At 65.8% G+C, this 113864-nt stretch carries 100 protein-coding genes and 1 pseudogene (2 of these 101 running past the window's edge); 54 read left to right on the top strand and 47 right to left on the bottom strand.

The genetic code is table 11. From position 1 onward, the window contains the following. The 3 genes from ACSC1S_RS19020 to ACSC1S_RS19010 form a co-directional block, all read right to left on the bottom strand. Positions 1-292: the beginning of a calcium:cation antiporter family protein gene (locus ACSC1S_RS19020; protein ID WP_435365671.1), read on the bottom strand. The gene continues 1067 nt to the left of window position 1, outside the view; 292 of the gene's 1359 nt are visible here — the first part of the coding sequence; its start codon is at positions 290-292; its stop codon lies off the left edge, out of view. A 210-nt stretch (positions 293-502) separates the two neighbouring features. Further along, entirely contained in the window at positions 503-688 is a 186-nt protein-coding gene (locus tag ACSC1S_RS19015; protein WP_435320682.1) for an HVO_2922 family protein, read from the bottom strand. A 79-nt stretch (positions 689-767) separates the two neighbouring features. After that, positions 768-1232 (bottom strand): nucleoside deaminase, encoded by a 465-nt coding sequence (locus ACSC1S_RS19010; protein WP_435365670.1) that lies wholly within the window; start codon positions 1230-1232, stop codon positions 768-770. 92 nt (positions 1233-1324) lie between these two features. Between ACSC1S_RS19010 and ACSC1S_RS19005 the strand changes: the two genes are divergently transcribed. Next, positions 1325-2848: an NADH-ubiquinone oxidoreductase-F iron-sulfur binding region domain-containing protein gene (locus ACSC1S_RS19005; protein ID WP_435365669.1), complete on the top strand. Its 1524-nt coding sequence runs from the start codon at positions 1325-1327 to the stop codon at positions 2846-2848. Next, entirely contained in the window at positions 2845-6171 is a 3327-nt protein-coding gene (gene fdhF, locus ACSC1S_RS19000; RefSeq protein ID WP_435365668.1) for a formate dehydrogenase subunit alpha, read from the top strand. Before ACSC1S_RS19005 ends, fdhF begins: the two co-directional genes overlap by 4 nt. An 18-nt stretch (positions 6172-6189) precedes the next feature. Here fdhF and ACSC1S_RS18995 read toward each other — a convergent pair whose 3' ends face one another. Continuing rightward, positions 6190-7797 (bottom strand): lipopolysaccharide biosynthesis protein, encoded by a 1608-nt coding sequence (locus ACSC1S_RS18995; protein WP_435365667.1) that lies wholly within the window; start codon positions 7795-7797, stop codon positions 6190-6192. A 488-nt stretch (positions 7798-8285) separates the two neighbouring features. Here ACSC1S_RS18995 and ACSC1S_RS18990 point away from each other — a divergent pair, with 488 nt between their 5' ends. The 3 genes from ACSC1S_RS18990 (at position 8286) to ACSC1S_RS18980 (ending at position 11868) form a co-directional block, all read left to right on the top strand. Further along, on the top strand, positions 8286-10415 hold the full coding sequence (locus tag ACSC1S_RS18990) for a histidine kinase N-terminal 7TM domain-containing protein (protein WP_435365666.1): 2130 nt from the start codon (positions 8286-8288) through the stop codon (positions 10413-10415). Between the two features lie 282 nt (positions 10416-10697). Then, complete coding sequence (locus ACSC1S_RS18985; RefSeq protein WP_435365665.1) at positions 10698-11171, top strand: pyridoxamine 5'-phosphate oxidase family protein; 474 nt, start codon at positions 10698-10700, stop codon at positions 11169-11171. A gap of 85 nt (positions 11172-11256) precedes the next feature. Next, positions 11257-11868, top strand: a complete 612-nt coding sequence (locus tag ACSC1S_RS18980; RefSeq protein ID WP_261652639.1) for a translation initiation factor IF-2 subunit beta — start codon at positions 11257-11259, stop codon at positions 11866-11868. A gap of 9 nt (positions 11869-11877) precedes the next feature. Here the strand turns inward: ACSC1S_RS18980 and ACSC1S_RS18975 are convergent, their stop codons facing one another. Beyond that, positions 11878-12231, bottom strand: coding sequence for a hypothetical protein (locus ACSC1S_RS18975; RefSeq protein WP_435365664.1), 354 nt, complete (start codon positions 12229-12231; stop codon positions 11878-11880). Between the two features lie 128 nt (positions 12232-12359). Between ACSC1S_RS18975 and ACSC1S_RS18970 the strand changes: the two genes are divergently transcribed. From ACSC1S_RS18970 to ACSC1S_RS18960, 3 genes are all read left to right on the top strand, one after another. Beyond that, the gene (locus tag ACSC1S_RS18970) at positions 12360-13004 is read left to right on the top strand and encodes a DsbA family oxidoreductase (protein ID WP_435365663.1); all 645 of its coding nucleotides are present in this window, start codon (positions 12360-12362) and stop codon (positions 13002-13004) included. A gap of 96 nt (positions 13005-13100) precedes the next feature. After that, complete coding sequence (locus tag ACSC1S_RS18965; protein WP_435365662.1) at positions 13101-13550, top strand: universal stress protein; 450 nt, start codon at positions 13101-13103, stop codon at positions 13548-13550. Positions 13551-13685: 135 nt separating this feature from the next. Continuing rightward, the gene (locus ACSC1S_RS18960; RefSeq protein ID WP_435365661.1) at positions 13686-14093 is read left to right on the top strand and encodes a hypothetical protein; all 408 of its coding nucleotides are present in this window, start codon (positions 13686-13688) and stop codon (positions 14091-14093) included. 13 nt (positions 14094-14106) lie between these two features. On the opposite strand, the gene ACSC1S_RS18955 is transcribed toward ACSC1S_RS18960, so the two are convergent. After that, a complete protein-coding gene (locus tag ACSC1S_RS18955) occupies positions 14107-14925 on the bottom strand; it encodes a DUF8054 domain-containing protein (RefSeq protein ID WP_435365660.1) in 819 nt (272 codons plus the stop codon). Between the two features lie 107 nt (positions 14926-15032). Here ACSC1S_RS18955 and ACSC1S_RS18950 point away from each other — a divergent pair, with 107 nt between their 5' ends. The 8 genes from ACSC1S_RS18950 (at position 15033) to ACSC1S_RS18915 (ending at position 23412) form a co-directional block, all read left to right on the top strand. Next, the gene (locus ACSC1S_RS18950) at positions 15033-16112 is read left to right on the top strand and encodes a TrmB family transcriptional regulator (RefSeq protein WP_435365659.1); all 1080 of its coding nucleotides are present in this window, start codon (positions 15033-15035) and stop codon (positions 16110-16112) included. 242 nt (positions 16113-16354) lie between these two features. Then, positions 16355-17821 carry an extracellular solute-binding protein gene (locus tag ACSC1S_RS18945; protein ID WP_435365658.1) on the top strand — a complete coding sequence of 489 codons (1467 nt, stop codon included), beginning with the start codon at positions 16355-16357 and terminating at the stop codon, positions 17819-17821. Between the two features lie 102 nt (positions 17822-17923). Continuing rightward, on the top strand, positions 17924-18856 hold the full coding sequence (locus ACSC1S_RS18940; RefSeq protein WP_435366011.1) for a carbohydrate ABC transporter permease: 933 nt from the start codon (positions 17924-17926) through the stop codon (positions 18854-18856). After that, positions 18853-19833: a carbohydrate ABC transporter permease gene (locus ACSC1S_RS18935; protein ID WP_435320667.1), complete on the top strand. Its 981-nt coding sequence runs from the start codon at positions 18853-18855 to the stop codon at positions 19831-19833. Before ACSC1S_RS18940 ends, ACSC1S_RS18935 begins: the two co-directional genes overlap by 4 nt. 7 nt (positions 19834-19840) lie before the next feature. After that, positions 19841-21001 (top strand): ABC transporter ATP-binding protein, encoded by a 1161-nt coding sequence (locus ACSC1S_RS18930; protein ID WP_435365657.1) that lies wholly within the window; start codon positions 19841-19843, stop codon positions 20999-21001. Positions 21002-21003: 2 nt separating this feature from the next. Further along, positions 21004-21207 (top strand): DUF8005 family protein, encoded by a 204-nt coding sequence (locus ACSC1S_RS18925; protein WP_435365656.1) that lies wholly within the window; start codon positions 21004-21006, stop codon positions 21205-21207. A gap of 81 nt (positions 21208-21288) precedes the next feature. Further along, entirely contained in the window at positions 21289-22407 is a 1119-nt protein-coding gene (locus ACSC1S_RS18920; RefSeq protein WP_435365655.1) for a Gfo/Idh/MocA family protein, read from the top strand. Between the two features lie 36 nt (positions 22408-22443). Beyond that, entirely contained in the window at positions 22444-23412 is a 969-nt protein-coding gene (locus tag ACSC1S_RS18915) for a sugar phosphate isomerase/epimerase family protein (RefSeq protein ID WP_435365654.1), read from the top strand. 22 nt (positions 23413-23434) lie between these two features. Here ACSC1S_RS18915 and ACSC1S_RS18910 read toward each other — a convergent pair whose 3' ends face one another. From ACSC1S_RS18910 to ACSC1S_RS18900, 3 genes are all read right to left on the bottom strand, one after another. After that, positions 23435-24595, bottom strand: coding sequence for an outer membrane protein assembly factor BamB family protein (locus ACSC1S_RS18910; protein WP_435365653.1), 1161 nt, complete (start codon positions 24593-24595; stop codon positions 23435-23437). 70 nt (positions 24596-24665) lie between these two features. Further along, on the bottom strand, positions 24666-25784 hold the full coding sequence (locus ACSC1S_RS18905) for a hypothetical protein (protein WP_435365652.1): 1119 nt from the start codon (positions 25782-25784) through the stop codon (positions 24666-24668). A gap of 184 nt (positions 25785-25968) precedes the next feature. Continuing rightward, positions 25969-26835 carry a hypothetical protein gene (locus ACSC1S_RS18900; RefSeq protein WP_435365651.1) on the bottom strand — a complete coding sequence of 289 codons (867 nt, stop codon included), beginning with the start codon at positions 26833-26835 and terminating at the stop codon, positions 25969-25971. A 497-nt stretch (positions 26836-27332) separates the two neighbouring features. Here ACSC1S_RS18900 and ACSC1S_RS18895 point away from each other — a divergent pair, with 497 nt between their 5' ends. From ACSC1S_RS18895 to ACSC1S_RS18885, 3 genes are all read left to right on the top strand, one after another. Then, a complete protein-coding gene (locus tag ACSC1S_RS18895) occupies positions 27333-28082 on the top strand; it encodes a transcriptional regulator FilR1 domain-containing protein (RefSeq protein ID WP_435365650.1) in 750 nt (249 codons plus the stop codon). Between the two features lie 179 nt (positions 28083-28261). Next, complete coding sequence (locus ACSC1S_RS18890) at positions 28262-29371, top strand: Gfo/Idh/MocA family protein (RefSeq protein WP_435365649.1); 1110 nt, start codon at positions 28262-28264, stop codon at positions 29369-29371. Between the two features lie 9 nt (positions 29372-29380). Further along, positions 29381-30463, top strand: coding sequence for a M24 family metallopeptidase (locus tag ACSC1S_RS18885; protein WP_435365648.1), 1083 nt, complete (start codon positions 29381-29383; stop codon positions 30461-30463). On the opposite strand, the gene ACSC1S_RS18880 is transcribed toward ACSC1S_RS18885, so the two are convergent. Further along, positions 30452-31414: a carbohydrate kinase family protein gene (locus ACSC1S_RS18880; RefSeq protein WP_435365647.1), complete on the bottom strand. Its 963-nt coding sequence runs from the start codon at positions 31412-31414 to the stop codon at positions 30452-30454. The two genes, ACSC1S_RS18885 and ACSC1S_RS18880, sit on opposite strands and share 12 nt — an antisense overlap. Positions 31415-31594: 180 nt before the next feature. Here ACSC1S_RS18880 and ACSC1S_RS18875 point away from each other — a divergent pair, with 180 nt between their 5' ends. The 3 genes from ACSC1S_RS18875 (at position 31595) to ACSC1S_RS18865 (ending at position 37831) form a co-directional block, all read left to right on the top strand. Beyond that, entirely contained in the window at positions 31595-33787 is a 2193-nt protein-coding gene (locus ACSC1S_RS18875; protein WP_435365646.1) for a COG1361 S-layer family protein, read from the top strand. 45 nt (positions 33788-33832) lie between these two features. Further along, positions 33833-36316, top strand: a complete 2484-nt coding sequence (locus tag ACSC1S_RS18870; protein ID WP_435365645.1) for an efflux RND transporter permease subunit — start codon at positions 33833-33835, stop codon at positions 36314-36316. Positions 36317-36391: 75 nt separating this feature from the next. Further along, entirely contained in the window at positions 36392-37831 is a 1440-nt protein-coding gene (locus ACSC1S_RS18865; protein WP_435365644.1) for a sensor histidine kinase, read from the top strand. Here the strand turns inward: ACSC1S_RS18865 and solA are convergent, their stop codons facing one another. After that, a complete protein-coding gene (solA, locus tag ACSC1S_RS18860; RefSeq protein ID WP_435365643.1) occupies positions 37832-38974 on the bottom strand; it encodes an N-methyl-L-tryptophan oxidase in 1143 nt (380 codons plus the stop codon). A 138-nt stretch (positions 38975-39112) separates the two neighbouring features. Here solA and ACSC1S_RS18855 point away from each other — a divergent pair, with 138 nt between their 5' ends. Beyond that, entirely contained in the window at positions 39113-40501 is a 1389-nt protein-coding gene (locus tag ACSC1S_RS18855) for a phenylacetate--CoA ligase family protein (protein ID WP_435365642.1), read from the top strand. Positions 40502-40657: 156 nt separating this feature from the next. Here ACSC1S_RS18855 and ACSC1S_RS18850 read toward each other — a convergent pair whose 3' ends face one another. Continuing rightward, on the bottom strand, positions 40658-41104 hold the full coding sequence (locus ACSC1S_RS18850; RefSeq protein WP_435365641.1) for a DUF5518 domain-containing protein: 447 nt from the start codon (positions 41102-41104) through the stop codon (positions 40658-40660). A gap of 177 nt (positions 41105-41281) precedes the next feature. On the opposite strand from ACSC1S_RS18850, the gene ACSC1S_RS18845 reads away from it, so the two are divergent. Continuing rightward, positions 41282-42172 carry a universal stress protein gene (locus ACSC1S_RS18845; protein ID WP_435365640.1) on the top strand — a complete coding sequence of 297 codons (891 nt, stop codon included), beginning with the start codon at positions 41282-41284 and terminating at the stop codon, positions 42170-42172. A gap of 18 nt (positions 42173-42190) precedes the next feature. On the opposite strand, the gene gghA is transcribed toward ACSC1S_RS18845, so the two are convergent. Further along, the gene (gene gghA, locus ACSC1S_RS18840) at positions 42191-44608 is read right to left on the bottom strand and encodes a glucosylglycerol hydrolase (RefSeq protein ID WP_435365639.1); all 2418 of its coding nucleotides are present in this window, start codon (positions 44606-44608) and stop codon (positions 42191-42193) included. Continuing rightward, the gene (locus ACSC1S_RS18835) at positions 44601-46622 is read right to left on the bottom strand and encodes an alpha-amylase family glycosyl hydrolase (protein WP_435365638.1); all 2022 of its coding nucleotides are present in this window, start codon (positions 46620-46622) and stop codon (positions 44601-44603) included. Before ACSC1S_RS18835 ends, gghA begins: the two co-directional genes overlap by 8 nt. Before the next feature lie 151 nt (positions 46623-46773). Between ACSC1S_RS18835 and ACSC1S_RS18830 the strand changes: the two genes are divergently transcribed. Then, positions 46774-51267 (top strand): DUF7997 domain-containing protein, encoded by a 4494-nt coding sequence (locus ACSC1S_RS18830; RefSeq protein ID WP_435365637.1) that lies wholly within the window; start codon positions 46774-46776, stop codon positions 51265-51267. A gap of 342 nt (positions 51268-51609) precedes the next feature. Here the strand turns inward: ACSC1S_RS18830 and ACSC1S_RS18825 are convergent, their stop codons facing one another. Further along, positions 51610-53280: a hypothetical protein gene (locus tag ACSC1S_RS18825; protein WP_435365636.1), complete on the bottom strand. Its 1671-nt coding sequence runs from the start codon at positions 53278-53280 to the stop codon at positions 51610-51612. 56 nt (positions 53281-53336) lie between these two features. On the opposite strand from ACSC1S_RS18825, the gene ACSC1S_RS18820 reads away from it, so the two are divergent. From ACSC1S_RS18820 to ACSC1S_RS18810, 3 genes are all read left to right on the top strand, one after another. Next, entirely contained in the window at positions 53337-53465 is a 129-nt protein-coding gene (locus ACSC1S_RS18820; RefSeq protein ID WP_435365635.1) for a hypothetical protein, read from the top strand. Positions 53466-53612: 147 nt separating this feature from the next. After that, positions 53613-53966, top strand: coding sequence for a DsrE family protein (locus ACSC1S_RS18815; RefSeq protein ID WP_435365634.1), 354 nt, complete (start codon positions 53613-53615; stop codon positions 53964-53966). 144 nt (positions 53967-54110) lie between these two features. Further along, positions 54111-55031: an AEC family transporter gene (locus tag ACSC1S_RS18810; RefSeq protein ID WP_435365633.1), complete on the top strand. Its 921-nt coding sequence runs from the start codon at positions 54111-54113 to the stop codon at positions 55029-55031. A gap of 3 nt (positions 55032-55034) precedes the next feature. Here the strand turns inward: ACSC1S_RS18810 and ACSC1S_RS18805 are convergent, their stop codons facing one another. Further along, entirely contained in the window at positions 55035-55829 is a 795-nt protein-coding gene (locus tag ACSC1S_RS18805; RefSeq protein ID WP_435365632.1) for a helix-turn-helix transcriptional regulator, read from the bottom strand. Between the two features lie 246 nt (positions 55830-56075). Between ACSC1S_RS18805 and ACSC1S_RS18800 the strand changes: the two genes are divergently transcribed. Then, a complete protein-coding gene (locus tag ACSC1S_RS18800; RefSeq protein ID WP_435365631.1) occupies positions 56076-57059 on the top strand; it encodes a DMT family transporter in 984 nt (327 codons plus the stop codon). 183 nt (positions 57060-57242) lie between these two features. After that, positions 57243-58739, top strand: a complete 1497-nt coding sequence (malQ, locus tag ACSC1S_RS18795; protein WP_435365630.1) for a 4-alpha-glucanotransferase — start codon at positions 57243-57245, stop codon at positions 58737-58739. Between the two features lie 538 nt (positions 58740-59277). On the opposite strand, the gene ACSC1S_RS18790 is transcribed toward malQ, so the two are convergent. The 4 genes from ACSC1S_RS18790 to ACSC1S_RS18775 all read right to left on the bottom strand — a co-directional run bounded on the left by ACSC1S_RS18790 (position 59278) and on the right by ACSC1S_RS18775 (position 64065). Next, positions 59278-60558, bottom strand: coding sequence for an outer membrane protein assembly factor BamB family protein (locus tag ACSC1S_RS18790; protein WP_435365629.1), 1281 nt, complete (start codon positions 60556-60558; stop codon positions 59278-59280). Positions 60559-60642: 84 nt separating this feature from the next. Further along, complete coding sequence (locus tag ACSC1S_RS18785) at positions 60643-61305, bottom strand: potassium channel family protein (RefSeq protein ID WP_435365628.1); 663 nt, start codon at positions 61303-61305, stop codon at positions 60643-60645. A 3-nt stretch (positions 61306-61308) separates the two neighbouring features. Further along, positions 61309-62730, bottom strand: a complete 1422-nt coding sequence (locus ACSC1S_RS18780; protein ID WP_435365627.1) for an APC family permease — start codon at positions 62728-62730, stop codon at positions 61309-61311. Positions 62731-62835: 105 nt separating this feature from the next. Further along, entirely contained in the window at positions 62836-64065 is a 1230-nt protein-coding gene (locus tag ACSC1S_RS18775; protein ID WP_435365626.1) for an acyl-CoA dehydrogenase family protein, read from the bottom strand. 80 nt (positions 64066-64145) lie between these two features. Here ACSC1S_RS18775 and ACSC1S_RS18770 point away from each other — a divergent pair, with 80 nt between their 5' ends. Then, on the top strand, positions 64146-65222 hold the full coding sequence (locus ACSC1S_RS18770) for a phosphotransferase family protein (RefSeq protein WP_435365625.1): 1077 nt from the start codon (positions 64146-64148) through the stop codon (positions 65220-65222). A 168-nt stretch (positions 65223-65390) separates the two neighbouring features. Next, positions 65391-65579, top strand: a complete 189-nt coding sequence (locus ACSC1S_RS18765) for a hypothetical protein (RefSeq protein WP_435365624.1) — start codon at positions 65391-65393, stop codon at positions 65577-65579. Positions 65580-65618: 39 nt separating this feature from the next. On the opposite strand, the gene ACSC1S_RS18760 is transcribed toward ACSC1S_RS18765, so the two are convergent. Beyond that, positions 65619-66137: an Lrp/AsnC family transcriptional regulator gene (locus ACSC1S_RS18760; RefSeq protein ID WP_435320846.1), complete on the bottom strand. Its 519-nt coding sequence runs from the start codon at positions 66135-66137 to the stop codon at positions 65619-65621. A gap of 135 nt (positions 66138-66272) precedes the next feature. Between ACSC1S_RS18760 and ACSC1S_RS18755 the strand changes: the two genes are divergently transcribed. Then, on the top strand, positions 66273-66884 hold the full coding sequence (locus ACSC1S_RS18755; RefSeq protein ID WP_435366010.1) for a beta-class carbonic anhydrase: 612 nt from the start codon (positions 66273-66275) through the stop codon (positions 66882-66884). A 19-nt stretch (positions 66885-66903) separates the two neighbouring features. Here the strand turns inward: ACSC1S_RS18755 and ACSC1S_RS18750 are convergent, their stop codons facing one another. Further along, positions 66904-67182 (bottom strand): DUF8152 family protein, encoded by a 279-nt coding sequence (locus ACSC1S_RS18750; protein ID WP_435365623.1) that lies wholly within the window; start codon positions 67180-67182, stop codon positions 66904-66906. 130 nt (positions 67183-67312) lie between these two features. On the opposite strand from ACSC1S_RS18750, the gene ACSC1S_RS18745 reads away from it, so the two are divergent. Further along, positions 67313-67666, top strand: a complete 354-nt coding sequence (locus ACSC1S_RS18745) for a DsrE family protein (RefSeq protein WP_435365622.1) — start codon at positions 67313-67315, stop codon at positions 67664-67666. Positions 67667-67675: 9 nt separating this feature from the next. Here the strand turns inward: ACSC1S_RS18745 and ACSC1S_RS18740 are convergent, their stop codons facing one another. The 4 genes from ACSC1S_RS18740 to hutU form a co-directional block, all read right to left on the bottom strand. Continuing rightward, a complete protein-coding gene (locus ACSC1S_RS18740) occupies positions 67676-68158 on the bottom strand; it encodes a hypothetical protein (protein ID WP_435365621.1) in 483 nt (160 codons plus the stop codon). A gap of 91 nt (positions 68159-68249) precedes the next feature. Beyond that, on the bottom strand, positions 68250-69467 hold the full coding sequence (hutI, locus tag ACSC1S_RS18735) for an imidazolonepropionase (protein ID WP_435365620.1): 1218 nt from the start codon (positions 69465-69467) through the stop codon (positions 68250-68252). Next, on the bottom strand, positions 69464-70384 hold the full coding sequence (hutG, locus tag ACSC1S_RS18730; protein ID WP_435365619.1) for a formimidoylglutamase: 921 nt from the start codon (positions 70382-70384) through the stop codon (positions 69464-69466). Before hutG ends, hutI begins: the two co-directional genes overlap by 4 nt. Beyond that, complete coding sequence (hutU, locus tag ACSC1S_RS18725; protein ID WP_435365618.1) at positions 70381-72123, bottom strand: urocanate hydratase; 1743 nt, start codon at positions 72121-72123, stop codon at positions 70381-70383. The genes hutG and hutU overlap by 4 nt, the downstream gene beginning before the upstream one ends. An 82-nt stretch (positions 72124-72205) precedes the next feature. Here hutU and ACSC1S_RS18720 point away from each other — a divergent pair, with 82 nt between their 5' ends. Continuing rightward, positions 72206-72850, top strand: a complete 645-nt coding sequence (locus tag ACSC1S_RS18720; protein ID WP_435365617.1) for a helix-turn-helix domain-containing protein — start codon at positions 72206-72208, stop codon at positions 72848-72850. A 7-nt stretch (positions 72851-72857) separates the two neighbouring features. On the opposite strand, the gene ACSC1S_RS18715 is transcribed toward ACSC1S_RS18720, so the two are convergent. After that, complete coding sequence (locus ACSC1S_RS18715) at positions 72858-74279, bottom strand: YjiH family protein (protein WP_435365616.1); 1422 nt, start codon at positions 74277-74279, stop codon at positions 72858-72860. A 223-nt stretch (positions 74280-74502) separates the two neighbouring features. On the opposite strand from ACSC1S_RS18715, the gene ACSC1S_RS18710 reads away from it, so the two are divergent. Continuing rightward, on the top strand, positions 74503-74646 hold the full coding sequence (locus ACSC1S_RS18710) for a hypothetical protein (protein WP_435365615.1): 144 nt from the start codon (positions 74503-74505) through the stop codon (positions 74644-74646). Positions 74647-74672: 26 nt separating this feature from the next. Here ACSC1S_RS18710 and ACSC1S_RS18705 read toward each other — a convergent pair whose 3' ends face one another. Continuing rightward, on the bottom strand, positions 74673-75719 hold the full coding sequence (locus tag ACSC1S_RS18705) for a YeiH family protein (RefSeq protein ID WP_435365614.1): 1047 nt from the start codon (positions 75717-75719) through the stop codon (positions 74673-74675). Between the two features lie 6 nt (positions 75720-75725). Then, the gene (locus ACSC1S_RS18700; RefSeq protein WP_267643579.1) at positions 75726-75863 is read right to left on the bottom strand and encodes a hypothetical protein; all 138 of its coding nucleotides are present in this window, start codon (positions 75861-75863) and stop codon (positions 75726-75728) included. 513 nt (positions 75864-76376) lie between these two features. Here ACSC1S_RS18700 and ACSC1S_RS18695 point away from each other — a divergent pair. Next, entirely contained in the window at positions 76377-77396 is a 1020-nt protein-coding gene (locus ACSC1S_RS18695; protein ID WP_435365613.1) for a DUF6663 family protein, read from the top strand. Positions 77397-77426: 30 nt separating this feature from the next. Here ACSC1S_RS18695 and ACSC1S_RS18690 read toward each other — a convergent pair whose 3' ends face one another. Both ACSC1S_RS18690 and ACSC1S_RS18685 read right to left on the bottom strand, forming a co-directional pair. Then, positions 77427-78689: an FAD-dependent monooxygenase gene (locus ACSC1S_RS18690; RefSeq protein WP_435365612.1), complete on the bottom strand. Its 1263-nt coding sequence runs from the start codon at positions 78687-78689 to the stop codon at positions 77427-77429. Between the two features lie 175 nt (positions 78690-78864). After that, positions 78865-79272 carry a type IV pilin domain-containing protein gene (locus ACSC1S_RS18685; protein ID WP_435365611.1) on the bottom strand — a complete coding sequence of 136 codons (408 nt, stop codon included), beginning with the start codon at positions 79270-79272 and terminating at the stop codon, positions 78865-78867. Positions 79273-79531: 259 nt separating this feature from the next. Between ACSC1S_RS18685 and ACSC1S_RS18680 the strand changes: the two genes are divergently transcribed. After that, positions 79532-80140: a DUF6735 family protein gene (locus ACSC1S_RS18680; protein WP_435365610.1), complete on the top strand. Its 609-nt coding sequence runs from the start codon at positions 79532-79534 to the stop codon at positions 80138-80140. A 46-nt stretch (positions 80141-80186) separates the two neighbouring features. Continuing rightward, on the top strand, positions 80187-80933 hold the full coding sequence (gene nucS, locus ACSC1S_RS18675; protein ID WP_435365609.1) for an endonuclease NucS: 747 nt from the start codon (positions 80187-80189) through the stop codon (positions 80931-80933). 42 nt (positions 80934-80975) lie between these two features. Here nucS and ACSC1S_RS18670 read toward each other — a convergent pair whose 3' ends face one another. After that, positions 80976-81185, bottom strand: a complete 210-nt coding sequence (locus tag ACSC1S_RS18670; RefSeq protein ID WP_435365608.1) for an HVO_0649 family zinc finger protein — start codon at positions 81183-81185, stop codon at positions 80976-80978. A gap of 252 nt (positions 81186-81437) precedes the next feature. Between ACSC1S_RS18670 and ACSC1S_RS18665 the strand changes: the two genes are divergently transcribed. Continuing rightward, entirely contained in the window at positions 81438-81899 is a 462-nt protein-coding gene (locus tag ACSC1S_RS18665; RefSeq protein WP_435365607.1) for a cupin domain-containing protein, read from the top strand. Positions 81900-81906: 7 nt separating this feature from the next. Here the strand turns inward: ACSC1S_RS18665 and mutS are convergent, their stop codons facing one another. Beyond that, on the bottom strand, positions 81907-84555 hold the full coding sequence (mutS, locus tag ACSC1S_RS18660; protein WP_435365606.1) for a DNA mismatch repair protein MutS: 2649 nt from the start codon (positions 84553-84555) through the stop codon (positions 81907-81909). 47 nt (positions 84556-84602) lie between these two features. Further along, a complete protein-coding gene (locus ACSC1S_RS18655; RefSeq protein WP_435365605.1) occupies positions 84603-85424 on the bottom strand; it encodes a hypothetical protein in 822 nt (273 codons plus the stop codon). 100 nt (positions 85425-85524) lie between these two features. Between ACSC1S_RS18655 and ACSC1S_RS18650 the strand changes: the two genes are divergently transcribed. From ACSC1S_RS18650 to ACSC1S_RS18640, 3 genes are all read left to right on the top strand, one after another. Beyond that, positions 85525-86604 (top strand): DUF7544 domain-containing protein, encoded by a 1080-nt coding sequence (locus ACSC1S_RS18650; protein WP_435365604.1) that lies wholly within the window; start codon positions 85525-85527, stop codon positions 86602-86604. A 274-nt stretch (positions 86605-86878) separates the two neighbouring features. Continuing rightward, a complete protein-coding gene (locus ACSC1S_RS18645) occupies positions 86879-89317 on the top strand; it encodes a ribonucleoside-diphosphate reductase subunit alpha (protein ID WP_435365603.1) in 2439 nt (812 codons plus the stop codon). Positions 89318-89350: 33 nt separating this feature from the next. Further along, complete coding sequence (locus ACSC1S_RS18640; protein WP_435320616.1) at positions 89351-90343, top strand: ribonucleotide-diphosphate reductase subunit beta; 993 nt, start codon at positions 89351-89353, stop codon at positions 90341-90343. A 152-nt stretch (positions 90344-90495) separates the two neighbouring features. On the opposite strand, the pseudogene ACSC1S_RS18635 reads toward ACSC1S_RS18640, so the two are convergent. The 4 genes and pseudogenes from ACSC1S_RS18635 to ACSC1S_RS18620 form a co-directional block, all read right to left on the bottom strand. Continuing rightward, positions 90496-90891: pseudogene (locus ACSC1S_RS18635) on the bottom strand (ABC transporter substrate-binding protein); the annotation flags it as partial. 149 nt (positions 90892-91040) lie between these two features. Continuing rightward, positions 91041-91577 (bottom strand): SRPBCC family protein, encoded by a 537-nt coding sequence (locus tag ACSC1S_RS18630; RefSeq protein ID WP_435365602.1) that lies wholly within the window; start codon positions 91575-91577, stop codon positions 91041-91043. Positions 91578-91621: 44 nt separating this feature from the next. Beyond that, on the bottom strand, positions 91622-92263 hold the full coding sequence (locus ACSC1S_RS18625) for an NADPH-dependent F420 reductase (protein WP_435365601.1): 642 nt from the start codon (positions 92261-92263) through the stop codon (positions 91622-91624). Between the two features lie 116 nt (positions 92264-92379). Continuing rightward, positions 92380-92775 carry a universal stress protein gene (locus tag ACSC1S_RS18620; RefSeq protein ID WP_435365600.1) on the bottom strand — a complete coding sequence of 132 codons (396 nt, stop codon included), beginning with the start codon at positions 92773-92775 and terminating at the stop codon, positions 92380-92382. Between the two features lie 261 nt (positions 92776-93036). On the opposite strand from ACSC1S_RS18620, the gene ACSC1S_RS18615 reads away from it, so the two are divergent. Continuing rightward, the gene (locus ACSC1S_RS18615; protein ID WP_435365599.1) at positions 93037-93624 is read left to right on the top strand and encodes a DUF7344 domain-containing protein; all 588 of its coding nucleotides are present in this window, start codon (positions 93037-93039) and stop codon (positions 93622-93624) included. A gap of 59 nt (positions 93625-93683) precedes the next feature. Here the strand turns inward: ACSC1S_RS18615 and ACSC1S_RS18610 are convergent, their stop codons facing one another. Further along, the gene (locus tag ACSC1S_RS18610) at positions 93684-94643 is read right to left on the bottom strand and encodes a C-terminal binding protein (protein WP_435365598.1); all 960 of its coding nucleotides are present in this window, start codon (positions 94641-94643) and stop codon (positions 93684-93686) included. 144 nt (positions 94644-94787) lie between these two features. Here ACSC1S_RS18610 and ACSC1S_RS18605 point away from each other — a divergent pair, with 144 nt between their 5' ends. The 3 genes from ACSC1S_RS18605 (at position 94788) to ACSC1S_RS18595 (ending at position 97450) form a co-directional block, all read left to right on the top strand. Beyond that, a complete protein-coding gene (locus ACSC1S_RS18605; protein WP_435320606.1) occupies positions 94788-95543 on the top strand; it encodes an ABC transporter ATP-binding protein in 756 nt (251 codons plus the stop codon). Continuing rightward, positions 95533-96966 (top strand): hypothetical protein, encoded by a 1434-nt coding sequence (locus ACSC1S_RS18600; protein WP_435365597.1) that lies wholly within the window; start codon positions 95533-95535, stop codon positions 96964-96966. Before ACSC1S_RS18605 ends, ACSC1S_RS18600 begins: the two co-directional genes overlap by 11 nt. Positions 96967-97186: 220 nt before the next feature. Continuing rightward, positions 97187-97450, top strand: coding sequence for a HalOD1 output domain-containing protein (locus ACSC1S_RS18595; RefSeq protein WP_435365596.1), 264 nt, complete (start codon positions 97187-97189; stop codon positions 97448-97450). A 176-nt stretch (positions 97451-97626) separates the two neighbouring features. Here the strand turns inward: ACSC1S_RS18595 and ACSC1S_RS18590 are convergent, their stop codons facing one another. Both ACSC1S_RS18590 and ACSC1S_RS18585 read right to left on the bottom strand, forming a co-directional pair. Then, entirely contained in the window at positions 97627-98487 is an 861-nt protein-coding gene (locus ACSC1S_RS18590; protein ID WP_435365595.1) for an IS5 family transposase, read from the bottom strand. Between the two features lie 210 nt (positions 98488-98697). Then, on the bottom strand, positions 98698-99300 hold the full coding sequence (locus ACSC1S_RS18585) for an aminopeptidase (protein WP_435365594.1): 603 nt from the start codon (positions 99298-99300) through the stop codon (positions 98698-98700). Between the two features lie 128 nt (positions 99301-99428). Here ACSC1S_RS18585 and ACSC1S_RS18580 point away from each other — a divergent pair, with 128 nt between their 5' ends. Then, on the top strand, positions 99429-99863 hold the full coding sequence (locus ACSC1S_RS18580; RefSeq protein WP_435320601.1) for a helix-turn-helix domain-containing protein: 435 nt from the start codon (positions 99429-99431) through the stop codon (positions 99861-99863). 21 nt (positions 99864-99884) lie between these two features. Here the strand turns inward: ACSC1S_RS18580 and ACSC1S_RS18575 are convergent, their stop codons facing one another. Then, positions 99885-101483, bottom strand: a complete 1599-nt coding sequence (locus tag ACSC1S_RS18575; RefSeq protein WP_435365593.1) for a sulfatase-like hydrolase/transferase — start codon at positions 101481-101483, stop codon at positions 99885-99887. Between the two features lie 816 nt (positions 101484-102299). On the opposite strand from ACSC1S_RS18575, the gene ACSC1S_RS18570 reads away from it, so the two are divergent. Together ACSC1S_RS18570 and ACSC1S_RS18565 are read left to right on the top strand one after the other, a co-directional pair. After that, a complete protein-coding gene (locus tag ACSC1S_RS18570) occupies positions 102300-102692 on the top strand; it encodes a universal stress protein (protein WP_435365592.1) in 393 nt (130 codons plus the stop codon). 121 nt (positions 102693-102813) lie between these two features. Next, positions 102814-104604, top strand: a complete 1791-nt coding sequence (locus ACSC1S_RS18565; RefSeq protein ID WP_435365591.1) for a PAS domain S-box protein — start codon at positions 102814-102816, stop codon at positions 104602-104604. Positions 104605-104655: 51 nt separating this feature from the next. On the opposite strand, the gene ACSC1S_RS18560 is transcribed toward ACSC1S_RS18565, so the two are convergent. Next, positions 104656-105441, bottom strand: coding sequence for a hypothetical protein (locus ACSC1S_RS18560; RefSeq protein WP_435365590.1), 786 nt, complete (start codon positions 105439-105441; stop codon positions 104656-104658). Positions 105442-105858: 417 nt separating this feature from the next. Here ACSC1S_RS18560 and ACSC1S_RS18555 point away from each other — a divergent pair, with 417 nt between their 5' ends. Genes ACSC1S_RS18555 through ACSC1S_RS18545 form a run of 3 tightly spaced genes read left to right on the top strand, consistent with a single transcriptional unit; the run spans position 105859 to position 108555 of the window. Further along, positions 105859-107058 (top strand): thiolase family protein, encoded by a 1200-nt coding sequence (locus tag ACSC1S_RS18555; protein WP_435365589.1) that lies wholly within the window; start codon positions 105859-105861, stop codon positions 107056-107058. 54 nt (positions 107059-107112) lie between these two features. Beyond that, positions 107113-108144 carry an aldo/keto reductase gene (locus ACSC1S_RS18550; protein WP_435365588.1) on the top strand — a complete coding sequence of 344 codons (1032 nt, stop codon included), beginning with the start codon at positions 107113-107115 and terminating at the stop codon, positions 108142-108144. A 51-nt stretch (positions 108145-108195) separates the two neighbouring features. Next, on the top strand, positions 108196-108555 hold the full coding sequence (locus ACSC1S_RS18545; protein ID WP_435365587.1) for a DUF7964 domain-containing protein: 360 nt from the start codon (positions 108196-108198) through the stop codon (positions 108553-108555). A gap of 7 nt (positions 108556-108562) precedes the next feature. Here ACSC1S_RS18545 and ACSC1S_RS18540 read toward each other — a convergent pair whose 3' ends face one another. The 3 genes from ACSC1S_RS18540 to ACSC1S_RS18530 all read right to left on the bottom strand — a co-directional run bounded on the left by ACSC1S_RS18540 (position 108563) and on the right by ACSC1S_RS18530 (position 111350). Continuing rightward, a complete protein-coding gene (locus tag ACSC1S_RS18540; protein WP_435365586.1) occupies positions 108563-109405 on the bottom strand; it encodes an ABC transporter permease subunit in 843 nt (280 codons plus the stop codon). Further along, positions 109402-110346, bottom strand: a complete 945-nt coding sequence (locus ACSC1S_RS18535) for an ABC transporter ATP-binding protein (protein ID WP_435365585.1) — start codon at positions 110344-110346, stop codon at positions 109402-109404. The genes ACSC1S_RS18540 and ACSC1S_RS18535 overlap by 4 nt, the downstream gene beginning before the upstream one ends. Positions 110347-110423: 77 nt before the next feature. Then, positions 110424-111350, bottom strand: a complete 927-nt coding sequence (locus ACSC1S_RS18530; protein WP_435365584.1) for a DUF7351 domain-containing protein — start codon at positions 111348-111350, stop codon at positions 110424-110426. A 151-nt stretch (positions 111351-111501) separates the two neighbouring features. On the opposite strand from ACSC1S_RS18530, the gene hutH reads away from it, so the two are divergent. After that, entirely contained in the window at positions 111502-113070 is a 1569-nt protein-coding gene (gene hutH, locus ACSC1S_RS18525) for a histidine ammonia-lyase (RefSeq protein WP_435365583.1), read from the top strand. 292 nt (positions 113071-113362) lie between these two features. On the opposite strand, the gene ACSC1S_RS18520 is transcribed toward hutH, so the two are convergent. Then, positions 113363-113864, bottom strand: the 3' portion of a protein-coding gene (locus tag ACSC1S_RS18520; protein WP_435365582.1) for a 5-formyltetrahydrofolate cyclo-ligase. It continues 218 nt past the right edge of the window; only the last 502 of its 720 coding nucleotides appear in the window; the start codon falls outside the window, past its right edge; its stop codon occupies positions 113363-113365.

The following is a 113864-nucleotide window of genomic DNA, read 5'->3' as shown; positions in this document are numbered from 1 at the left end:
ACGCGTACAGCGCGTCGACCGCGTACTCGGGAGCGACCGCGAGCACCGCGAGGACGGCGATAGCGAACGCCCGAGGGACGTCCTTCTCGGCGGTCTCGGCACCCCAGGTGAGGAGGAAGGACGCACCGAGGATGCCGATACCGCTGATTCCAACCGTCGCGAGCGTCGACAGTCCGTGCATCGCGCCGAACGCCCAGCCACCGAGCCACGGCAGTGTCAACGCGGTCGCCACGACGAGCGCGAACAGTACTTTCCAGTTCAGGTGAGAAGACACCCTATCAGAACCCTGCATTAGTTCATCTGGAACGACGAGGGTGTGTCTGAAAAACCACAAGATGTACCTGAAACAGCTGTTTTCGAGGGGTAGAAGCGTTCTCCCGCGAGAAACCTCGATTCAGCAGTCTTTCGCGGATTCGTCTCTCAGAAGCCCTCTACGCCCCGAATACGGCATTTTCGGCGATATCGAGCCTCGTTCCCTATGGAGTCGGTGCGACTAATCGACTCACTCCTCTCGAATCTCGGCCTTCGGCACGCTCCGCTTGACGCTCTCGATACCGCGCTTCGCTCCCTGTTTCGAGGAGTAGCCTTCACCGCTGTCGGCGATGATGTTCCCGTTGGTCGCGACGAGTCGCCAGCGCCACTCCGAGGCGCTATCCCGGTACAGTTCGAAGACTGGTTTCGCAGGCATACGTTCGGGTTCACCTGTTGGATAGTTAGCTGTTCCGTCGACGTTACCGCCTCGCAGCACTGGTGAGAAGTCGGACCGGTCACCAGTCGAACTGCTCGTGGAGCTGACAGCCCTCCTCGTTCAGCACCGGACCGACGACCTCGGTGACGCCATCGAGCACATCGGCCGACCGGACCGCCGGAGCATCGGCGGTGTACTCCGCGAGGTCCTCGCTACTGACGCTGTAGACGACGCGGCCGAACCCGGCGTACGCCATCCCACCCGAGCACATCGGGCACGGCTCCGTGCTCGTGTACATGACCGTCTCGGCGCGCTGGGTCGGGGAGAGTTCGCGGCAGGCGCGCTGGGCGAGGTGCAGTTCGGGATGTCGCCGGATGTCGTCTTCCGTGAGCACCCGGTTCGACTCGCGCATCACCACCTCGTCGTCGCGAACGAGGACCGACCCGAACGGGCGGTCCCCGCGCTCGACCGCGTCTCTGGCCAGTCCGATAGCCTCCGCCATATGCGCCTCGTGGTCGAAGTCGTCGAAGCTCGAAGTGGGCATGTCTGGGCAGACCCGGAGCGATGGCATCAATCTAGGGAATCGGTGCCCGAGAGGGCCGGTATTTTTCACCCACTGGCCCAATTTGCTAACAGATGACACACAGCCCGGGCGTCGTGGGGGAGTCCACAGCCCTCCGTATCGCTGCCAGTCTCACGGACAGCCAGCGGTCGGCACTGCTCGGCGCTGCGAGCGAGACCGCCCAGTCCGCCCCCGTGATAGCGACCGGCCCGACCGGAATCGAGAGAATCGAACCACTCGTGCTGGCAACCCTCGACGGGCGAACCGCGGTCTTCACAGCCGGGACGGGCCCGGTCGTTCGCGAGGCAGTTGCCCTGCTCGACGAGGGGACACTCCCGGTCGACGGCAGCGACTTCGTCGTCGACCATGGCGAGACGCCGGAGACACTCCCTCTCCCAGCGGACGGACCCCTCGCCGTCGGCCGGCGCGAGCTACTCGGCCCGTGCGGGTGGGTCGACCCTGTTGCACCCCACGATTATGAGTTCGTCTCGACGAGCCAGGACGCCGGCGACGTACTGGACATCGGTCTCCTCGGCCGTGGCCGGGGTGACGCGACCGCGGACGCCCCGGTGGCTGCCGCGTGGGAACAGGCACGGGAAGCCGACGGTGACCCGGTCATCGTCGTCAACGCACACGAGGTCGACCATCGGCCGCGAGCCGACCGGACACTGCTCGAAAGTACGCCGCTCGCGGTCATCGACGGGGCAGTCGCCGTCGCCAGGTACGTCGACGCCAGCGACCTGGTCGTCTACCTCACCGAGGCGGACGAGCACCTCCGGACCCGGCTGCACGAGGCGCTCGATGCCAGCGCCGACGACCTGTCCATCGTCCCGGAGGTCGTCGTCGGCCCGGACGAGTACCGGGCCGGCGCGCCGACGACCGCACTCGAGGCGATGGAGGGCGCAGATCGCCTCGAACCGCGGCTTCAGCCGCCCCCTCCCTCGGAGTACGGACTCCACGGGCGACCGACCGTGATACACACACCGCGGACTGTCGCACAGGTCCGTCGTGCCCTGCTCGAACCGACCGCGTTCGACCCGGACGCCGCCGACCCTGGGTCGCGGCTGGTGACGGTGTGTGGCGACGTGGCCGCGCCCGCGACCGTCGAACTCCCGCCGGGCGGGAGTCTCGAGACGGTTCGCGACGCCGTCGAACCGACCGCGGGGTTCGGATTCGCCTGCGTCGGCGGGGTACTCGGTGGGTTCACCAGGGACCTCTCCGTCGCCCCGACGTCACAGGCACTCGCGTCCGCCTCGCTCGGCACCGACGGCGTCGTCGAGTTCCTGGCCGAAGCAACCTGCGTCGTCGCCACGGCCTGCGACAGGGCGCGGTTCGCGGCCGAGGAGAACAGCGGTCGGTGTGTGCCGGGCCGGGAGGGAACGACCCAGCTCACCGACCTGCTTCGCGGGGTGTACGAGGGGCGCTTCGACCCGGAGACGATCCGCGAGCTCGGGCGCGTGATGCGTCGGTCCGCGAACTGCCAGATCGGCCGACAGGCACCCCGGCCCGCAATCACTGCGATGGACGAGTTCGGCGCGGCGTTCCGGGCCCACGCCGAGGGCCGCTGTCCAGCTGGAAGCTGTACCTTCAGACAATGAGTACGCACGATTCACCCGACGACGACCCAGTCCCCCGCGTCCCCGACGTGGCGAATCCCGGGCACGAGACGCCCGTGACGGAGACGTTCGACACCGGTACCGCGAACGACCCACCCGTCGGGACGCCGGGCGAGGAGCCGACGACGCTCACGGTCGACGGCGAGACGGTGACGGTCCCAGCCGGGTCGACCATCATCGACGCACTGGAGCGCGTGGACGACGACACCGTGACCGTCTCCGGCGGCTGTGGTGGCCTCGACGACGGTGGGACCGGACTGGCCACCGATTCAGACGTGGCGGCCCTGTGTTACTACGACCGGGATGGCGACGCCAGCGACGAAATCGGTCCCCGGAGCGAGTGCCGGACCTGCATGGTCGAGACGAGAGAACACGGGCTGGTGCCGTCGTGTTCGTTCCCGGCCGAGGACGGACTGACCGTCTCGGTCGACGCCCCCGATGCCGCCGAAGCCCGGTCGGTCAACCTCGACCTCGTCCTCTCGAACCACAACCTGCGGTGCACGACCTGCAACGGGAACGGGCGCTGTGAACTCCAGGAAACTGCCATCGAACAGGACGTGGACCACCCGCGCTACGGTGTCTTCGACGAACGCGACCAGTACGAACCCATCGATGACACCTCCTCGTTCATCCAGATAGACCGCAACAAGTGCATCCTCTGCAACCGCTGTGTCGACGCCTGTAACGACGTGCAGGTCGAGGGAGTCCTCCGGATGGAGGGCAGTGGGTCGGACACCCACATCGGCTTCCAGAGCGACGCGGAGACGATGGCCGACTCGGAGTGCGTCTCCTGTGGCCACTGTGCGACCGTCTGCCCGACGGGGTCGCTCACCGAGAAGGGCATCGGCTCCGCGACTGCGCTTCCGATTCCGGGGTTCAACCAGCGGACCTCGGTCGGTCGGGTCCTCGAACACGAGGACGTCGAGACGTTAGACGAGACGACGGCTCCGAACCGGTCGTTCCGGCGCTCGGACGACGACACCAGTGACGAGGGGCCGGAAATGCGCGGACTGGCCGGGCGCGTTCAGAAGGCGCGAACCCAGGCACAGGGCCTCATCTCGGCGGCTGCCGAGCGGGCACTCCAGGCCGGGGAGCACACCGCCGAGACGGTCGCTGCGGAACTCGTGCCCGAGGGGATGCTGTTCGACGTCTCTAAGCGCCTGAGCGACGTTCGAAAGCGCAGCATCGACACTGCAGAGACGACCTGCGGGTTCTGTTCCGTCGGCTGTCGGTTCGAGATGCTCGGCAAGGACGATGAGGTCCTCGGCGTCGACCCGGTCACGGAGCCCACGAACGCCCCCGCGAACGACTTCTCGACCTGCGTGAAGGGGAAATTCGGGCACGAGTTCGCCAACAGCAAGAAGCGTCTCACGCAACCCTTGCGGCGGACCGACGAGGGCGACCTCGAACCGGTGTCGTGGGACGAGGCGCTGGATTACGTCGCCGAGCGCCTGTCGGCCATCCAGCGCGAACACGGTGTCGACACCGTGTCCTGTCTCGCCTCCTCGAAGGGGAGCAACGAGGAAGCGTACCTCGTCCAGAAGTTCGCCCGGCAGGTGCTGGGCACCAAGAATATCGACAACTGCGCCCGGCTCTGTCACGCCTCGACGGTCGCGGCGCTCCAGCAGACCGTCGGCTTCGGCGCGATGAGCAACCGCATCAACGAGGACGTGGGCGAGGCGGACGCCTACCTCCTGACGGGGTCGAACACGACCGAATCCCATCCGGTGCTGGCGACGCGAATCAAACAGAACGTCCGCGACGGTGCCGACCTCGTGGTGTTCGACCCGCGGAAGATCGGTATCGCCGAGCACGCCGACCAGTTCACCCGGGTGAAGCCGGGGTACGACACGGCCTGGATCAACGGTCTCATCCGCTACATCGTCGAACACGACCTGCACGACACCGAGTTCATCGAGCGCAACACCCGGAACTTCGAGGCAGTCGTCGAGAAGGTCGAGCCCTTCACCCCCGAGAAGGTCGAGGAACTGACCGAGGTGCCACCGGCGGACCTCGCCAGCGCGGCCGAGACGCTGGCGGCCGCCGACACCGTCGTCTTCGGCTGGGCGATGGGGATGACCCAGTCCAGCCACGGCACCCAGAACGTCATCGCGCTGGCCGACCTCGCACTGGCGCTCGGGCAGGTCGGCAAGCGGGGTGCCGGGCTCTCACCGTTCCGCGGGCAGAACAACGTCCAGGGTGGCGGTGGCGACATGGGCACGCTCCCGAACTGCCTGCCGGGGTACCAGGACCTCGCGGACCCAGCCGTGCTTGACAAGTTCGAAGACTCGTGGGGTGAGCGTCCGCCGGACGAACCGGGCCTGAAAGTCCCGCAGATGTTCGACGAGATCCACGAGGGGAACCTCCGTGGGATGTACATCGTCGGCGAGAACCCCGCGCTCTCCGAACCGGACATCCAGCACGCTGCCGAGGCGCTGGATGAGCTCGAGTTCCTCGTCGTGCAGGACATCTTCCTCACCGAGACCGCGGAGTACGCCGACGTTATCCTCCCGGCCGCGACGTCGCCGGAGAAGCACGGGACGTTCACCAACACCGAGCGCCGCATCCAGCGGGTTCGGCCCGTGGCCGAGCCGCCGGGGAAGGCCCGCCAGGACTGGGAGATAACGCAGGCGCTGGCGAGGCGTCTCGGGTACGACTGGGACTACGACCATCCGCGTGCGGTGATGGCCGAAATCAACGGTCTCGTCCCCATCTACGGCGGCGTTACCTACGAGCGTCTCGAGGAGGGCGACCAGCACGGCTTGCAGTGGCCGTGCTGGGACACGGACCACCCCGGCACCCCGTACCTCTACGACTACGAGGACGGCGAGTTCAATTTCGACGACGGCAAGGCCCGCTTCGTCCCCGCGGACGTCCAGCGCCCCGGCGAGGAGACGGACGAGGAGTTCCCGCTCACACTCACCACGGGGCGGGTGCTGTACCACTGGCACACCGGCCAGCTGACCCGCCGCGTCGAGGGACTCATGAGCCACGTCGGCGAGAGCTTCGTCGAGGTCCATCCCGACACCGCGGCCGAACTCGGTATCGCGGACGAGGAGTACGTCCGGGTGGAGTCGCGGCGGGGCGACATCGTCGTCAAGGTGCAGGTCACCGACCGGGTCGGTCCGGGCACGCTGTTCATCCCGATGCACTTCGCCGCCGGGGCGGTCAACAAGCTCACCCAGGAGTCCTTCGACCCGCAGGCGGGCATCCCCGAGTACAAGGTGTCGAGCGTCCGCGTCGAACCGCTCGGCCCGGAGACAGACGAAGCGGTGCTCCGGACCCCGGACGCCGGAAAACGGTAAACGACCGAACTCGGTCGGTCACCAGCCGAGAATCCGGTATCGCTCCGCCAACGTCTCCGCGAGCCGTCGTTCGACCGCCGTGAAACCCAGTCGCCCGAGGACGAGCCCGTACACCGCGAAGCCGAGGACGGTTCCGAGAACCGGCCCGGTCCAGCCAGGGAGCGTCGCCCCGGCGACGACTGCCACGGCGACGAACGGGACCGCCGCGACGAGCGGTTTCGCGTGCAGTGTCGTGAACGGTTGCAGGCCTTCGAGTCGGTAGAGTACCGCGACTTCCAGCCCGTTGTTGATCGTCAGCATCAGGAAGTAGCTCGCGACGAGACCCTCAAGGCCGTAGGCGCTGGTGAGGGGGATCGCCGTGACTGTCAGGAACGCGGTTATGAACACGTTAACCGCGAGCAGGGCTCGCTGGTTGTCCGTCATCGCGAGCAGGATACCCACGCTCCCGGCTGCACAGGCCCCGAACTGCGCGAGAACGAACCACGGGAGGAGCGGCGCGTACTGGACGTACGTCGGCCCGAACAGTGCGAGGACGGACTCGCGGTAGACGATGACGGGAACCGAGAGCCCGGTCACCGCCACCAGGACCAGCCGGCTCGTGACGTGGTACAGTCGCGAGAGCGACTCGCGGTGGCCGTCTTCGTTCAGGGCGGCCGCGACCGGCGGGATGAACTGGTTGATACCCATCAGGGGCAGCCGGACGAGCGACCCGAGGAGGACACCGATGGCGAAGACGCCCCCCGCGACGTTCGAGAGGAAGACCACGATGAGCGGGTAGAACCCGAGCCGCTGGATGGTCGTCGCGATGCCACCCACGAACAGGGGCAGCGTGTACGAGAGATACCGTCGCCAGAGCACCTCCTCGCCGGGGCTTCGGAGTCTGAACCGGAGTCCGCGTTCCGTGACCAGCCAGGCCGCGGCCGTGGTTCCCGTGAGCGCCATCACGCCGACGACGCCGACCGCGACGACTGCGAGGTCGTCGAAGACGACCACCCCCGCCACCGCCACGAGGAGCTGTCCGACGGGGAAGCCGATTCGAAGCGTGAGGTTGAGCGGGACGACCTCCTCCAGCCCCCGAAGCGCCTCGCTGACGGTGAACAGCCAGACTGTCGCCGGGAGGCCAAGCGCGAACAGTCGCAGAAGGCCCCGGAAGTCGGCGCCCCTGCCTGTCAGGTCTGCAATCGTCGGGGCCGTGACGTACAGGACGACCCCGAACACCGACGCGACCGCGAACAGCAGAACGCTCGCGAACGTGACGAGGGCGTCGCGTTCCTCGGAAGACTCCGCGTTCGGGAGGAAACGGCTCAGCCCGCTCCGGAACCCCAGCGCGACGTGCAACAGGAACCGTTGGAGGCGTCTCGCGAGGGCGAACAACCCGTACGCGTTCGCCGAGAACCCGTTCGTGAGAACCGCAGTGAACGCGACCGAGAGACCGCGTTCGAGCAGGATACTCGGGATGGAGACCGTCGCGCCATGCGCGACCCGCTCCAGCGCGTCCGCGAGCCGGGCCTCGACCGCCTCGTCCGCGTCCGGAGCATCCCCGGCAGCAGCGCTCTCGGGACCGTCTGTGGCTGTCTCATCCCGTCCGGCATCAGCTGCAATCGACTGGTCAGCTGCCGGAGCCACGAGTAGTGCTCACCACGCAGTCGGTGAGACTCTGGTGACGCTAAAACGCGTGGATTTCTGGTCGTCGTGAGCCGCCGTCGAAGAACAGACAGTCGATGTCGTACCGACGCTCCCACGAGCTATCCGGCGGACTGGCCACCCCCCAGTAGCAGCACGCCGAGTGCGAGTGGACACTGTCGATCTCTGGTTCGTCTCGGCCCCCCAGCCGAGTCAGTTCGTCGGTGCTGACCGTGTCCGGACTCCCCTCTACCGCCTGCTTGCGGTCCGCCCTCCCCCAACACGTTCTCGCTCTCCCCCACATCATCGTAGGGTCTGTTCCGGCATAGATACAGAGGCGAAGTAGTTCTAGCGCCTGTGGTATCCGTGCGCGTGCTACCGTCCGGACCCTGATTCTCCCGCGTCCGAATCGCCGAGACCGCAAGCGTCGCCGACGACCGTTCGTATCATCGGTACAATAATTACACTCGGCTTCTTTCGTGGTGACAACTATGGTCGGGGTGGTACCAGCCCTGCACGTCGTCCTGCTCGGCGTCTCGATGCTCCTCTCGGGGTGGCTCGCGGTCGTCGGGTGGCGCGTCAAGGAGCGACCCGCGGCGAAACCGTTCGTGGGAATGATGGTGTCGACGGGGGTCTGGAGCGGTGGCTACGCGGTGGGCCTCCTCACCAACGCTCCCCAGCTTCGCTTCTTCTGGGAGCAGTTCCAGTGGTTCGGCATCGCCTTCGCCCCGGTTTTCGTCCTGCTCTTCTTCGCGGAGTACACGGGGTTCGACGAACTCGCCAACCCGTCCATCCTCGCAGGACTGCTCATCATCCCTGGTGTGACGCTGCTGCTGGTGTGGACGAGCCCGTGGCACCCACTCATCTGGATAAACACCGACTACAACGTCGTCTACTCGCTCACCATCGCCGAGCAGGATGTCGGCCCCTGGTACTGGGTCCACCTGCTTTACACCTACCTCCTCGTCGGCGGCGGAACGTTCCTCCTGTTGTTCGCGATTCGCCGCACCGGTGACCTGTTCTCGGTGCCGACGGCCCTGGTTTTCGTCGGCGTGGCCGCCCCCCTCGTCGCCAACCTCCTCTCCGTCCTCGGGTACGCACCGTTCCGTGGGTTCGACATGACCCCCTACGCGTTCAGCATCACCGGGTTGGCGTTCGCGGCCGCCATCTCCGGAGAGGACCTGTTCGAACGCTCGCCTGCCGTCCTCCAGCTCGGCCGGTACTCGGTCCTCTCGAACATCCACGACGCCGTCATCATCACCGACCGTGACGGCGCGGTCGTCACCGCCAACGACGAGGCGGAGACGGTGTTCACTCGGCCGACTGGCATCGTCGGCAACTCCATCGACGACTTCCTGCCGACGGTCCCGGAGCCCGGGGCCGAACAGTCGCTGCAGACCATCGGTGACCGCGAGTTCGAGGTCGCGGCGGCAACCGTCGAAGACGCCGGGGAGCGTCCGGTAGGGGTTGCCTACACCCTCCACGACGTCACGGAGCGAGAGCGTAACCTCCGGGAACTCGAACGTCGCCAGACAGAACTGGCCTCCCAGCGCGCGGAACTACTCGAACTCGACGCGATCAACACCGCGATTCGTGGCGTCCTCCAGATACTCGTGAGCGCCCGGACCGCAGATGACCTCCTCGACGGGGCGACGAGCCGACTCGCGACGAGTGACTGGTACACCGATGCGTACGTCGACGCGGACCGCCCGGCGGAAGACCGCCCCGAAGAGCCGTCGGTGACGACCGACGCCGGCGACGAGGGCCCGGTCGCCGCCGCGCGACTCCCGCTCCCGTTCGGGACAACCACGTACGGGACGCTGGTCGTCGAGACCGAACGGGAGGACGCCTTCGGCGACCGCGAACTCGCGACGCTCGAAGAGCTGGCACAGAGCATCGGCATGGCGCTGAACGCGATCGAGACCCGCCAGACCCTCCTGGCGGACACCGTCGTCGAACTCACCTACCAGTTCCCCGCATCGTCGTCGGTGCTCGCCCGCGTGAGCGCCGACTGTGACTGTCGGCTGACGGTCAATGGTACGGTCCCGGTCGCGCTCGACGACCTGCTGCTCTACGTCACCGTCGACGAGGCGGACGTGGCATCGGTCGTGGCTGCACTCGAGGACGCGACCGAGGTCGACGAGATCCGGCAGGTCCCGAACCGCAACACGCTGGAGTTACGCCTCCACGGCGGCTCCCCATTGCCAATCGTGATGGCACGGGGTGCGAACGTCCACGAAGCGACCGCCGCGAACGGGACGCTCGAACTCGTCGTCGAGACCGGCAGCGGGAACGACGTCCGGGCACTGACCGATGCGCTCTCGGAGGCCGTGGGGACGGTAACGCTCCTGGCCAAACAGGAGCGGTCGCCCGCCACGGAGCCGACGACGACCCAGTTCGAGGCGGACCTCACCGGGCGACAGGAGGAAGCCGTCGCGGCCGCCTACAACGCCGGGTACTTCGAGTGGCCGCGGGACAGCACGGCCGAGGAGGTCGCCGAGGCGATGGACATCGCCCCCTCGACCTTCCACAGCCACCTCCGGAAAGCCCAGGGCAAGATACTGACCGAGTACGTGGAGTCGGCAGCCGACACGGAGACGGACACCCTCGAACCGCGGTGAGTTCACGGGGCCGGGGCGAACCGGTTCACCCGATACCAGCTCGCGGTTGTGGATGCTTGGGTCGGAGCGTTCGGCCCGACCAATATCGACTGTTAGAGAGTACTGTGTGTATGATGGGTTCGGTGGTCACGGTCGAGTTCGCTGAAGTCGAGGAACCAGAATCACGCTTTTCAGGGGCCTCGACGGGTGCATCACACGGCGACAGACGCATCGACCGCTGATTCCCCCGGTTCGAAAATCGTGGCTTTCCTTATGTGAATGCGGACCTACCTTCTAGGTGGTATGACTATCGACGAACTCAGCGACTTCGGGATGGTCGCCATGGGGGACGACGAGATCCGCGACTTCCTGAACAGCGAGGGGATGGGTATCCTCGGCCTCCCGGCCGACGACGCGCCCTATCTCGTCCCGATGTCCTACGGGTACGACGGTGACACGAACCTCTACTTCACCTACCTGCTCGGGAAGGACAGCCAGAAGCGAGCACTGACAGAGAAGACGACGACGGCCAAGTTCCTGGTCTATCAGACGAACTCACCGTTCAACTGGGAGAGCGTCCAGCTCACGGGCAAACTCAGCCAGGTCCCGGAGGCAGAGTGGACCGCCCTCGGTGACGTGATGAAATCGGCCTGGCGGCCCGAGATGTTCCAGCGCGCCATCACGAGTGGCGACCTCGGCATCGACATCTACCAGTTCGAAGTGACCGACTGGTCCGGCCTCAAGCACACCGGGTTGCCGCCGGGGTTCGAGCGCTGAGTCGCATCGACCGCGAACCCGGACCACCCCGGTCCCGTCGGACGCGCTTCCCAACATCTAAACGTTCCCGCGACTTCTTACGCCCATGGAATACGACTCTCTCCTCGACAGAGCGTTCTCGGATCTCCCGGACCGACCCCAGGAAGCAGGCGAGCGCCTCAAGATTCCCGACCCCGCGGGCGAGACGGACGGGGCGTTCACACGCCTGACAAATCTCAACGCGATCGCGGACGCGGTCTCGCGCGACGCCGAGCACATGCACCGCAGCATCCAGCGCGAACTCGGTACCAACGGCCAGTTCGACGGCCAGCAGGCCCGCTACAACGGGTCGTTCACCATCGCGGACTTCACCGCGGCCATCGACAGCTACGTCGCCGAGTACGTCACCTGTGGCGAGTGTGGCCTTCCGGACACCCGCCTCGTCCGCGAGGACGGCATCGACATGCTCCGCTGTGAGGCGTGTGGTGCCTTCCAGCCCGTCTCGAAGAACTCCAGCAAGGGCAAGAACAAGCGCCAGCCCGAACTCGAAGAGGGACGGACCTACCAGGTCAAGATCACCGGCACGGGCCGCAAGGGCGACGGTGTCGCCGAGCGCGGCAACTACACCATCTTCGTGCCCGGCGCGAAGGAGGGCCAGACCGTGACGGTCCTCATCGAGAACATCTCCGGCAACCTCGGCTTCGCGCGTCTCGCCTGAGTTCGCGACCTATTCTTCTTCCATCTCGTCGACGTCGACCCGCCCGATGACCTTCCACCTGAGGTGGTCCTCTCCCCTCGGGTGGGGTTCCCTGGTGACGATATACAGGTACGCGTCGGGCGAATCCGGGTGGTTCCGCTTGACGACCTCCGTGTATCCCGGTCGCTCGGTGACGCGCAGGATCTCCTCGTCGCCCCGCGGTTCGATGTCGAGCGAGGGCTCGTGCAACCGGTTCAGTAGCTCCTGGGCGTAGAGGACGGTCTCCCTGACGACGTGGGGCTCGTCGGCGTGGGCCTGGAGCGCGTCGACCACGTCATCGGGGAGGTCGACCGGTGGGTCCGGGAACGGGGCGTCCGTGTCCATGCTCCTTTCTACGACACCACGACAGATGAATGCACGAGAATCCTCCGCGTCCCAGGGGTGTTCGCTCGTGCACGACACCGCCACAGGCGACTCGTTTATTTATCCATGCAGGCCCGAAGGGTTCCCGTATGAGCAACGCTGCCAACGACGAGCGTATCACCGTCTACTCCGACTACGTCTGTCCGTTCTGCTTCCTCGGACGCGAGTCGCTGAAGCGCTACCAGGAGACACGGGACGAACCACTCGAAATCGACTGGCGGCCGTTCGACCTGCGGTCGCAGAAGCGTCGGCCGGACGGCACCATCGACACGTCGGTCGACGACGGCAAGGACGAGGAGTACTACGAGCAGGCGAAACAGGGCGTTCGTCGACTCCAGGAACGATACGACGTCGAGATGGAACTCGACCTCTCTCGCGACGTCGACTCCCTCGACGCCCAGGTCGCCTCCTACTACGTGAAACAGCACTACCCGAACGACCAGTGGCTCGACTTCGACGTGGCCATCTTCGAGGCCCTCTGGCAAGAGGGTCGCGACATCGGTGACGAGGAGGTCCTGGTCGAACTGGCCGAGGCGGCCGGAATCGACGGCGACGAGATCGCGTCGGCGCTCGAGGACGAGACGCTTCGCGCCGAGCTCCACGAGGAGTTCGAGAACGCCCAGCGTGCTGGCATCACCGGCGTCCCGACGTTTGCGTACGATGACTACGCCGCACGTGGTGCTGTCCCGCCCGAACAACTCGAGCGGCTCGTCGAAGGGACCAGCGGACAGTAGCCCTGCGAGCGGCCCCCGAGACCCACACAAATATTCACAACACACCGAGTAAATTATCCCAAGCAGTTAACTCAGAGCGGTGCGAGACTCGATACAATGGCATTCGACACCGTACTGCTCGCCCTCGGACAGGGGGACGAGGAACGCATCGAAGAGATAACCGAGACCGTCGTCGACATCGCCGCACCCAGCGACGCCACCGTCATCCTCGGCCACGTGTTCACGTGGGAGGAGTACGACGAGGTGAAAGCGAAGCTCTCGATATCCAAGGACGCCGAGGTCACCCCCGACGACGTCGCCGCGAAGTACAGCCCGGTCCGGGAGGTCGAAGCACTCCTTACGGAGGCCGGTATCGACTACGAGATTCGCGGTGCCGTCGGCGAGTACGGGCACGAGATCGTCGGGCTCGCGGAGGCGGAAGACGCGGAACTGGTCGTCGTCGGTGGCCGCAAGCGCTCCCCGACCGGGAAGGCCGTCTTCGGGTCCACCGCCCAGGAGGTCATGCTGAACGCGCCGTGTCCGGTGACGTTCGTGCGGGCGGATTGAATCGACAGCTTCCCCGACCTTCTCGGTACGCATGGACGACGACCAGTTGTCCGAGACGCGGCTGGCCCGTGAGAGCCACGGGCCCGGGTCCCCTCCTCCAGAAGACACTTACCAGATTATTGACTACCTGACGGTGTGAACCGTCGGGCCCTCCTCGCAACGGTCGTCTCGCTCGGGACAGTCTCCGCCGGGTGCCTCGCCTCGGACGACTGTCGCGGGGTTGCACTGGCAGTCGAACTACGCTCGGCAACCGACGTGGATACCGCTCGAATGCTGAACTTCGATTCCAAGTCGCTCTCCGACCGAGAGCGATCAGTCCTCAGGCAGGCCGTGAACGAACGCGTGACGGGCTGTAGCCGTGACGATGTCGAGGGGCTCCGAGACGTCGCCGACCGAATCGTGACACACACCGGCCGCGAGGAGGCGTTCCTGGAAACCATGGAGGGTCGAACCAGCACGCCCGCGGTGTTCGAGGAGACGGTGTACCGGGCGAACGTCATCTGGGATTCTGCAGAAGCAGCGGGCGGGCCACTCGGTGCCTGACCGCCGAATCGACCTACCCGGGGAACGTGAACAGGCGCGTATCGCACTCGGTACAGGCCAGTACCTCGTCGGGGTCGGTCGCCCCGGCGCTGCCCCCACAGCACTCGACCGTGGTCGTGACTTCTACGGCACCACCGCAGTCCGGACACACGTCGAGGAACGTCCGGAGTGGTTCCGCGGCCGCCAGCCGGGTCTGCTCGTCGAGCCCCGTGTCGGCGAGCGCTTCGACGGCTGCGACCTCCGCGATGGCGACCGGCCGCGTGAGCCAGGCGTCGGAGAGGCTCGCGGTGCCACCAGCCGAGACCACGACGTAGGGACCACGAGCCCCGCCTTCGACCGACACCGACGCGTCGGGCAGGAGGTCGCGAACGACGGCGGCCAGTTCCTCGGCCGAGTCGTCCTGATGCTCGTCCATCGCGTCGTGCCATCTCTCGTGGAACTCCTCGGAGAGCATGAGGTCCTCGCCCTCGGGGACGATGACACCGACCTCCACCAGCCGCGTCAGGACCGCCTCACCGTCGATCTCGTCGCTCCCGAGCGACCCATCCTCGGCGGGGGCCGCCGTCCCGCCGTCGGCGTGGAACGGGTCGCCCGGCAAGGGGAGCGCTGCGACAAGTCGCGGCGCGAATCGGGGCGTGTAGGGAACGACGTAGCCCTGGGCCCAGATAACGAGCAGGCCGACGAGGCCGACAGCCGCCGCGACGACCGGGTAGTCTAGCAACGCGACGCCAGCGACCACGACCCCGACGAGGACCACGTTGACGACCGTACAGGGCCAGCACCGCTGCTCGCCGGTGTACGCAGGGTTCCGGAACCGGTCCAGTGTACTCATCGCCAGATGGTCACGTGGCGCACGACAAAGGTCTGTCGTCCGCGACAGCGCACAACGCATCGCCGGGGAGAGAAGGTTTTTCCCCCTGTTTCCCCACCGTTTGAGGTATGAACTCCGACGAGTTACGTGAGGTCCTGCAGGAAGCGGGGCTCTCACCGTACCAGTCGAAGGCGTACGTGGCCCTGCTCGAGCTCGGGACGGCGTCTGCACGCGAGCTGGTCGAGGCGAGCGACGTTCCGGACCCGCGAATCTACGACGTGGTCCGGTCGCTCGAAGACCGAGGGTACGTCGAAACGTACGAGCAAGACACGATGCGGGCACGTGCACACAGCCCGGCGGACGTTCTCGAGGACCTCCAGAGCCGCGCGTCACGATTCGAGCAGGCCGCCGACGAGATAGAGGACCGGTGGGAACAGCCCGAACTGGACCGCCACGCGGCGAGCATCGTGAAGCGGTTCGAGACCGTCGTCGACCGCGCACGACTGTTCATCGAGGAGGCCGAGAACCAGATACAGCTCTCGGCGAGCCTCGAACAGTACGAGCAGCTCGAGGGTGTTCTCGCCGAGGCGCTCGAACGCGGCGTCTACATCCAGCTCTCAATCTACACGGCCCCCGACGAGGAGTACGAACTCCCCGCCCAGGAGCGACTCGCGAAGACGACGACCGAGACCCGCCACCGGCCGATTCCCTCACCGTTCGTCGCGCTCATCGACCGGCGCAAGGCGTGTTTCGGCCCCCACGAGGACGCCCTGAACGAGTACGGTGTCCTCGTCGACGACCGGATGCACGAGTACGTGTTCCACTGGTACTACGTCGGCTGTCTGTGGGAGATCTGTGACGAGATCTACACCGCTCGGAACGACGAACCCCCCATCGAGTACGTCGACGTTCGCGAGTTCATTCGCGACGTGGAGCCACTCTTGCTCGACGGGGTGACCATCGGCGTCCGTGTGCTCGGCAAGGACGTCTCGTCTGGTGAGGAACGGATACTGGAGGGGGACCTTACAGATGTCTACTACGAGGGTGATGGCTACGTCGGTGCAAACGAGATTCCGTTAGCCCAGCTGGCGGGACGCGCGTCCATCACCGTCGAGACCAGTGAAGGCGAGTTTACCGTCGGTGGTGAGGGTGCGATGCTCGAGGATATCGAGGGAATTCGGCTCACGATGACCGAGATTTCGCGCTGAATCGTCGTTCAAACTAATACATCAGATATTCTAGAGAGACGTCGAGTGGTTACGCAAAGCCTCGCGTGCGCGAACGTTATAGGCAGGGGATAAGACAGGCGAAAACCTATCAGTTGCGGGACTACAACACCCGTTGTATCCACGTTATCTATAAATCCAAAGGCCATAAACGTAGGCTTATGCCTGCGAATGGTTCGCAAGGGAGTCGAAGAAGCGCACGGAAAGTTAGCCGTCGTTCGTTCGTGAAGGTCGCTGGCGCGTCCGGTGTGGGAGTTGGACTCGCCGGCTGCATCTCGAGCAACGACAGCAGTGACGATAACGGTGGCGGCGGTGGTGGCGGTGGCAACGAAGACACCGACACCCAGATTGACACCGAGGCACCCACGGAGGACATCACCGTCCAGTTCGCGGGTGACTCGAACTTCAAGAAGGTCGAGGGCGAGATCAACACGCTCCTGCACGAGGCGGGGCTGCCGGACAACATCAACCTGGAGGTCATCGCCGGGTCGTTCACCACCGGTGACCGGCAGGCGAAGTACAAGAACATCCTCTCGGCCGGCCAGGAGCAGCCGACCATCATGATGCTCGACAACGGATGGATGATTCCGTTCATCGCCCGTGGACAGCTTCAGAACCTGAGTAAGTCCCTGCCCTCGGAGATGACCGAGAGGGTGAAAAGCGACTACTTCGGTGCCAGCGTCGCCACTGCCACGATGAACGGCGACCTCTACGGTATCCCGCTGTTCGCGGACTTCCCGACCATCCAGTACCGCAAGGACCTGGTCGAGAAGGCCGGCTACGACCCTGAAAACGAGAACTGGGCGACCGAGCCCCTCAGCTGGCAGAAGTTCTCCCAGGTCACGAAGGACACGATGGAACAGAGCGGCAAGGACGGATTCACGTGGCAGGGGAAGGCCTACGAGGGCCTCTCGTGCTGTGACTTCAACGAGTTCATGAGCTCCTGGGGTGGCGCGTACTTCGGCAACCACGACAACCTCTTCGGCCCCATCGGCGACCGCCCGATCACGGTCAACGAAGAGGCTCCCATCAAGGCCATCAAGATGATGCGGACGTTCATCCACGGCAGCAGCGACCCCGAGTCGCTCAGCTCCGTCGAGGGCAACATCTCGCCCCAGGCCGTCGTGCAGATGACCGAAGAGCCCTCGCGTGAACCCTTCACGAAGGGCAACGTCGTCATGCACCGCAACTGGCCGTACTCGATCAACATCAACGGCAGCCCGGACAACTTCGGCGAGGACCTCGGTGTCATGCCGATTCCGTACGGCGTCACGCCAGAGGAGGCCAAGTACGAGGGCACCGGTGGTGCAGTGGCAGCCCTCGGTGGCTGGCACCTCGCCCTCAACCCGAACGCATCGAGCAAGAAGAAGCAGGCCGCAGTGCAGATCCTCAAGGCCATCACGACGGAGCAGGCCCAGCTTGGGCTGTTCGAGCTCGGTGGCTGGATCCCGCCGGTTCCGGAGATGGTCGCCAGCAAGGAAGCACAGCAGCTCGACGTCATCGGCCGCTACGTCGACACCCTCAAGGTCGCTGGCGAGAACGCGATTCCGCGTCCGGTCACCCGTGTCTGGAACCAGGAATCCACCCAGATCTCGAAGGAGGTCAACGGCTCCCTCCAGCAGAACAAGACGCCGGCCAAGGCAATGGAAAGCCTTGCCGCTTCCCTGAAGCAAATCGAAAACAGCGTCTAAAAACAGACCTGGCATACAATAATGGCAGCAGAACCAGAAACACAATCGGGCCCGCTGCGTGAGAGCCAGCGGTCTGGCCCGTACGCGACTGCCATTCGCTGGATGGAGAACCTCAGCGAGGCCCAGTTCGCGTACCTCTTGCTTACGCCGGCGCTTCTTTTGCTCGCCGCGATAGCAGTGTGGCCACTTCTGAGTACGTTCCGCATGTCGCTGTTCGCGGACAACCTCACGGGCAGGCTCGGTGACTTCGTCGCCATCCAGAACTACATCGCACTGCTCACCGGCGAGAAGAACGCACTGATGCCGTCACCGTTCATTCCGACCGAGCTGTCGGTCGACGCGATGTTCAACAGCGCACTGACGGTGACGCTCATCTTCACCATCGTCAGCGTCGTCTTCGAGACCATCATCGGGTTCGGACAGGCGCTCGTACTCGACCAGGACTTCAAGGGGCGACGCTGGGTTCGTGTCGCCATCATCATCCCGTGGGCTGTGCCCATCGTCGTGCAGGGGATGATCTTCTTCCTGATGTTCCAGCCGGGCATCGGGTTCCTGATCGGCGGTGAAGAGGCACCGACGATACTCCAGACGCTCGGGCCGTTCTCGTTCGCCCCGTTCTCGAGTACGATCGACTCCACGTTGATCGTCATCGTCGCGGACATCTGGAAGACCTCTGCGTTCATGGCCCTGCTCATCCTCGCGGGCCTGCAGAGCATCGACCGGAACCTGTACGAGGTCGCCCGCGTCGCGGGTGCCTCGCCGTGGCAGCGCTTCAAGTACATCACGTTCCCGCTCATCCTGCCGACCATCCTGGTCGCGATGCTGTTCCGCACCATCCAGGCGATGCGGGTGTACGGTATCATCGAGACGGTGTCCGGCTGTTCGACGGTTCCGTCGCTGTCCTGTCTCGTCATCTCGACGTTCAATAACAACCTGATAGCGACGTCCGCGACGGTCGCGTTCGTGACGGCAGGCATCATCGGGCTGGTCGTCACCGTCTACATCATCGGGTACGCCCGGGAGGACATGGCATGAGTACCGACGATTCCACAGGAGAGAATCCGTTCGCTGGTGGTGACGCAGAGCTCAAGCGAGGGCCGTTCCAGCGCTGGGTCGACAAGTCCATCCAGGACCCCCAGCGTGCCTACCGTTCGATGTTCTACGTCGTGACGGTGTTCTTCCTCACCACCACGCTGTTCCCGTTCTACTGGCTGTTGATCCTGGCGCTGACGCCGACCGGCCCGAGCGGGACGCTCCCCGACATCGGTCTCCTGCCGAACGGGTTCGCCATCGAGACGTTCTTCCAGGTGTTCGAACAGGTACCGTTCATGCGGTACATGTTCAACAGCCTGTTCCTCGCGATCGGCACGACGGTCATCGTGTTGCTGCTCGCGAGCCTCGCAGGCTACGTGTTCGGTCGCCTGGAGTTCCCGGGGCGTCGCGGGCTGATGCTGCTCGTGCTCGCCATCTCGTACTTCCCGCCGGCAGCGTTCTTCCTGCCGCTGTGGGACCTGTTCAACGGGAACGTCAGCCTCTCGCTGCTCGGATACACCGTCTCCAGCCCGCAGCTGTACAACACGCCGGGCTCGATGATGCTCCCGTTCAGCGCCATCTTCTTGCCGCTGTCCATCTTCATCCTGACGACGTTCTACGGCCAGATTCCGGATGGCCTGGAGGACGCCGCCAGAATCGAAGGGACCACGCGCCTGGGCGCCCTGTTCCGCGTCATCGTGCCGCTGTCGGCACCCGGTGTCGCGACCGCGGGCGTGCTGACGTTCATCGCGGTGTACAACGAGTTCTTCTTCTCGTACCTGATGACGGACGGTACGGCGGAGAACTGGGCACCGGTCGTGGCTGGTATCCTCCAGTTCCGCCGGGCCGGTCAGTTCCAGACCACGTACAATGCGATGGCAGCAGCGAGTATCGTCGCAGTGTTGCCTGTCACCATCCTCGTGGTGGTCGCACAGGAGAAGATCGTCAGCGGGCTCACCTCAGGAGCACTCAAGGAGTGAATCACACATGGCACGTGTCAAACTAAACGACGTCATCAAGCAGTACGACGACGTGACAGCGGTAGACCACATGAACCTCGACATCGAGGACGGCGAGTTCATCACGCTCGTCGGCCCGTCGGGGTGTGGGAAGTCGACCACGATGGAGACCATCGCCGGACTCACCAAGCCGACGTCCGGGCAGGTCCTCATCGGCGACACCGACGTCACGAACTACCCACCGAAAGACCGCGGGGTCGCGATGGTCTTCCAGAACATCGCGCTGTTCCCGCACATGGACGTGTACGACAACATCAGCTTCGGGCTGCGGTTGCGTGACTACGACAAGGAGGAGATCGACCGTCGTGTCGAGCACGCCTCGAAAGTCGTTCAGCTCGAGGGCATGCTGGACCGCCAGCCGGACGAGATGTCCGGTGGGCAGCGCCAGCGTGTCGCCATCGCCCGCGCAATCGTCCGGAACCCGGCAGTGTTCCTGATGGACGAGCCGCTGGCGAACCTGGACGCGAAGCTGCGTGTGCACATGCGCACGGAGCTCCAGCGCCTGCACAAGGAGCTGGACACCACCATCATCTACGTCACGCACGACCAGGCGGAGGCGATGACCATGTCGGACCGCATCGCGGTCATCAACGACGGGACGCTCCAGCAGATAGACCCGCCGCTGGTCTGTTACAACGAGCCCGCGAACCTGTTCGTCGCCGGCTTCATCGGGTCGCCGGCGATGAACTTCATCGAGGGCGAAGTGACCAACAGTGGCTTCACGTCGGAGTACATCACCGTGGAGTTCGACCCCAGCGACTTCGGCGTCTCCGCGGGCGACCAGGTCACCCTCGGTGTCCGCCCGGAGGATGTCTACCGCGAGGAGGACACGCGTAAGGTCGAGGACCCGACCAGCCCCGTCCAGACGATGACGGACGTTCTCGAACCCATGGGGAACGAGATATTCGTCTATCTCACCTACGGGGAAGAGGCGACCTCCGGCATGCAGGAGGAGGGCGACGACCGCCTCCTGATGAGTGTCGACCCGGACACGGAGATCTCGGAGGACATCGCGCAGTCGGTCGTCCTCGACCGCTCGCGGCTCCACCTGTTCGACACCGCGTCCGGAGAGGCTATCGTCCACGGACTGTCCCAGCCGCTCCAGTCGGAGGCTCGCTCGGGTGACTGACGATGGTGAGTGAGGCCGCACTCCTGTACTTCGGGGGAGGAACGCTCCTGTTCTTCTTCTGGGTGTACGGCATCGCGTCGTTCATCCTGGACCTGAAGAACAAGGTCATCCCCGGAATCAAACAGTACATACGCGGTCGTCGCCGCCAGAAGGAAGCCGAGCAGCGCGAACACGAACGCGACGAGAAGGAAAAGCAGTTGCTGTAACACGGCCGCCGGCGTTCACCCGCCACGGCTGTTTTCCATTCCGCACCGCAAACGAACGCAACACGGAGAGACAACTGAACTATGACAGATGATGAGACAATTCGGATTGGCATCGTAGGCCTCGGTGGTATCGCACGGCACCACGCCGACCACCTTGAGGCACTGACGAACGACGACGACATCGCTGCTGACCTGGTCGGCGGGATGGACATCGTGGCGGACGCACGGGACGCGTTCGAGGCGGACTACGGCGTCCCCACGTACGAGGACGCAGCAGAACTCTACGAGACGGTCGACGCCGTCATCGTGACGACACCGAACCGGTTCCACGAGGAGTACGTGACGAGCGCGCTGGAGGCCGGACTCGACGTGCTCGTCGAGAAGCCCCTCGCGAACTCGGTGGAGAGCGCCGAGCGCATCGCCGCGGTGGCGCGGGACGCCGACAGCTTCTGTATGGTCGGCTTCCACAACCGGTTCGCACCGACCGTCGAGGTACTCAAGGAGCAACAGGACCTCGGCCGGTTCGGCGACGTGTACCACGTCGAGGCGAACTACATCCGCCGGCGGGGCGTCCCCGGACGCGGGTCGTGGTTCACCGACTCCTCGGTCGCGGGCGGCGGTTCGCTCATCGACATCGGCGCACACGCCATCGACCTGGCGATGCACATGCTGGACTTCCCCGAGGTCGTGGAGGTGTCGGGCGAGACGCGCTCGATATTCGGCGGCCGCGACGACTACACGTACCTGCACATGTGGGGCAAGGACGGCGACGGCGATTTCGACGTGGACGACTCCGCACAGGCGCTCGTGCGCTTCGCGAACGGCCAGACGCTGGCCCTGGAGACCTCCTGGGCGAGCAACCGGCCGCCCGCGCAGACGTACGTGATGCAGGGCACCGAGGCCGGCGCGACCGTCGACCGCGCGGAGGAGACCCTGACCATCCACGAGGTCGAGGACGTCGGTGGCCCGCACTTCTCGGACACCGAGATAACGACCCGGGAGGAGCCGGCTCACCGCAAAGAGCAGCGCGCATTCGTCGAGGCCGTCGCCGCGGGCGAAGCACCCGAGCGCAACACGGTCGAGCAGGCGCTCACGGTCCAGCGAATCATGGGCGCGATCTACGAATCCTCCGAGCGCGGCGAGGCCGTCTCCCTGCGCGACGACCAGGACAGGGAATCGCCACTCCAGCCACCGAACTGAGCAAATAATTAACTACGACTATCGTAAACTTCCACCATGGACATCGGCGTACTCACCGTACCACTCGGACAGGAACCGCTCGAAGACGCACTCGACTATCTCGCCCAACTCGGCGTCGACGCTGTCGAGATCGGCTGTGGGGGCTACCCCGGCGAGGACCACCTCGACCGCGAGGCACTCCTCGACGACGAGGCGGCCCAGCAGGAACTGCTCGCGCTCGTCGACGAACACGACCTTCGAATCAGTGCGCTGGCGACGCACAACAACCCGCTGCACCCTGACGCAGAGCAGGCGGACCTCGCGGACCGCGAACTCCGCGAGGCCATCACGCTCGCGGGCCAGCTAGACGTGAACACGGTGACGTGTTTCTCGGGCCTGCCCGCGGGGAGTCCGTCGGGCGAGGTCCCGAACTGGATCACCGCCCCGTGGCCGCCCGAGCACGCAGAGGCACTGGACTACCAGTGGGAGCTCGCCATCGACTACTGGTCGGACATCGCGGACCACGCCGAGGCCGAAGGCGTCGACGTGGCCATCGAGATGCATCCGAACATGCTGGTGTACCAGCCCGACACGATGCTTCGCCTGCGCGAGGCGACCGGAGAACGCATCGGCGCGAACTTCGACCCCTCACACCTGTACTGGCAGGGCATCGACGTGACGGAAGCCATCCGCTACCTCGGCGACGAGGACGCCATCCACCATTTCCACGCCAAGGACACCCGCATCTACGAGCATCACAGCAAGCGCAAGGGCGTGCTGGACAACACCTCCTACGCCGAGGGCCAGGACCGCTCGTGGATCTTCCGCTCCATCGGCTACGGCCACGGCGAGGAGCACTGGAAGGACATCGTCTCGACCCTGCGGATGGTCGACTACGAGGGTGCCCTGAGCATCGAGCACGAGGACGCGCTCACCAGTTCCCGCGAGGGGCTGGAGAAGGGCGTCGACGTGCTCCAGCGTGCCGTCTTCGAGACCACTCCCGGCGACGCATACTGGGCGGAATAGAAGACACGGACGGGGTCGGTCCTCACTTCGTGACCATTTGGTAGTTATAGTACGTCCGGTCTCCCGTTCGTCCGGTAAAGAGGAGGCCGCGCTTCGACATCGTGAGAGGTGAGGTTGGTTCGGTCGGCAATCCTATCGAGTCGACGACCTCTTGTTCGTCCCGACCCACCCGCAGAAGGTTGTCGAACAGCAATAGGAACACGCTGTCCTTCGTGACGAGTGGTTGGGAGTCACTTGGAGCATCGACGGCCCACTGCTGTGTACCGGATTCGAGGTCGAGCACGTGCGTCTTCGGTTCGTTCGCGCCACCGTAGACGACGCTCGTCTTGTCCGGACTGAGCGCAGGTGGTGCGGTCGCGCTCGACGCGATCTCGAACGTCCACTGAATGCGCCCGTTCGACGCGTCGAGGGCAGTCAGTCGGCCTTCGTCACGCACGAGAACGAGTCCGTCACCGACAACCGGGTAGCCCGCCGCCGAATCGACCGGCCCTTCCCAGACAGGCTCGCCAGTCGCAAGGTCGAGTGCGACGAGGCCACTTTCGCCGTCGTATCCGTGAGTGACGAACACAGTTTGGCCGTCTGTCGCGAAGCCACTAGGAACGCCCAGTTTCTTCGAGCGCCATCGTTCCTCGCCCGTGTACGCATCCAAACTAACGACGTGACGGCCGCCAGCGACGATTATCGAGTCGTCCTGTTTGAGGTGTGTCTTGTACTTTCCACTGCCGCCGATGTTCTGACGCCAGTGGACGGTTCCATCGTCGATACTGACGGCTGCGGTCGCTCCGTCTCCGGAGAATACTGCAGTCTCTCCGAAGATGGACGGTGTCGTGTAATCGACGACATCAGGCGCGTGCCACAGTTCTTCGCCGGAATCCGAGCGGAACGCGAACGCCCCAGGTGCGTGGCTATCCGTTCCCGCTCGTGAGAGGAGGACGTTGTCACCGACGGCGATAGGGGCACCGAAGCGGTCCCCAGGGGACGCCCTGAAGATTCGTTGCAACTCGAGTGCGCCACTGGGGATGGTCGTGCTAGCAGAATTGGTGTTCTGCTGGTTCTGTCCGAGTAGCGGCCAGAGCGCATCCGTACGGCCAAATACCGGCTCGGACGTGTCGGTTCCTGAGCTGAGACAGCCGCCGCTAGCGAGCATCCCTGCGGTACCGATAATCGCCTGTCGCCGCGTCATGTGGAGGGCCATGGTCGGTGTATTCGTCGTTATGTGTCGAGCGTGAAAAATATTTCCAATGGTTATGAGTTCAGACGCTCCAGTACATCGTTCCGTATCCCTTCTTCGTGTGATACTGGTCCGATTCCCACCAGTGGTCCGCCCGATCGACCCACTTGTACCGCTCGTCATAGGAGAAGTCGGTCGAATCGGTGCCGCTGTCCATCCGGACGCGCTGGCCAAGCCACGCGGTGAACGTTCCCCCACCGACGTTCCCACTGGGCTTGATGTCGAACTGGTAGTCGACCTGTTGTTCTGCTCCGCCGATGTCGCCATCGGTCTTCACACCCGAGCTTGTCGCGGTCTTGGACCACTGAACGTTGGCACCTGCACCGATTTGATCGCCACTGACGCTGATGTCGAAGCCGATAGTCTCGGTGGTACTGTAGCTCTGGGGTTCAGTCACTGGGCCATAGGACTCGACGACACCATCGTTGAACGTCTGTGAGAAGTCGAGTTGTGTGGTCTCCCACTGGTCGCTACTGCAATCGACCGCATCCGCCTGTCCGGCGGTAATCCGGACACGGGTTTCGAAACCGAAGTAATCGTTTGCACTACTCCCGTTCGTCAGTTTCACGCCCCACGTAATGCGCTGGTACGGGCCTTGCGGGCAGTAATGGTTCGTCGAATCGGGGTCGACCTTGTTCCAGCCCAGACAGTTCCACTCATTGGAATTGTCGAGGTTTATGGGACAGTACGGAGTCGTTGAAGTGATGCTGACATCGGACGAGGTCGCCGAATCGCTGGCGGACGCCGATTCGTCGGCAGCGCTGAACTCTGCGCCGAGGTATGAGAAGACCTTCTCCTGGTCGACCTCGCTGCCACGCATCCTCGCAGTGTTCAGTGAACCGTTCTCGGGTATCACAATGGCGATGGCCGATTCGGCGTGTGGCTGGTAATCGAATCCGATGGAGTAGTCCATTTCGAGGCCGTCTGCCGCCCGCCCATCGGAGAGTTCGCTCCCGACGTCATCGCGTGGGACCTTGTACAGGGTTGCAAGGAGGCCGTCGAAGGACCGGTTACCAACGAAAGCGACCGGTTTGCCCTGTTCGATTGCGTCTAGTATCTTTCGACGGCTGGTCTGCGGCCGCGATCCAACGACCAACAGGTCTGCATCGTCGAACCCAGCCGGTTCGAGTTCGTCCGGCACGCCGAACGGGACGCCAGCGCCGGTATAGACGTTCGTTCCACCGGGGAGCGTCCCTCGAGTGGAACTTGTCCGTGCAGCAGTGGTATTGATAGCGAATGGAGCGGTAACAGCGGCTGCACCGGTCGCTTTGAGGACTGACCGTCGGGTCGGAGTCGTGTTTTTCTTTGTCATTTTTGTTATGGTATTATAGGTACTCGTAGTCGACACTGAGCGTCTGCTCGTCCGAGATGACCCGCTGGTCGTACACGTACCCGTTAGCGTAGAAGAACGTCTCCTCAGCGCTCAGGGTTGCCAGGTCGTAGTAGCCCGACGAAGGCTGGTTCGTCTCGATCGCAGTGCCACAGCCCATCTCTTCCTCCAGGTCTCCAGTTCCCCCACCGTATGATTGGTGGAAGTCTCCGTGCATCATATCGGCCTCGTTCGCACTCGTGTCCGATTCCGTGGTTACGTCTCCGTCGTGCTCCCAGGACCAGGAGAGCGGAGTACCTCGTGCCGATAAGGTAGCAGACTTGGTGCCATCGCCGGATTTCGACGCCTCTGGGCCGTAGTCGATGAGCGCCTGAGACTCCGTTCCCGGGGAGTTCTCTGCAGGACTCCAATCGTGCCACGTGTCGCCGGACAGGTTAGAGTACGCCTCGGGCTGTGCAGTCATCGTCTGGATGGCGGCGAAGGTCTCCCCGTCGCTGGTTCCGTCGTTGGTGAGCCGCTTCAGTTCCACGTTGTGGCTGATAGACCCAGCGTCACTGCTCGCCCCACCGCCCGCATATATAGCCATCTCGAACTCCCAGGATTGACTCTGTGGCGAAACCGAGAAAGACTCGGATGCGACCGAGGAGCCAGCCAGCTCTTCACGAAGTAACTGGACCCGATGGTCGAGCGTCTCGTGGCGCTCGTCAACACGTGCTGGGTCTCCGGTCGTCACCGAATAATAGTGTGGGACACCACCGTCGTCGAAGCCGACAGCGTACCCGACGACTGGCGTATCACCCGAGCTCCGGGCGAACGCAGCCTGTTTCGGAGCGCCGCCGTGAGCGCTCACGTACGCGGCCATCGCTCGCTGACGAAGCTGTTTCTGTTCGTTCAGTGAGACCGGTGAGTCCACAGAACCGTACGCGACCTGCACGCGGTCACTGGGACCAGTGGACGCCGTTGTCGTCGAGGCGATCCCAGAGAGCCCTGCTGCCGTGGCACCCAGTACCTGTAGTACGCTACGTCTGCTTCGTTCATGTTCCCATGACATTACAGGTTCACAAGTGATTGAACGAGTATTATTTTTGTTCGCCGTAATATCCCGATTGTGTATATGACCTGGTTTCCAACATATACGGCCGTTACAAATAATTACAAGGAAACGACTGGAACGTTCCAGCCCGACTGGAAACACATCATTCTACCCGACAGCCAGAAATCCCACTTTCAACGTTTTCAAGGGGGAATACACCGATTTTTCGGCCAGTCTTGAGCGCCACCCGACATAATTGTTTTGGGCATCGTTGATGGATATAGCGAGTGGCAATATTTTTTAGTCACCATGTGTTCGATGATGATATGACTGGCCCCTCCAGCGCCGGAGTCTCCGATGTGCTGTCTGTCCTCAACAAACGTAACGATATATTGACCTACGTCGTCCGCGGCATGAGTGACCGTCGGGAGATGGCGAAACGTGCCACACAATCGAAGACGACGGTCTACAGGGCACTCGAACAACTGGAGGAAGCCGGGCTAGTAACGGTCGAAGACAGGGAGTATCGACCAACGGAACTGGGGCGATGGGCGAGTACCCGGTACTCGAAGCTGAGTGAGGACATGGCCGAAGTGATAGGCCACGAGAAGCTGGTGTCCGACCTACAGCTCCCACTCGAACCCGATCTCTTCAGGTCGGGGAAGACAATCCACAGCACCAAACACACCCCTCATGCCGCCAACAGGGCACTCGTAGAGTTCGTTCGGTCGACGAGCACGGTCACGGCGGTTACGCCCACCGTTCCCCGTGATATTCTAGACGTGATCGGCACGCAGGTCGATACAGACGACCTCTCGTTCAGGCTGGTGTCCAGTCAGCCCGCGATAGAAGCACTGATTCCGGAATACGAGCCGCTACTCTCGAATGACGGTATACTGGTGAGCGAACGAGACGCAGTCCCCGATATCGGCCTCTACCGCACCGAGACTCACGCCGCTATCGGTGCCCTCTCGGAATCGTACACGTTACAATCACTCCACATCTCCAAGGAGCCAACCATCCTCTCGACCGTGGACGCGGCATTGTCAGACCATGGTGTGACGCTGAACGGATGACCAGCACACCAGCGCCCGAGATGGACTGCTTCGACGAGTTCCAGCCTGCAACTCCTCCGTAACACAGCTCGCCCGGTGGATAGCTGTTCGTCCTCATCGCTGCGCGGACACGGGCTCTCCTGTCGGTGATTCTTACCAGTTCTTGTAGAACCAAGAGGGAGTGTTTCCTGTCTCCAACCATGGCACTCAACGTCGGCTTCCTGGGGTACCGCTTCATGGGCAAGGCCCACGCGAACGCCCTCGCGCGGCTGCCCATGTTCTTCCCGGACGCGCCGGACATCGAACGCGACGTGCTCGTCGGCACCGACGAGGACGCCCTCGAAGACGCGACCGAGCAGCTCGGCTTCGCCCGGTACGCGACCGACTGGGAGGACGTGGTCGACGAGGTGGACGTGTTCTACAACCTCGGGCCGAACTTCCTCCACGTCGAGCCGACCGTCGCGGCGCTTGAAGCCGGCACCCACGTCCTCTGTGAGAAGCCGCTCGCGCCGACGACCGAGGGCGCAGAGAAAGTGGCCGAAGCGGCCCGCGAGTCCGACGCGGTCGCCGGCTGCGCGTTCAACTACCGGTTCGTCCCGGCCATCCGCTACGCCCGCAATCTCATCCAGTCGGGCGAACTCGGCGAGATTCACCAGGTCCGCGGCCGGTACATGCAGGACTGGCTGGTCGACCCCGAGGCTCCCTGGTCGTGGCGCAACGACGAGGAGTTGGCAGGGAGTGGCGCGCTGGGCGACCTCGGCGCGCACACTGTCGACCTCGCGAACTTCCTCGTGAGCGACCAGACCGGCCCGATGGAGCGCGTCAGCGGCCACCTCCAGACGTTCGTCGAGGAACGCCCGGTCGAGGGCAGTGAGGAGACGAAACCCGTCACCGTCGACGACGCTTACAGCGCACAGGTCGAGTTCGAGTCCGGCGCGATGGGCACCTTCGAGGCCTCACGGTTCGCCACGGGGCACAAGAACGACCACAGCATCGCGGTCCACGGCTCGAAAGGGAGCGTGAAGTTCTCGCTCGAACGCCTGAACGAACTCGAGGTCCACCGCGAGGGCTCGCGGGGCTACGAGACGGTACTCGTAACCGACCCCGACGACCCCTACGTCGACCACTGGTGGCCGCCGGGTCACGTCATCGGCTGGGAGCACACGTTCGTCCACGAGAACTACGAATTCCTTTCGAGTGTCGCGAGTGGCACCGACTTCCACCCCAGCGTGCAGGACGCCCTCGGCGTCCAGCGCGTCCTCGATGCCATCGAGCGCAGTGACGAAAGTGGTGAGTGGGTCGGCGTTTGAACTGCTAGCATGAGTAGAGCAACGAAGTTCGACCGACTCGACGCGTTCCTCGCGGAGCGCGACCTCGAGGAAGTCTGGTTCGCCCGTCCGAACTCGTTCGCCTGGCTGACCGGCGGCGACAACGTCGTCGACCGTGCCGGCGACATCGGCGTCGCAGCCGCGGGCTACGACGGCGACTCGGTTCGCATCCTGACGAACGACATCGAGGCCGAACGCCTCCGGGCCGAGGAGGTGAACGACCCGGTTCACCCCTTCGTCTGGCACGACGCCTCGCTGGCTGAGGTCGTCGCCGAACAGAGCCAGACGCCCGCCGCGGCCGACTTCGACGTGCCCGGCTTCGAGTCCGTCGACGCGAGCGCGCTCAGACAGCCGCTCACGGAGGCGGACATCGAGGCCTACCGCGACCTCGGTGCGGACGTGGCCGACGCGATTCAGGCGGTCTGCCGCGAGGCCGAGCCGACGGACACCGAACTAGCCGTCGCCGCATCGCTTCGAGAGAAGCTCATGTGCGAGGGCATCGATTCCCCGGTCGCCCTCGTCGGCGGCAGCGAGCGCGCACAGACGTGGCGCCACTACACGCCGAAGGACCAGCAGTTGGGCGATTACGCGCTCGTCTCCGTGACCGCGACCCGCGGTGGCCTCTGTGCGAGCACGACCCGGACCGTGGTGTTCAACGAGCCCGAGTGGCTCGCGGACCGCCACGACGCCGCAGCCACGGTCGAGGCGACCGCACTCGCCGCGACCCGCGAGGTCGGCCGCGCGGGCGGCACTGCCGGCGACGTGTTCGCCGCCATCGAGGAGGCGTACGAGTCGGTCGGCTACCCCGGCGAGTGGCGCAACCACCACCAGGGTGGTGCCGCGGGCTTCGCCGGGCGGGAGTGGGTCGCCACGCCCGACAGCGACGATACTGTCGAACTCCCGCAGGCCTACGCCTGGAACCCGACGGTACAGGGCGCGAAAAGCGAAGACACGGTACTCGTCACGGAAGACGGCTTCGAGGTGCTCACCCGGCCCGATGACTGGCCGACCGAGACGTACGAACCCGTCGGCCACGAGGGACTCCTGACGCGTGCCAAACCGCTACGACGCTGACTCCCGGAACGCACCCACATCCGTTCCGGACGGCAGCGCGGTCATCGCACCCGCGGCGGTGGTCGCGACTGCCGCCACAGCGTTCGCATGCGCCAGAACCTCCTCGATATCTCGCTCTCCATCGTCCACTGCAGCGACTGCGCCGGCGAGGAAGGCGTCGCCCGCGCCGGTCGCATCGACGGGTTCGACCGGATAGCCGTGATGTTCGGCCGTCGTCTCACCCCACGGGGCGTCGGCGGTCGAGAACGCGACGGAGCCGTCTGCGCCACGGGTCATCAAGACGGTGTGCGGGCCGACTTCGGTGGCCGCGTCGGCGAGTTCCGCCGCCGTCTCGCCCCGGAGTTCCAGCAGTTCCAGTTCCTCGTCGGTGGCCTTGAGCACGTCCACGTCCGAGAGCGCGTCACCGACAACCGCCGCGAAGTCGTCGTCGGGCCAGAGTTCCGGGCGGTAGTTGGGGTCGAACCAGACCGTGCAATCGTGGGCCTGGGCCCGCGCGAGCAGGTCGAGCGTGGCTTCGCGGGACGGGCCCGCGGCGAGCGTGACACCCCCGCAGACGACCGTTTCGGCCGCTTCCAGGGTCTCGTCGGGAATCCGGCCAGGCTCCAGCCGGGTGTCGGCGGTCCGGTCGCGGTAGAACGAGAACGACCGGTCGGCGTCGGCGTCGTGGGTGACGAACGCGAGCGTCGTCTGGGCGTCGGGGTCGCGCTCGACGAATCTCGGGGGAAGGCCCTCGTCTTCGAGCGTCGTGGTCAGGAACTCGCCGAAGGGATCGTCGCCGACGCGGGTCCAGAACCAGGGGGTGTGGCCGAGTCGGGCGAGCGCCACCGCGACGTTGGCCGGGGCACCGCCGGGCCGTCTGTCGAACGATTCGACCTCAGTCAGCGGGCCGACGCGCTCGGGGAGGAAATCGACGAGCGTCTCGCCGGCGACGAGGATGCGTGGGTCGGTCATGCACGTCGATTCTCGGTGGGAACAGGTAAACCCATCTCACCTGGCGAATGTCTCCATCCCGCTCCTCCCGGTGTCGACTCCCCCTCACGGGCAGGTTAGTACGGCACCCCGCGGTGATTTCCTGTCAACTACTAAATAAGTATATGCGATTCGCGCGCGTACCCCTCAGTGAACGAATAGATGTCGCGAGCGACGACCCTCGAAGCAGTGGTCCTGGTCCTCCTCGTGCTCGTCTCGACGACGCTGGGCCCCGTCGTCGCCGCGAGTCCGGGTCAGCCAGCGGCTTCCAGCGCCACCATCGAGCCGGTCGGCACGCTCGCGGACGTCGACGAGACGCTCACCGACAACGCAACCTGGAACCGAACACGGGTGCTGGAGGAACTGGACCGCTGGGCGAACGAGACCGGCGTCGCCAACGAGTCGTGGTGGAACGCGACACGGGTGCTGGACTCGCTCGAACACCTGCACAACGCCAGCAACTGGACCCACGAGGACGTCCGGTACTGGGCGAACGAGACGGTGTACGGGCTGACGAACAAGACGCTGGAGGACTGGCACAACGAGACGAACCACTCGAACCTGACCGAGTTCGACCCAGAGGTCATCGAGGACGCCCTGCGCGAACTCCAGCGGGCCATCGAGGACCTCTTCGAGGAGGAGGACGACCGTAGCCTCTCGTTCGGGTTCCCGCACGTCACGCCCTACCTGCCGGAGAACTATCTCAGACCCGACGAGGAGGCGACCCTCCGGTTCCAGGTGGTCAACGACGGGGCCGGCCCGGAGGTCGTAGAGGTTGACGACGGGGGCGGCATCAGCCTGTTCCCGTCGAGCAACGGGAACGGCCTCGAAACCGAGCGACTCGTCACCAGCGCGCGGAACGTCGAGGTCCAGTTGCTCGAATCGTCCGGCGTCCCCATCGAGGTCCGGACTGACGTGGTCCCGCTCGGCTGGGTCGACCAGGGGGACGTCGTGGAAGCGCCCGTCAGGGTCTCCGTCGACGAAGACGCCGCGCCCGGATTCTACGAGCTGGACCTCGTCGTCAGGTACGAGGCGGTCGATACCGTCGACGACGAGGGCCGGGTGCTGGCCTACCGCGAAGAGGTCGTCACCTTCCCGATGGTCGTCGAGATAACGGTCGATGCCCGGTTCCAGGTCGTCTCGGCGGGCTCGGACCTGCAGGTCGGCTCCTCGGGTGTCGTCTCGTTCGTCGTCGAGAACGTCGGCTTCGACGTTGCCAGAGACGCGACCGTCGTGGTCACCAGCGAGAGCGGCGACCTGACGTTCACCGGGTCGAACCGTGACGGTCGGTTCGTCGGCAACCTCGAACCGGGGCAGCGCGAGCGCGTGACCTTCCGGGTCGACGCCGGCGAGCAGGCGATTCCGGACACCTACGCGTTCCGCGGGAGCGTCACGTACACCGACCGGGACGGTGACGTCGTCGACTCGACCACGTTCTCGATTCCGGTCCGGCCCGACCCCGAACAGCGATTCACCATCTCAGACCTGACAAGCACGCTCCGGGTCGACTACGAGGACGGCGTCATCAGGGGGCTGGTCACGAACCTCGGGCCACGAAACGTCAGCGATGCCATCGTCAGACTCACCGTCCAGTCCGACACCATCGTCCCGACCGAGACGACCTACGCCGTCGGGGCGCTCGCTGCCGGCCAGAACGCCTCGTTCGAGTTCCCGGTCGAGGTCCGCGACACGGCAGACCCCGGGCCGCGTCAGGTCGATTTCACCGTCGAGTACCGCGATGTCGAGGACGACCGTCGCCAGAGCGACGACCTGCCGGCGACGGTGCTGGTCGAGGAGCGCCGGGACGAGTTCGCCGTCGTGTCGGGCAACGCGACGGTCACCGTCGGCCGGACGGGGAACGTCGTCGTCGTGGTGACGAACAACCGCGACGAGGTCGTCAGGAACGTCAATGCGCGGCTGTTCGCTACCGACCCACTGAGCGCCGAGGACGACTCGGCGTTCGTCGAGTCCATCGCGCCGGGCGAGCGCGTCGAGTTGCTGTTCTCCGTGAGTGCCAGCGGGAGCGCCCAACTGAAGCGCTACCCGGTGACGGTCGACCTGCTGTTCGAGAAACCCGACGGCGAGACGAAGCTCTCCGATACGTTCCAGGTGGGCGTGACCGTCGTCGAGCCGCAGACGCGCGGGTTCACCATCCCGACGTGGGTGTGGTATCTGCTCGCGGTACTGGTCTTCCTCGGGGGCGTCCTGTACGTCTGGCGTGGCCTTCGCAAGCGGGCAAACGCGGCGCGAAAGCGGCGCGAGGAGATACCCGCCCTGGGTGACGGCGGACAGCCCGACGAGCCCCCCGCCGACATGCCGACCGGTGGCCAGATTCCCGGAGGGGACGATGACTGACACTGGCGGGCTGGTGGGCAGCGCCGCCCGGAACGGGGGCGAGGCGTGACGCGCGAGAATCTCGTCCGGCGAATCGCCGGACTGGTCGTCGACCGACCCGGGGCCGTCATCGTCGCCTTCCTCGTCGTCACCGCTGGATTCGCGACCGGCCTCCCTGCAGTGTCGACCGACGCCGGGACGGAGGGCTTCACCGAGGACCTCCCGTCGACGACCGCGCTGGAGAAGGTCCAGGGGCTGTTCGAGCCGCCGTTCGACCCCGCCGAAGGGACCACCCAGTTGATACAGTCCAGCCAGAACGTGCTCGCGAAGCCCTCGCTGTTGCGGATGCTCACGACGCTCGAACGCATCGAGGACGACCCCGGCTTCCGGGTCGAGTCGACCAGCAGCGCCGCGAGCCTCGTCGCACAGGAACTCGATTCCACCGCGACGACGCTCGACGCGCAGGTCGACGCGGTCGAACGGGCCTCGCCCGAGGAACTCGACCTCGCGGTCGACCGGGCCGCGACGAACCCGGCGTTCCGGGCACTCCTGAGTGACGATTTCAACGCGCGGGCTGGCACCGCGCTGGCGACCATCGCTCTCGTCGAGCACGCGCTCCCGACGGACCCGCCCTCGGCAGGGAGCGGGTCGGACGACCCACTCACGCCGCTGCAGGTCCGCATGCAGAGCGTCGTTACTGCGGACATCGTGGTGTTCGGCAGCGGCGTGCTGGCCGCCGAGACCACCACGGTCATCGCCGATTCCCTCCTCATCATCGTGCCCGCCGCGTCGTTGCTCATCCTCGTGTTCCTCGTCTACGCCTACCGTGACCCCGCAGACCTCGCGCTGGGAATACTCTCGCTCGCCATGACGCTGGTCTGGACGTTCGGGTTCCTCGGGCTCGCCGGCATCGCGTTCACCCAGTTGCTGGTCGCGGTTCCGCCGCTGTTGCTCGCGGTCGGCATCGACTTCGGCATCCACGTGGTCAACCGCTACCGCGAGGAGCGGGTCAAGGGCCTCTCACCGACGGTCTCCATGGACATCGCAGGTCGCCAGCTGCTGGTCGCGTTCTTCATCGTCACGGGGACAACGGTCATCGGATTCGCGGCCAACGCCTCCAGCAGCCTGAAACCCATCGCCGACTTCGGCATCACGGCCGCGGTCGGCATCACGTTCACCTTCCTCGTGTTCGGGGTGTTCCTGCCCGCCGCGAAGGTCTGGACCGACACGCAACGCGACCGCCTCGGCATCCCCTCGCTCTGGCAACGACCACTCGGGCAAGAGGGGTCCGTCCTCGGGGCGGTGCTCCCCGTCGGCGTGGTCGTCGCCCGGCGCGCTCCCGGTGTGTTCCTGGTCGTCGTGCTGCTCGTCGCCGGTGCGTCCGCCAGCTACGGGGCCGGCATCGACACCTCGTTCTCCGAGGACGATTTCCTTCCACGGACCGACCAGCCCGAGTACATCACGAGCCTGCCAGAGCCCTTCCGACCGGGCGAGTACACCACACCCGAGACGCTCGACTTCCTGGAGGAGAACTTCGAATCCGCAGAGGACGACGTGGTGACCGTACTCGTCGAGGGGCCACTCACCGAGGACTTCGCCCTCGAATCCATCCAGCGCGCCGGGCGCGATCCACCGAGTACCGTCATCACGGACCGGCGCGACGCCCGCGCCGAGAGTATCGTGACGGTCATCCAGATGTACGCCGAGCGCGACCCCGAGTTCGCCAGGCTGGTGGCACGGAACGACATCGACGGCAACGGGATTCCCGACGACAGCCTCGAAGAGATATACGAGGCGCTCCTCGACTCGCCGGTCCGCGAGACGACACTGACGTACATCACCGAGGACTTCCGGAGCGCGCGTATCGTCTACCGGGTCGAATCAGACGCGGAGCAACGCGAGGTCGCCGCGGACGCGGTCACGCTCTCGCGCCGCCACCGCCTCACCGGGACCGCGACCGGGACCATCGTCGTCTTCCAGGCTGTCTCGGACCTCATCTTCGAGACGGCGGTCGACAGCCTCGTCATCGCGCTCGTCCTCACCGCGGTGTTCCTCGTGTTCATCTACCGACTCACGCTCGGCATGGGCTCGCTCGGCATCGTCAACCTGCTCCCCATCGCCGTGAGCATCGCCCTCATCGCCGGCTCGATGCGTTTGCTGGGGATTCCATTCAACGCGCTGACCGCGACCGTGTTCTCGGTCGCACTGGGGCTCGGTATCGACTACTCGGCCCACGTCATCCACCGGGTCGCCGAAGAGCTGTCCGAGACAGGTGACGTGTTCGCCGCCCTGGAGAACACGACGCGCGGCACCGGCGGGGCACTGACGGGGAGCATGCTCACGACCGTCTCCGGTATCGGCGTCCTCGGGCTGGCAATCACACCGATTCTGGGGCAGTTCGGGCTCGTGGTCGCGCTCAGCGTGTTCTACTCGTACGCCTCGGCACTCGTGGTGACGCCGGCCGCGATAGTCCTGTGGGCCCGGCTGCTCGCGGCCTGGAACGCCGTCCGGTTCGAGACGGCAGTTCCCGGGCAGCACCGGGAGGGATAAACAGCGTACTGGACATATCGTGGTAGTATTCTAACCTACCGGGATACGTACTACGTCTCGAGAGACAGTGCGCCGATGACAACATTCGAAGACGAGGTTGTGACGAACGGAACCCTGTTCGACTCGATCGGCGTCGGTCTGGTCGGCTACGATACGGCTCGCGACGAGGTCGTCGCCGTGAACGAGGCCTTCTGCCAGCTCGCGGCGGTCGAGACGGACGACGTGGTCGGCTCCGACATCGCCACGCTGGTCGGGGACGGCACCGACAACGACGCTGAGACCGTGGCCCGATTCCTCCGGCGAACCACCGAGAGCGACGCGTCGGTCACCTTCGAGACCACGCTCGTCACGGGGGACGACACGGAGCGGCCCGTCGTCATCGACGCGAAACCGATGCCGGGCGCGGACGAGACGGTCCTGCTGACGGTCCACGACGACACTCGGCGCGATGCACTCGAGCGAGAGTACGACGAGTACAGTGCGCTGATGGACGAAGCCATGCTGGTCGGCGAACTCGGCTGGTGGGAGATGGAGGTCGACTCGGGCCGCGTCAGCTTCCACCCGAACAAGGCGCGGATGCTCGGCTTCGAGCCCGATGGCTTCGACCACTACACCGACTTCACCTACCGCTTGCACCCGGACGACTACGAGGATGCGATGGAAGCGATGCGAGCCCTCTATCGGGAGGAGACCGACCGGTACGAGATCGAGTATCGCATCCAGACCGCCGACGGCGACTACCGCTGGTTCCACGACGTGGGCCGGCCGACGGAGTGGACCGGGGACGGCCAGCCGGCCGTCATCACCGGTGTCGCGATAGATATCACGGCGCGCAAGGAGACGGAGCAGGCCCTCCGGGAGCAGCGCGAGGAACTCGCCCTGTTGAACCGGCTCATCCACCACGACATCCGGAACGACATGGCCATCGTCAACCTCTGGCTGGACCTGCTCCGACGCGAGTTCGGCGAGCACCTCGAGCGGGTGACGACGGCGAGCGACCACACCCTCAGGCTGACCGATTCGGTCCGGGACGTGGTCGAGATAATCACCCAGAAAGACGGCGAGCTGGAACTGGAGCCCATCCATCTCTCCAGCGCACTGGAACCGGAGATAGAACGAGTCAAGAAGTCGTTCGAGAACACCGTTATCGAACAGGTCGGCGATGATACCGACGTGATGGTGTGTGCGAATCCGATGCTCTCGTCGGTGTTCGGTAACCTCCTGAACAATGCGGTCCAGCACTGCGACCGGCCGAACCCGGAACTCACGGTACGGACGGCACACAGAGATGGGTCGGTAGTCGTCGGTATCGCGGACAACGGCCCGGGCATCCCCGACGACCTGAAAGAGCGTATCTTCGACCGCGGGACGGTCAGCCTGGATAGCGAAGGGACCGGCCTCGGCCTCTACATCGCGAAGAAACTCGTGACCGCCTACGGGGGCGACATCTGGGTCGAGGACAACGAGCCCGAAGGGAGCATCGTCTTCGTCGAGTTGCAGAAAGCAGCCACGTAACTACCCGTCGAACCGCTCGATGTCGAACAGGTCGATGTCGTGGTCCGTCTCGTCCTCCTCGCTCAGGTCGGCCAGAATCTCGCCGACGACGCTGGCGAACTTGAACCCGTGGCCCGAGAAGCCCGCACCGACGGTCACCTGTGGGTGCTCCGGGAGCGTGTCGAGCACGAAGTGTTCGTCGGGGGTGTTCGTGAAGATGCACGTCGAGAGCCGCATCGTCGGCCCCGCACCGTCCGGGAAGTACTGTTCTGCGAACTCGCGCAGGACGCGCTCGTCTTCGGGAGTCGGCTCGCGGTTCATCGTGTCCGGGTCGACCGTCTCTTCGAGGTGGTTGAACCAGCCGAACTTGAACCCGGGCACGTCGTACACCGGGAACCCGTAGTGGTGGCCCAGGTCGGTCTCGATGACGAACACCGGGAAGTTCTCGGGCTGGAAGGATGCAGGAACCTCGGGCTGGAGCCACGCCAGCACCTGCCGTTCCGGGACCGCGAGCCCCTCCAGTTGTGGAACGAGGTCCGCCGCCCACGCGCCGGCCGTGATGACGAGCTTGTCGGCCACGTAGCTCGCCGCGTCGGTTTCGACGGTGACGCCCCCGTCCTCGGTCGGTTCCCACCCGAGCACCTGCTCGCGGGCGTGGATCTCCGCCCCGTGCTCGTGGGCGCGGTTCACGTGGGCGATGATGCACTGCTCGGGGACGACGAAGCCGCCGTCGGGCTGGTAGATGGCCCGGAAATTCTCGGGCAGGTCGTAGCCGGGGAAGCGCTCGCCGAGTTCCTCGCCCGTGAGTTCCTCGTACTCGAAGCCGTACTGCTCGCAGGAGTCGCGCGAGTCTCGGACGATGTCGCTGCCCGCGGGACCCACGTCGATGGAACCGTTCCTGACGAGGAGTTCCCGGTCGTGGGTCTCCGCAAGGTCCTCCCACAGGTCGAACGAGCGCTCGACCAGTGGGACGTACGCCGGGTCCTCGAACTGCGGCCGGCGGATGATTCGCGTTACCCCGTGCGAGGACCCCTTCGAATGCGGGATGTCGTAGCGTTCGAGCCCGAGGACGTCGACGCCCCGGCGCGCGAGGTGGTCGACGGTCGCGCTGCCCATGCCGCCGACGCCGACGACGATGGTCTCGTATCGCTCGCTGGCTGCCATACCAACACTCCCCCGTGGGTGGGCCAAAAAGCTCCCGGCGAGTCGCCGCTGTCGACGGGCTGGGAACGGAGCGACCACCCCACAGGGTGGAGGTATCCGGGGACCGGCTTTCTCCGCTGAGCGCCTACTTACTACGAGATGTCCCACATGCACCCGGGGGAGTCAGTGTGTATCCGGTTGGACGCGCTGGGAGCGACACATGCGAGCCGACGCCGCATCGAGCGCCGTCAGCGCCGGCGGCTCGAGGACCACCTCGCGTTCGTGGCACGGAACTCGCGGTTCTACAAGCAGTTGTACGGGGACCTGACGCCCTCCTACGACACCTTCCGGAAGCTGCCGCCGGTGACGAAATCGCAGTTGATGGGGCACTTCGACGACGTGGTCACAGACCCGGCCGTGACGCGGGCCGAGGTCGACGCCTTCATCGCCGACCCCACCAAGGTCGGGCACCGCTTGCTAGGGTGCTACCCCGTCTGGACGACCACGGGAACGACCGGCGAACCCGGTATCTTCCTGCAGGACGACCGGGCGATGACGGTTGCCGACGCGGTGAGTGACCGGTGGACGCACCCGTCGTTGCTCGACCTCCGGTCGGCGACACGGCTCGCGAGACACGACCTGCGAATCGCGGAGTTCGCCATCGGCCGCGCACACTACGCAGCCGCGTCAGGGACCGCGTTACTGCGCCGGGAACATCGGTTCTTCCAGCACAGGCTTCGGCTGTTCTCTCCGAAGCGACCCCTCACCGAGGTGGTGACGGAACTGAACGAGTTCCAGCCTGCCATCCTCTTCGGCTACTCGACGGTGCTCGAAGAACTCGCCCGGGAGCGCCGGGCGGGGCGGCTGAAGGTCTCGCCCGCGCTCGTCTTGCCCAGTGGCGAACCGATTACGGCGGCGGGAAAACGCGAGCTTCGGCGTGTCTTCAGCTGTCCGGTCCGGGAGCTGTACGGCGCGACCGAGTTCACCGGTATCGCGGGTGAGTGCGCCCACGGGAACCTCCACGCGAACACGGACTGGCTCGTCCTCGAACCGGTCGACGAGGACTACCAACCCGTGCCGCCCGGTGACCCGTCGGCGACCGTCCTGTTGACGAACCTCGCGAACCGCATCCAGCCGCTGGTTCGGTACGACCTGGGCGACAGCGTCACCATCAACGACGAGCCGTGTCCCTGCGGCAGTCCGTTCCCCGTCCTCACGGTCGAGGGTCGACAGGGTGACGTGTTGCGCTTCGAGGCCGAGGCGGGAGCGCAGGTTCCAATCTTCCCACTCGCGATCTCGAGCATCGTGGAAGAGGTCGACGGCGTCTATCGGACCCAGCTCTGCCAGACCGGCCCACAGTCCCTGCGCGTCCGGCTCGAGGTGGCCGAGGATGCCGACGAGACGGCAGTGCGGGCGCAGGTCGAGGAGGCACTGGCGTCGTTCCTTCGGGGCCAGGGCCTCACGGGCGTCGGTATCGAGCAGGCAGCCGAGCCACCGGCTCGCGACCCGGATGGGAAGTTCCGGCACGTGTGGTCGGAAACCGACTGACAGGCCAATCGTGGGGGACCTCCCGACCAATGTTCCTGAGAACGGCCCGACCGGTTCACCCAGCTTCGGTGCCGAGGTCCATCGGACTCCTCGACGACCGGCGGGCCAGAAAAGTGTTCGTGCGCGAGGGAGGACCGCGGGGGAACAGCAGGCGCGTTACTGACTCGCCGCCGTCTGCGGGGGCGCGCCCGAACTCGTGAGCGCACCGCCGATACGGGCACCGAGTTCACCGAGGAGTGCCGAGAGCCCGAATCCCATGACTGCGACGGCGATACCGATGAACACGGTCATCGCCGTGCCCGCCATGGTGAACCAGGCAGGGCCAGCGAGGCCCGACGTCGCGGTCAGAAGGTGACCGAGTGACAAGAGGACGGGCAGCGCTCCGATGAGACCCGTCAGGACGCCGGTCCCCTTGCTGGACCCGTAGTGTCGTTTCGAGAGGAACCCGACGACGATTCCGACGACGAGCACAGCTCCGAGGGAGACGTCAGGCGCGGTCTCGGTGTACCCCAGTGCCACGAGCGCCGCGGCAACCACGCCGCCCGGGAGGCTGTATCGCCAGTTTTCTGTTACGCCAGCCGAGTTTATTCTTTGTCCTGTCATATAGGTAACCGAGTATTTCTTCCCGGATAAGTCTTCTCCGCAATCTGAGATTTAGTGTGTTTCACAGGGGTCCCATTCGCCCGGCTGTCTTCGTCGTAGCCGGGTCGACATCCCCACCTACTGGGAACCGACCATCCGATTGACCTCCCTCTGTCCCCTCTGTTCACCTGTAGACACATGTTCGATAGGCTCCTCGTCCCGACCGACGGCAGCGACGTCGCGCAGAACGCCACCGAGTACGCCACCGGGCTCGCCAGTCGCTTCGGTGCCGAGGTCCACCTGGTGTGGGTACTCACGGAGTGGTCGCCCCCGCTCGGCGTCGCGCTCCCCGACGACACGGTCCTGACCGAAGCCGCCGAAAAGTTCCTCACCGAAGCCAGGGAGTCCGCACTGGCCGAGGGACTGGACGTGGAGACCGCCATCCTCGAGACCGACGACGGCGTCACTGAGGCGTTGCTCGACTACGCCGCCGACATGGACATCGAGGCCATCGTCATGGGCACCGAGGGTCGAACTGGCCTCGACCGGCTGACCCTCGGGAGCACCACGGAGTCGGTCCTCCGGCAGTCCGAGATTCCGGTGTTCACCGTCCGTGCGGAGACCGAACGCGACCGCCCGACCTTCGACCGCATCCTCGCGCCGACCGACGGGAGCAAACCCTCACTGGCCGCGGTCGACCACGCGGCGAGCCTCGCCGTGGCCACTGGTGCGACCCTCGACATCCTCCACGTCATCGAGCCCGCCCCCGGCTGGGACGGTGTGAGCACGGGCACGCTGAACGACGCGCTCGAAGACGCGGGTGAGAACACGCTCGACGCCGCCGTGGACCGGGTGACCGACCTCGGCGTTTCGAAGGTGGAGCGCTCGCTCGTGTGGGGCGTCCCTCACTCGGCCATCCTCAAGCACGCCAAGAAGACCGGTGCCGACTGCATCGTCATGGGCACCCGTGGGCGCGCCGGGCTGACGGCCGAACTGCTGGGAAGCGTCACGCAGCGGGTGGTCAGACGGTCGCCAGTTCCGGTGGTTGGCTTGCACGGGCCGAAAGACGAGGAACAGGGAGAAGAATAGCGAGCGAAACCGCCTGTCTCAGGGCTCCCGCCGGAACAGCACCGCTTCGCTGTCTGCCAGCGTCGTCTCGCCAGCAGCGGCGACCGATTCCTCGTCGACGCCCGGGGCGGCTATCGCCAGCTCCCAGCCGTCCTCGGGACAGTCGTCGGCGAGGTCGGTCGGTGTGACCGTCACGGCCGTCCCCTCCATGTTGGCGACGAACAGCAGTTCCTCACTCTCGTCGGGGGCGCGTCGGTAGCCGAAGTAGCACACCGTGCCCTCGGTCGGGTGGATGTAGTCGAACGTCTCGTCGCCGTGGACGTCGATGTCGGTGCGGAGCCACGGGCGGTCCTGGCGGAACTCGCGGACCTCGCGGTCGAAGGCGGTGCGCTCGTCGCCCTGTTTCGCGTGCCAGTTCGAGAGGTTCGCGTACGCCTGGACGTCTTTCATCCACGAGTCCGCGAACTCGTGCAGGCCCGCGGGACTGGTGTCTTCGAGGGGGACGCCCATCTCGTCGAACAGCGTGCCGATGAGTTCTAGGTCGTAGTCGGTCGCGTCGACGAAGCGTTCGAGTGAATCGACGAAGTCCTTGAGTTCCTCCTTGGTCTCGAAGCCGAGCGCCTTCAGGCGCGGGAAGTAGTCCGAGTCCTCGTACACACCTTCAGGGACCTGCCAGTCGAGGAAGTTCGCCTCCTCGGCGACGACCTTCACGTCCCACGTCTCGTCGGTGTCGCGGATGAACCCCCACGGGCCACGCATGTTGGCGTTGAGGAAGTCCATCGGGACCCCAGGTAAAAAGGCGTGGAACAGCATTCCCGAGGCGGGATTGTCGTAGGCGCGGTCGATGGCCTCCGGCAGGGAGTCACCGAGATAGGGGTTCTCCGCGTCGGAGTCCCACGAATCGTCGACCCGGCGCTGGGTTCCCCGCCTGACGGTGTCGTGGTTGGCGACGCCGGTGATCCACTGCGAGCCGAAGTCAGCGACCTCGAAGACGCGCCACCACTTCGTCGCCCAGAAGGTGAGCAGCGCGGGTGTGTTGTGGGCGAACGTGACCGGACTCCACTGGAACGAGTGCGGGTGCTGCTCGATGAGCGTCCTATAGGTCGAGGCGAGTTCCCAGTCCGGGCGCGGCCACGGGCGGCCGTCCTCGAAGATCATCCATGGGCGGTACTCCTGCCCGGCGACCTCGTAGGTCAGCCGGTCCATCTCTGCCAGGAACTCGTCGTCGTGGTACTCCTCCTCGGCCTCGGGGTCCCAGACGGTGAAGTCCTGGGCCCCGTCGACGCGGATGCCGTCCGCGCCGAACTCCATCTTCCGGCGCTGCATCTCCAGCAGCAGCGCCCGGACCACCGGCTGGGTGTAGTCCAGATGCTGGCCGTACATGCCGGGCCCCGCGAAGAAGTAGTCGTTCAGCAGGTCGAGGCCGCCGTTGTCGGCGTGGCCCAGCGCGAGGTCGAAGGTGACCGTCATCGGCTCCGGGAGGTTGTGGAGCGTGGCGATGAAGTCCACGAGTTCGTCGGGTCGCCGGGATTCGAGGATGGCCGGGTTGGTCGCTGAAAAGGCGCTGATGACGATGTCGTAGCCCCAGTTTATCATGTCGGGGCGGCGCAGGGTCACATCGACCTCGCCCTCGGTATCCTCGCTGGCATCCACGCCCAGCTCGAAGTGCGGGTCGCGCTCGCCGTGCTCCGTGATGGGCTCGATGGGCATGACCTGGACCGCGTCGTAGCCGACGAAGTTGCGCTCGGCGGGGGTCAGCTCCTCGCCCTGGCGCTGCTTCTCGCCGATTTCGGCGTACTTGCGGGCGAGCCCACCGAGACTCCCGGCCTCGGTCGCGGTGCCGGGATGGATCTCCAGCATGCTGGTCGAGGGCTCGAACCGGGGCACGTCGTCGTTCCACTCGTCTTCAGTGGTAGCGTACTCCTTCTCGGCGAGATCTTCGAAGTACTCGCGGTCGGCGCGCTCCTCATCCAGCTGGTCCATGTCGTAGAACTCGGCCGGGCCGTAGGAGCCGAACGGGACGGAGTAGGCGACGGGGTCGACGATGGTCTCGCGACCCTCGTCCGTCTCGTAGGAGAGCCGGTACAGGGAGCCGAGTTCGTCGCGCGTGCCGGCGCGCATGCCCTCGACGACCGCCCAGGTGAACTCGCCCTCGCGGCGCGTCTCGACGAGGGTTCGCTCGAACGAGGCATCCGTCGCCTCGGCGGTGAAGTCGACGGGTTCGGTCGCGGTCAGCACCTCGAGGTGGACCGCGTCGGCGGGAACCTCCTTGTCGAGCAGTTCCGGCGTCCAGAAGCCGACCTCGGCGCGGTCCTCAACGAGATGTGCGCCGAGTCGCTCCGTGATGCGCTGGGCAGCACGGAACTCGTCGTCGTACTCGGACTGAATCTCGCAGGTCCAGGCGCAGAGTTCCCCGGTCGGTTCCTCGAGGAGCCGCGGCGTGTCGGTCTCAGTCATCCCGTCCCTCCGCCGCCGGGAACACGGCGACGCTCTCGACCTCGACCTCGGTCGTCGGGTGGCCACCGGCCTCGTCGTACACGATGTCGCCGGGGACGACTGCCTCGTCGAGGTCGACGCTCACGGGGCGGTCGCCGAAGTTCAGCACGACGACGTATCGCTCCTCGGCCTCGCGGGCGTACGCGACGACGGCATTCGAGTCGCTCTCGTAGCCGACGCGCTCGAACTCGCCCTGCGCGCCGAGTGCCGGTGTCTCCTCGCGGGTCGCCAGAAGCGTCTTGTAGTGGTTGTACAGTTCCTCGTCGACGTCGTCCCAGTGGACCTCCTCGCGCCGCCACGTCTCGCCGATCTCCTGGCCGGCGTACAGCATCGGAATCCCGGGCAGGGTACAGAGCGCGCCGGCAGCGGCGAAGGTCGCGGCTCGGCCGCACTCCTCGACGTAGCGCGTCTCGTCGTGGTTCTCGATATACAGCATGAAGTTCGCGTGGTCCGGGAAGCCCGTCTCCGCCCGGCCCTCGATGGCCTCCACGACGTTCACGCCCCACGCCTGGCGCTGGCCGACCTGGCGGAGGTTGTGGTACAGCGTCGTGTCGAAGTGCACGTCGAACGCGAGTTCGTGCAGTTCCGGCAGATAGGGGATGGTCTCGTCGAGCAGCAGGAACTCGCCCTCCTGCTCTTTCACGCGGTCGCGGATCTCCTGCCAGAACGGGCGCGGGACCGCCCACGCCATGTCACAGCGGAACCCGTCGACCACGTCGGCCCACTCGTCGACCACGTCGAGGAGGTGCCGACGGACCTCGAGGTTCGTGTAGTCGAAGTTCGCGATGTACGGCCAGTCGAAGTAGGTCCCGGGTTCGCCGTTCTCGTCCCACTCGTACCAGTCGTGGTACGGGTCCTCGGGCTCCTGCGCCTGCTTGAAGTAGGGGTGCTCGCGCCCGGAGTGGTTCAGGACGAGGTCGAACAGGACGTTGATATCGTGGTCGTGGCAGGTGTCGACGAAGGCCTCGAAGTCCTCGCGGGTGCCGAGGTCCTCGGCGATGCTGAAGAAGTCCGTGATGTTGTAGCCGTGTGCCCAGCCGTCGTGCTGCAGGATGGGCGTGAGCCAGATGGTGTTCAGCCCGAGCTCGGCGATCTCGGGGACACGCTCTGCGAGCCGCTGGAACACCCGGCCGTCGCCCTTGCGGAACGCCACGTCCGGTGCATCGTCGTACTGGCTTGAACTGGAGTCGTAGGTCGGGCCCTCCGCCGCTTCCGGCGGCGCGTCGGCGTCACCCTGCGGGCCGTCCCCGCCGAAGGCACGGACGTACATCTCGTACAGGGTCATCTCCTTGCCCCACTCCGGCACGTCGTTGGGACGCGAAATCGCGAGGTCGCCGGAGTCGTCGCGGGTCACGTCGACCGTGTCGGCGACGCTGTGGGTCGCGCCGATGGCGACGGCGTGGACACGCAGGCGGTCGCCCACGGCCGACGCTGGGACGGTCGCTTCCCAGCCAGAGACAGAGAGGTCGCCCGAGAGGTCGTCACGGTCGCGGTCGTCGACGAAGAATTCGACGTCGAGCGAGTCCGCATCGGCCTCGCTCTGCGGGTTGGCCTGCGGCGTCGCGGAGAAGACGAGTTCGTCGCCGGAGACGGCACCGTCGAGTCGGACCCGCGGGCGTCCCTCACGACCCTCGGGGTCGGTGGTCGCGTGCGCCCCCGAGCCGAACGCGCCGGAACCGCTCGCGTGGGCGGGTTCGTCCTCGCGTTCGACGACGTGGGTGCGCTCGACGTCGCTCTCGTGGTACACGCGGGCGGTAAGCTGGTGCGTGCCGTCGGGTGCGTCGAGTTCGAACGTGTAGGTGCCTTCAGCGTCAGGTGTGACGTACTCGACGGCGTCGTCGCCGACCGTCACGTCGGACTCTGCCGGAGCGTCTGCGACGCGCCACGAGTAGAATCCGGATGGATCCGGGTCACGCGGAGCCAGTTCGAGCGTTGCGCCGACCTCGGTGAATCGCGGTGGCCCAGGATGGTGCATATAATTTACTATCACACGAGTAGTATTGTTTTTTCGATTCCCACAGTGACAGCCGTTTCCGGGACCTGAGAAGCCGTTATAGCGGTTGAGACAGTTGAAATTGGTGGGTACCAACTATTTTTTCAACCTTGAAGAAATATGTGTACCAACCATGCGCACACAACAGGGGCGACGCATCGACGGTGAGCGCCCCACGACGAACGGGTTGTTCTCCGGCGCGGACGGGCGACTCGTCTTCGTCGAGCGAGACGGGTCGATTCGTGATCACTCCTACCCTCTCTCCGGCCTCTACGGCCTCGATGACTCACGGTTCGGTGTCTGGACCTCGGATAGCGTGACCTGGCTCGACGAGATTCAGACGGTTCGCCAGGAGTACTACCGCGACACGACGCTCGTCGTGACGGAACACGAGGCAGGGGACTGGACCGCCCGACAGTACGACCTCACACTCGAGGGTGCCCACATGACCCACGTCGAGCTACGGGGTGCGATTCCCGAGGACGCCCACCTGGTCGCCTCGCTGTCGTTCGTCCCGGACGGGAGCGTCCAGCCCGGCGGCAAGCTCGCCCACGACGACGCGGTGGAGGTGTACCACGACCGCGAGCACGACTACGTCACGGCCTCGACCGGCCTCGACCGCGGGACCGGCGAGAGCGACCTCGGCAAGTTCGCACTCGGTGGCTGGGACCCGCTCGGTGACACCGTCCGGGTCGCCGCCCCCTTCGACTCCGAAGGTGAACTCGCGCACACGACGCTCGTCACGTTGCTTTCGGACCGGACCGAGACCGACCGCGAGGACGCCCTGGCACACCTCCGGGCTGTCGCGGACCACCACCCGACCGACAAGTCGTTGCGGGCGGTCGCCGAATCCCGCCGTGACGGCCTGTCGGGAATGCCCTACCGGGACGCCGTCGGCGCGGACCTTCGGACGCTCGGCCTCCTGCGGTCGCCGAGTGGCGCACTGATGAAGGCACCCGAGTACGACCCGTTCGCCGAATCGTCCGGTGGGTACGGGTATACCTGGTTCCGCGACCACGCGGTCGTCGGCGACGCCCTGCTCGGCATCGACACCACGTTCGACCTCGGCGACGCCAGCCCGGACCACGACGCGGCGGTCCGGTTCCTCTGTCAGAGCCAGCTTCCGGACGGGACGTGGCCACAGCGCGTCTGGCCGAAAGACGGCGCGCTCGCCCCCGGCTGGGCGAACGGAAACCTCGAATCCGACGCGGCGGCCTACCAGCCGGACCAGGCCGCACGAGCAGTCACGTTCCTCGCGCGCTACCTGCGGGCGGACGAACCGAGTGCCGCCGACCACGGCATGGTCGAGGAAGCCATCGCCAGCGGCCTCGACGGCCTCGACGAGACGTTCCGCGGCGAGGAACTCGGCCGGTACCAGAGCGTCTGGGAGAACGAGACGGGGCGGTTCGTTCACGGCGTCGCGACCGCGCTCGACGCCTACGCGACGGTCGCCCTCGCGCCGGTCGCGGACGACCTCGCCGCACGTGCCCGGGAGGGCGCACTCGAACTGGTCGACCGGCTCGACGAGTTCTGGCACGAGGACGAAGGCGTGTTCGCCCGCCGCCTCTCCGGGGACGGCGAGCCGGTCCACGACCGCTTCGACGTGGCGACGCTCGCCATCGCCTCGGCCTACCGGGCCTACGCGAAGCTCGACCACGGCAGCGACCCCGAGTTCTCCACCGGGCAGGTGACGCGACTCCTCTCGCACGTCGAGTCGACGCTCGACGCCCTGGAACAGCCCGTCGGCGACGGCCGCGGGCTCGCCCGGTACGAGCGCGACACCTGGCGCAGTGACTCGGACGGCGAACCCAAGGTGTGGTCGGTCGCGACCGCCTGGGGCGTCGTCGGCACCGCGGAACTCGCCGCCCTGCTCGACGAGTACGACCCCGACCCCGAACGCGGCGCGGTCGGTGAACTCGTCGACCGCGCGAAGGGTCTCCTCGAACCGCTGCTGCCCGGCGGCGCACTGGTCAGCGAGCACGGCTACCTCGCCGAGCAGTCCTTCGCCGACGGGACCCAGGACAGCGCCTCGCCGCTGGCGTGGGCCCACGGCCTCCGGCTCGCCGGCATCGTCGAACTCGACCAGCTCGGCGCGCTCGGCCCGGAGACGGCTGCCGCCCCGTCGGGGCCGGACGAACAGCCCACCTGGACGTCCGGTGAGAAGTACGGGGTCGGCACCGTCCCGGACCACGACGACCCGAAGTCCCACGTCTGGTTCACCCTCACGGAGGGCGCGCTGACCGAGCCGCGATTCCCGCGCGTCGACCTGATGAACGTCAAGACGCTCGACTTCCTCGTCGTCGACTCCGAAGGCGGGTACGCGGCCCGGACCCACAACGAGCACCGGACGGACGACGACGCCGAGACCCTCACTCGACGGACGGAGATGGTCGGGACCGACGCGCTCGTCTACCGCCAGACCATCACCGAGAACGACGACGCCCACGAGTGGGAACTGACCGTCGAGTACGTCACCGACCCCGAAGGCGACGCCATCGTCGGCGACGTGTCGTTCTCCGCCCGCGACGACAACCAGTACGACGTGTACGCGGTCGCCGACAGTTCCTGTTCCAACAGTGGCGCACACGACAGCGCGTCCGTGGTCGGCGACGACGACGAGTACGCGGTCACCGCAGTCGACGACACGCCGGAGTACCTCGACAACGCCATCGTCGACCCCGACGGCGAGGAGTACGACATCGCCATCGGCCTCGCATCGAGCCGGTCGTTCGACCAGGCGGCCGTCGGCACCCCTGACGCCGCCCACGTCGCGGACCTCTTCCGCGGCGACGCGTCGGCCATCGACCGTGCCGACGACTCGGCCCAGGGCAACGTCATCCTACTCGGGCGACTCGGGTCGGGCGTGAGTTCGGTCGCCGACACGCTCGCACTCGGCTTCGCCACCGAGGGCGACGCGGATGCGGCCCTGACCGCCGCCGGCGACGCGCTGGAGGGCGGGTTCGTCTCCGTGCGCGAGGGCTACGTCACGTCCTGGCAGGCGTTCATCGAGGACGTGGAGCTGCCGGACTCGGTGCAGGGCTCCTCGAAACTCGCGAACCAGTACCGTGCCGCCGTCATGGTCCTCAAGGCGGTCGAGGACAAGACGTTCCGCGGCGCTGGCATCGCCAGCCCGTCCGTCCCGTGGGGCGACGCCGTCCCCAACGACGAGCCGACCGACTTCGGCTACAACTTCTCGTGGGCCCGCGACCTCTATCAGGTGTTCACCGCGCTGGAGACCGTCGGCAAGGTCGAGGAGGCCGCCGACTCGCTGGCGTACATCTACAACTACCAGCAGCGCGAGAACGGGTTCCTGCCCCAGAACACCTACCTCGACGGGCGCACCCGCTGGGGCGGCGAACAGCTCGACAACGTCGCCTTCCCGTCCGTGATGGCCTACCAGCTCTGGGAGCGCCACGACATCACCTTCGAGGAGGCCGACTACGACTACGAGCACGTCGCCGCCTCCGCAGAGTACCTCGTCCGCTCCGGCCCCGACAGCGGCCAGGAGCGCTGGGAGGAGGAGGCCGGCTTCTCGCCGAGCACCATCGCGGCGGAGATCTCCGGCCTCGCGTGTGCCGCCTGGCTCGCAAGCCAGGAAGGCGAGACCGCCGACGCCATCAACTTCCTCGCCCACGCCGACGCCTACCGCCGCGGCGTCGAACGCTGGTGTGCCACCACGACCGGCACGAACCGCATCGACAACACGCCATACTACGTCCGCGTCACCCGCAACGGCGAGCCCGACAGCGGCACCCGCCGCGAACTCGCCAACCACGGGCCGACGCTGGACGAACGCGCCATCATCGACGCCGGCTTCCTCGACCTCGTCCGTCTGGGCATCCTGCCGTGGGACGACCCGGTCGTCGAGAACTCCGTCGAGGTCGTCGACGAGACCATCCGCGTCGACACCCCGCACGGCCCCGCCTGGTACCGCTACAACGGCGACGGCTACGGCGAGGTCGGCGAGCGCGAACCCGACGAGGGCGCGCCGTGGGGCCTCGACCGCCTCGGCCAGGGCCGCCTCTGGCCCATCTTCACCGGCGAGCGCGCCGAGTACGAGCTCCGCAAGGGCACCAAGTCGGGCGACCTCGCCCCGCAGAACCTGCTGGAGACCATGGCCGGCTTCGCGAACTCCGGCCGGATGATTCCCGAGCAGGTCTGGGACCGCGAGTACGAGACCGAGTACGGCTGGGAGTTCGGCGAGGGCACCGGCGCTGCCACGCCGCTGGCCTGGAGTATGGCCCAGTACATCCGCCTCGCGGACAGCATCGACGCGGGCGAACCCATCGAGACGCCCGAGTTCATCGCCGACCGCTACCTCGACTCCAACGCCGCGCGCGTCCCGCCCGCGCTCTCGGTCGAGGACGTGAGCGTCGACGAGGGTGAGCGAACCGTCCAGGTGACCGGGAAGACGAACGCCGAGTACGTGCTGGTCCAGACCGCCGCGGACCGAACCCTCGTGACGGTCGAAGACGCGTCCTACAGCGTCGAACTCGAGTGCGCCCCGCACCAGGGCGACGTCGAGGTCATCGCCGCGAGCCCGGGTGAGAGTCTGGCAGACGTGGGCACCGTCATGCTCCAGCGCAGCCTGCAAGCAGAGGAGCGGACGGTCCACGGCGACGACTGACCGGGGACAGTCGGTCCGAGTCCCCACCTACTTCGACCGACAGTCAGGGCACTCGAAGACCTCACTGTGTGGCCCGTAGAATACCCACTGCTTTCTGGTTCCACAGGAGCTGCAGTGTGTGGCACGTTCCCTGTTATCCTCCCCGCATCCACAGTTGCCGCCTGGTATCTCCTGCATCGGCAACATGTTCGTTCCCAGTCATCCAATGCGTTCGGATGGGGTGTCCTCGTACCGAGCACTCGAACGCCCAGTCCCACGTTCGGCCAGTCACAGGGATTATTGTCTCGTATTGCTGGCTAGCGCTGCTTCGGGGGCTGGACGTGTCCCGGTAGACGACGCCCTCTAGCAGCCCCCGCGTTCGAGGACGGCTCGTGCTGCGTCCCGTACTCGCGCTGCTGCGTCGGTGTCAGCCGCCACGCGTTCGAGCACACGATGCGTCTCTGCAGTCGTGTCGAACCGGAGGCCCCAGACGGCGTAGTACCGAATCGAGCTGCGACTCACGTGGAGGTCGAACGGATCGTCGTCCCCGGGCGGGTCCCGACACCACTCGCGGAACGATGGGACGAACGGGTCTAGCAGCACCGGGTGCTGCGTGGCTGTGACCACCAGCGCACCGAGGACGCTGTCGAGCAGGTCGAAGCGCGACGCATCGACCACGGCGCGGACCGTCTCCTGAACGGTTGAGGCGGCCGGCGCGACGACCTCGGGTGATGCAGCCCCAAGCTGGGTCAGCGTGCGACAGCAGTTCTCCAGAACAGCGTCGTGTTCGTCGCTCTCGCCGACGTGGGTCGCCTTGAGGACGGTGTGAATCCGGTCCACCTTGGGGCGGACGACCGCCGGGTCGACGGCGGCGACCTCGGCGAGGAGGTTGGTGACACCCCGGTCGTAGAACGGGGCGGGGGCCGTCACATCGTCCGGGACAGCATCCAGACTCGCGTCGACGATGGCCTCGAGCGCCCCACGGATATCGCTCGTATCGATCGGATCCCGGCCCAGCAGCCGGTCCTGGAGGAGCGTCCGTGGCGCAGAGAACCACTGGCACTCTCCGTCGTAGCGGTCGACGGCGAACGCTCGGAGGAGGTCGCCGATGCCACGGCCGAGAATCGACACGCAGTCGGGGTCAGAGATGGTACCGAGTGCCCCTGCGAGTGCACCCAGCGGCGAGTCACCAGCAACGGTCTCGGCCGCAACCGACCAGTCGAGGTCGCCGTCGCGCCGGTCCTCGCAGGCCCACTCCAGTCGGTAGCAGATGGCCTTCGCACAGCTGTCGTCGACGGTACTCGGGTCCTGTCGGTGCCTGTACCGCTCCAGAAGGCCGAGATACGCCGGCCAGATGTCCAGCTGGCCCGGCAGCACCTCGACCAACACGTCACAGACATCGTACACGTTCCCCGCGAGTCTGCTCCCGACAGTAGTCATCACCGCCCAGCGCTCCTCGTCGGTCGACTCGGCCGCGAGGACCGCCTGAAATGCGGCACGGAACAGCTTCGCCGACGCGAGTCGGTCGACGTGCCAGGCCGGTGTCGACCGCTTCGGGGTACCCCACACGCCTGCACCGATGGCGTTCGGGTCGGGGTCGGCAGTGGCGACGAGTCGGTCGATGTGGGGCCGAACACGTTCCGGGTCCTGACTGGAGAGTGCTACGATGCCGTAACTCGCGTACAGGCGAACGAGCGGGTCAGTATCGTCTATCCGGGCGAGGAAGACGTCGAGAGGTGCAGAGGCCGGGTGTTCCCGGGCCAGCGTCGCCAGTGCGCGCATCGCCCCGGTCCGCCGGTCATCTCCCTCCTCCGGGTCCTCGGGCATCCCGTCGCTGGTCTGCCGGGAGGCCGACTCCGTCTCGACGATAGAACACCAGATCGAGACCGCGTCGTGGCGAGCATCCGTCCTCTCCGGCAGTGATTCGATGGCCTCTCCGGCGAGGTGTGCCGTCTCGTATCGGGTCCCGAGTTCAACGAACAGCGAGGCCAACGCCTCGGCCCCCGACGTGTCGCTCTCGTTCGGCTCGGCCATGGTCTACCACTGGAATCGACTTACCACTCGTACTTGAATGTGTCTGCGAGCGAACAGTGTCTGGTCACCGCGAATTCCCAGACGAGTCACCGACGCGAAGTGGCGTCGTCATCGCCGACGTGGGCACCATGATGCTCACGCGCCCCCTGCAGACCGAGACCAGGACGGTCCACGGCGACGACTGAGACCCGCCCGACAGCCGGTCTGTCTCTGCCGACTTCAACTCTACCCGCTGAGTGGTGAACCGAAGGCAATCACGTTGTCGCAGTGAGACGCCTGGCACACCCTGCCGGCGCGCCGTTATCGCCAGTGCTGGCCTCTCTCAGGTTGCAATGGTGAAAGCAGCAGTCGTCATCCTTGCGGGTATCGAAACGGGAAGCGATCTCGGCCGGCTCGTCAACGGGCTGGAGACGTCCAAGGAGTTCGCGGATGCGGGCGACGAACTCGAACTGGTCTTCGACGGGGCAGGCACGCGCTGGATTCCCGAACTGGAGAACGAAACCCACGACTTCCACGGCCTCTACACGACCGTGAAAGAGCACGCATCGGCGTGTAACTTCTGTGCGAACGCCTTCGGTGTCGCCGACGAGGTCGAGACCGCCTGCGTCCGCACGGTCGACGAGTACGACGGCCACCGGAGTATCAGCTCCCTCGTCCACGACGGATACGAGGTCCTGACGTTCTGACGGCGGTATTTACAGGATTCGTTTATTCACGTTCGGTGGACCGATGATACCGGACTCGACCGTCTTACGGCACGGGTTACTGGTCTAGACGGCAGGAAGAACCGAGACCGCAACGCCAATCACTGTCCTCCGGCCAGCCAACGTATGAGCGTCGCGACGCAGCTCGCCTACATGCTCGCCCTGCTAGCGGTCGGGGCCGGGTTACGTCAGGTCGGTATCCTCACCCCAGAGCGTCGCGACCAACTCACCTCGGTCGCCTTCTACGTCGCGCTCCCCGCACTCGTCTTCTCCTCGACGGTGAACCGGTCGCTGTCGGAGGTGCTCGTCTGGCGGCTCTTCGTGGGCGTCACCGTCGTCCTCGTGGCGGTGGCCGGCATCGGCTGGTTCGTCCATCGCGAGCACTCGAACCCGGCGCGCCGGGGCGTCGCAGTCATCCAGTCGTACCACTGCAACCTGGGCTTCCTCGGCGTGCCGTTCGTCGCGGCGACTTTCGGCGGCGTCACTGCCGGGAAGGCGAGCGTCATCCTCGGTATCGGCTCGCTGGTGCAGGTCACACTCACGGTGCTCCTGTTGACGCGAATCACCAGTTCGGAAGCCGACGTCGTCGAGGAACTGAAGAGCGTCGGTCGCAACCCGGTGCTCATCGCGCTCGGACTCGGACTCCTCGGCGGTGCCATCGGGGTCGACCTCCCCGAACTGGCCCAAAACTCGCTTGGTGTGCTCGGGAGCCTCGCGCTCCCCATCGCACTACCGGCGGTCGGGGCGTCGCTCACCACAGAGGACGGGCTGGTCGACCCGCCGACGGTCGGTGCCGTTGCCGCGGTGAAACTGCTCGTCATGCCACTCATCGCAGTTCTGGTGTTCATCGCGCTCGCGGCATCGCCCACCACACTCCGGGCTGGCGTCCTCATGCTCGCGATGCCGACGGCGGTCTCGACGTACATCTATTCGAGCGAACTCGGTGGCGACGGCGACCTCGCGTCAGCGACGGTCCTCGCGACCACCGTCGTCGCCGTCGCGACTCTCTTCGGCGTCGTGCAGGTGCTCGGCGTGCTGACGCCGTGAAAATCAGCCCGAAAGGTCCGTTCTGTCCAGCGGCCGTGATACCTCCCAGTACTCCTCGAATCGCCCTATCGCCCAGGAGCGAACCGCTTCGTTCTCCGTGTCGATAGAGCCCTGCAGGATGCCCCGGTCGTCACGCAACAGCAGGTGGACGACGCCGTCAGGGACCGTCACCGCCAGTGGAATCTCACCGTCGTAGACGTTGATGTGGGCGTTCTCCGCATCGACGAGCGATTTCAGCAGCCGACACAGCTCCGACTCCGCGGTGAGCGCGTCGATGGCCGACTGCGAGAAGACGCCGTAGAAGGTGAGTTCCCCGGCAGAGACCTGTTGTTCGACGGTCGCGAGGCTCTGGTTGTTGAAGGCGTGCGAGAAGCTCTTGATTTCGCTCGCACCCATCGTGAGGTCCAGGGTCCGCTGGAGCGGCGCACTCGGGCGCGTCTGGCTCGGCTGGATGATGGTCGCGTCGGCGAGGTGTTTGAGGTCGAAGTCGATTGCCTCGGCGGGCAGATACGGGACTAGCTCGCGGAGCGACTGTTCGGTCTCGACGATGGTCAGAAGGTTCGTAAAGCCGTTCGAGACGAGTTCCCCCGTCGGAGTCGCGCTGTACGTCCCACCGTCGCGGCGAATCCACGACCGGTCCTCGAAGTCCTCGAGAATGCGCCCGAGCGTGGCTTGCGAGGCACCCGTCGCGTCCGCGAGGTCGGTCCGTGACTGCGGGCGCTCGGAGAGGCACTCGAGCACCGTCACCCGGTTGGCCGAGAGTGCGAGGAACTCGATCTCCTCGAGTGCGGATTCCATACCGACCCTCCGGCCGTCTGGTTGAAACCACTTTCGCACTGTGAAAGGATTTCATGATGTGAAACACGCGTGCGCCGCGCCGGGATTGCACCTCGTGTAAGGATTTAGAAACGAACTGAAGCCACTGTGTCCACTAGCATCGGACAAGATGAATACGGTCCTCTCTTTCGAGCGGTCTGCTGTATCGGTGCGGCTCCCTGTCACCGCGGGTGTCACGCGGTTCCCCGGCGAGGAGGGCAGCCCCTGATGGTCGTCGACCGGAAGACGCTGCAGTACTTCCTCGCTGCAGCGCTGCTCTTCGGTGGCACCTTCGTCGCCGCGAAGGCGGGCCTCTCGTACTTCCCGCCGCTGCTGTTCGTCGCGCTGCGGTTCGACATCGCGGCCGTCATCCTGGTGGGCTACGTCGTCGCGACCCGGAGCCGGCGCGAACTCCTCCCCACCACCAGGGGTGACCTCGTCGGTATCATCGCGACCGGGGTGTTCGCCATCGGTGCGGCGAACGCGCTGCTGTTCGTCGGCCAGCAGTACACCACGACCGCTGTCGGGGCCATCATCGCGAGCCTCAATCCGGTCCTCACGCCGGTGTTCGCCGCAGTCCTGCTCGCCGACGAGCGCGTGTCTCCCCGCATGGTCGTCGGCCTTCTGCTCGGACTCGTCGGTGTCGCGCTCGTCGTCGGGTTCGACCCCACGAACGTCGAAAGCATCGGTATCGGGAAGCTCATCCTGTTCGCTGGTGCGGCAATCGGGGCGCTCGGGACCGTCCTTATCCGCTGGGGCGACGGCAGCCTCTCCAGCACGGTTCGCACCGCGTGGGGACTCCCGTTCGCCGCGGTCTTGACGCACGGCCTCAGCTGGGCCACGGGCGAGCAGGTCGCGTCGGTCACGATAGCGCCCGCCGCCGTGCTCACCCTGGTCTACCTCGGCGTGTTCGCGGGTGCCATCGCCTACATCGCCTACTTCAGCCTCATCGACGAGGTCGGCGCAATTCGCGCGAACCTGGTATTCTACGCCACCCCCATCGTCGCGACGCTCGGTGGCTGGGCGCTGCTCTCCGAGAGCATCTCCAGCAGCGCCGTCCTCGGGTTCGTCGTCATCTTCGCCGGGTTCGCCGTGCTCGGGAGCGACTCCATCGACATCGGGGACGTGCTTCCCTCGTTCGACAAGAGCGATGCCGGGGAATCCCACGCGTGGGGACTCAACGACGAAGCGCGGGGCTTCGAATCCGACTAGCCGCTTTCGAAGCACTCCCCCGAACCAGTGCTCTTCTTGCGCGTGTGTCGTCGAGTCTGATAGCGACAGAGCCGCACCTTGGCCTGAAATCAGGGGTTCTTCCTGTTCACCATCGTGGGCAAGTACCGGGGAGCGGCGTAGTAGCCAAACCTTTTACTCGTTGATGAAATAATACTTCTAACAATGACCCAACGCTTCGACCGGCAGAGTGGTGTCTTCCTCCACGTGAGCGCCCTCCCCGGCGAGGGCGGCATCGGTACGCTTGGCGAGCCGGCGGAGGCCTTCGTGGACTTCCTGGCAGACGCCGAGCAGTCGCTGTGGCAGATCTGTCCTCTCGGCCCCGTCTCGGGCGCGCACGGGAACTCGCCGTACCAGTCACCCTCCGCGTTCGCGGGGAACCCCCTGCTCATCGACCTCGACCGACTGCTCGAAGCGGGCTGGCTCGACGAAAGCGACCTCGACTCGGTTCCCGACCTCGGGCAGGACCAGGTCGACTACGATGCGGTTCGCGAGTACAAGCTCCCGCTCCTCCGAACGGCGTTCGAGAACTTCGAATCGCGCGCCGATGAGGCCGACCGGGAGGCGCTCGCCGACTTCCGCGAGGACCAGCACTGGCTCGACGACTACACGCTGTTCGTCGCTCTCAAGGAGCGCTTCGACGGGAGCCTGTGGACCGAGTGGCCCGAGGAGTACCGGATGCGCGACGAGGACGCCCTGGCCGACGCGCGCGAGGAGCACGCCGACGAGATTCGGTACCACGCCCTCGTGCAGTACTGGTTCTACGACCAGTGGCACGAGCTCAAATCGTACGCCAACGACCGCGGCGTCGACCTGCTCGGCGACCTCCCCATCTACGTCGCCCTCGACAGCGCCGACGTGTGGGCCAACCCGGACTCCTTCCAGCTGGACGAGCAGAATCGCCCCGTCGCGGTCGCGGGCGTGCCCCCGAGCGGCGACGACGGCCAGAAGTGGGGCAATCCGCTGTACGACTGGGAGACGCTCGCCGAAGACGACTACGAGTGGTGGGTCGATCGCCTCTCCGGACTGCTCGAACTCGTCGACATCGTCCGCATCGACCACGTCAAGGGCTTCGACAGCTACTACGCCATCCCGGTCGACGGCGGCCCCGCCGATGGGCACTGGGAGGACGCCCCCGGCCACGACCTCTTCGAGACGGTCGAGGCAGAACTGGGCGACCTCCCGTTCGTCGCCGAGGACCTCGGCTTCCCCGACCCCGAGCTGACGGCCCTGCTGGAGCGCTTCGACTTCCCCGGGATGAAGGTCTCGTACTACGCGAACTGGTGCGAGGAGGACCACGAGTTCCTGCCCCACACCTACCCCGAGAACACGGTCGGGTACACCACGACCCACGACACCGGGACCGCCCTCGGGCTGTACGATTCGCTCGCCGAGGAGGACCGCGGCTGCATGGAACACTACCTGGAGAGTGGCCGCGAGGACGTCCAGTGGGCACTCATCGACGCGGTGTGGAAGTCCGACTCGGTCATCGCCATCGCCCCCATGCAGGATGTGCTCGGACTAGATGACTGGGCGCGGTTCAACACGCCCGGGACCGCCGAGGGCAACTGGGACTGGCGAACCCGGTACGAGCACTTCCACGAGGACGTGTCCGGGCGGTTGGCGGACGTGACGCGGAATCGTGGACGGGGTCGGGACTGACGTCTGGAGGAGCCATCCCGCGACGACGGGAATCCGGCTTGAAGCGGTGGCCAGGTATCGAAGTTGCACTCGAAGTTCAGATCGGAGAGACAGGACACCGGTCGGAACGAAAGACAGTGCTAGCAACCAGTAGTAGTACCTAGTGTTATGCTTGTACGTGACATGAAGTACCCTGACTAATCATGCCATCCGGGCTAACATCACAACCGGCGTGTACGCGGTGCGGGAAATTCCTCGACGTCGGCGACGTGGTGGAAACCTCGGCCCTCTCCGACCCGCTTCGGGTCACAGAATGCGGACACTGCGGCTCCGTACTCGATATCGGTTCGCATCAGTGGTAGCACCGAGAACAGTAACCACTCTATCTTCTGGCGCCGTCTTCCTCCCCCGCAACTGATTCATCACGTCGGCCATCACATCGCGCTGGAGCAGTACTGTCGCACCCGAGAATAACCTCTCGAGGTAGATACGCCATTTCTCTCACAGAGATTCATCGATGGGACCCCACAGCACATTACCGTGGTGTGAAACCGAAAATTTACCCACCACTCGTATCGACACCGTACAGGAAACCGCGTTCGTCAAGCGCGATCACCGCTCCCGCCGTGACGATGGGTGGGCCACTGAGGACCGATTCCGTACGCATCTCCCACGCAACCTCACCGGTTTTCCGGTCTAACGCAACCAGGTTACCGTAGAGACCGAGGTACAGCGTGGCACCGTCAGTACCCGCACTCGTCTGTGGTCGACCGTCGGTCCGCCAGGCGACCGACCGGTCGGTCAGGTCGAGCGAGATGACCGACAGCGAGGAGTACGAGTCGCCGGCTGCGACGTGCGCTGTGCCGTCGACGACGGTGGCCGACAGCGTGACCGAACCCGGGTCGCCGCTGTAGGTCCACTCGACAGTGCCATCGGTGAGGCGCACCGCGGCCATCGTCGTCTCCGTCGTCGCGAGGACCGTCTCGCCCACGACCGTCGGTGCAGGCTCGTAGTCTGTCTCGCCCGTTCGTGTCCACAACTTCTCACCAGACCTGGCGTCGAAGGCGTACAACTGGCCGTTCCAGTTTCCGATGACGACGGTCCCGTCGGCGACCGCTGCCGGCCCGTCGAACACCGGGAGGTTCGCGTTCTCGGGCGGGGCGCTCCCATCTGGGAGCAGCTCGGTCGTGGTAGACCAGACGACCTCGCCGGTGACGGCATCGAGGGCGGCGAACTGGCCAGCTTTCGTCCCGGCGAAGACGTACTCGTCACCGACCGCCGGCGCACCAGACACCCAACCTCGTCCATCGATGTCGTCGAAGGCGCTCTGGCGGAGCGGCGCTTGCCAGTCGACCTGACGGTCGGCTATCGAGATCGCGACGACTCCGTTTCTGGTCCCGACGAAGACCCGGTCGGTCCCGACGACCGGTGTCGTCCATATCTCGTGGGGGACCGGCACCGACCACGACTCGGTCCCGGACCGGGCATCGACTGCTACGACCGAATCTCGGCGGGACACGAAGACCGTCTCGTCGCGGAGCGTGGGTGCACCGACCACGCCGTCCTGTTCGTCGGCGAGTTCACGAATCCATCTGGTCTGCCCACACCTCGTCTCGGTAGTCGAGGCCGCCGGGTTGAAGCCGGTGTTGGCGATATCGTGCTGCGGTGCGGGCCAGTCCGTCCCGGTTCCCGTGAGACGCTCGCTGGTGGTCGGCTGGTGCGTCTCCTCCCCGCAGGCGATACTCCCGATTGACTCCTCCGGGGACCGCCCGAGGCGGAGACAGCCTGCCAGGCCAGTGCCAGCAACCGCACCGAGGATGGAGCGTCGTGTCGGGTTCATAGAACGTTGAATGTCTCCAACGGTGGATACCAACGGCGAGGTTTTATAGGTTCTCCGTGAACCGCCGCTGGCCGAGGTGGGACGCTAGCCCCGCAACAGGTTCATCACTTCGTCCATCACGTCCGACTCCACCGCGACCACGTACCGGTTCCCAGCCTCCAGCACCGTCTCGGGACCACCCAGCTGATTGCCATCGGCATCCACGACGATGAGGCTCCCACGCGGCAGCCGGACCTCCTCCAGCGTCTTCCCGGCCGCGGGCGCGTCGGCGGCGATCTCCACTTCCACCACCTCGACGTTCCCGCCGATGTCTTCCAGGGTCCGGACACCCTCGACGATGATCTCGTTGACCGCGGCGCGAGCCCCGAGCGACTCGGGGAAGACGACGCCGTCGACGTACTCGCCGTAGAGGTCGTCCTCGCCCTCGGAGATGCGCATCACGGCGCGGATGTCGGCCATACGCTGGGCGGCCATGCAGATGGCGAAGTTCGTGGCCTCGTCGTCGGTGAGTGCGGCGACCACGTCCGAGCGGTCGGGCTGGGCCTGTCTGAGGATCGAGGGTCGGGCCGCGTCGCCCTCGATGACGGTGCCGATGTACTCGTCGCTGAGACGGTCGGCTCGCTTCGAATCCGGTTCGACGATGACGACGCTGTGGCCGCGGTCGGCGAGCAGTTCGGCGGTTCGGAGGCCGACGGTTCCACCGCCGGCGATGATGACGCGAAGGTCTTCTTGGATACTCTGTGACATGGGTCAGTCCTGGGTTTCGTCCGCTGGCGGGAGGGTGATGTCCTGTTCCGGTTCGGCGATCTCGGGCTCGGGTTCCGTGATGTCCTCGCCGACCTCATCGAGTCCGCCGACGGTGCCCCGGCGCGACAGCACGAGGTAGACGCCGACGCCGATACCGAGCCACGCGAGTGCGAGGACCCACGTGACCCAGTCGATGAACAGCCCGAGCAGCAGGTTCAGCACGATGCCGAGGATGGGCGGAATCGGGTAGTACGGAATCTCGAACGGGCGGCGAAGGTCGGGCTGCTGGCGGCGCAGCCGGATGACGCTCAGGTTGACGATGACGAACCCGAGCAGCGAGAACAGGCTCGCGAGGTTGCCGACGATGCGGATGGGGACCACGACGACGGCGAGCAACATCACGGCCGCGCTGGCCACGATTGCCACGAACGGCGTCCCGTACTTGACGTGGAGCCGCCCGAGTCGCTTCGGGAGCTGGCTCTCGCGGCCCATCGCGAAGGCGACGCGGCTGGAGCCGATGACGACCGCGTTCAGCGCGCTGATGGTCGAGAACACCGCCCCGAAGGCGATGATGGCCGCCCCGGTCCCGATGAGCGGGAGTGCGGGCATGAAGCCCTCTGCGGCCTGCGCGATGGCGGTCTCACCGGCTCCGGCGAGGCCCTCCGCCCCGAGCGTACCGATGGCGACGAAAACGACCAGCAGGTAGACGACGATGGTGACGACGACCGACAGCAGGATGGCCCGCGGGATGTTCTTCTGGGGGTTCTCGACCTCCTCGGTGACCGTCGCGATGAGGTCGTACCCCTGGAACGCGATGAACGTCAGGCCCATCGCGGGCAGCACCGAGATGGGGCCGTTGGGGAACAACGGTTCGAAGTTCCCCAGGTCGACGAACGAGAGGCCGAACGCGACGAAGATGAGCAGGATGACGATCTTCACCAGCGTGATGAGCGTCTCCGCGCTCCCGCTCGCCTCGGTCGAGACCGCATTGAGCGTCACGAAGGCGACGACCGCCGCCAGCGCGTACGCGACCGGCGGCCCCGGGAGCGTGATGCCGTAGATGTGGAAGAACTCGACGAAGTTCGAGGAGAACCCGAGCGCGTACAGCGCGCCGGCTATCATGTAGGTGAACCAGCGCGTCCAGCCCATGACGAACGAGACGGGTGCGGAGAACACCTCACGGACGTAGGCGTAGCCCCCGCCGTTCCGGGGGATGGCCGCGGCGAGTTCGGCATAGGAGAGCGCGGTGAACGTCGTGACCCCGCCGTTGAGCGCGAACACGACGATGGCGGCCGGGCCGGCTCCTCTGGCGGCCAGGCCGGTCAGGACGAAGATGCCCGCGCCGATCATCGCGCCGATGCCGACCATCGTCGCGTCGAGCAGCGTGAGGCTGGCGGTTGGCGAGCGGTCGCCGGCGTGGCTCATGATGGCACCCTCCGACCAGCGTCGTCACCGAACGGTCGCGCCATGGTCCAGTCTTCGTCGGAATCGGTCAAATAACCCGCTGCCGGCGTCGGGGCGTCGGCCTGATTACTCAAGCCCGTTCGGTTCGCCAAAGCGCGTCAGCACGTCGAGTTCGGACTCGTCCACGTCCGAGAACGCCTCGCGCGCGATGACGCGCTTGTGGACCTCGTCGGCCCCGTCGATGATGCGGAAGGCGCGGACGTCCTCGTAGAAGTCCGCGAGTGGCAGGTCCTTCCCGATGCCGTTGCCGCCGCAGAACTGGACGCACTGGTCGATGATGTCCTGGACCGTGTTCGCGGTGAACACCTTCGCCATCGCGACCGGGATGCGGGCCTCGTCGCCGGCGGAGATGCGGTCGGCCGCGTCGCGAATCATGGTGCGGGCGGCGTGGAGCTGTATCTCGGCGTCGGCGATGTCGTACCGCAGCGCCTGCTTCTCCGCGAGGGGCGAGCCGAACGCCTCGCGCTCGCTGGTGTACGCGGTCGTCACGTCGATGGCGCGCTGTGCCATCCCGGAGAAGCGCATGCAGTGGGTGAGGCGGGCGGGGCCGAGGCGCTGCTGGGCGTGTTTGAAGCCCGCGTTCTCGGTTCCAAGCAGGTTCTCCTCGGGGATACGGACGTCCTCGTACAGTATCTCGGCGTGGCTGCCACCGGTGACGTTCCCGCCGACGTGGGGGATGTCCCGGACGATGTTCACGCCCTCGGTGTCGACCGGTACGAGGAACAGAGAGGTTCCCTCGTAGGGGTGGGCGTCGAGGTCGGTCCGCGCCATCACGATGAGTACGTCCGCCTCCGACCCCTGTGTCGTCCACCACTTGTGCCCGTTGATGACCCACTCGTCGCCATCTCTCTCGGCCGTCGTCCGAATCATCTTCGGGTCCGAGCCGCCGCCGTCGTGAGGCTCGGTCATCGAGAACGCCGACCGAATCTCGCCGGCTACGAGGGGGCGAAGCCACTCCTCCTTCTGTGCCTCGGTCCCGACGAGTTCGAGCGTGTGCATGTTCCCCTCGTCGGGTGCCGCGACCCGCATCGCGCTCGGCCCGAGCAGGCTCCGGCCGGCCTCCTCGAACAGCGGGAGCACGTCGCGGAAGTCCAGCCCGAGGCCGCCGTACTCCTCTGGCATCTGTGGCGCGTACACGTCGTGCTCGCGGGCCTTCTCGCGGAGGTCCGCGATGGTCGCCTCGTCCACCGGCGGACCGCCCAACTGCTCGCGCTCGGCGGGGATGACGTACTCTTCGACGAACGCCCGGGCCCGCGCCGCGAGGTCTCGGGCCGTCTCGGAATCGGTGTACTCCATAGCACCGGCAACACACTCGAACAGTGTAAATCTATATCAGGTCGAGCGTTACAATCGTTAGTACGAATGGAGGGACATACGTGAGCGATTCGCATGGAGACGAGTCCTACTTCGAGCGACTCGTCGACGAACCCGCCCTGGAGGCGTACCTGACACGAGAACTCGGGGAGGCCACCGCGTTCGAGGTCGAACACCACCAGGAGGGGCACTCGAACGAGACGCTGTTCGTCACCTGGGGCGACCGCGACCTCGTCATCCGGCGGCCGCCGCCGGGCGAGACCGCGGAGACGGCCCACGACGTACTCCGGGAGTACCGCGTCATGGCGGCGCTACAGGACACCGACGTGCCGGTCCCGACGACCGTCCTCGCCTGCGACGACCACGACGTGCTCGGCGCGGATTTCTACGTCATGGACCGGGTCGAGGGCCACGTGCTCCGGTCGGCCGAACCCGACGTGTTCGCCGCGCCCGCGCACCGCCAGACCATCGGCGAGGAACTCGTCGACACCCTTGCGAGCATCCACTCGGTCGACCTCGCGGCAACAGGGCTGGACGAGTTCGGCCGGCCGGCCGGGTACACCCAGCGGCAGGTCGACCGCTGGCAGAAGCAACTCGAATGGGCGTTCGAGGTCACGGCCGAGGAGCGGTCCGTCCCGACGCTCCGGCGGGTCGGTGAGTGGCTACAGGACCACGTCCCCGCGGACCACTTGGAAACGCTGGTCCACGGCGACTACAAGCTCGACAACGTCATGTTCGGCCCCGACACGCCGCCGGAACTGGTCGCGGTCTTCGACTGGGAGATGAGCACGCTCGGCGACCCGCTCGCGGACTTCGGCTGGATGCTCTCGTACTGGCGTGACGCGAAGGACCCCGAACCGGCGGTCCCGGAGCTGACGGCCACGTTCATGGAACACGAGGACTACCCGACCCGCGAGGAGCTGGTCGAGCGCTACGAGACCCAGACGGGCTTCGAGTTCGAACACGACCGGTTCTACCGGGCGCTGGCCGTCTACAAGCTCGCCGGCCTCGGTGAGATGTTCTTCCGGCGCTACCTGGAGGGCAACAGCGACGACCCGATGTACCCCCTGATGGAGGACCGGGTACCCGCGCTCGCGGCCCGCGCCGAGCGCATCATCGAGGGCGACGAACCGCTGTAAGCATCCGGTCAATCCTGCCCCGTACCGGGTGCTGCTTCGTATCCAAAGGGACAACCTATGCTGCGTGGCACCATTCCACAAGTAAGGAGTCGATAGCCTCCAGCGGACCAGCTCTCCGTTCCCCGTCGGGGAGCCGGCATCCCTGTCTGGCTGTCGACGCTATGACCAATGTCCAGTTTCGAAAGAAGAACCGACCCGGCGCGCGCGGTCCAGGACGAATGTAGCAACTGCAACCGGAGTGAAGGGCACGAGCGAGGCCTCGTCTGCGACGACGACCGAAGCATCAACATCGTCCTCTGCGACCACTGCCTGGATTCCTACCTCGAAGAGGAGTGGATACACGGGGCGAGCGACTGAACGGGACTCCCGTTCGGTCGTTCCACGGCGTCCCGGCGGTCACGCTTCGTCCGCCAGCCCGCGGAATATCTCGGGGTCGGTTCTGAACTTCAACACGTTGTGGACGACCGAGTTCCGCAGGTTCGAGACGACCTTGCCGTGTTCCTTGTAGAAGTCGTGTATCCACCGCGACTGCTGTTCACGGCCGCGGAACATCATCACGGACTTCCACTGGTACTCCCCGTCCGACAGGAAGTAGAACAGGGTGTGTGGGTCGTCGCGGATGGCGACCATCGCGTCGTGCCACTCGTCGGCGAAGTGCTCCGGGTTGAACTTGAACTCGAACAGTGCGAACAGGAAGTACTCCTCGTTTGGGACGATGGCCTCGCGGAACACCCCCTCCTCGCGCATCTTCCGGATGGTCTCGCTCACCGTGACGTGGGAGACGTCGATGTCGTGCTCCTCGGAGAGAAGTCGGGCGAGTTCGCGCGAGGAGAGCTGCGGGTCCGCGGCCAGTTCCTGCAGGATGACGACGTCGCGTTCTTTGAACGACCAGTCGGGGGCGGTGTCGTCCGGCATGGCGCTACCTGTCTCGGCGGCCGCAGTGAGCGTTTCGGTCCCGGCAGCAGTCAGCGTCGCCACCGACCGACCTCGCCAGCACCCATGACACTGCATGGCAAAGAGGTGCCTGCCCTCGTTGCGAAGACGTGTACGATGACGGACGAGACGACACCACCGACGCCCGGACTCGTACACGAGTGGGTCGACCAGCGCATCGACGACCGCGACGACTGGGCCCGACGACGACAGAAGGGTATCCCCAACGACCGGCAGCTTATGGTCGTCGCCTGCATGGACGAGCGCATCCCCCTCGAAGACGTGCTCGGTATCCAGCTTGGTGAGGCCCACGTCTTCCGGAACGCCGGCGGGAAGGTGACCGACGACGTGATTCGCAGCGCCGCGTTGACGACGAACTTCTTCGACACCGAGGAGATAATCGTGGTCAAACACACCGACTGCGGAATGATGAGTGCGTCAGACGACGCAGTCGTCGAGGGGCTCGAACACGCCTGTGGCGGTGACCTCGACGGTGTCTCACTGGACCCGGCGATCCCCGAGTTGAACATCGGCGACGCCTCTCTGGCCGACTGGGTTCGCATGACCGACGACATCGACGTGGCCTGTGAGGAACAGGTCGCCATGCTCCGGAACCACCCGTTCATCCCCGACGACGTCGAGGTCCACGGCTACGTCTACGAGGTCGAGAGCGGGGCGCTCCGACGGCCACACGAACGGCTCTCCGAGGGGGTCAACACGCGGGAGTGATCGAGCAGGAAGCAGATAGTCAGTCGGTGAGAACCGCCGCAACGATGTCTTTCGCCTCCCTGACGTGCTCGTCAGCGGCCTCGCTGCCAGTCCCGTCCACCTGTGACAGCAGGTGTTCGACGTGGCCGACACGCTCGCGGACCACCTCGGAGGGCAGGTCGGAGTCTGCGAGGTCTCCGGCGACCGCCTCTGCCTCACCGATCCAGCGGTTCGCGGTCCGCTCGACCGGGAGTTCCTCGGTCGCCCGGAGCTGCTCGTAGAGTTCCCGCAGCCGCGCCGCGGTGTCGTCCTCGTTCATCCTGCTCGGGAGGAGGTGTCGGACACCCAAGAGCCCACCGCCAACCATCACGGTTGTTCACACCGGGTTCGCGTCGGAAACGCACGACTGCTCAGTCTTGAAGGAGGCGGCGTACCGAGGGAGAGCCACGATGTCCAAAGCAGCCATCATCGTGCTCGCTGGTACAGAATCGCACGCCGACCTCGGTCGTGTCGTCAACGGGATGCAGGCAGCCAAGGAGTTCGCCGACGCGGGCGACGAGGTCGAACTCATCTTCGACGGTGCCGGGACCCAGTGGATCGCCGAGCTGTCTGACGAAGACCACGACGCACACGCCCTGTTCAACTCGCTCGAGGAGCACGTGCAGGTGTGTGACTACTGTGCGGGTGCCTTCGAGCAGGACGACGCCGTCGAGGACGCAGCTGTCGAGCGCGTGGACGAGTTCGACGGCCATCCGAGCGTCAAGGAACTGGTCGACGACGGCTACGAGGTCATCACGTACTGACCCCGCCGGTCACCAGGAATCCACCGTGTGACGGGACTGTTTGGTACGGCCCGTCTGCCCCGTTTCGGCGCGAAACGCGAAGACGGGCCCGAACAGTAGCACCGCGGCGACGAACCGAACCACCCACCGCAGTTGGCCGACGGCGTTGGCCAGCACCACCTGTGTCTCACCGGGTTCGACTACGAGCCACGAGACGGCGAGCAGACCCACGACGACAGTGAGCAGTCCGCCAGCGCCGATGGCGGTCGCTAGCGAAGACTCGCGTCGGAAGACCACGCCGAGTGCAAAGAGGAAGGCCCCGGTCGGCGCGGCGACGAAGGCGAACGAGACCCAGACGACCTTCCAGAGGTCACGTCCCACGACCGCCAGCGACGGCCAGCTGGAGACGCTCAGGAGCAACTGGACAACGACCATCGCGAGGGCCACGTAGGCGATGTCACCGAGTGGCCCCCCGTCGACCGGGAGGTAGCTCTCGTCTGCGGGGTCAGCCATGCTCGAAACGCTGACCCGGTCCCAGAGGTCCTCCTCGTGATCGCTGGCGAACTCGGGACGTCCCTGTTCCGGTGCCAGCGCCGGGACCGGGTCAGCCGTGGACCCGCTCGCCGGCCTTGAACACGGTCTCGACCACGTTCGTCCCGTACTGGTAGGAGACGTGCCGGAACGACGGCGCGTCGAGAATCGCGATGTCGGCGGGCGCGCCCTGCCGGAGCGTCCCATGTCTGGCGGGCAGGTCGAGGGCGGCGGCCGCGTTCGTCGTACTCGCCTGAAGCGCCTCGGCGGGCGTCATCCGCATGCCGACGCAGGCGAGCGACTGGGCGAAGCCCATGCTGTGGCTGTGACAGTTCGGGTTGAAGTCGGTCGCGATGGCCACCGGGGCGTCCCGGTCGAGCATCATCCGGGCATCGGCGTACTCCTCGCCGAGACCGAAGGCGGTCCCCGGCAAGAGGACGGGGACGACGCTCGCGTCGACCAGCGCGTCCACGTCCTCCTCGGTCGAGTAGAGCAGGTGGTCGGCGCTGGTCGCGCCGATCTCGGCGGCGAGTTTCGTCCCGCCGATGTGGGCGAGCTCCTCGGCGTGGACCTTCGGCGTCAGGCCGTGGTCCCGACCGACCTTGAGGACCCGCCGGGACTGCTCGACCGAGAACACGCCCTCCTCGCAGAACACGTCACAGAAGGTCGCGATGCCCTGCTCGGCGACCGCGGGAATCTGTTCCTCGCAGACCTCGTCGACGTACTCGTCGGTGTCCATCCCCTGGGGGACGGCGTGGGCTCCCATGAACGTCGGAATCACGTCGACCGGGTGCTGTTCGTCGGCGCGACCGATGACCCGGAGCATCCGGAGTTCGGTCTCGGTGTCGAGGCCGTAGCCGGACTTCACCTCGACCGTGGTGGTGCCGTGTTCGAGCATCACGTCGAGATGGGACATGAGGTTCGCGAGCAGGGTGTCCTCGTCGGCCTTCCTGACGGCCTCGACCGACCGGAGGATACCGCCGCCCTCGGCCAGAATCTCCTGGTAGGTCTTCCCGCGCAGTTTGGCCTCGAACTCGTCGGAGCGGTCCCCCGCGAACAGCGCGTGGGTGTGCGGGTCGACGAAGCTCGGCAGGACTGCCTGCCCGGCCGCGTCGTAGCTCTCGTCCGCGGCCGACGGTGGGTGGTCACCCGTCACCTCGTCGGTGTCGCCGACGGCCACGACCTCGCCATCCTCGACCGCGATGGCCGCGTTGTGGATGAACTCCATCGGTTCGTCGGTACCGGGGCCGACGGCCAGTTCCTCGATGTCGTAGACGACGAGGTCGGTCATGCCGACCACCCCGCGAGGAAGTGCGCGACGGCCCTGGCGGCCGCGTCGACCGTCATCCCGCCACGGTCGAGCGACGGCGCGGTCTCGACGACCTCGAAGCCGGCGACTCGGTCGTCACTCGCAGCGAGCCGGAGCATCCGGTAGAGTTCTCGAGTCGTGATGCCGCCGGGGGTGGGCGCACTCGCGCCGGGGGCGAACGCCGCGTCGAGCACGTCCACATCGACCGAGACGTAGACGTGGTCGACGTCTCCCAGCGAGTTGATGGCCTTGTCGACGGCGTCGACCGCGTCGTCGCCGACCTCCTCGGCGACCCGAATCTCGGCCTCGTGCTCGCGGACGAAGTCGTCGTATTGGGTCGACGTCTCGAAGTGGCGCGCGCCGACGCAGGCGTAGGATTCGAGTCCCTTCTCGAACAGCTGGCGGTACGGCGTGCCACTGGTCGGGCCATCGTCGGGAACCTCGCGGCAGTCGAGATGGGCGTCGAAGTTCAGGACGCCTACCGAGCCAGAATCGAGGAGTGGGCTGACGTTCGGGACCGTCAGCGAGTTGTCCCCTCCGATGAAGATGGGCAGGGCGTCGGTCTCGTGGACCGCCCTGGTGGTGTCCGCGACGATGTCCTGGACCATCGCCACGTCGCCGCTCGGGATTGCCACGTCGCCCATGTCCGCGATTCTGGAGACCGGCCCGGCGTCGAAGTGATGGGTTTTGACGCCTGCCAGGGACTCCCGGATGGCGTCCGGTCCGTCAGCCGCGCCCTTCCGGCCGATGACCGCACCGTCGTACGGTTCGCCGACGATGACCGCGTCGTACTCGCCCGCGGTGTCGAGGGTGGCCTGTGCGACCACGTCGCCGAACTGTACGTCGTTCGGGTCGCTGGAGGTGCCCTGCCAGACGGGTGGCTCTGTGAAGGTCGTCATTCGTTATCCCGCATCGGCACCCGGACGTTCGAAACCTTCGCTTCGTCGAGCGCCTCCTCGTAGCCCGCGTCGGCGTGGCGGATGACGCCCATCCCGGGGTCGGTGGTGTAGACACGCTTGGCCTTCTCGGCGGCGAGGTCGGAGCCGTCGAGGACGACGTGGTTGTTGGTGTGCAGCGAGTTCCCGATGCCGACGCCACCGCCGTCGTGGACCGAGACGATGTCCGCGCCGGAGGCGGTGTTGAGCAGGGCGTTCAGGATGGGCCAGTCGGCGACCGCGTCGGAGCCGTCCTGCATCGCCTCGGTCTCGCGGTTCGGAGAGGCCACCGAGCCGGCGTCGAGATGGTCGCGGGTGACCACGACAGGTGCCGAAATCTCGCCCTCGGCGACGAGTTCGTTGATTCGCAAGGCGAACTTCGCGCGCTCGGTCAGGCCGTCGTCGTCGGTCGAGTAGCCCAGCCAGCAGACGCGGCTCGGGAGCCCCTGGAAGTGGACCTGCTCCTGGGCGAGGTCGATCCAGCGGTGCAGGTGCTCCTTCTCGGGGAACAGTTCCAGTATCTCCTCGTCGGTCCGGTGGATGTCCGCGGGGTCACCCGAGAGCGCGGCCCAGCGGAACGGCCCCTTGCCGCGGCAGAACAGCGGCCGGATGTAGGCGGGCACGAAGCCGGGGAAGTCGAACGCATCGTCGCGGCCCTTGTACTCCTTGACCTGTCCGCGGATGTTGTTCCCGTACTCGAACGCGATTGCGCCCGCGTCCTGCATCGCGAGGATACCGTCGACGTGACGCTCCATCGTGTCGATGCTCTCCTCGACGTACTTCTCGGGGTCGCGCTCGCGCAGGTCGTCGGCCTCCTCGACGGTGTAGCCGGACGGGTAGTAGCCCTCCAGTTCGTCGTGTGCAGAGGTCTGGTCGGTGACCACGTCCGGGACGAAGCCGCGTTCTTCCATCCCCTCGAACATGTCCGCCGCGTTCATGTGCAGGCCGATGGAGTACGGTTCATCCTTCTCGGCGGCTTCCTGGGCCTTCTCGATGGCCTCGTCCAGGTCGGCCGTCTTCTCCATACAGTAGCCCGTCTCAATGCGGCGGTCGATGCGGTGCTCGTCGACCTCCGCGGCGATGCAGACCCCGTGGTTCATCGTCACGGCGAGGGGCTGTGCGCCGCCCATGCCGCCGAGGCCGCCGGTAACCGTGATCTTCCCCCGGAGGCCGTCGTTGCCGGGGTAGTGCTCGCGGGCGAGTTCGGCCAGCGTCTCGTAGGTTCCCTGGATGATGCCCTGGGTGCCGATGTAGGCCCACGAGCCGGCGGTCATCTGGCCGTACATGATGAGGCCCTTCGACTCGAGCTCGTGGAAGTGCTCCCAGTCGTCCCATTTACCCACTAGATTCGAGTTCGCGATGAGGACTCTGGGTGCGCGCTCGTGGGTCTGGAAGACACCCACCGGTTTGCCGGACTGGACGAGCAGCGTCTCGTCGTCCTCCAGGTTCCGCAGCTCGTCGAGGATGGCATCGTAGGCGTCCCAGCTGCGGGCCGCCCGGCCGGTCCCGCCGTAGACGACGAGTTCCTCGGGTTTCTCGCCGACCTCGGGGTCGAGGTTGTTGTTGAGCATCCGCAGGGCCGCCTCCTGTCGCCACCCCTTGCACTCGATGTCCGTGCCTGTCGGAGACCCCTGGTACTCCCGCCACTGCTCGGAGGGCTCGCCGACGTCGTGTTTCCGCCCTGACTCGGGTTGTTGCGCCATAGTTTCACAATGGGCCGCCAGTTGGATAGAATACCCCCTCCATGTGGCCATGGTTTTATATAGGGCGTGTGAACGGGTGGCTATGTACGAAGCAGTGTTCCGCATCGTCGGTGGCGGGGCGTACGAGACCGCAACCGACGGGACCGACACCACCATCGAGGTGTGGTGTAACGACCACTGCGACCTGTTGCACGTCAGTGGCACGGGCGGTGACCGCGTGCTCGACGAGGTCGAGGAGACCGTGGGCGTCAGGGAGCGCCTCTCCCAGGGGAACGAACAGGTGCTCATCACCGCGGACTGCCTGACGGCGCACATGGAGAACAACGTCGAGACCTACCTCGCCAGCCACGGCTGTCTCCTCGTCCCGCCGCTGAAGTACGTCGACGGGGCGAAGCACGTCCGGGCGCTCGCGCTCGACGCGGAATCGCTGTCGGCGGTGTACCGCGACCTCACCGAGGAGTTCACCGTCACGGTGGAGTCGAAACGCGAGATTCGGTCTGTGACGCCAGACGCCCCCCTCCTCACCGTGGATGCGGTGTTGCCGGACCTCTCGCCCCGCCAGCGCGAGGCGTTCCTGACGGCCCACGAGCGCGGCTACTACGAACTGCCGCGGAAGACGACCACGGAAGAGATCGCGGCGGTCATCGGGGTGAAGCGCCGGACCGTCGAGGACCACCTGCGACGGGCCGAGAAGAAGATCGCCGATTCGCTCGTCGAGTACCTGTAGCAGGCCGCTACAACAGCCCCAGGGCCGCGACGAGGTGCGTGATGCCCGCGATGAGCGGGAACAGGATGACCGTCCGGAGGACGAACAGCGCCAGCAGGTCGCGGAACCGGATGGGCACGTCGCTGAACATGTCCATGATCATCGGGCCGACGCTGGAGAAGAAGATGAGCTGGGAGACGGCCAGCACGGCGACGAAGAACTTCGCCTTCACCGCCACGCCCGTCACCAGCAGGACCGGCACGTACATCTCGGTGATGCCGACGATGGTCGCGGGCGCAACGGTCTCGGCGTTCGGGATGCCCAGGGCGGCGACGACCGGCGTCAGGGGCTTGCCGAGGATGTCGAACACCGGCGTGTTCGCCGACAGCAGCGTCGCGGCCAGTCCAACCGCGAGGATGGTCCCCAGGATGAGGCTCGTCAGCTGCAGGCCGTCGACGAACCCACGCTTTGCGGCCTGCGCGAACGACTCGCCCTCCTCCGCCTTGCCGACCGCTTCGCTGATGGCGAGCTTGACGTAGTCGCCGGGGGAGCCCGAGAACGCGAGTTCGGGGTCCGGCTCTGCGATGTACTCCGGCGGCGTCGTCGAGATGGGCGGAATCCGCACGAGGATGATGGCGGTGATGGTGACACAGACGAAGTACGCCGCGAAGATGAGCGGGAACAGCGGGAGCATCTCCAGGGTCGCCGCGACGACCCCGACGAAGCCGACCGAGACCGTCGAGAAGCAGGTCGCGATGGTGAACACGTCGCGCTTGTGGTAGCCGCCCTGCTCGAAGACGTTCCGGGTGACGTAGAGGCCGACGCTGTAGGAGCCGACCCACGACGCGAGGCTGTCCAGCGCGGCGCGCCCGGGCACCTTGAACAGCGGCTTCATCACTGGCCGGGCGAGGGTGCCGACGAACTCGAGGCCACCAAGCTCGACGAAGATGGTGATGAAGATGGCCCCGATGGGGATGATGATGCCGACGCTGTACACCAGCGTCCCCCACATGAGCCCGCCGGTCCCGGGCGTGTGCAGCCAGTCGGGACCGAGCTTCAGGAACATGATAGGTGCAAGCACGAGCCCGGCGAGTCTGAGCAGCCAGAACACGCCCGAGGTCTCGAAGGCCGAGAGGTCGTAGCCCTGGAACTCGCCGTCACTCACCATCGCGAGCGTCGTCAGGAGTCCCCCGGCGACGATGATGGCCAGCGAGTAGACGCCGACCGCGTCTGGGAACGTCTCGGTGATTGTACTCACTGCGATATCGAACGGGACCGTTATCTCGCCCTGGTACGGCACCGGCAGGAGGAAGAACACCCCGCCGATGAGGAACGCCACGACGAACTTCACGACCGGGCGCATCGCGAACTCCTGTAAGTCCACGTCCTCGATGCTCCGTGCCGACGGTTCCGTGTCGACCGTGTACGTGCTGCCTGTTTCGGTAGACATTGACACACTATTTGCGGATTTCTGAGTTAGTCCTGAAACCACCACGTGGAGTGGGGTTTATACGAGGAGGCGGTATCGCCCACAGTTCGTAAACCAAAATCCGAAGAAAACCGCAGCGTCGAAACCGAGACGAGAGTATCGGGACGATATCTGAACCAGGCGTCACGACGCTCGCAGCTGCACGACGACCCGGACGACCGTGTCGTCACGAACGACGTAGAACTTGTTCGACTCGCAGTCGGCTGCCGACCCCGTCCCAGTGAACCTGTCCGCCGACCGGTTCGAGCGCTTACAGGACCCCGAGGTCTCGACCGACGGCGCGGCCGTGGTCGTCGAGGGCAAAACGGCCGGCACCCACGTCGTGTAGCAGGTGTCGGCCACCCGTTCTGGCCCTTACCCACCCAGCACTGCCTGTATCACGAACAGCGAGGCGACGCTGACGAGCACCAGCGTGGTGAGCACCAGCGCGACGGGTCGGACTCCCGTCTCACGGAGGTCCGCCACGTCGACGCTGAGGCCCAACCCGGCGAACGCGAACAGGAACAACCAGCGGTAGGCGTTGGTCAGCTGAGTCGTATCGGCGGACGAGACGAGCGCAGTCGAGGTGAGCACCATGACGGCGAAGAAGCCGATGACGAACTTCGGGAAGGACGACCAGAGCGTGGCTACGGAGACAGTCGACTCGCCGGCTTCACCCCGACCTGCGTACCGGATCGAGTAGACGGCGACGAGGCCGCCGAGGAGCAAGTTCCGTGTGAGTTTCGTGACGGTGGCCCACTGCCCGGCGGTCTCTGAGACGGCGAAGCCGGCGGCCGTGACGGGTCCTGTGCTGAACATCGTCAGACCTGCCCAGACACCGAAGACGCGGTCCGCGAGACCGAGCCACTCGCCGACCGCCGGGTAGACGAACAGGGTGACAACGTCGAACAGGAGGATGGTGCCGGCCGCGTAAGCGATCTGCTCTTCGTTCGCGCGGATGCTGCCAGCGACGCCGACGACCGCCGAGACGCCACAGATTCCTGCACCGGCGGCCAGTAACGAGCCGAGTTTCTGGGGGATGTCGAAGAGGGACATCGCGAGCAGTTCGACGAGCAAGATGGTCCCGAGGACCCCGAATGCGACCACGAGCGCCAGTTCCGCCCCGGCCGCGAGAAGCGTCTCGAGAGAGATGCGTGCACCCATCAGGACGATACCTGCCTCGAGCCAGAGCTTGTGCGTCTCGGTGCCGGGTGAGAGTCGGTCGGGGACACCGACGAGGTTCCCGAGCAGTATTCCGATTGCGACCGCCGCGATGAGGGCGTTGACGTACGGGACGACCTGGCTCAGCAGCCGGGCGACGAGGCCGATACAGACGAGTGCAGCGACGCCGGGGAGGTACGACCACAGGCTCGCCACGAGAGTGGGAGAATCGGCCGGGGCAGCCTCACTGCGTTCTGTCACCGCTGGTCACCAGGGGACCGTCACCCCGACCTCGACAAGGAGGGTGACGACGATTCCGACAGTGATAGCTTTCCAGCCGCGGTCGATGGCCCTCCAGCGATGCAAGAGGCGTTCTCTCACTGATGTAGAGTCGGTCGGTTGCATTTCGGTAGTTGTGATGGGGCTTGTGGTGAGCCGTCGTGCGGTGGGTGTCGCTCCGAGATAGCGGATACGTTTTCCGCAGTCCGTGTCACAGGAGGCGACGCCACTGGCGTGTTGCCCCCGTCGATGAAACCGTGGTGGTGCTCGACGGCCGTGTGCCTGTTCGAGCGTCTGTTCCGGCGGGATTAACCTTCTTCGGTCTGGGCGAAGGGCACGGATAGGAGGAACAGCCAGTCTTCTGACTCCCTGCATTACCAGCAGGATTTTCCTCCATTCAGGACGATAATTTGACTGGTCTTCCTGGTTGGAGCACCATCACACGACAGCGACTGTCGTGGCACCTCGCCGGCTCTGCGCACTGATTTTCCATCCGACTTCTACGTTTCCCACAGGCCCACGGCGGCAGAACTCACAGCCTCGCGGAACGGTGCTTCGGCGGCAGATTCCAGGGAGAGCGACTCGTGCCCGGTCGAATCGCCGCAAGACGTTTCCTCCTCCTGCCCCGATATCGAAGTGATGGCCGCCGACGCGAGCGATTCGCCGACGGACGGGACCCCCGAGGACCTCCGGGTTCTCGCCCGCCGAGCGGACGGCCTGCTCGTTCGCGACCTCGCAGGCGGCCCGGACTGGCGCGCGGTTCGCGACGAAGCCGACCCGCTCGCTGCGCTGGACGCACAACTCGGCGGCACGTTCCTCATTCGTGCGACAGACTACCCACCCGAGTTCCAGCGACGGGTGGACCGCCTTCGCCCTGGCTACCGGCTTCACGGCGGACTTCGCCGGGAACCCGACGGCTGGGCGTTCGATTCGACGGGCGACCTGACCGTCCACGAGGCCGTGACGCTCGACTACGCGACCGAGGCCAGGTGGGCGTTCGCCCCCGCAGAGGGCCTGTGGCAGGACGCGGTGGAGGCTGCAGGCGGGGACCGACACGCTGCCTCAGGTGCAGAGGTACTGACCGACGACGCGGACCGGCCCATCGCGACCTGTCACGTGTTCGCGGACCCTGCGGGTGTCCCGCGACCTTCGATGCTCGGCGAGATGCGCGCCGGGCGGTCCGCATACCTCGAACTGTTCACCAGCGACCCCGGCGACGACCTCTCGGGCGAAGTCATCGACGTCATCGTCGTCTCCCCGGCAGAGCGCCCCTACGTCGCGGTCCTCTCGGTCGCGACCGGCGGGGAATGGCTCTCGCACGACGTGCGCGAGGAGGTCGGGCTGCCCGTGGTCCACGCCGGAACGACCGGCTCGCGGACCGCGGCACAACCGGTTCGCTGGCACGACGAGTACCTCCGACACGAACGGGTCGACGGACGGGACCGGCTGTACGAACGGGACTCGATTCTCGGCGAGGAACCGGAGTCAGCCAGGGGCTTCGTCGACGTGGAGTCGGGGGAAATCCACGATACCGACGCGATCAAGGTTCGTGTCGACGGTCCCGACCTCGTGTTCACCCGCACCGGTGTCGCTGATTCGGCAGCGACCATCGGGTCTTCCGACTCGGTCGAAGTCGCTCGAGTACAGCGACACCACTGAGAACGTTCGACAGTTCGCTCGCGGATTCAGTTACTCGAACAGCCAGGGCTCCACCGCAACCCGGTCCGGCCCGAGCGCGAGCGTCTCGCGAAGTGAGCCAGTAATCGGCTTGGCCGACGCGACTGAAAGCAACACGCGCGCCCCAGCCCGCTGGAGGGAGAGCGGAATCCGCTCGCGGTTCCGAACCAGCCAGGTCAGCACGTGCTCGGCACGGTGTTGGAACCGGAGTACCGTCTCGACTGCCGGTCTGCGGCGGTCAGCGTAAGGCTGGAGGACCCACGCGGGGAGTGGCTCTCGTCCGAGACGGTCCCTGAGAGCCCGGACGAGCACCCCATGGAGCACGGCCGCGTCCTGCATCGCCAGCGCGTTCCCCTGCCCGCCGACCGGCGACGCGACGTGGGCCGCATCGCCGAGAAGGGCCAGACCGTCCTGGACCCAGACCGGGGCGAGTCCCGGCCCGATGTGCAGCAGGGAGCAGTCGTCGAAGCGCCTCAAATCGCGAGCGAGCGCGTCCCCGAGTCGCGGCTCCATCGCCGTCAGCCGGTCGCGGAACGTGTCGATACCCGCGTCTTTCAGCTCAGGGTATGCACCGCGCTCGAGGACGTACCCGAGCTGGAGCGAGGTTCCGAGCCGGATACTGAGCAGGATTCCGTGCGGCGTGACATGCCCCAGCGCGTCGAGGGGCACGTCGGCGTCGACCTTGAACCACAGGACGTCGAGCTCTGAGTCGAACAGCCCCGCGTCGATACCTGCTGCCTCCCGGACGGTCGAATACCGACCATCTGCGCCGACGACCACACGTGACCGATATGCGACGGTCTCGTCGGCGTCACGGTCGTGCGCGACGACCCCGACGACCTCGTCGTCCTCGACCAGCAGATCGGTGACCGTGGTTGCCAGCCGACAGTCCGCGCCGTGCTCGCGAGCCCGGTCGAAGAGGAGTTCGAGCAGGTCCGGTTGCTCCATCAGGATGCCGTAGTCGTAGGGGCCCGGGAGCCCGTCGAAATCGAGCAGGTCGTAGCGCCTTCCGAATGCTTCGAGGGCGATGCTAGACAGTTCCTCGTGTTCGAGGTCTCGCACCGCGTCGAGCAGGTCCAACTCGGCCAGGATGCGCACCGCCGAGGGCTGGAAGGCAAAGCCGCGGAACTCGCGCTCGAAGGTGCCTGCGCGTTCGAGCAAGGCGACCTCGACGCCGCTCCTGGCGAGCAGATTCGCGAGGGTACCGCCACCGGGGCCCGCACCGACGATTACAACGTCGACGTGTTCGGTCCGGTCCGGTGGCTGCTCGTCCATCGTCTAAAGAGAGGCGGTCTAGCCGGTTCTTCGTTGTGGCAGTTTACACACGAAGGGTTGTGCAAAAGCCGAAAACGACCGGGACTGGAGGCCAGAAACGCCTTCGTGTGTCTGCAAGATAACAATAAAGCTAGTTCGAAGTGAGTTGAACGACAACGGATTTACAACGCGGCCTTCAGGGTGCCGTGTAGGTTCCAATGACGTTGCTGGACGAGCCGCTGGATGCACTCCAGATGAGGTTCGCCTTCTGACCGGTCGTAGTGGTACCCGAGACGGTCGCGGTTTCTCCAGCCTTCCACGTGCCGTCAGTGGTGCCGAACGTCAGGGTCTGGTCAACGCCGGCCACCGTCACCGACAGGTCTGCTTCCGAGATGCTCTCACCACCCTCGTGGGTGATTACCAGAACACCACCGGTGTTATCGAACGAGAAGCTCGCCTGCGGCACCTTCTCCTGGTTCCCACCGATGTTCAGCACGAACGCGCCGATGACGGCCGCGAGGATGACCGTGATGGCGACCATGAGGATGACGCCGATGACCGGCGAGACTGCACGCTCTTCCGTGAATAGCTGTTTGAGTTTCATCTGTATACTCCCCGGATACAGGGTACCAGAGCGACGACTACGCGCTGAGAATCTCGGCGGGTTTCGCTGCTTCGGGGGCGACCCCGTAGTCCTTGCTGGAATAAGCACTCATTAGAATATAAAGTTTCCTTTATTGTTATGTTTTTTACTATACACTAGTTCTGGCTGTTTTGTCGCTCGAAAATAGTCGGTCCAGTCGGTTCAGTAATAACTCATTCCAACGGTTTATCTGGCAAGGCGAGGCCAGAGTCGCCGTTATGTGTACCAACGACTCGAACCGGCGGAGGCGATGAACGTGGGCCACCGTGCACTCGTGGCGTACCAACGAGCCGATGGTCGACTCTCGATACATCACTCCCAGTGGGGCGCACTCGGCTGGCAGTTGCTCACCACCTGCCGGCCGAACAGCCCGTTCGGCGGGAATAACGACTGGGAAGCACAGTGTCACGAAGCCATCGTGGACGGTGAGGAACCAGATCCACCGAACGTGCCGGACACACCTGTCGACCCCCATCCCCGGACCGTGGTCGCCGACCTCGACGACCTCACTGGGCAGTTCGACTTCCTGGAGTACGAGGCGTGTTACGTGGTTTCCCGGTCGGTCGATGTCCGTGGGTTCCAGCCACTCTGGTTCGCGCGGGCCCTGCCGGACGCCGACCCCGTCGGAGACGGCGCACTCGTCTCACTTCGGCGCGATCGCGACCCTGTCGAGGACGCAGCTCGGCTCACGGCCTGGTTCCGAGGCGTCGCCGATACCATGGTAGCGATGCAAGAGCAAGGGGCTCTGACCGACGACGCTGTGCACACCCATCTCCGCGAGCGCTGCCGCGAGTGGGAGGCTGACGGCCGCGAGGTGTACGTGGGCTGACCCTGTCGCGGGCCGTTTTTATACGCTCGCGCCGGTATGGAGAAGCGTGACGCGACAGGGAACGGCAGACGGCGTCAGGACAGTCGTCACGCCGGACCACGAGACAGCCCAGTCGGTCGTCGACGACAGCCTCGCCGACGGTCAGCTCGTGACGGTGTTCGGCCACTGCACAGTCAGCTACGACGGCCGGGCGACGAGCCAGCTTGGCCTCGGCGACCGCCACGTCATGTGCAAGCCTGATGGGACCGTCCTGGTCCACACCGACGAGGGACAGAAACCGGTGAACTGGCAGCCGCCGGGCTGTCGGCAGGAGGCACGGCTCTCCGAGGAGGGGAACCTGGAGCTATTCAGCACGCGGGACTCACCGACAGAAGAACTGCTGGTCACCTTCGAGCGCGTCCGGCAGGTCTCGGTCTTCTCCGTGATGGACGACGAGCAACTGACTCTCGCCGGCTCGGAGGAGGACCTCAGACAGCGCATTCTCGACGAACCGGACCTCGTCGAGTCGGGGTTCGTTCCGCTGGCGACCGAGCGTGAGACCGCCGCCGGTGCGGTCGACATCTACGGCCGCGACACCGACGGAAACGTCGTCGTCCTCGAACTGAAGCGCAAACGCGTCGGTCCCGACGCCGCAAGTCAGCTGAACCGCTACGTCGAGGCACTCCGCCGGGACCTGCACGCGGGTGCGACGATACGGGGAATCCTGGTCGCGCCCTCCATCACCGACCGGGCGCGGCGGCTCCTGGCGGAGAACGGGCTGGAGTTCGTCGCGCTGGAGCCGCCGTCGCCGTAGCGGCAGCTCCCGGTATGCACGGAGAGAAGACGGCACCGAGAGTTACTGGTGACTGCCGAGCCGAAGGGTCCGTTGGCGAATCTCGCCGCAGCTCGGACAGAGGTGCGTGTAGCGCACGGTTCCGCCGTCCGTCTGAGCCTTCCAGTGGCCCTCCGCGTCCTCGTTGCCACACTTCGGGCAGACGAGGTCGACGTCGTAATGCGTCGTGAGCCGGTCGAACGCGCTCGCACCGCGCCTGGTGTGTGCTGACATACCATGGGTTACACCGTGCCGGAACAAAAAACGTCCGGTGAACATGTCTCCACAGGAGATGAATCGGTTGTCAGGGCTGCACCACGGTCAGATTTACCACGCTCCGGCTTCGACCGAGATTCGTCTCGTGAACCGGTGAACGACCACTCAGGCCGACCGAAGACACCCGAACCCCTGCTGGCTGTCGATATCCACCGGCAGTCAGCGCCGACAGACTCGCTCTTTTCACGCAGGAGCCAGTGGGTTTCGAGCATGGAACACGTCGACATCGACGACATCGAGAGCCAGTTCCTCGGAGACTCCGACCTCGACCGACGCGGCCTCTCCGACCCGCTTGGTACCAGCGACCTCGCCATCAACTACTACTCGCTGGAACCGGGAGAGTCCTTCTCGGGTGGGATGCACACCCATCTGGACCAGGAGGAGGTCTTCTACGTCATCGAAGGGACGGCCACGTTCGAGACCCCCGACGAGTCCGTCGAGGTCGGGCCCCACGAGGCCATCCGGTTTGCCCGCGGCGAGTACCAGCAGGGGACGAATGAATCCGACGAGACAGTCGTCGGGCTCGCGCTCGGTGCGCCGAAGGGAAGCGAGGACGTGCGAGTGCCGATGGCCTGTCGCGAGTGCGGCGAGAGCGACTCGCTGCAGTTCATCATGGGCGAGGACGGCGAACAGCTCCGCTGCCCCGAGTGCGGGATGACGAAGGACCTCTGAAACCGGCTCAGTCGAGTTCTCGCTTGAGGTCGTCGAGGATGCGAAGCGCCTCCATCGGCGTCGTATCCGCGACGTTCAGGCCGGCGAGACGCGCACGGACACCGGCGAGTTCGGACGAACGGTCGACCGACCCGCCATCCGCGGTGGCTGCGTCTTCAGCACCAGCAGCGCCCGGCTCCGCAACACCGTCGACCGACGCTGCCGGGTCGACACCTGTCTCTTCCGCCAGCAGTTCGTGCGCTCTGTCCAGCACCGCGTCTGGCACGCCCGCGGCCTGGGCGACCTCGACGCCGTAGGAGGCGGTCGCCGCGCCACGACCCACGGCGTGGTTGAACTGCACCTCGCCGTCGACCTCGGTCGCGTCGAAGTGGAGGTTGAACACGCCGGCGAGGTCGTCGGCGACCGCGGTGAGTTCGTGGTGGTGCGTGGCGAAGAGGGTCGTCGCGCCGAGTTCGTCGTGGACGTACTCGGTGACGGCCTTCGCGAGTGCGAGCCCGTCGGCGGTCGAGGTACCACGGCCGACCTCGTCGAGCAGCACGAGCGAATCTTCGGTGGCGTCGCGGAGGATATCGGCGAGTTCGGTCATCTCGACCATGAACGTCGACTGGCCCCCGGCGATGTCGTCGCTCGCACCGACCCGGGTGAAGATGCGGTCCAGGATTCGCAGATCCGCGGACTCGGCTGGGACGAAACAGCCGGCTTGCGCGAGCAGACAGATCGTCGCGACCTGGCGCATGTAGGTCGACTTCCCGCTCATGTTCGGGCCCGTGATGACCGCGAAGAACTCCTCGTCGTCGAACTGTGCGCCGTTGGGGACGAACGAGTCCTGTGTCTGCTCGACGACGGGGTGGCGGCCCGCCTCGATGTCGATGCCCGTCTCGGAGAACTCGGGGCGCGTGTAGTCGTTCTCGGCCGCGACGGTCCCGAACGACACGAGCACGTCGAGGGCGGCGATGCGGTCGGCCAGGGCCTGTACGCGCTCGGTCTCGGCCGCGACCGAGGACCGGACCTCCCGGAAGAGGTCGTATTCGAGGTCGTCGGCCCGCTGTTCGGCCCGCAGAATCTCGTCCTCACGAGACTTGAGCTCGGGCGTGTAGAACCGCTCGGAGTTCTTCAGCGTCTGCCGGCGGTTGTAGTCGTCGGGCACCCGGTCGAGGTTCGGGTTCGTCACCTCGATGTAGTAGCCGTGGACCTGGTTCTTCCCGACTTTGAGGGAGTCGATACCCGTTCGCTCGCGCTCTTTCGCCTCGAGGGAGTCGATCCAGTTCTTCCCCGAACGTTCGGTCTCTCTGAGGTCGTCCAGCGTCTCGTCGTAGCCCGACTCGATGACGCCACCCTCGGTCACCTCGATGGGTGGCTCCTCCCGGATGGCCCGGCCGATGAGGGCGCGAACGTCTTCGAGTTCGTCCAGCCCGTCGCGGAGGGTGGCGAGCCGGTCGGTTTCGAGGTCCGCCATCGTCTCCTTGAGGTCGGGGACCACGTCGAGCGTGTCCTTCAGCGAGCGCAGGTCCCGGGCGTTGGCCCGGCCGCGAGAGACCCGGGTGATGAGCCGCTCCACGTCGTATACGTCCCGGAGCAGTTCGTGCAGTCGCTCGCGGGTCACCGGGTCGTGCGCGAGTTCGCCGACCGCGTCGAGCCGGCCCTCGATTCGGTCCTGGTCGACGAGGGGGCGACGGAGCCAGTCCGTGAGTTCGCGGCGGCCCATCGCGCAGGCAGTCTCGTCGAGCACCTCGACGAGGGTCGCGCCCTCGACGCTCCTGACGGAGCGGCGCTCGAACAGTTCGAGGCTGGCGATGGCGGTCGGGTCGAGCACCACGTACTCCCGTGGGTCGTACCGCGTGAGGTGGTTCAGGTAGTCCAGATAGCCCTCCTCGCCGCCGCGGGTGTACTCGGCGTAGGCGAGCAGGGCACCGCAGGCGCGGACCTCGGCGTCGCCGGCCAGCAGGGCGTCGGGGTCGCCGAAGTACTCGGTTACCTTCTCGCGAGCCTTCTCTGTCCCGAAGGCGGTCCGGTCGTAGGGCGACACCATGCAGTCCGCAGGGAAGGCGTCGGCGCTGGCGTCGGGCCCGACGATTGCTTCGGCGGGGTCGAACCGGCCGATCTCGTCCGCGACGGTGGGGGCGTTCGGGGGGGCCGTGGCGTAGAAGTCGCCCGTTGACACGTCGAGCACGGCGAACCCGTACTCACCGCCCTCGCCCGTCGGGTCGTCCGGGTCGCCCGTCTTCGTGAGGCAGGCGACGAAGTTGTTGTCGTCGGTCGCGAGCAGTTCGGCCTCGGTCAGGGTTCCGGGCGTGACGATGCGAGTGACAGCCCGGTCGACCACGCCGCTGGCCTCGTCGGGGTCCTGCACCTGGTCCGCGACCGCGACCCGGTAGCCCGCGTTCAGCAGCGATTCGATGTAGCTCTCGGCGTTCGCGATGGGTACGCCCGCCATCGGATATCTCCCGGTCGAGTCCTCGCGCTTGGTCAGGGTCACCTCACAGATGCGCGAGGTCGCCTCGGCGGCGGCACAGAAGGTCTCGTAGAAGTCGCCGACCTGGAAGAGCACGAGCGCGTCGTCGTAGCGCTCGGTCAGTTCGTAGTACTGGCGCATCATCGGCGTCAGCTCGTCGGCCTGCTCGGCCATCTTCTCCGGCGGTCCGAGCGCTGCGTCCATACGCAGACGGCAGGGTGGTCGCGTGGAAATATCTGCTGGATTCGGGGCTATCTCGGGAGGCGGGTGAGGCCCCAGACCACCAGCAGTGCACCAAGCCCGCCGATTGACAGTGCGACGTACGTCAATACGATGGCACCGTCAGCGCTGTCCGGTCCGACGACCAGAAGGAAGGCCACGACTGCTAGCATGAGCCCACCGAGGCCGACGAGGGCATAGCCTTCGGCCGGGTCGGGGAGGTCGTACTCACCCGGGTCTGCCGCGATTCCTGTCTCGAACGAGGCGAGTAGTCGACCCGACTGCTCGCGTGGGACGACGAACAGCCGTGGCGTGTCGAGGTCCGACGCACCAGGAGCGTATGACGGCCGGAGCAGCGTCAGGTCCCCAAGCTGATGGGTCGTCACTCCAGCCAGTGTCGCGAGGTCCACATGGTGTTCGTCGTACGTCAGCCGGAGAGAGTCGGTATTGAGTTCCCCCTCGGCCGTGAGGACGTTGTACGTGACCACCGGGACGAAGATGCTCCCGCTGACGAGCAGAAAGCCCGCGACGCCACCGAGACGGAAGCTCACCAGGACGATTCCGAGACCGACCACAGACGCGAGCGCGAGCACCTTCGAGTCGACGAACCCCCATTCGTCCCGTATCGGCCGAAGCGCTGGCCAGAGCGTCACAGCCCTGAACACGAACAGTGAGAGGAGTGCGAGCACGCCGACGAGCAACAGCGGACTGTTGAGGCTATCTGAGACGAGCACAAGCAGTATCCAGCCCGCGAACAGCGCCATCCCGCCAAGGACACCAGCCCCGAGGTAGCTCACGAGCCGGACAGTTCGCGAGTCCTCCGGGCCGACCGTCCACGAGTAGTCTGGTGCCATCTCGAACCAGCATACCATATTCCACCCCACCAGTACTTGAATCCAACCGAAATTTCATCGATAGAACATCTTCAACACCACAGACCGCGTACCTAGTATCATGGCGCTCCACGCAATCGAGGACCTGGGCGACGCGTACCAGGTGACGCGGTCGTTCCTGTCGTCGCTCGGCCAGACGGGCTGGCTGAAACTCGCGCTCGTCGTGCTGTTCATCGGTGGGCCCGGGGCGAACTACTCCTCGTTCCAGTACAGCGTTCCCGCTGACTCGAACGGCGGCGGCGTCCCGGTCGACACCGGCCCGCTCACCGTCCCGGACGTGTGGCTCATCGCGGCGATCATCGTCGCCATCGCCCTGCTCGCGCTCGCGTTCCTGCTCGTCGGGTCGATACTGGAGTTCGTCTTCGTCGAATCGCTCCGGACCGAGTCGGTCCAGGTCCGGCGCTACTGGCGTGAGCACTGGCGTTCCGGCCTGCGGCTGTTCGGCTTCCGCTTCGTGCTCGGCCTCCTCGTCTTCGGGACGGTCGCCGTCTTCGTCGTCCTGTTCCTCCTGACCGGGTTCGGGTCCGAGTCACCACGAGCGCTGGTCCTCCTGACGGTGGTCCTGTTGCTGGTCCCACTGTTCGTCCTCCTCGCCGTGCTCGTCGGGCTCGTCAACGGGTTCACGACGGTGTTCGTCGTCCCCATCATGCTCGTCGAGGAGGTCGGCGTGATCGGGGGGTGGCGGCGGCTCTGGGGGACGATTCCGGCGAACTGGACGCAGTACCTCGCGTACGCCGTCGCCGGGGCCATCCTCTCGATGGTCGGCGGGGTGGTCGTCGGCATCGTGGCCGGTGTCGCGGCACTGGTCCTGCTGGTCCCGTTCGGGGCGCTGTTCGGCGGCGGCTTCCTGCTGTTCTCGGCCGTCGAGGCGCTCGGCATCCTCGTCATGGCTGTCGCCGCGGTGCTGTTCGTGGTGTGTCTGGTGGCTGTGGCCGCGGTGGTACAAGTCCCGGTCCAGACCTACCTCAGGTACTACGCGATGCTCGTCCTCGGCGACGTGGCTCCCGACCTCGACCCGGTGCCGGAACAGCGCTCGGCCGTCCGTGCAGACGACGAGGAGGGGGATGGCGGGAGTGGCGCTGGCGACGTCGACGAGAGTGCTGGCGTCGGCGGTGCCGACGAAACCGGCAGACACGGATAGTAATTCAATTCTACTTTATCTACTTCAATCTGATTGGGAAGCATTTATCACGGCTCCGTAGCACAGGGGATACTGCGGCCGGCGACCACCCTCCCGACGTGCGGTTTGCCCCGAGTGCCTGGCCGACGAGAGGCATCTCTGGCGACGGAACCGGACAGCCACGCGTCTCGGCACGCCCCGGTCCTACGGGCACGAGACGTGTCGGCGCGGCGGGCGTCGTCACCCCCGCATCCGGGAGCGGGAGTCGCACCGAGTCGGTCGCTTCACAGCATCCATGAGCAAGCAATCTACTGCACCGACCACCGACGTCCGGTCCATCCTCGACCGGGCACGCACAGGCCACGAGACCGACCTCCCCGAGACGGCGTGGGAGGACATCCACACCGATACCGCGCGCAGCCTCTACGACGGCGCGACCACCGACGAGGTGTACGAGGCGATCCTGCAGTCGCTGACCGCCCGGATCGAGCGCGACCCCGAACTCAAGCGGGTCGCCGCGGCTGTCTTCCGCCAGCAGTACTACCGCGAGGTCATCGGCGAGGACCTGACCGGGTTCGACCTCGACCAGGCGTACCGCGCGACGTTCGTCACGAACGTCGAGCGCGGTGTCGACCTCGGGCTGCTCGACGAGCGCCTTCTGGAACGGTTCGACCTCGCCGACCTCGCCGAATACCTCGAACTCGACCGCGACGAGGAGTTCGAGTACATGGCGATGGAGACGCTGTACCAGCGCTACTTCCTCAAGACCGAGCAACACGGCGAGCGTCTCGAACTCCCGCAGGCGTTCTGGATGCGCGTCGCGATGGGGCTTGCCATCGAGGAGGACGACCCCCAGCGCCGCGCCAGGGAGTTCTACGACGTGCTCTCGAAGCTGGAGTTCACGCCCTCCTCGCCCACGCTGTTCCACAGCGGGACGACCCACCCGCAGCTCTCCTCCTGTTACCTGACCACGGTCGAGGACGACCTCGAGGGCATCTTCGACGCCTACAAGCACCACGCACAGCTCTCGAAGTGGAGCGGTGGCCTCGGCAACGACTGGACCAACCTCCGGGCCGCCGGGTCGCTCATCCAGTCGACCGGCGTCGAATCGACCGGCGTGGTCCCCTTCCTCCGCATCAGCAACGACGTGACCGCGGCCATCAACCGCTCCGGCAAGCGACGAGGAGCCGCCTGTGCCTACCTCGCCTGCTGGCACCTCGACTTCCCCGCGTTCATGGACCTCAAGCGCAACACCGGCGACGAGCGACGGCGGACCCCGGACATGAACACGGCGGCCTGGATACCGGACCTGTTCATGAAGCGGGTCCGGGCCGACGAGAAGTGGACCCTGTTCAGTCCCGACGAGGTGTCCGACCTCCACGAGTTGTCCGGCGAGGCGTTCGAAGAACGCTACCGAGAGTACGAACAGCAGGCCGAGGACAGCGAGCTCAGGCAGTACGAGCGGGTCGACGCCACCGACCTCTGGCGGCAGCTGCTCACGCGGCTGTTCGAGACCGGCCACCCGTGGCTGACGTTCAAGGACCCCTGCAACGTCCGGTCGCCGCAGGACCACGTCGGCACGGTCCACTCCTCGAACCTCTGCACCGAGATTACGCTCAACACCAGCCAGGACGAGCACGCCGTCTGCAACCTCGGGAGCGTCAACTACGCCACGCACGTGTCTGGCGGCGAGCTGGACCGCGAGCACCTCGCCGACACCATCGAGACGGCGATGCGGATGCTCGACAACGTCGTCGACCTCTGCTTCTACCCGACCGAGGAAGCAGAGCGTTCGAACATGCGCCACCGCCCCATCGGGCTCGGGACGATGGGGTTCCACGACGCCCTGCTGCGCCTGGAGGTGCCGATGGCGTCCGAGGCGGCCGTCGAGAAGGCGAACCGCTGGCAGGAGTTCGTCTCTTACCACGCCATCCTGAACTCCTCGAAGCTGGCCGCCGAACGCGATTCCTACCCCTCCTACGAGGGGTCGAAGTGGGACCGCGGGCTGCTCCCGCAGGACACCGTCGACCTGCTCGAGGACGAGCGCGACCGGGAGATTCCGACCGACCGCGAGGAGACGCTTGACTGGTACGTCGTCCGCGAACACGTCGAGGAACACGGGATGCGCAACTCGAACACTATGGCCATCGCGCCCACGGCGACCGTCTCGACCATCAACGGGACGACGCCCTCTATCGAACCGCTGTACTCGAACCTCTACGTCAAGTCGAACATGTCCGGCGACTTCACGGTCGTCAACGATCAGCTCGTCGCGGACCTCCGGGAGCGCGACCTCTGGGACGACGAGATAGTCGACCGCATCAAGTACCACGACGGGTCGATACAGGAGATAGACGCCATCCCCGACGACCTGCAGGAGCTGTACCGCGGCGCGTTCGAGATCGACCCGCGTCACCAGCTCCGGTTGACCGCACACCGCCAGACGTGGCTCGACCAGTCCATCTCGCACAACGTCTTCTTCCCGTCGACCGACGGTTCCCTGCTCGGCGACGTGTACGAGACCGCGTGGGAGCTCGGGCTGAAGACGACCTACTACCTCCGGACACTCGGTGCCTCCCAGATAGAGAAGTCCACGCTCGACATGGCGGAGTACGGGAAGACACAGCACCGCGACGGCGACGCCTCGCAGCCGGTCGAGTCCGACGGCGGCCACCCCGCCGACGACACCGACCTCTGCACCGTCGAGGACCCGACCTGTGACGCCTGCCAGTGACGACCGCGAACAATCCACCTCACCGCCCCATCCATGCCGATACTCAACGACGACACCGACCACGACCCGAACAAGATACTGCCGATAGACTACGACTGGGCCCGCGAGTACTACGAGGCGGGCGTGAACAACAACTGGGTGCCCCAGGAGATTCCGATGCAGGACGATATCTCCCAGTGGAACGGGGACGCCCTCTCCGACGCCGAGCGCCAGCTCGTCGAGTGGAACCTCGGGTTCTTCTCGACGGCCGAGTCGCTCACCGCGAACAACATCGTGCTCGCGGTGTACGACTACGTGACCGCCCCGGAGTGCCGCCAGTACCTGCTCCGACAGGCCTACGAGGAGGCCATCCACACGGACACGTTCATCTACTGCTGTGACTCACTCGGGTTCGACCCCGAGTACCTCTACGGGATGTACGACCGCGTGCCCTCCATCGCGGAGAAGGACGAGTTCGTCGTCGACCTGACGCGGGTAATCACCGAGGACGACTTCACCATCGACACCGACGACGACCTCCGGGACTTCCTCCGCGACCTCGTCGGCTTCTACGTCATCATGGAGGGCATCTTCTTCTACGCCGGGTTCGCGATGATGCTCGGCCTCAAGCGCCAGAACAAGATGGTCGGTATCGGCCAGCAGTTCGAGTACATCATGCGCGACGAGTCCCTGCACCTGGGCTTCGGCGTCGACCTCATCGACGAGATTCGCACCGAACACCCCGGTGTCTGGACCGACGAGTTCGGCGACGAGGTTGTCGGGCTCGTCACCGACGCCGTCGACCTCGAGAAGATCTACGCCTACGAGGCGTGCCCGGACGAGATTCTGGGACTGAGCCCCGACCAGTTCGCCGAGTACGTCGAGCACGTCGCCGACCGTCGGCTCGGGCAGCTCGACCTGCCGGAACAGTACGGCACCGACAACCCGTTCCCATGGATGTCCGAGCAGGTCGACCTCAACAAGGAGAAGAACTTCTTCGAGACGCAGGTCACCGAGTACCAGAGCGGCGGGAGCCTCGACTGGTAGCCCGCCAACGGCTTCAACGAACCTGTCGGCGAGAACTGTGACTCACTGTGGGTCGAAAGCCGTTTCAGGGCTGGGTGAGCCAGTTAGCGCGACGCACCATCGAGTGCGGCGTGTGGCGAGATGTGCGGCCCGGTCGGGCTCTCGCTGTCGACACTAGCGTCGACAGAGAGCCCCGGAATATCGTCGTAGTACTGCGTGTGGTAGCGGCTGGTCAGCCAGACGGCCTTCGGCGGTTCGAGGCCGAGTGCGACGCCCATGTCCGCCCAGCTCCCGTTGTTCACCACCCAGGTTTCGGGGATGCTGTCGAACGCGACCTCACCGACGGGGTCGATGGAGACCGAGTACGGGCCGGCCTCCTTGGAGCTGGTCTCCGTCGAATCCTCGCCGGTTGTCTCGGTGGCAGTTGCGGTGTCAGTCGGTCCTGCGGTGGTCCCCTCGCCTGCGTTTCCGGCACAGCCGGCGAGCAGCGCACTGCCGAGGAGCGCGCCGCCGTACTGGAGATACTTCCGCCGCGTCGGTTCCTGACGGGTCGTCGTATCGTCGCCCAGGGTTTTAGGCTCGCCTAAAGAAATAAACCGCTTGCGATTTTTTGGTTGGCCTAAAATCCAGGTATCGATTCAACAGTTCCACCGAATCCAGCGACGCGACAGGGCAAAGGAGAAAAAGCGGCGCAGAAACGAATGCGAGGAACCCGTACTCAGACGGTCGACGGCCGAGTGTGCAACTCGATGTGTACGTCCCGGCGCTGGCCTTCGAGATCGGCGATGGCGCGCTCGAACACCGTCTTCGCCTCCCGGATGGCGATGGGTTTGACGCGGTCGATGACCCAGTCGAGCGAGACGAACGGGGGCAGTCGAAGACCCGCCAGCCGTGAGCCCGCCCGGTCGAACTCGATGCGGAGGCGGACCCTGGTCGCCGGGCCGCCGTCTGCCTGTGCCTGCTCGGACTCCGGCGGGACGTCCTCCAGCGCCCAGAAGCCCTCGGCCCGCACGTCCCGTGGGACGTCCCAGTCGATGCGCTCGGGTCGGTCGATGCCCGTCACCCGCGGCGAGAGCGTGTACTCCAGCTTCCACCACTGCAGGGTGATGTCGAACTGGCAGCCCACGCCGTCACCGTGTTTGGTCACGTCGGAGACGTAGCGCGAGTACTGCTCGTGGTTGGTGAAGTCGAAGAGGAACTCGAACGCCTCCTCCTTCGGGACGTACACCACGGTCGATATCTCGATGGCGTCCACACGGGGGAGATAGGACCGTATCGAATTGAATCCTCGCCTCGCGGTCAGTCAGTCGATCCCCTGCGTTCACCGAGTACCTCCCTGGCCTCCGGCGGCGACATCGGCTGATTGTAGATGGCAGACCCCGGTTCTTGCAGCCGGCCGCCCTCGACCAGCCCGCCGGTGTCCATCGCGACGAACCCGATTTCGCGCACCAGGTCGGCGACGATGTCCTTGGCGTGGCGGTCGTCGCCGGCCATGAAGACGACCAGCCGGTCCTCGGCGGGGGCCTCGGGCCGGGACTCGTCGCGAAGCGTCTCCCAGTGCATCGCGTTGAACGCCTTGACGAGCCTGGCGTCGGGGAGTTGCTCGGCGATGGCCTCGCTGGCGGTCTCCTCGCCGAGGTCGATGACCTCGAACTCGGCTGAGTAGGGGTTCGTCGCGTCGATGACAACCTTCTCGGCGAACAGGGCAGCGTCCGGCAGCTCGTCACGAGCGCGCCAGGGCAGTGCGAGCACCACGAGTTCCGCATGGTCGACAGCCTCGGCTGGAGTGGCTGCACAGGCGTGCTCGCCCAGCTCCTCGACGAGGTCAGCGAGCGACTCCGGCTCCCTGGAGTTCGAGAGGAGCACGTCGTGGCCGGCTGCCACAAGGTGTCTCGCGAGCGTCTCCCCGATGTTCCCGGTCCCGACCAAACCGACGTTCATACGGAACGACAGGCACCCCGACGAGAAACCGCTACCGCCGCGAGCCGTGGAGAGGGACCCGCTACCGCCTCGACCCATCGAGACGGACTCAGCCGGTCAGGGACGGACCCGGCCGGTCAGGGGATGACCGAGACGCCGACCGTGTTCGCCCGGATGACCGTCTCGGTGGCGCTCCCGATGACGAGCCGGTCGACCGTGTTCCCGCCGTGATGGCCCATGACGACGTGGTCGATGTCCCGGTCGGCGGCGAGTTCCAGGATGTCCTTCCCGATCTTGTTCGCGTACCGCATCCGGTAGATTCCGACGTCGAACGCCAGCTCTGGCGTCGAGTCGGATCCGCCCGCTCGACAGACCGTCCGGGCCCGTTCGAGCAACTGCTCGATGGATTCGTCCTCGTAGTCCGTGATGTGGACCACGTCGAGGGTCCCGTCGTACCGGTCGGTGAACTCGACTGCGAACTCCAGCGCCCTGAAACTACAGTCCGAGCCATCTATCGGTGCCAGTACGTGCATGACGGAACAGACTGCCCCGTGTCGAATAATGATTGTGACACTAGGGACGACAGCACCCGAAGTCGCCCCGAAACGGGGCCAAACGACCGATTCTTACCGGCCGGCCACGGCCCTAATCTGATGTTACGTGGGTCCCGCGCTCGCTAACGGCTGATTCGGTCTGACATGAAAATCCCGGTTGAGTACTTAAACCTGATGGCCAATCAGGGCATACAGCTATATTCCTAGACAACGAGTAACGTAATGGAGGGGGAGTAACCGGTGTCAATAAGTACGCCATCAGTAGATAGTAGAATCATCCCTACAACGAGCGAGAATCGACTCGACGAGGGAGACATACACTCGATATTAAGTAACGAACGTCGGCGGGAGGTTCTGAAACACCTCCGGAGCCACGGTGGGGAATCGACCCTCAGAGATTTGTCTGAGGCGATCGCCGAGGCCGAGACTGGGGAGTCGCCGCCGCCACGAAACATCAGAGACAGCGTTTACGCGTCGCTGCACCAGACGCACCTGCCGATGCTCGACAAGCTCGGGGTCATCGACTACGAGTCGAACCTGAAGACCGTCACGCTGACCGAACGGTCCCGTGACCTCGTGCCCTACACCACCGTCATGAGCTCGACCGGGCTCGCGTGGTACCAGCACTACCTGCTTATCGGGCTGGTCGCCATGGTCACCGTCTTCGCCGCCGAAGTCGGATTCCCGGTCATCGATCTGCTCGGCACGGCCGTCTGGGCCGGGCTGTTCACCATCGTTCTGGTCGCATCGTTCGTCGTACAGCTGTCCGCTGGCACGGCCCCGCTGGCGCGTGTCGGTCGCTTCCTCCGGGACTTCCGGACGAGCTAGACCGACGCCTTCTGTATCACACACCTTCTGTACCATCGTCTCACGCACCAGCAGTCACGTCACCACGACTGCTGGACGACGTTCTCCGGCTCCTCGCCGTCGAGCGCCCGCCGGACGTCGGTCGCGACCGTCTCGTTCACGTCGCGCCTGGCCTCCTCGGAGTACCAGCCAGCGTGTGGCGTGACGACCGTGTCTTCCCGGCCGATGAGCGGCGATTCCTCTGGCGGTTCCTCCGCGAGCACATCGAGGCCGGCCGCCGCAACCTGCCCGGACTCCAGCGCCGCGACCAGCGCGCCCTCGTCGATGACTGCCCCACGGCCGGTGTTGACGAGGACGCCCCCGGGGCCGAGGCGGTCGAAGGCATCGGCGTCGAGCATTCCACGGGTCTCGTCGGTCAGCGGCGCGTGCACCGAGAGCAGGTCCGAATCGTCGAGTAGCGTCTCGAAACCGACCGCTTCCACGCCGTAGTCGGCCATTGTCTTCGCGTCGACGAACGGGTCGTGCGCGACGAGCCGGCAGTCGAAGCCGGAGACGAGTTCCGCGAACCGGCGCGCGATGGGGCCGAACGCGAGCAGGCCGATGGTCTGGCCCCGCAGTCGATGGAGTTCGCGGGTCGCCCCCCAGGCCCATTCGCCAGCCCGAACCGACCTGTCGTACGCTGGAATCGACCGCACGCAGGCGAGGGCGAGCGAGAGCGCGTGCGTCGCCACCTCGTCGGTGCAGTACTCCGGGCAGTGGGTCACCGGAACGCCAGCTTCGGCCGCTGCGTCGAGGTCGATTCCCTCGATACCGACCGCCGAACGCGCGATTACAGCGAGGTCGAGCGCCTCGATGACGCTGGCTGGGACCGGCGTGTGGACGTCGGTGACCACGGCATCGGCATCGACTTCGCGGGCCGCCTCGAGGAGCGCGTCGGCCGAGCCGAGGACCCGTTCGTGGACCTCCACATCGGGCCCAAGGACGCTGCGGTAGATGTCGGGGTCGAGCATCGGGTAGTCCGAGAGGAGGACCGAGTGCATGTGTCGCTGTAGGGCCGTCGGTCACTTGACGGTTGGCGGGCGCTCGCAACTCGGTGGAACGACTCCGCAAGCGGAGACCGAACCGGCAAACCCCCAGACGGGCAGAACGGTCAAGAGCACCCGGGCCGATTCACGGGACGACTGATGAGCGCGATTCGAACCGAGAACCTCCGCAAGACCTACGGCGACGTCACCGCGCTCGCCGACCTCTCGCTGGACATCGGCCGCGGCGAACTGTTCGCCGCCCTGGGGCCGAACGGCGCGGGGAAGACGACGACCATCAAGATACTGACTGGGCAACTCGAACCCGATTCGGGGACCGCCTCGGTGCTGGGCCACGACCCGGTCGCGAATCCGGTCGAGACCCGCCGCCACATCGGCATCCTCCCCGAACAGGAGTCGCCGCCGAGTTTCATGACCCCCCGGGAGTACTTCGACTTCGTCGGCACGGTGCGCGACCTCGACCAGGACGTGGTCGACTCGCGCGTCGAAACGTGGGCGAACCGGCTCTCGTTCGGCGAGAAGCTCGACACCCTCAACACGGACCTCTCGCGGGGCCAGCAGCAGAAGGTGATGATAACGCAGGCGTTCCTCCACGAGCCCGAGGTCGTGTTCATCGACGAGCCCCTGGCGAACCTCGACCCCATCGTCCAGGAGCGCACCAAGCGCTTCCTGACGAACTACTGCGATGCGGGCAACACCATCTTCATCTCGACCCACCACATCGAGGTCGCCGAGGAGATCTGTTCCCGCGTGGGTATCGTCTACCGCGGCGAACTCATCGCCGAGCGCCGGCCCGACGAGCTGGACGAGGGCGAGTCCCTGCTGGACACCTTCATGGCGAACGTCGACGACGACGTGGACTGGCAGGAACCGGAGGCGGTGGTCGGTGACGACTAGCCTCGGCCGTCGGCTGTTCGTCGAGATGTTCCGCGAGGAGTGGCGTCTCCACAGCCAGCTGTTCGGCGGCGGCCGGTTCGCCGGCTTCCCGGTGTTCGTCACGGCCATCACCGCGGGGGCGGTGTACCTGCTCACCACCACCGGGACCGCCGTCGGGTCGGTCCTGGCGGGGGTCCACGCACTCGCGTTCTTCTTCGGCCTTCATACGGGAAGCGTCGGCTTCGTCGGCCGCGACGCCATGCGGAACCTGCTCGGCGACATGACGCTCGTGGTGTTCACGGCCCGGACCCTCCCTATCTCCCAGCGCAAGCTCCTGGGCATCTTCCTCGTGAAGGATGCGGTGTACTACGCGCTGCTGTTCCTGCTGCCCATCACGCTCGGGTTCGTCCCGGCAGTCGTGACCGGAGCCGGTATCGGCTGGCTCGCCCTCCCGACGCTCTGGGCCACGACAACGGCGACGTTCGTCCTCGGCGTGGCCGTCACCTTCGCCGCCATCGGCCTCTCGACGCGGGGCGCACCCGGCAAGCTCCTGCTGCTCGGGCTGGCTGCCGCCGCTGGGCTGGCCTACGTCGCCGGCATCGACTTCGTCGCCTACACGCCCTACGGGCTGTTCGACGGCGGGACGGTCGTCGAGGCCGTCGCCGCACTCGCCCCGATTCCGCTCCTGCTCGCCCTCGGTGTCGCGGTGTACGACACCAGCTACGTCACCCCCGCCAGAACCGCGGGCCGGACCTTCCTCACCTGGCAGGACGCGCTCCCCTTCGACGCCGACGGACTCACCGTCAAATCGCTGCTGGACGTGCACCGCTCCTCCGGCGGGTTCGTCAAGGTGCTGTTCTCCGGCGGCGTGCTCTTCGCGGTGAGCGCGTTCCTGCTCGACCTCGCCGAGACCATCACTGGGCTATCGCCCTCGACCGGCGTCTCCTTCGGCGCGATTCTCGGGCTCACTGCCTTCACGACCTACAACTGGGTCACGCAGTTCGACGACGTGGCCGAGTACCAGCTGTATCCAGTCTCCATCGCGGCCGTCTTCCGCGCGAAGTTCCGCGCCTTCCTGGTGCTCGGCGTGCCCACCGGGCTGCTGTACTTCCTCGGGGCCATCGCCTGGCGCGGGGCCAGGGTGGAGGAAGCAGTCGTCGGCCTGCTGCTCCTGCTCGGCCTCGAATGCTACCTGTTCGGGCTGACGGTGTACCTCGCCGGCTTCCAACCCAACGAGTTCCTCTTCGACACCGTGCTGTTCGCCGCGTTCGGCGGTGCAGTCGCCCTGATTCTGGTCCCCGTGCTCGTGGTCGGGCTGGTGCTCGCGCCGGTGAATGTGACCCTGCTGGCCGCACTCGGCGTGGCGAGTGTCGTGGCTGGCGGGCTCGGCATCGCGCTGTACCGGCGGGCGGTGCCGAAGTGGGAACAGCATCACCGGAAGTGACGGGCTGCGCGTGCGAGTGAATCGGCGCTACTCCTGACAATCTCGGGTGATTTTCTCAGTACAGTGCTGAATACAGAGCGCGAGTCGGTCAGGAGGGCGGGGTCACAAACGACCCGATTGGATCGTTTGATACAGAGACTCTATCGGTCAAATATCATCTGTTGTGATTATATGAGTGAAAAACTGCTAGAGGTTTACCATTGGAGCCCTATTGACAGTTATGAACCGCACAGTGAATGGCGACGACTCGCTGAGTTATACCCTCGTGTGTGCTGTCGCTGAGTTTGAAGAATGCTGTCCACTCGCTCTTCCTCCACTTCAGGACACGTTGGATGTGGATGCGCTCGATAGATTGTTCTCCTCAGAGACGGACGAACACTCGAAATTTGCAGGCAATCTCGCGTTCCAATATAGTGATAGCTTCGTTTCGGTTTGGAGCGATAGGTTAGTCACTGTCTCTATTGCCCCATCACGCGGCAACTGAATCAAAACAGACTGTCATCATACCCAGTAGCTCGAGGGCACTGTGCGATCTGCTCACTCGAAAACTGGAGTTGGCCCCGGGCTCGAGACGCCCGGGACACGTGACAGAATACTGACTGAGTCGCCCCTCAACCTACTGCTACATACAACCTCTGGGCCTTGTTTGAACGCGTGATTTCACGGGTGTGAGTCCTCGATGACGCGTTCGATGTTGCGGACGGCGGATTTCATGACAAGCTCACGGAATTGCCCAAACCAGGTTCGCGCACAAAGCGTGTCGCCGTATCTTCTCCGGATTCCGAAAAACACCGATTCAGCGTTCGAACGCTGGTGATACGCTCGATCCTTGATCAGCAGATTTCTCGCCCACCCACGCATTCCAGGGTCGCGCTGCGGAATCAACGGTGTGATATGTTCCGCACGCAACCGCGTGCGAAGTTCCTCCCAGTCATAGCCTTTATCCGCCGCGACAGTACTCAACGCGTCAAGATTCCGGGTTAACACCTTCCAGCCAACCTGTGTATCGTGTGGTTGTTTCATCGAACAGTGTATATCTAGAATCGCGCTAGTCTTACAATCGATGAGCAGCGTCGTCTTCACCGCCTCGAACGTGTAGTCGGTGCGTTTCGCATAGTGCTGGCTGGCCTGAACGCGATCTACGCCGGTTGCGTCGATCGCCTGTACATCACCGAGATCATACAGCTCGACGGTCTGATCGAGAATCGCTCGCCACCTCTTCATCGGAATCGCCTGCTTTCGCGCACACACTGTCGAGAAGTGTGGGACCGTTTCAGGAGTCAAACCGAGTGATTTCGCTACTCTCGGCATCTCTCGGAGAACGTCCATCAGCTTCCGGTACGGATGGCCAAGATACTCTTTCAATCCCTGAACCGCGAGAATTACCCAGTCAGCGTAGCCTTCTTCGCCCGGTTGGTATGCCGGGGCTGGCGGGCCAACGACGGCTTTTTGGGCGAGCGATACAATTCTCTCTGTGAAGCGGGAGGTCTTCGTGTGCACAACGAATCCGTCCCGCTTCACTTCCTAGTAGATTTGGTATCTTCCCCGAGTTCCTAGCGTATCGACACGAGTTCAATCGACTCTACGCTGCTAAAGTTCGAGCGTCTAAACAAGGCCCACGCTCTGTATTCAGCAGGCGATTCCTGACAAGTTTGATTCAGAACACTAGATGAAGCGACAGACCCAACCCTCTACATCTATCACTTTACCACCGCTGACACCTGAACTCGCTCAGGGAATCTCACCGACCGCATCCGGAAGGTCCTCCACCGACTCCCAGGTGAGGACTCGCTCGCCCGCGGCCTCCTCGAGTGCGGCCAGGTGCGAGGCGGCCATCCCATTGTCGTAGTGTTCTCGCATCTCATCTTTCGACCCGTAGACGCGCTTCAGGAGCCAGAGGATGTCACGAATCGTCGTCTGGTAGTGGTAGAGGAAGCCGAGTTCCCAGACGTGGCCGCCGTCGAAGTCCTCGAGAACGCCGACGATGTGGGTGGCCATCTCCGAGAGGATGTCGAACGCGGGCACCCAGAGGTCGATGTCCTCGCCGGTGAAGCCGAAATCTTCGAGGCGGAACGCCGTCGCCCCCGACCGGTCGCCGAGGATGGCACAGACCTGCAGTCGCCGCTCCCCCGGACCGTCCTCGCCGCCACGGCCGACCACCAGGTACCGGGTATCCGACCGTTTGAGCGTCTTGAACTGTTGCCCGTGGAGGCCATTCTTCAACCGTTCGTGCTGCTGTGGCGTGAGTCGAAGTTCGTTGCCGTCGACGAGCTCGTCGGGGTCGACGTTCTCGAGGTACTCCCGATGGGGGTGGTCTGTGGGGTCGTCGGCCATGCTAGGCAAGAGAACAGTTGCAGCACTGAAAGAGGTACTGGTCGATAAATCGGTTGGGGAACCATTTATAGTACCAGTTGAATCTGACGACCTAGTGTTTGATAGTGGTCGAGGTCGTAGGGACGAGTATGCGCCCGGAAGCACAGCAGCCGAACGACAGCGGGGGACGAGGGCTGGGTGACGAGTTCGACACGTGGACAGCGCTCCAGAAGGCGACCGACAAGACGCGAGCGAACCTCATCGCCGACATCGTCGGGCACCCCGAAGGCGCACCGAGCGTGAAGGAACTCGACTACATGAACCCGAGTCTCGAAGCCGACGCGATCCGCCGGCACCTGAAGACGCTCCAGTCGGTCGGCGTGGTCGACGAGCTCGTCGTCGAGCCGGGCGAGCGCATCCGGGGCTACCCGTACAAGTTCTACCGGCTCACCGCCGAGGCTCGTGCCCTGTTCGACCGGAACGACCTGTTCCCGGAGGACGCGTGGCGTCGCCAGTACGCCCGGGTGAAAAAGACCGGCGAGATAACCGAGCTCGAAGAGATGCCGCGGCCGACCACGGACTAGAACAGCCTGCGGTGACCGCGGTTACCGGCCACCCGCCTCGTCGTCGGGCCGGCGCGGTCCATCGTCGTCCATCGGCTCGCCGCCACCCATCGGCCCACCGCCCCCCATCGGGCCGCCTTCACCCATCGGCCAGTCGTCGATGGGGCCACCCTGTCCCATCGGCGGCATCGGACCGCCGGGCCCCATCGGGCGCGGGCCAGGGGCGTTCGGGTCGTAGGGGTCGGGCGTCCCGGGCTGGATGGGAGGCTCCTGGGCGAGACTCATCTCGAACTCGTCGGCCACGTCGAACAGCTGGTCCAGCAGGAACCGGACCTCGGTCGAGATGTCGTGCTCCTCCCGCGGGTCCGCCTCGACGTTGACGATGATGGGGCTGGCGAGTTGCTGGGCCGTCTTCGTCTCCGGGTCGATATGCGAGAAGTGGCACTTGTACCGTCCCAGCTTGACAGCCGTGAGCTCCTCGTTGACGACGATGGGTATCCCCTCCCTCGCCGATTCGGTCGATTTCGCGGTGAAGAGGGCGCGCTGGTCCAGGCCGTCGGTCTCACGGTCGCCCGGAAGGCCCGTGCCGGCGATGGCCGCGATGGTCGCCGGGACGTCGACCGCGTGCACGACCGCGTTGGAGGTCGTCATCGGCGGGATGACGCCGGGCCACTTGGCCACGAACGGTGCCCTGAGTGCACCTTCGAGGGCCGTCCCTGCCGTTCCGCGGAACGGCGCGACGGCCGTCTCGGCGATGTCGACGTCGGTCGGGGCGCTCACGCTCGTCACGACGACGAGGGTCTGCTGGTCGACGCCAGCCTCCTCCAGGGCACGCAGGAGTTGCCCGACGCGGTGGTCGAGTTCCAGCAGGCGGTCAGCCACGGGGCCGTTCCCGGACCCGTCCGCGAAGGCCGGGTGCGGGACGATCGGCTGGGCCAGGCTGGCGAACGCGACCGTCGCGAAGAAGGGCGTGCCAGCTTCGGCGTGCCAGTCGACGAACTCGACGACGCGTTCCGCGATGGTCTCGTCGATAGTCGCGCGGGCCGCCCGGTCGAACGGTTCGACCTCCTTTGGCGTCTCGCCGGCGTCTCCTTCGAGTATCATCGGGGTCGGCATCGTGTCCGCGTCGAACGCCGGGTTCGTCGTGTAGCTCGCGACCTCGGGGCCGTCCGTGATGCCGAACCACTCGTCGAAGCCCTGGTCCGTCGGGAAGCGGCCCTGCTCGTCGCCGAGTTGCCACGTCCCGAAGTAGCCGGTCGCGTAGCCGGCCCCCTTCAGGACGTTCCCGAGAGTCTGCTCCCACTGGGTCAGGCCGACGAGTTCCCCGGGGAAGCCGGAAGCCGAGGTGCCAGACCGAAGCGGATGCCGCCCCGTCAGCAGGGCGGACCGCGTCGCGAGCGCGTTCGATTCGATGTTGAAGTTGGTGAGCTGCAGGCCCGTGCGTGCGATGCTGTCCACGTTTGGCGTCGGTGCGCCTTGCACCGCACCACCCCCGTAGCAGCCGAGCTGGCCGTAGCCGAGTTCGTCCGCCAGCACGAGGAGGACGTTCGACGGTGTCGTCCCGCCGTCGGTGCGCGGGCCGTCGAGTGGTCGTTCTGTGTCGGTCATCCGTGTCGCGTTGAGAGACTGTCGTCCTGTCATAGAGAGATACCCCCGACCGGAGCCCCCAGTGCGCGTGGTGTTGACGCGGCCGGACACCGACACCAGCCCGGGTATCGGACTGGCGACCGGTGTGGCCAGGGGGCGGATGCCCCCGCATGTACTCCAGTAGGTCACCTGTAGCTAGCACTCTGTAGACATATAGCAGATACTGGGTAAGGGCTGAGTTATCACCCTGAGGAACCGTCTTCGGCGGAAGAACGTTTCCGACCGAGGGCCGTGCCTGCTGTCGGTTCGGGTTACGCAGCGGTAGGGCCATAACTGGTCGGATAGTGCACATGTTATCTATCGAGCGGACCTACGGGATAGTGAGGGTGAGGAAATCACCCGACAGGGAGCATCGAACCGGGCCACCAGTCTGCCATACTCTACCACGGCCCGGCGACGCGACCTGTCTGCCAACAGTGCCAGTTCGGCCGGCGCGGTCTGCCACCGCCGCCGGCCCCTTTTTGTCGCTCACGGCGGGGCTACCCCCGCCGACCGACTCCGTTCACCACGTGCTTCGAGCAGCGAGTACGAGCGCGAGACGTCTGTCGAACGCCGGAGCTGGGGCTCGGAGCCATAGAGTTTCGAAAAGCGCCAGATGTGGAAGTGGATCGGCTCACGCGCGCCAACTCGTGAAGCCATCTGAGTCATAGCCGGTTACGGTTAAGTAAGTATTCCGGGACGCAACTGTTGCCCCTTTCCGACGGCGCGGGGGCCAGCGGCCCGTGACAGCCGCCATCGCGGGCCTTCCCGTTCTCAGCGCCTGGAGACCAACCCCCTAAACATAAGCCCCCTTCGGGAGTACCGCCTGATATGTACGAGGTACTGCTCGCAGTCGATTCCGACGAGGAACGTGCACGCGCACAGGCAGAGGCCGTCGCAGACATGCCCGGGAAGGACGAGGTCGCGGTGACACTGTTCCACGTGTTCAAAGACAACCCCGAAGGAGCGTCCGTCTCGCAGTTGAGTACCGTGCGACAGGTTCGAGAGGTACTCGAAGAAGCCGGTATCGAGGCCGAGCTCAGCGAATCGAGCGGGAACGCAGCCATCGAGATCGTCGAACACGCCAAGGAGATCGACGCGGACTGCATCTGCGTGAGCGGGCGGAAGCGCTCGCCGGCCGGGAAAGCACTGTTCGGGTCGACCGCACAGGCCGTGATCCTCGACGCTGAGCGACCGGTCCTCGTGGCACCGCCACAGGACTGATCGCGACTCCGGCACGCCAGAAACGAGACCTCCGATTCTTCTGCGCCGGCTCGTAGCGCGATACAGCCCAGAGAACGCCCAAAACGGTTTTGTGTGCTTTCATCGAAGATTCGGCATCTCTATGGCGGCTACGTCACACGTTCGAGTCCTCGTCGTCTCCACTTCGGACGAGACGGGAGGCATGCTCGACCGTCGCCTCACAGCCGCAGGGTTCGACACAGCGGTCTATCCCGCCGATTCGATACCCGACACCACCCCAGACGTGGTCGTCCTCCCCGACGATGGCACCAGCGACCCGAACGCGCTCCTGGCCGCCCTCCCGACGAGAGTCACCGACGAAGTTCCCGTCGTGGTCTGGTCACCGGAGCGCGGCGATAGCCGCGCTGTCTCCCTGTTCCGGGCCGGTGCGGCGGACTGTGTGACCGGGGCTGACGACCAGGGTCTCGCAGAACTCACGGAACGCGTCGCGGCCGTCGTCGACCAGCAGGACGAACCAGCCCGGGGCGGAGAGCGGGTGGCGACCGCCGAAGACAGCATCTGGAACCACATCCCCGAGATGGTGTACGCGCTCGATTCGGACGGGCGGGTCGTGCTGGCGACACCCCGCCTCCTCGACCGACTCGGCTACCGCCGGGAGACGCTCGTGGGGACGCACGTCAGCGTCGTGCTGGCCGACGAGAACGTCGAGACCGGGGGCGAACAGATACGGAACCTCCTCGCGTCCGACGACCGAGACACGGCCCAGTATCGCACGAAACTCCGGACCAGACAGGGCCAGACGTTCCCCGCAGAGATCGAGGTCACGCTCCGCATGAGCGGGTCGGAGTTCGTCGGGACGGTCGGTGTCGTCAGGGACCTGAGTGAACTCGCAGCCACCGAGGAACGGCTGGCGGCCGAACGCGACCGTGTCTCGCACCTGTTCGAGACGATACCGGACGCCATCGTGGAGGCCGAGATCGAGGACGGGACACCCATCGTCCGTCGGGTGAACCCGGGGTTCGAGGAGACGTTCGGCTGGGACGCCGAGGCCGTCATCGGCGAGTCGCTGAACGACTACGTCCTTCCCGACGAGGACACAGACGTGGGTCGTCAGCTCGACGAGCGCGCCGAACGTGGGCTGGTCAATCAGCGCCGGGTCGTCCGGCGAACGGCGACCGGTGAGCGCCAGTTCCTCTTCCGCGGCGTCCCGTACCGCGAAACCGACGATGGCACCCTCGCGTTCGGCGTCTACACCGACGTGACCGAGCAGGTCGACCGTGAGCGCCGGCTCCAGGTCCTCCACCGCATCCTCCGCCACAACCTCCGGAACAAGATGACGGTCATCAGCGGGTACGCCGAGACGCTCACCCGGACGCTGGACGGCGAGGAACGGGCCTACGCCCAGTCCCTCCTCAACGCCGCCGATACCGTCGTCGAACTCACGCAGAAGGCCCAGGTCCTCGAGCGACTCTCGGAGACCGACGGGAGCCCGACGGTCGATGTGACGGCCGCGGCCGAGTCCGTCCTCCAGACGGTCGAGCGCAGATACGCCAACGTCGACGTCCAGTTCGACGGGCCGGAGACGGCCCACGTGTACGCCCACCCGCAGCTGGAAGTCGCGCTGATGAACGTCGTCGAGAACGCGGTCGAACACAACAGAGCCGACACACCGACGGTGGTCGTCGAGGTCGAGCTCTCGGGGGAGGTGGCCGACGTGACCGTGGCCGACGACGGCCCCGGCATTCCCGAGCAGGAACTCGCGGTCGTCCTCGGTGAACGGGAGATAACGCAGCTCGAACACGCCAGCGGCCTCGGTCTCTGGCTCGTTCGACACATCGTCGCCGCGTCGGGCGGGAGCGTGACGTTCGCCGAGTCCGACCTCGGCGGAAGCGCGGTGACCATGCATCTGCCGGCAGTACAGCAGCGAACGTAGGGGGCGAATCGTCGGAGGAGGGCCGAACCGTCAGCGGGGGTTCTCCCCGGCTCAGGCTTCCTGCAGGTCGACACACGGTTCGAAACCGCCGCCGATGACCGTGTCCTCGTCGACCGCCCGGTCGCGGTAGGCATCGCGTTCGTGCGCCGTCAGGAGTTCCCAGCGCTGGCTGAGGCGGCGCTGCATCGTGGAGCACGACCCGTACTCGTCGAGGATGAGTTCCTCGCCGAGGGCGACCGCGACCGCCGCACTCGTCGTCCTGGCGAGACAGGCATCCCGGGCGACGGGCTGGTTCACGCCCGTCTCCTGGTCACACGAGACCGCGACCCGGCTCGCCAGCTGCTCGCGGAGCCAGACCTCGCGGCCCGTGAGCGGGAGGCGCTCGACCGCGACGCGGGGGTCACAGGTCCACACTGGGAACTGCGGGGCGTTCTCGTACTGCGTCCCGAACGCGCCGATGTCCTCGGGGCAGTCCGTCGTGAGCAGGTCGTAACACGGCTCACACACCGCCACGAGGTTGTCGAGCGTCCATTCGTCGCCGCGGCCGGTCACCATGGCGAGCGAGTAGAGGTACCCGACCTCCAGCTCCTGTGTCGTGCTGTCGCCGATGCGGCAGGCACAGCGCCCACAGCGGTGCCCGTAGAAGTCGAGCATCGCGGCGCGGCGCTGGCCGTAGTCGGGCGGGGCGTCCTCCTTGCCGGTCCGGGGGTCGGTCAGTCCCGCGTCGAACTCGCGGTCGATGTCGTACTCGTGGTACAGATGCGTGCGGTCGTCGACGAGGTGGGCGACGTTGTAGTGTGCCTGTGCCGGGTCCGGGTCGAACGTGAATTCGGTCATCGTGGATATGGATGTGTGACTGGGCGGTCGACAGGCGATGCGGCCATCTGTGCGGCAGGCGGCACGCGGCACTCTGGAAGCGAGGGCCGAGTGACGGCAGCGCAGACAGCCGGCTGTCAGGGAGTCGACGACAGCCGGCGTTACGGAGCCGACGTTAGCAGGAGAGCGGCGTACCCGTGACTCCAGTGGAGGCTTCGTCACCGTGTGCGGCGTACCGGTGGTCACCGCCAGTGCGGGCCTCGTTGCCCACAGTGTGAGTCCGGGTCATGTACCTCTACGTTTCTGCCGCGGTATCTTAATTTTACCGGTTATCGAGAAACATCCACACCATATAAGTAGGATTACTTACGGGGCCGCGGCGCAGCCCGGCCCACGACCGGGCGAAAGAAACAAGTAAATCGTTGTCTAGTTGAGACCATGCGAGAAGCAGTCATCGTGGACGCGGTTCGGACGCCGTTCGGCAAGCGCGACGGCGCGTTCCGCGACACACACCCACAGGACCTGGCGGCCGCACCCCTGCGAGCGCTCGCCGAGCGCAACGACCTCGACACCGACCTGGTCGAGGACGTGATACTGGGCTGTGTCACCCCGAAGGGCGACCAGGGGTCGAATATCGCCAGAATCGCCCCGCTGGTCGCCGGCTGGAGCGACGAGGTCGACCCAGACGCCGGCCCCGGTGCGTCCTACGAAGGTCGCCACGGAGCCCCCGGCGTCCAGCTCAACCGGATGTGCGGGTCCGGCCAACAAGCGATCAACTTCGCCGCCGGGCAAGTGAGAGCGGGCTTCCAGGACGTGGTCGTCGCGGGCGGCGTCGAGCACATGACGCGCGAGCCGATGGGGACCGACGGCGGCTCGATGACGGAGACCTACTTCGAGGAGTACGAGGAGCTGATTCCCCAGGGCGAAAGCGCCGAGCGAATCGCCGAGACGTGGGGCTTTTCGAGACAGGACCTCGACGAGATTGCGGTGGATTCCCAGTCGCGCTGGGGCGAAGCGTGGGACGAGGGCAAGTACGACTCGCAGATTGTCCCGGTCGAGACCGAACTCGACGGCGAGGAGATCACCGTCGAGAAGGACGGCCATCCGCGGCCCGGGACCGACGTGGAAACGCTCGAAGGAATTCCACTCGCCTTCCGCGAGGAGGGCGAGGGCGTCGTCCACGCCGGCAACTCCTCTGGCATCGTGGATGGGGCCTCCGCCACGCTCATCTGCTCGGCCGAGATGGCGGAAGAACAGGGCTGGGAGCCGATGGCCCGCATCGTCCAGACCGAGGTCTGCGCGGTCGACCCCGTGATGATGCTGACAGGCCCGATTCCGGCGACGAAGAACGTCCTCGAGAAGGCCGACATGACCGTCGACGACATCGACCTGTTCGAGGTGAACGAGGCCTTCGCCAGCGTCGTCGCGGCCTGGCTCGAAGAGACCGGCGCGCCGTGGGACCGGACGAACGTCAACGGCGGGGCCATCGCGCACGGCCACCCGCTCGGGTCGACCGGCTCCGCGCTGATTACGAAGCTGGTTCACGAGATGGAGCGGACCGGCGCAGAGACCGCGCTCTCGACCATGTGCATCGGGTTCGGGCAGGGTATCGCGACGATTCTGGAGCGGGTAGAGTAACGCTCGCTTACCGCTACTCCCACCCTTTTGGTCGCCCGCCGAGGACTCGGGCGTATGGACTACCGACGACTCGGCTCGACAGGGACCAGCGTTTCGGAACTGTGTTTCGGCACCTGGCGCTTCGGCCGGGAGACCGGCGGCGTCCTCGAGACCGACCGCGAGGAGGCACACGAACTGCTCGATACCTTCGAGGCCCACGGCGGGAACTTCATCGATACCGCGAACGTCTACGGGAACCCGAACGGGACGAGCGAGGAGTACATCGGTGACTGGCTGGCCGAGCGCGACCGTGACGACTTCGTCGTCGCCTCGAAGGTCTACTTCCCCTTCGACGGCTGGGGCGAACCGGGACCGAACGACGCCGGCCTCGGCCGGAAGCACATCCGGAGCCAGATAGAGGGGACGCTGGACCGCCTCGGAACCGACTACCTCGACGTGTACTACATCCACCGCTGGGACGACGAGACACCAATCGAGGAGACCCTCGAGACGCTCACCCAGCTCGTCGAGGACGGGACGGTGAACTACCTCGGGGCGTCGACGATGGCCGCCTGGCAGTTGACCAAGGCGCTCTGGAAGTCCGACGTCGAAGGGCTCGAACGGTTCGAGGTGACCCAGCCGCTGTTCCACGCCGCCTACCGGGACGACGTGGCCGACTACCTCGACGTGTGCGCGGACCAGGACGTCGCCGTCTGCCCCTACTCGCCGCTGGCCGGCGGCTTCCTCACGGGCAAGTACAAACGCGCCGACCCGGACGACCCGACGAAGGTGGAAGCACCCGATGGCTCGCGGGGGAGCTTCGACGAACGGTTCTCGAACTTCTACCTCTCGGCACGCGGCTGGGAGGTCCTCGACGCCATCCGGGGCGTCGCCGACGAGGTGGACGCGACCCCCGCCCAGGTGGCCCTCCGCTGGCTGATGGACCAGGAGGAGTTCACCTGCATCCCCATCGTCGGGGCGCGGACGACCGAGCAGCTGGAGGAGAACGTTGGTGCGACCGAGGTCACACTCGACGCGGACCAGTTCGAACGCATCTCGGCGGCCCGGTACGACGAGGACGGCAACCGCTGGGGTCACCGCGACTGAGCCCCGCCGGGGAACACCGCACTTTTCCCGCGGCTTCACCACCAGCCTCGTATGGGAACCATCGATTCGCTGCCGTCGCGGCCACTGACGGGTGACGAGGTGCAGTCGCTGGCCGAGCAGGACGCCGAGCTGACCGTCGTCCCCGGGAACTACGTGCCCGAGATCGACCGCGTCTTCGCGCTGTTCTTCATCTACTCGGGGAAGGGCCACGCCGTCGGCTTCGACCCCGAGACCGAGGAGTGGACCATCGTCGAGAGCGTCGACGAGGGGACCGAGAACGGCTTTACGGTCCTCCAGAAGGCCATCGCCGAGTGGGGGAAAGAGACCTACGAAGACGAGTTCATGCAGGGCGGCGCGACGGTCGACTTCGACGACGAGGAGGCCGTCGTCGACGACATCGAAGAACTCTGAACTGGCTTCAGGCGAGGTCGGCTTTCTCGAACGCCCGGTAGCCGACGAGCAGGGGGACCGCCGACCACGCAGCCAGGAGCCCGAGCAGGAACCACGGTTCGAGGTAGAACGGGAACGCACCAGCCACGAGTGCGGGAAGTCCGGGCACGCCGGCTTCCGAACTGACCACGGCCGTCACCAGCGACCCGTACGCGCCGGTCGGACTCAGGCTCTGCAGGAGGAGGAACCAGCCCGGGAGCGGTGCGGTCGGCGCCGACCCCTCGACGAGCATGTAGGTCCCCTGGGGGACGAAATCCCAGAACAGCGTCAGGACGAGGTAGACCGCGATGGAGCCGGTCATGGCCCGTGAGCGCGTCGCGCTCAGGGCTGAGAGGCCGACCGCGATGGCGACGAACACCGCCCCCAGCAGCGCCGTGAGTGCCAGGGTCGCCGCGAACGCGACCACTGGGAGCGACCCGTAGACGAGCAGCGTGACGACGCCGGAGACCGCGTAGCCAGCCGAGACGCCGACTATCACGAGCGCCGCCCGGCCGAGGAACTTCCCCGCGACGACCTCGGCGCGGGAGGGTGGGAACCCGAGCAGGACCTTCACGCTCCCGGACTCGCGTTCGCCCGCGATGGCGAGGTAGGCGGCGACGAGTGCCACGATGGGCACGAGCAGGGTCGCCAGCTCGGTCGCGCCGTTGATGCCCGCGAGGGCGTCGGCCTCGACACCAGGGACGAACTGGAGCATCGCGGCCGCGAACGAGGTCAACACCGCCACCAGTCCGATGATTCCCCAGAGCAGCCGGGAGCGAACGCTGTCGTCGACTTCCTTCCGGGCGATGGTGGTGACTCGGGAGGGCGTCATTGCGGTGCCTCCATGGGTTCCGAGGCGGTCGGTGGGGCGTCACCAGTGTACGTCGTGAACAGCTCCTCGAGCGTGGCCTCGGTGGTGCCGAACTCCTGAACTGCGGCCCCGGCCGCTCGGACCTCGTCGAGGACCGCGAGCTTCGCCTGCGGGGTCCGACAGTTGACTTCGATTGTCTGGCCGTCGGTGTGGACCGTGGTCACGCCCTCGATACTCGTCAGGTCCAGCCCCTCGGGGAGCCGGTCGAGCGTGACGCTGATGACCGAACCCGTCTCCAGCGTGTCCCGCAACCCGTCGATGGTGTCGACGGCGACGAGTTTCCCCCTGTTGAGGATGCCGACGCGGTCACAGACCGCCTCCACCTGCGGGAGGATGTGACTGGAGAAGAACACCGTCCCGCCCGACGCGGCGTGCTCCTGGGCGATGTTCCTGACGAGCCGGACCCCGTTCGGGTCGAGGCCGCTGGAGGGTTCGTCGAGCACGAGGAGGTCGGGGTCACCCACGAGGGCGAGCGCGAGCGCGATGCGCTGGGTCATCCCCTTCGAGTAGCCGCCGACGGGTCGCTCGGCGGCCGCGGCGTCGAGTTTGACCCGGTCGAGCAAATCGTCGGGGTCGTCGTCGGCTCCCTTCAGGTCGATGGCGAACTCCAGGTGTCGCCGGGCCGAGAGTCGGTCGTAAAGCCCGTACCCGTCGGGGAGGATGCCGACGCGCTCGTGGACCGCCTGCGTCTCGGTCTGTGCGTCGTACCCGAGGACCGTCGCCGACCCGCTCGAGGGCCGGACGTAGTCCATGAGCATGTCGATGGTCGTCGATTTCCCGGCCCCGTTCGGGCCGAGGAAGCCGAACACTTCGCCCTCCTCGACGGTCAGGTCGAGGTCGTCGACCGCGACGACGGACTCGCCGTATCGCTTGGTGAGGTTCGTCGTCTGTATCGCTGCCATACCGGGACTGCGCCGCGACCGGGGATAAATATTATCATAGATTTGATAATATAACAGGGCAGTAACTAAACCGCGTTTTAGTCATCGAGTTGACTCGATGGCGCTGCCTGCGCCGGGTCCCGAGACAACCCCTGCGAGTCGTCCAGAATCTCGACGTCCAGCGTGGCGTCGAGGCCAACCAGCAGCGACTCTTCGGCGTCAGGGAGCCGGACCCGGACCTCGGCCGCGAACGGGTCTCGCTCGGTGACGGTCATCTCCCACGAATCGGTGTGTCCCAGCAACTCCCACAGCGGAATCTCGGTCGCGTCGACACCGTGACGCCAGTAGAGCGCCAGCACGGCCGGGTGGTAGAGCAGCCGCAACTCGACCGGCGCGAACACCTGGAGGTCACAGGTTCGACACCGGGAGATGGCCATCTCGTAGGTGCCGCAGTCGTCCGCGACCTGTTCGATGTCGAGCGCCATCGCACCCCCGCAGCTGTTGCAGATACCGTCGAGGGCCATCTCGTACTCGTGGCGGACTCGGTGGTCGCAGGCGTGGAGTATCGCGTCCGAGCCGTCGACACTGGACTGGCCCGGGGGCAGGTCGAACCTGACGACGCTGGTGGCACAATCGGGACAGGAGAGGACGACGAGTGTCCCATCCAGTGCAGCGTCGAGGGCGGTCCAGCCGCAGTTCGGGCAGTGGCCGTCGACGCTCGTCGGCTCGAATTCGGGGTTCGACTCGTACGACCCGGCCCGGACCGCGCGGACCACCCGGTCTCCCGCCGCAGTGAGTCGATACCCCGTGTCGGTCTTGCTGACGAAGTGGGGCGCGAGCCGTGAGAGGTGATAGGAGAAACTGGGCGTGTTGTCGGCGTCGACGCGGTCGTAGAGGGCGGAGAAGCTGACGACGGGCTCGCCGTCGGCGTCGGCCCTGGCGAGTTCGTCGAGGATGGCCAGCCGCAACTCGCTGCTCAGGACCTCGAACGCGGTCTCGGTCGACGGGTCGTCGCTTGGAGGCATTCGGTCGGTGGCGGTACGAGACGGAGAGAGAAAACGTTCCGGGGCGTCGTGTCGCCGGGAGTGACAACGAAAGGTCAAAGCCCGGCCTCCGACGAGGTTCTGTCATGAACGATTGTCGGACCCTCCACGACAGCCACGAGGTGCGCTACCGATGACCGTCGAACTCGATGGGCAGTCGCTGACCCCCGAGGACGTGGTCGCGGTCGCCCGCCACGACGAGCCGGTCGCGATTCCGGACCCGGCACGCGAACGCGTCCGCGAGGCCCGCGAGCGCGTCGAGCACGTGGTCGACGCCGGCGAGGCCGTTTACGGCCTCAACACCGGCTTCGGCGAACTCGTCAACGAGCGCATCCCACGCGAGAAGATAGAGACGCTCCAGACCAACCTCATCCGGAGCCATTCGGCCGGCTCGGGCCGCGAGTGCACTCGCGAGGAGGTCCGGGCGATGCTGGTCACCCGCGTCAACGCCCTGGTGAAGGGGTACTCGGGCATCCGCGAACACGTCGTCGACCACCTCGTGACGTTCCTGAACGAGGGCGTCCACCCGGTCGTCCGGTCGCGCGGGAGCCTCGGTGCGAGTGGCGACCTCGCCCCGCTGGCCCACCTCGCGCTGGTCCTGCTCGGCGAGGGCGAGGCCCACTACGACGGTGAGCGCGTCTCCGGGGCCGAGGCGCTCGACGCGGTCGGGCTGGAACCGGTCACCCTCGCGCCCAAGGAAGGCCTCGCGCTCATCAACGGGACCCAGCTGACCGTCGGCAAGGCCGCACTCGCCGTGGTCGACGCAGAACACATCGTCCGGACCGCCGACGCCGCGGGCGCGCTCACCACCGAGGTCACGATGGGGACCACCGCGAGCTGTGACCCGGCCATCCACGACGTGCGGCCTCACGAGGGCCAGCAGGCGAGCGCCGACAACATCAGGCGGCTCTGTGCCGACTCCGGCATCGTCGAGTCCCACCGCAACTGCGACCGGGTGCAGGACGCCTACGCGATTCGCTGTATGCCGCAGGTCCATGGGTCCGTCAGGGACGCCATCGCGCACACCAGGGACGCCGTCGAGACCGAACTCAACAGCGCAACCGACAACCCGCTCGTGTTCGATGCCGCGGACGTGAATTCGCGTGCATCGGGTACCGAGAAGGGCGCAATCATCTCGGGTGGGAACTTCCACGGTGCGCCGCTCGCCCACCGCCTCGACTACCTGACCGCGGCGATGACCGACCTCGCGGCGATCTGCGAGCGCCGTGTCGACAGGATGGTCAACCCGAACCTGCAGGAACCGCACCTCCCGCCGTTCCTCACCGCCGAGAGCGGCCTGCGCTCGGGGTACATGATCGCCCAGTACACCGCCGCCGCGCTGGTCAACGAGTGCCGGTCGCTCGGTCGTGCCGCGACCGACAACACGCCGGTCTCCGGCGGGCAGGAGGACCACGTCAGCATGTCGGCCCAGTCCGCCCACCACGCCGATACTGCGGTCGAGCACGCTGCGACCGTCGTCGGCGTGGAGTTGCTCTGTGCCGCCCAGTCACTCGACTTCGTGGACGACGGCCTCGAACCGGCGGCCGGGACACAAGCCGTCGCGGACGCGGTGAGAGAGGTCGTCCCGACGCTCGACGAAGACCGGGTGCTCGCGCCGGAACTCGACCGCGCCGCGACCCTCGCCAGAAGTGGGATGCTGGTCGAGCAGGTCGACGCGGCGCTGGCGGAACCGCTGCAGTGAGCGGGTGACGGTTCCAGCCGTTCCCCGGCTACCGAGGTGTGCGCGACAGCAGATACGCCCCCAGCGACGCGCGAGAGACGGGGCTCGGCGTGGTGTTCGCTTTCGTCGGGTGACTGGTGCTCGGCATCGAACTCCTCGCGTGAGAGCCGCAGTTCGACAGAAGCCTGTCGGTCACCAGAGTGGTCGTCTGAGAAGGCGATCAGAGACGATGTGGGGGGATTGGGTGCCTCTGACCGCAACTGCCCCGTCGCATGTGAGACTTCCTACCAGACGATGATAAATCTAGTGTTTGTTATTGCGTGCAATTTTCCTGTATCCGCGCGAGCACCGGAATCTCGTCCAGTCGTTCGGCGTCGAGCAAGTCCCAGTCGAGACCGGTCGGCTTCGGTCGCGGGTCCGGTCGGTAGGTCTCGGTCGGCGTGGCGATGATGTCCATCGGCACGTCGTGCTCGCCGACCGGGACGTCCTCGTCGACGACCTGAAGGTCGTGGACCGTGGTCACGACCGGCGTGTCGTCGGACACCAGCCCGAGCTCGCGCAACACCGCGAACTCCATGTCGGAGTACCCCTCGCCCTTGCCGACGCGGTCCCCAGAAGGGGTGACCGCGACGCTGCCGGAGACGACGAGGTCGATGGCTGGCACGTCCTCGGGCGCGACCTGTACGCCGAGTTCCGACGACCCGGCGATGGTCACCGCCCGGTCGATATCGTCGATTCGAGCCGGGTCGAGTTCGAGGAACGGCTTCTCGTCGCGCAGTCGCGGCACCGCCATGTACACCGTCTTGCCGGCTTCG

The sequence above is a fragment of the Haloarchaeobius pelagicus genome, assembly GCF_051207375.1.
In the GTDB taxonomy this organism is placed as follows: Archaea; Halobacteriota; Halobacteria; order Halobacteriales; family Natrialbaceae; genus Haloarchaeobius.
Note: the sequence above shows the minus strand (reverse complement) of the source record. Positions and strands in the feature narration are given on the sequence as shown.

What these genes read in the sequence shown, in the direction of transcription:
- ACSC1S_RS18955 (WP_435365660.1), bottom strand. Translation starts at nt 14,925, where the DNA reads ATGAGTACACTGGACCGGTTCCGGAACCCTGCGTACACCGGCGAGCAG.
- ACSC1S_RS18700 (WP_267643579.1), bottom strand. Translation starts at nt 75,863, where the DNA reads ATGCAACCGACCGACTCTACATCAGTGAGAGAACGCCTCTTGCATCGC.
- ACSC1S_RS18900 (WP_435365651.1), bottom strand. Translation starts at nt 26,835, where the DNA reads ATGGCCGCGTACGTGAGCGCTCACGGCGGCGCTCCGAAACAGGCTGCG.
- malQ (WP_435365630.1), top strand. Translation starts at nt 57,243, where the DNA reads ATGACCCAACGCTTCGACCGGCAGAGTGGTGTCTTCCTCCACGTGAGC.
- ACSC1S_RS18810 (WP_435365633.1), top strand. Translation starts at nt 54,111, where the DNA reads ATGAGCGTCGCGACGCAGCTCGCCTACATGCTCGCCCTGCTAGCGGTC.
- ACSC1S_RS18740 (WP_435365621.1), bottom strand. Translation starts at nt 68,158, where the DNA reads ATGGCTGACCCCGCAGACGAGAGCTACCTCCCGGTCGACGGGGGGCCA.
- ACSC1S_RS18890 (WP_435365649.1), top strand. Translation starts at nt 28,262, where the DNA reads ATGGCACTCAACGTCGGCTTCCTGGGGTACCGCTTCATGGGCAAGGCC.
- ACSC1S_RS18765 (WP_435365624.1), top strand. Translation starts at nt 65,391, where the DNA reads ATGTCCAGTTTCGAAAGAAGAACCGACCCGGCGCGCGCGGTCCAGGAC.
- ACSC1S_RS18935 (WP_435320667.1), top strand. Translation starts at nt 18,853, where the DNA reads ATGAGTACCGACGATTCCACAGGAGAGAATCCGTTCGCTGGTGGTGAC.
- ACSC1S_RS18910 (WP_435365653.1), bottom strand. Translation starts at nt 24,595, where the DNA reads ATGACGCGGCGACAGGCGATTATCGGTACCGCAGGGATGCTCGCTAGC.
- ACSC1S_RS18695 (WP_435365613.1), top strand. Translation starts at nt 76,377, where the DNA reads ATGGCCGCCGACGCGAGCGATTCGCCGACGGACGGGACCCCCGAGGAC.
- ACSC1S_RS18835 (WP_435365638.1), bottom strand. Translation starts at nt 46,622, where the DNA reads ATGCACCATCCTGGGCCACCGCGATTCACCGAGGTCGGCGCAACGCTC.
- ACSC1S_RS18550 (WP_435365588.1), top strand. Translation starts at nt 107,113, where the DNA reads ATGGACTACCGACGACTCGGCTCGACAGGGACCAGCGTTTCGGAACTG.
- ACSC1S_RS19010 (WP_435365670.1), bottom strand. Translation starts at nt 1,232, where the DNA reads ATGCCCACTTCGAGCTTCGACGACTTCGACCACGAGGCGCATATGGCG.
- ACSC1S_RS18780 (WP_435365627.1), bottom strand. Translation starts at nt 62,730, where the DNA reads ATGAGCCACGCCGGCGACCGCTCGCCAACCGCCAGCCTCACGCTGCTC.
- ACSC1S_RS18685 (WP_435365611.1), bottom strand. Translation starts at nt 79,272, where the DNA reads ATGAAACTCAAACAGCTATTCACGGAAGAGCGTGCAGTCTCGCCGGTC.
- ACSC1S_RS18940 (WP_435366011.1), top strand. Translation starts at nt 17,924, where the DNA reads ATGGAGAACCTCAGCGAGGCCCAGTTCGCGTACCTCTTGCTTACGCCG.
- ACSC1S_RS18925 (WP_435365656.1), top strand. Translation starts at nt 21,004, where the DNA reads ATGGTGAGTGAGGCCGCACTCCTGTACTTCGGGGGAGGAACGCTCCTG.
- mutS (WP_435365606.1), bottom strand. Translation starts at nt 84,555, where the DNA reads ATGGACGCAGCGCTCGGACCGCCGGAGAAGATGGCCGAGCAGGCCGAC.
- hutG (WP_435365619.1), bottom strand. Translation starts at nt 70,384, where the DNA reads ATGACGACCTTCACAGAGCCACCCGTCTGGCAGGGCACCTCCAGCGAC.
- ACSC1S_RS18620 (WP_435365600.1), bottom strand. Translation starts at nt 92,775, where the DNA reads ATGCACGTACTGGCACCGATAGATGGCTCGGACTGTAGTTTCAGGGCG.
- ACSC1S_RS18775 (WP_435365626.1), bottom strand. Translation starts at nt 64,065, where the DNA reads ATGGAGTACACCGATTCCGAGACGGCCCGAGACCTCGCGGCGCGGGCC.
- ACSC1S_RS18755 (WP_435366010.1), top strand. Translation starts at nt 66,273, where the DNA reads ATGACGGACGAGACGACACCACCGACGCCCGGACTCGTACACGAGTGG.
- ACSC1S_RS18855 (WP_435365642.1), top strand. Translation starts at nt 39,113, where the DNA reads ATGTCCCACATGCACCCGGGGGAGTCAGTGTGTATCCGGTTGGACGCG.
- ACSC1S_RS18850 (WP_435365641.1), bottom strand. Translation starts at nt 41,104, where the DNA reads ATGACAGGACAAAGAATAAACTCGGCTGGCGTAACAGAAAACTGGCGA.
- ACSC1S_RS18530 (WP_435365584.1), bottom strand. Translation starts at nt 111,350, where the DNA reads ATGCCTCCAAGCGACGACCCGTCGACCGAGACCGCGTTCGAGGTCCTG.
- ACSC1S_RS18965 (WP_435365662.1), top strand. Translation starts at nt 13,101, where the DNA reads ATGGCATTCGACACCGTACTGCTCGCCCTCGGACAGGGGGACGAGGAA.
- ACSC1S_RS18750 (WP_435365623.1), bottom strand. Translation starts at nt 67,182, where the DNA reads ATGAACGAGGACGACACCGCGGCGCGGCTGCGGGAACTCTACGAGCAG.
- ACSC1S_RS18865 (WP_435365644.1), top strand. Translation starts at nt 36,392, where the DNA reads ATGACAACATTCGAAGACGAGGTTGTGACGAACGGAACCCTGTTCGAC.
- ACSC1S_RS18785 (WP_435365628.1), bottom strand. Translation starts at nt 61,305, where the DNA reads ATGTCACAGAGTATCCAAGAAGACCTTCGCGTCATCATCGCCGGCGGT.
- ACSC1S_RS18760 (WP_435320846.1), bottom strand. Translation starts at nt 66,137, where the DNA reads ATGCCGGACGACACCGCCCCCGACTGGTCGTTCAAAGAACGCGACGTC.
- ACSC1S_RS18885 (WP_435365648.1), top strand. Translation starts at nt 29,381, where the DNA reads ATGAGTAGAGCAACGAAGTTCGACCGACTCGACGCGTTCCTCGCGGAG.
- ACSC1S_RS18950 (WP_435365659.1), top strand. Translation starts at nt 15,033, where the DNA reads ATGAACTCCGACGAGTTACGTGAGGTCCTGCAGGAAGCGGGGCTCTCA.
- ACSC1S_RS18610 (WP_435365598.1), bottom strand. Translation starts at nt 94,643, where the DNA reads ATGCACTCGGTCCTCCTCTCGGACTACCCGATGCTCGACCCCGACATC.
- ACSC1S_RS18920 (WP_435365655.1), top strand. Translation starts at nt 21,289, where the DNA reads ATGACAGATGATGAGACAATTCGGATTGGCATCGTAGGCCTCGGTGGT.
- ACSC1S_RS18575 (WP_435365593.1), bottom strand. Translation starts at nt 101,483, where the DNA reads ATGACAGGACGACAGTCTCTCAACGCGACACGGATGACCGACACAGAA.
- ACSC1S_RS18645 (WP_435365603.1), top strand. Translation starts at nt 86,879, where the DNA reads ATGAGCAAGCAATCTACTGCACCGACCACCGACGTCCGGTCCATCCTC.
- ACSC1S_RS18805 (WP_435365632.1), bottom strand. Translation starts at nt 55,829, where the DNA reads ATGGAATCCGCACTCGAGGAGATCGAGTTCCTCGCACTCTCGGCCAAC.
- ACSC1S_RS18595 (WP_435365596.1), top strand. Translation starts at nt 97,187, where the DNA reads ATGAACCGCACAGTGAATGGCGACGACTCGCTGAGTTATACCCTCGTG.
- ACSC1S_RS18745 (WP_435365622.1), top strand. Translation starts at nt 67,313, where the DNA reads ATGTCCAAAGCAGCCATCATCGTGCTCGCTGGTACAGAATCGCACGCC.
- ACSC1S_RS18990 (WP_435365666.1), top strand. Translation starts at nt 8,286, where the DNA reads ATGGTCGGGGTGGTACCAGCCCTGCACGTCGTCCTGCTCGGCGTCTCG.
- ACSC1S_RS18715 (WP_435365616.1), bottom strand. Translation starts at nt 74,279, where the DNA reads ATGTCTACCGAAACAGGCAGCACGTACACGGTCGACACGGAACCGTCG.
- ACSC1S_RS18895 (WP_435365650.1), top strand. Translation starts at nt 27,333, where the DNA reads ATGACTGGCCCCTCCAGCGCCGGAGTCTCCGATGTGCTGTCTGTCCTC.
- ACSC1S_RS18565 (WP_435365591.1), top strand. Translation starts at nt 102,814, where the DNA reads ATGGCGGCTACGTCACACGTTCGAGTCCTCGTCGTCTCCACTTCGGAC.
- hutU (WP_435365618.1), bottom strand. Translation starts at nt 72,123, where the DNA reads ATGGCGCAACAACCCGAGTCAGGGCGGAAACACGACGTCGGCGAGCCC.
- ACSC1S_RS18665 (WP_435365607.1), top strand. Translation starts at nt 81,438, where the DNA reads ATGGAACACGTCGACATCGACGACATCGAGAGCCAGTTCCTCGGAGAC.
- ACSC1S_RS18800 (WP_435365631.1), top strand. Translation starts at nt 56,076, where the DNA reads ATGGTCGTCGACCGGAAGACGCTGCAGTACTTCCTCGCTGCAGCGCTG.
- ACSC1S_RS18585 (WP_435365594.1), bottom strand. Translation starts at nt 99,300, where the DNA reads ATGGCCGACGACCCCACAGACCACCCCCATCGGGAGTACCTCGAGAAC.
- ACSC1S_RS18560 (WP_435365590.1), bottom strand. Translation starts at nt 105,441, where the DNA reads ATGACCGAATTCACGTTCGACCCGGACCCGGCACAGGCACACTACAAC.
- ACSC1S_RS18975 (WP_435365664.1), bottom strand. Translation starts at nt 12,231, where the DNA reads ATGGACACGGACGCCCCGTTCCCGGACCCACCGGTCGACCTCCCCGAT.
- ACSC1S_RS18915 (WP_435365654.1), top strand. Translation starts at nt 22,444, where the DNA reads ATGGACATCGGCGTACTCACCGTACCACTCGGACAGGAACCGCTCGAA.
- ACSC1S_RS18880 (WP_435365647.1), bottom strand. Translation starts at nt 31,414, where the DNA reads ATGACCGACCCACGCATCCTCGTCGCCGGCGAGACGCTCGTCGATTTC.
- ACSC1S_RS18670 (WP_435365608.1), bottom strand. Translation starts at nt 81,185, where the DNA reads ATGTCAGCACACACCAGGCGCGGTGCGAGCGCGTTCGACCGGCTCACG.
- ACSC1S_RS18930 (WP_435365657.1), top strand. Translation starts at nt 19,841, where the DNA reads ATGGCACGTGTCAAACTAAACGACGTCATCAAGCAGTACGACGACGTG.
- gghA (WP_435365639.1), bottom strand. Translation starts at nt 44,608, where the DNA reads ATGACTGAGACCGACACGCCGCGGCTCCTCGAGGAACCGACCGGGGAA.
- ACSC1S_RS18540 (WP_435365586.1), bottom strand. Translation starts at nt 109,405, where the DNA reads ATGACGCCCTCCCGAGTCACCACCATCGCCCGGAAGGAAGTCGACGAC.
- fdhF (WP_435365668.1), top strand. Translation starts at nt 2,845, where the DNA reads ATGAGTACGCACGATTCACCCGACGACGACCCAGTCCCCCGCGTCCCC.
- ACSC1S_RS18570 (WP_435365592.1), top strand. Translation starts at nt 102,300, where the DNA reads ATGTACGAGGTACTGCTCGCAGTCGATTCCGACGAGGAACGTGCACGC.
- ACSC1S_RS18580 (WP_435320601.1), top strand. Translation starts at nt 99,429, where the DNA reads ATGCGCCCGGAAGCACAGCAGCCGAACGACAGCGGGGGACGAGGGCTG.
- ACSC1S_RS18690 (WP_435365612.1), bottom strand. Translation starts at nt 78,689, where the DNA reads ATGGACGAGCAGCCACCGGACCGGACCGAACACGTCGACGTTGTAATC.
- ACSC1S_RS18655 (WP_435365605.1), bottom strand. Translation starts at nt 85,424, where the DNA reads ATGGCACCAGACTACTCGTGGACGGTCGGCCCGGAGGACTCGCGAACT.
- hutH (WP_435365583.1), top strand. Translation starts at nt 111,502, where the DNA reads ATGACCGTCGAACTCGATGGGCAGTCGCTGACCCCCGAGGACGTGGTC.
- solA (WP_435365643.1), bottom strand. Translation starts at nt 38,974, where the DNA reads ATGGCAGCCAGCGAGCGATACGAGACCATCGTCGTCGGCGTCGGCGGC.
- ACSC1S_RS18640 (WP_435320616.1), top strand. Translation starts at nt 89,351, where the DNA reads ATGCCGATACTCAACGACGACACCGACCACGACCCGAACAAGATACTG.
- ACSC1S_RS18545 (WP_435365587.1), top strand. Translation starts at nt 108,196, where the DNA reads ATGGGAACCATCGATTCGCTGCCGTCGCGGCCACTGACGGGTGACGAG.
- ACSC1S_RS18720 (WP_435365617.1), top strand. Translation starts at nt 72,206, where the DNA reads ATGTACGAAGCAGTGTTCCGCATCGTCGGTGGCGGGGCGTACGAGACC.
- ACSC1S_RS19005 (WP_435365669.1), top strand. Translation starts at nt 1,325, where the DNA reads ATGACACACAGCCCGGGCGTCGTGGGGGAGTCCACAGCCCTCCGTATC.
- ACSC1S_RS19015 (WP_435320682.1), bottom strand. Translation starts at nt 688, where the DNA reads ATGCCTGCGAAACCAGTCTTCGAACTGTACCGGGATAGCGCCTCGGAG.
- ACSC1S_RS18970 (WP_435365663.1), top strand. Translation starts at nt 12,360, where the DNA reads ATGAGCAACGCTGCCAACGACGAGCGTATCACCGTCTACTCCGACTAC.
- ACSC1S_RS18875 (WP_435365646.1), top strand. Translation starts at nt 31,595, where the DNA reads ATGTCGCGAGCGACGACCCTCGAAGCAGTGGTCCTGGTCCTCCTCGTG.
- ACSC1S_RS18825 (WP_435365636.1), bottom strand. Translation starts at nt 53,280, where the DNA reads ATGGCCGAGCCGAACGAGAGCGACACGTCGGGGGCCGAGGCGTTGGCC.
- ACSC1S_RS18845 (WP_435365640.1), top strand. Translation starts at nt 41,282, where the DNA reads ATGTTCGATAGGCTCCTCGTCCCGACCGACGGCAGCGACGTCGCGCAG.
- ACSC1S_RS18985 (WP_435365665.1), top strand. Translation starts at nt 10,698, where the DNA reads ATGACTATCGACGAACTCAGCGACTTCGGGATGGTCGCCATGGGGGAC.
- ACSC1S_RS18625 (WP_435365601.1), bottom strand. Translation starts at nt 92,263, where the DNA reads ATGAACGTCGGTTTGGTCGGGACCGGGAACATCGGGGAGACGCTCGCG.
- ACSC1S_RS18815 (WP_435365634.1), top strand. Translation starts at nt 53,613, where the DNA reads ATGGTGAAAGCAGCAGTCGTCATCCTTGCGGGTATCGAAACGGGAAGC.
- ACSC1S_RS18830 (WP_435365637.1), top strand. Translation starts at nt 46,774, where the DNA reads ATGCGCACACAACAGGGGCGACGCATCGACGGTGAGCGCCCCACGACG.
- ACSC1S_RS18605 (WP_435320606.1), top strand. Translation starts at nt 94,788, where the DNA reads ATGAGCGCGATTCGAACCGAGAACCTCCGCAAGACCTACGGCGACGTC.
- ACSC1S_RS18650 (WP_435365604.1), top strand. Translation starts at nt 85,525, where the DNA reads ATGGCGCTCCACGCAATCGAGGACCTGGGCGACGCGTACCAGGTGACG.
- ACSC1S_RS18790 (WP_435365629.1), bottom strand. Translation starts at nt 60,558, where the DNA reads ATGAACCCGACACGACGCTCCATCCTCGGTGCGGTTGCTGGCACTGGC.
- ACSC1S_RS18535 (WP_435365585.1), bottom strand. Translation starts at nt 110,346, where the DNA reads ATGGCAGCGATACAGACGACGAACCTCACCAAGCGATACGGCGAGTCC.
- ACSC1S_RS18555 (WP_435365589.1), top strand. Translation starts at nt 105,859, where the DNA reads ATGCGAGAAGCAGTCATCGTGGACGCGGTTCGGACGCCGTTCGGCAAG.
- ACSC1S_RS18980 (WP_261652639.1), top strand. Translation starts at nt 11,257, where the DNA reads ATGGAATACGACTCTCTCCTCGACAGAGCGTTCTCGGATCTCCCGGAC.
- hutI (WP_435365620.1), bottom strand. Translation starts at nt 69,467, where the DNA reads ATGACCGACCTCGTCGTCTACGACATCGAGGAACTGGCCGTCGGCCCC.